General features: G+C 67.1%; 86 protein-coding genes and 1 tRNA gene (1 of these 87 running past the window's edge). 44 read left to right on the forward strand and 43 right to left on the reverse strand.

What is annotated here, in order from left to right:
• From ACFULV_RS18285 to ACFULV_RS18305, 5 genes are all read right to left on the reverse strand, one after another.
• Positions 1–899: the 5' portion of an alpha/beta hydrolase gene (locus tag ACFULV_RS18285; RefSeq protein ID WP_378658065.1), read on the reverse strand. 34 nt of this gene lie to the left of the window's left edge; the window shows 899 of its 933 coding nt (coding positions 1–899); it begins with the start codon at positions 897–899; its stop codon lies off the left edge, out of view.
• Between the two features lie 161 nt (positions 900–1,060).
• Positions 1,061–1,483 (reverse strand): HIT family protein, encoded by a 423-nt coding sequence (locus ACFULV_RS18290; protein WP_378658068.1) that lies wholly within the window; start codon positions 1,481–1,483, stop codon positions 1,061–1,063.
• A gap of 82 nt (positions 1,484–1,565) precedes the next feature.
• A complete protein-coding gene (gene purB, locus ACFULV_RS18295) occupies positions 1,566–2,987 on the reverse strand; it encodes an adenylosuccinate lyase (protein WP_378658071.1) in 1,422 nt (473 codons plus the stop codon).
• A 6-nt stretch (positions 2,988–2,993) separates the two neighbouring features.
• Positions 2,994–3,647, reverse strand: coding sequence for a TetR/AcrR family transcriptional regulator (locus tag ACFULV_RS18300; RefSeq protein ID WP_378631736.1), 654 nt, complete (start codon positions 3,645–3,647; stop codon positions 2,994–2,996).
• A 157-nt stretch (positions 3,648–3,804) separates the two neighbouring features.
• Positions 3,805–4,968, reverse strand: a complete 1,164-nt coding sequence (locus ACFULV_RS18305; protein ID WP_378658074.1) for a pyridoxal phosphate-dependent aminotransferase — start codon at positions 4,966–4,968, stop codon at positions 3,805–3,807.
• Positions 4,969–5,095: 127 nt separating this feature from the next.
• Here ACFULV_RS18305 and ACFULV_RS18310 point away from each other — a divergent pair, with 127 nt between their 5' ends.
• Positions 5,096–6,226, forward strand: coding sequence for a M23 family metallopeptidase (locus tag ACFULV_RS18310; protein WP_378658077.1), 1,131 nt, complete (start codon positions 5,096–5,098; stop codon positions 6,224–6,226).
• An 83-nt stretch (positions 6,227–6,309) separates the two neighbouring features.
• The gene (locus ACFULV_RS18315) at positions 6,310–6,492 is read left to right on the forward strand and encodes a YegP family protein (RefSeq protein WP_378631730.1); all 183 of its coding nucleotides are present in this window, start codon (positions 6,310–6,312) and stop codon (positions 6,490–6,492) included.
• Between the two features lie 91 nt (positions 6,493–6,583).
• Here the strand turns inward: ACFULV_RS18315 and purD are convergent, their stop codons facing one another.
• Positions 6,584–7,867, reverse strand: coding sequence for a phosphoribosylamine--glycine ligase (gene purD / locus ACFULV_RS18320; RefSeq protein WP_378658080.1), 1,284 nt, complete (start codon positions 7,865–7,867; stop codon positions 6,584–6,586).
• 202 nt (positions 7,868–8,069) lie between these two features.
• On the opposite strand from purD, the gene ACFULV_RS18325 reads away from it, so the two are divergent.
• The 6 genes from ACFULV_RS18325 to ACFULV_RS18350 all read left to right on the forward strand — a co-directional run bounded on the left by ACFULV_RS18325 (position 8,070) and on the right by ACFULV_RS18350 (position 12,078).
• Positions 8,070–8,447, forward strand: coding sequence for a PH domain-containing protein (locus tag ACFULV_RS18325; RefSeq protein WP_378631726.1), 378 nt, complete (start codon positions 8,070–8,072; stop codon positions 8,445–8,447).
• Between the two features lie 14 nt (positions 8,448–8,461).
• The gene (locus ACFULV_RS18330; RefSeq protein WP_101464615.1) at positions 8,462–8,887 is read left to right on the forward strand and encodes an HIT family protein; all 426 of its coding nucleotides are present in this window, start codon (positions 8,462–8,464) and stop codon (positions 8,885–8,887) included.
• 92 nt (positions 8,888–8,979) lie between these two features.
• Positions 8,980–9,501, forward strand: a complete 522-nt coding sequence (locus tag ACFULV_RS18335; protein WP_378658083.1) for a DUF3558 domain-containing protein — start codon at positions 8,980–8,982, stop codon at positions 9,499–9,501.
• 32 nt (positions 9,502–9,533) lie between these two features.
• Positions 9,534–9,926 (forward strand): hypothetical protein, encoded by a 393-nt coding sequence (locus tag ACFULV_RS18340; RefSeq protein ID WP_378631722.1) that lies wholly within the window; start codon positions 9,534–9,536, stop codon positions 9,924–9,926.
• A gap of 317 nt (positions 9,927–10,243) precedes the next feature.
• A complete protein-coding gene (locus ACFULV_RS18345) occupies positions 10,244–11,326 on the forward strand; it encodes a hypothetical protein (RefSeq protein ID WP_378658086.1) in 1,083 nt (360 codons plus the stop codon).
• Positions 11,323–12,078 carry an ESX secretion-associated protein EspG gene (locus ACFULV_RS18350; protein WP_378658088.1) on the forward strand — a complete coding sequence of 252 codons (756 nt, stop codon included), beginning with the start codon at positions 11,323–11,325 and terminating at the stop codon, positions 12,076–12,078. Before ACFULV_RS18345 ends, ACFULV_RS18350 begins: the two co-directional genes overlap by 4 nt.
• Positions 12,079–12,194: 116 nt before the next feature.
• On the opposite strand, the gene ACFULV_RS18355 is transcribed toward ACFULV_RS18350, so the two are convergent.
• Positions 12,195–12,605, reverse strand: coding sequence for a DUF6069 family protein (locus ACFULV_RS18355; RefSeq protein ID WP_378658090.1), 411 nt, complete (start codon positions 12,603–12,605; stop codon positions 12,195–12,197).
• Positions 12,606–12,800: 195 nt separating this feature from the next.
• Between ACFULV_RS18355 and ACFULV_RS18360 the strand changes: the two genes are divergently transcribed.
• Both ACFULV_RS18360 and ACFULV_RS18365 read left to right on the forward strand, forming a co-directional pair.
• Positions 12,801–13,226 (forward strand): hypothetical protein, encoded by a 426-nt coding sequence (locus ACFULV_RS18360; RefSeq protein ID WP_378658093.1) that lies wholly within the window; start codon positions 12,801–12,803, stop codon positions 13,224–13,226.
• A 137-nt stretch (positions 13,227–13,363) separates the two neighbouring features.
• Positions 13,364–14,365, forward strand: coding sequence for a 1-aminocyclopropane-1-carboxylate deaminase/D-cysteine desulfhydrase (locus ACFULV_RS18365; protein ID WP_378658094.1), 1,002 nt, complete (start codon positions 13,364–13,366; stop codon positions 14,363–14,365).
• Positions 14,366–14,414: 49 nt separating this feature from the next.
• On the opposite strand, the gene ACFULV_RS18370 is transcribed toward ACFULV_RS18365, so the two are convergent.
• Both ACFULV_RS18370 and ACFULV_RS18375 read right to left on the reverse strand, forming a co-directional pair.
• Positions 14,415–15,638 carry an RNA polymerase sigma factor gene (locus ACFULV_RS18370; protein ID WP_378658096.1) on the reverse strand — a complete coding sequence of 408 codons (1,224 nt, stop codon included), beginning with the start codon at positions 15,636–15,638 and terminating at the stop codon, positions 14,415–14,417.
• On the reverse strand, positions 15,635–15,982 hold the full coding sequence (locus ACFULV_RS18375; protein WP_378631709.1) for a YciI family protein: 348 nt from the start codon (positions 15,980–15,982) through the stop codon (positions 15,635–15,637). The genes ACFULV_RS18370 and ACFULV_RS18375 overlap by 4 nt, the downstream gene beginning before the upstream one ends.
• Positions 15,983–16,179: 197 nt before the next feature.
• Here ACFULV_RS18375 and ACFULV_RS18380 point away from each other — a divergent pair, with 197 nt between their 5' ends.
• On the forward strand, positions 16,180–16,500 hold the full coding sequence (locus tag ACFULV_RS18380) for an AbrB/MazE/SpoVT family DNA-binding domain-containing protein (protein WP_378658098.1): 321 nt from the start codon (positions 16,180–16,182) through the stop codon (positions 16,498–16,500).
• A 322-nt stretch (positions 16,501–16,822) separates the two neighbouring features.
• Here the strand turns inward: ACFULV_RS18380 and ACFULV_RS18385 are convergent, their stop codons facing one another.
• A complete protein-coding gene (locus tag ACFULV_RS18385) occupies positions 16,823–17,458 on the reverse strand; it encodes a LysE family translocator (protein WP_378658101.1) in 636 nt (211 codons plus the stop codon).
• A gap of 130 nt (positions 17,459–17,588) precedes the next feature.
• A complete protein-coding gene (locus ACFULV_RS18390; protein WP_378658103.1) occupies positions 17,589–17,792 on the reverse strand; it encodes a hypothetical protein in 204 nt (67 codons plus the stop codon).
• An 85-nt stretch (positions 17,793–17,877) separates the two neighbouring features.
• On the opposite strand from ACFULV_RS18390, the gene ACFULV_RS18395 reads away from it, so the two are divergent.
• The gene (locus tag ACFULV_RS18395) at positions 17,878–18,144 is read left to right on the forward strand and encodes a recombinase family protein (RefSeq protein WP_378658105.1); all 267 of its coding nucleotides are present in this window, start codon (positions 17,878–17,880) and stop codon (positions 18,142–18,144) included.
• A 1,216-nt stretch (positions 18,145–19,360) separates the two neighbouring features.
• The gene (locus tag ACFULV_RS18400) at positions 19,361–19,996 is read left to right on the forward strand and encodes a helix-turn-helix transcriptional regulator (protein WP_378658108.1); all 636 of its coding nucleotides are present in this window, start codon (positions 19,361–19,363) and stop codon (positions 19,994–19,996) included.
• Here ACFULV_RS18400 and ACFULV_RS18405 read toward each other — a convergent pair.
• Positions 19,993–20,493 (reverse strand): pentapeptide repeat-containing protein, encoded by a 501-nt coding sequence (locus tag ACFULV_RS18405; RefSeq protein ID WP_378658110.1) that lies wholly within the window; start codon positions 20,491–20,493, stop codon positions 19,993–19,995. The genes ACFULV_RS18400 and ACFULV_RS18405 overlap by 4 nt on opposite strands.
• On the opposite strand from ACFULV_RS18405, the gene ACFULV_RS18410 reads away from it, so the two are divergent.
• The gene (locus tag ACFULV_RS18410; RefSeq protein ID WP_378658217.1) at positions 20,464–20,610 is read left to right on the forward strand and encodes a hypothetical protein; all 147 of its coding nucleotides are present in this window, start codon (positions 20,464–20,466) and stop codon (positions 20,608–20,610) included. The genes ACFULV_RS18405 and ACFULV_RS18410 overlap by 30 nt on opposite strands.
• Positions 20,611–20,657: 47 nt before the next feature.
• On the opposite strand, the gene ACFULV_RS18415 is transcribed toward ACFULV_RS18410, so the two are convergent.
• The 3 genes from ACFULV_RS18415 to ACFULV_RS18425 form a co-directional block, all read right to left on the reverse strand.
• Positions 20,658–20,729, reverse strand: a tRNA-Thr gene (locus ACFULV_RS18415).
• Positions 20,730–20,805: 76 nt separating this feature from the next.
• Positions 20,806–21,042, reverse strand: a complete 237-nt coding sequence (locus ACFULV_RS18420) for an MbtH family protein (protein ID WP_022565839.1) — start codon at positions 21,040–21,042, stop codon at positions 20,806–20,808.
• A 130-nt stretch (positions 21,043–21,172) separates the two neighbouring features.
• On the reverse strand, positions 21,173–22,006 hold the full coding sequence (locus ACFULV_RS18425) for an alpha/beta fold hydrolase (protein ID WP_378658113.1): 834 nt from the start codon (positions 22,004–22,006) through the stop codon (positions 21,173–21,175).
• A 174-nt stretch (positions 22,007–22,180) separates the two neighbouring features.
• Here ACFULV_RS18425 and ACFULV_RS18430 point away from each other — a divergent pair, with 174 nt between their 5' ends.
• The 4 genes from ACFULV_RS18430 (at position 22,181) to ACFULV_RS18445 (ending at position 26,103) form a co-directional block, all read left to right on the forward strand.
• The gene (locus tag ACFULV_RS18430; protein ID WP_165610244.1) at positions 22,181–22,339 is read left to right on the forward strand and encodes a hypothetical protein; all 159 of its coding nucleotides are present in this window, start codon (positions 22,181–22,183) and stop codon (positions 22,337–22,339) included.
• Positions 22,340–22,383: 44 nt separating this feature from the next.
• Positions 22,384–23,913: a trehalose-6-phosphate synthase gene (locus tag ACFULV_RS18435; protein ID WP_378658211.1), complete on the forward strand. Its 1,530-nt coding sequence runs from the start codon at positions 22,384–22,386 to the stop codon at positions 23,911–23,913.
• Positions 23,914–23,977: 64 nt separating this feature from the next.
• Complete coding sequence (locus tag ACFULV_RS18440) at positions 23,978–24,691, forward strand: response regulator transcription factor (protein ID WP_378658116.1); 714 nt, start codon at positions 23,978–23,980, stop codon at positions 24,689–24,691.
• On the forward strand, positions 24,688–26,103 hold the full coding sequence (locus ACFULV_RS18445) for a sensor histidine kinase (RefSeq protein ID WP_378658119.1): 1,416 nt from the start codon (positions 24,688–24,690) through the stop codon (positions 26,101–26,103). Before ACFULV_RS18440 ends, ACFULV_RS18445 begins: the two co-directional genes overlap by 4 nt.
• A gap of 36 nt (positions 26,104–26,139) precedes the next feature.
• Here ACFULV_RS18445 and ACFULV_RS18450 read toward each other — a convergent pair whose 3' ends face one another.
• The 12 genes from ACFULV_RS18450 to ACFULV_RS18505 all read right to left on the reverse strand — a co-directional run bounded on the left by ACFULV_RS18450 (position 26,140) and on the right by ACFULV_RS18505 (position 37,799).
• Positions 26,140–26,625, reverse strand: coding sequence for a h domain protein (locus ACFULV_RS18450; protein ID WP_358069368.1), 486 nt, complete (start codon positions 26,623–26,625; stop codon positions 26,140–26,142).
• Positions 26,622–27,497, reverse strand: coding sequence for a hypothetical protein (locus tag ACFULV_RS18455; protein ID WP_378658121.1), 876 nt, complete (start codon positions 27,495–27,497; stop codon positions 26,622–26,624). Before ACFULV_RS18455 ends, ACFULV_RS18450 begins: the two co-directional genes overlap by 4 nt.
• On the reverse strand, positions 27,494–28,897 hold the full coding sequence (locus ACFULV_RS18460; protein ID WP_378658124.1) for an MCE family protein: 1,404 nt from the start codon (positions 28,895–28,897) through the stop codon (positions 27,494–27,496). Before ACFULV_RS18460 ends, ACFULV_RS18455 begins: the two co-directional genes overlap by 4 nt.
• Positions 28,894–30,120, reverse strand: coding sequence for an MCE family protein (locus ACFULV_RS18465; protein WP_378658127.1), 1,227 nt, complete (start codon positions 30,118–30,120; stop codon positions 28,894–28,896). Before ACFULV_RS18465 ends, ACFULV_RS18460 begins: the two co-directional genes overlap by 4 nt.
• A 50-nt stretch (positions 30,121–30,170) precedes the next feature.
• Positions 30,171–31,433 carry an MCE family protein gene (locus ACFULV_RS18470; RefSeq protein WP_378658129.1) on the reverse strand — a complete coding sequence of 421 codons (1,263 nt, stop codon included), beginning with the start codon at positions 31,431–31,433 and terminating at the stop codon, positions 30,171–30,173.
• A complete protein-coding gene (locus ACFULV_RS18475; RefSeq protein WP_378658132.1) occupies positions 31,430–32,497 on the reverse strand; it encodes an MCE family protein in 1,068 nt (355 codons plus the stop codon). The genes ACFULV_RS18470 and ACFULV_RS18475 overlap by 4 nt, the downstream gene beginning before the upstream one ends.
• Complete coding sequence (locus ACFULV_RS18480) at positions 32,490–33,518, reverse strand: MCE family protein (protein ID WP_378658134.1); 1,029 nt, start codon at positions 33,516–33,518, stop codon at positions 32,490–32,492. The genes ACFULV_RS18475 and ACFULV_RS18480 overlap by 8 nt, the downstream gene beginning before the upstream one ends.
• Entirely contained in the window at positions 33,515–34,714 is a 1,200-nt protein-coding gene (locus ACFULV_RS18485) for an MCE family protein (RefSeq protein WP_378658137.1), read from the reverse strand. The genes ACFULV_RS18480 and ACFULV_RS18485 overlap by 4 nt, the downstream gene beginning before the upstream one ends.
• 4 nt (positions 34,715–34,718) lie before the next feature.
• Complete coding sequence (locus ACFULV_RS18490; RefSeq protein WP_062982725.1) at positions 34,719–35,570, reverse strand: ABC transporter permease; 852 nt, start codon at positions 35,568–35,570, stop codon at positions 34,719–34,721.
• Between the two features lie 4 nt (positions 35,571–35,574).
• On the reverse strand, positions 35,575–36,339 hold the full coding sequence (locus ACFULV_RS18495) for an ABC transporter permease (protein ID WP_101464635.1): 765 nt from the start codon (positions 36,337–36,339) through the stop codon (positions 35,575–35,577).
• Between the two features lie 325 nt (positions 36,340–36,664).
• Positions 36,665–37,567 carry a 3-oxoacyl-ACP reductase gene (locus tag ACFULV_RS18500; RefSeq protein WP_378631687.1) on the reverse strand — a complete coding sequence of 301 codons (903 nt, stop codon included), beginning with the start codon at positions 37,565–37,567 and terminating at the stop codon, positions 36,665–36,667.
• A 43-nt stretch (positions 37,568–37,610) separates the two neighbouring features.
• On the reverse strand, positions 37,611–37,799 hold the full coding sequence (locus ACFULV_RS18505) for a ferredoxin (RefSeq protein ID WP_056819344.1): 189 nt from the start codon (positions 37,797–37,799) through the stop codon (positions 37,611–37,613).
• A 186-nt stretch (positions 37,800–37,985) separates the two neighbouring features.
• Here ACFULV_RS18505 and ACFULV_RS18510 point away from each other — a divergent pair, with 186 nt between their 5' ends.
• Together ACFULV_RS18510 and ACFULV_RS18515 are read left to right on the forward strand one after the other, a co-directional pair.
• Positions 37,986–39,179, forward strand: coding sequence for an acyl-CoA dehydrogenase family protein (locus ACFULV_RS18510; protein WP_378658140.1), 1,194 nt, complete (start codon positions 37,986–37,988; stop codon positions 39,177–39,179).
• A 22-nt stretch (positions 39,180–39,201) separates the two neighbouring features.
• The gene (locus ACFULV_RS18515; protein ID WP_378658143.1) at positions 39,202–40,299 is read left to right on the forward strand and encodes an acyl-CoA dehydrogenase family protein; all 1,098 of its coding nucleotides are present in this window, start codon (positions 39,202–39,204) and stop codon (positions 40,297–40,299) included.
• A gap of 79 nt (positions 40,300–40,378) precedes the next feature.
• Here ACFULV_RS18515 and ACFULV_RS18520 read toward each other — a convergent pair whose 3' ends face one another.
• Positions 40,379–41,020, reverse strand: a complete 642-nt coding sequence (locus ACFULV_RS18520) for a TetR family transcriptional regulator (RefSeq protein WP_378658145.1) — start codon at positions 41,018–41,020, stop codon at positions 40,379–40,381.
• A gap of 99 nt (positions 41,021–41,119) precedes the next feature.
• Between ACFULV_RS18520 and ACFULV_RS18525 the strand changes: the two genes are divergently transcribed.
• Positions 41,120–42,298, forward strand: a complete 1,179-nt coding sequence (locus ACFULV_RS18525; RefSeq protein WP_378658148.1) for an FAD-dependent oxidoreductase — start codon at positions 41,120–41,122, stop codon at positions 42,296–42,298.
• Between the two features lie 87 nt (positions 42,299–42,385).
• Here ACFULV_RS18525 and ACFULV_RS18530 read toward each other — a convergent pair whose 3' ends face one another.
• The gene (locus ACFULV_RS18530; protein WP_378658150.1) at positions 42,386–44,029 is read right to left on the reverse strand and encodes an acyl-CoA synthetase; all 1,644 of its coding nucleotides are present in this window, start codon (positions 44,027–44,029) and stop codon (positions 42,386–42,388) included.
• 61 nt (positions 44,030–44,090) lie between these two features.
• Here ACFULV_RS18530 and ACFULV_RS18535 point away from each other — a divergent pair, with 61 nt between their 5' ends.
• Positions 44,091–44,873 carry a crotonase/enoyl-CoA hydratase family protein gene (locus tag ACFULV_RS18535; protein ID WP_378658152.1) on the forward strand — a complete coding sequence of 261 codons (783 nt, stop codon included), beginning with the start codon at positions 44,091–44,093 and terminating at the stop codon, positions 44,871–44,873.
• 81 nt (positions 44,874–44,954) lie between these two features.
• On the opposite strand, the gene ACFULV_RS18540 is transcribed toward ACFULV_RS18535, so the two are convergent.
• Positions 44,955–45,371, reverse strand: coding sequence for a VOC family protein (locus tag ACFULV_RS18540; protein ID WP_378631677.1), 417 nt, complete (start codon positions 45,369–45,371; stop codon positions 44,955–44,957).
• A gap of 149 nt (positions 45,372–45,520) precedes the next feature.
• Here ACFULV_RS18540 and ACFULV_RS18545 point away from each other — a divergent pair, with 149 nt between their 5' ends.
• Positions 45,521–46,519, forward strand: a complete 999-nt coding sequence (locus ACFULV_RS18545; protein WP_378631675.1) for a sigma-70 family RNA polymerase sigma factor — start codon at positions 45,521–45,523, stop codon at positions 46,517–46,519.
• Positions 46,520–46,533: 14 nt separating this feature from the next.
• On the opposite strand, the gene ACFULV_RS18550 is transcribed toward ACFULV_RS18545, so the two are convergent.
• A complete protein-coding gene (locus ACFULV_RS18550; protein ID WP_378631673.1) occupies positions 46,534–48,066 on the reverse strand; it encodes an acyl-CoA synthetase in 1,533 nt (510 codons plus the stop codon).
• A 21-nt stretch (positions 48,067–48,087) separates the two neighbouring features.
• Positions 48,088–49,125: an LLM class F420-dependent oxidoreductase gene (locus tag ACFULV_RS18555; protein WP_378658154.1), complete on the reverse strand. Its 1,038-nt coding sequence runs from the start codon at positions 49,123–49,125 to the stop codon at positions 48,088–48,090.
• A 60-nt stretch (positions 49,126–49,185) separates the two neighbouring features.
• Between ACFULV_RS18555 and ACFULV_RS18560 the strand changes: the two genes are divergently transcribed.
• From ACFULV_RS18560 to ACFULV_RS18580, 5 genes are read left to right on the forward strand one after another with little or no spacing between them, the layout of a single operon-like run.
• Positions 49,186–50,151, forward strand: coding sequence for a Zn-ribbon domain-containing OB-fold protein (locus ACFULV_RS18560; RefSeq protein WP_378658156.1), 966 nt, complete (start codon positions 49,186–49,188; stop codon positions 50,149–50,151).
• A 46-nt stretch (positions 50,152–50,197) separates the two neighbouring features.
• Positions 50,198–51,193: a thiolase domain-containing protein gene (locus ACFULV_RS18565; RefSeq protein ID WP_378632448.1), complete on the forward strand. Its 996-nt coding sequence runs from the start codon at positions 50,198–50,200 to the stop codon at positions 51,191–51,193.
• Complete coding sequence (locus ACFULV_RS18570) at positions 51,190–52,359, forward strand: thiolase domain-containing protein (RefSeq protein WP_378631669.1); 1,170 nt, start codon at positions 51,190–51,192, stop codon at positions 52,357–52,359. The genes ACFULV_RS18565 and ACFULV_RS18570 overlap by 4 nt, the downstream gene beginning before the upstream one ends.
• Positions 52,356–53,246, forward strand: coding sequence for a TIGR03619 family F420-dependent LLM class oxidoreductase (locus ACFULV_RS18575; RefSeq protein ID WP_378631667.1), 891 nt, complete (start codon positions 52,356–52,358; stop codon positions 53,244–53,246). Before ACFULV_RS18570 ends, ACFULV_RS18575 begins: the two co-directional genes overlap by 4 nt.
• Positions 53,243–53,659, forward strand: a complete 417-nt coding sequence (locus ACFULV_RS18580; RefSeq protein ID WP_378631666.1) for a nuclear transport factor 2 family protein — start codon at positions 53,243–53,245, stop codon at positions 53,657–53,659. The genes ACFULV_RS18575 and ACFULV_RS18580 overlap by 4 nt, the downstream gene beginning before the upstream one ends.
• 60 nt (positions 53,660–53,719) lie before the next feature.
• Here the strand turns inward: ACFULV_RS18580 and ACFULV_RS18585 are convergent, their stop codons facing one another.
• Positions 53,720–55,009, reverse strand: a complete 1,290-nt coding sequence (locus tag ACFULV_RS18585; protein WP_378631664.1) for a cytochrome P450 — start codon at positions 55,007–55,009, stop codon at positions 53,720–53,722.
• 132 nt (positions 55,010–55,141) lie between these two features.
• On the opposite strand from ACFULV_RS18585, the gene ACFULV_RS18590 reads away from it, so the two are divergent.
• On the forward strand, positions 55,142–56,305 hold the full coding sequence (locus ACFULV_RS18590; protein ID WP_378658159.1) for a steroid 3-ketoacyl-CoA thiolase: 1,164 nt from the start codon (positions 55,142–55,144) through the stop codon (positions 56,303–56,305).
• A 365-nt stretch (positions 56,306–56,670) separates the two neighbouring features.
• Complete coding sequence (locus ACFULV_RS18595) at positions 56,671–57,087, forward strand: helix-turn-helix domain-containing protein (RefSeq protein WP_019044759.1); 417 nt, start codon at positions 56,671–56,673, stop codon at positions 57,085–57,087.
• 127 nt (positions 57,088–57,214) lie between these two features.
• Here ACFULV_RS18595 and ACFULV_RS18600 read toward each other — a convergent pair whose 3' ends face one another.
• The 5 genes from ACFULV_RS18600 to ACFULV_RS18620 all read right to left on the reverse strand — a co-directional run bounded on the left by ACFULV_RS18600 (position 57,215) and on the right by ACFULV_RS18620 (position 62,120).
• Positions 57,215–58,249 carry a hypothetical protein gene (locus ACFULV_RS18600; protein WP_378631661.1) on the reverse strand — a complete coding sequence of 345 codons (1,035 nt, stop codon included), beginning with the start codon at positions 58,247–58,249 and terminating at the stop codon, positions 57,215–57,217.
• Positions 58,246–58,761, reverse strand: coding sequence for an ImmA/IrrE family metallo-endopeptidase (locus ACFULV_RS18605; protein ID WP_378658161.1), 516 nt, complete (start codon positions 58,759–58,761; stop codon positions 58,246–58,248). The genes ACFULV_RS18600 and ACFULV_RS18605 overlap by 4 nt, the downstream gene beginning before the upstream one ends.
• A gap of 11 nt (positions 58,762–58,772) precedes the next feature.
• Positions 58,773–60,008 carry a hypothetical protein gene (locus tag ACFULV_RS18610; protein ID WP_378658164.1) on the reverse strand — a complete coding sequence of 412 codons (1,236 nt, stop codon included), beginning with the start codon at positions 60,006–60,008 and terminating at the stop codon, positions 58,773–58,775.
• Between the two features lie 202 nt (positions 60,009–60,210).
• Positions 60,211–61,122: an SDR family oxidoreductase gene (locus ACFULV_RS18615; RefSeq protein ID WP_378631656.1), complete on the reverse strand. Its 912-nt coding sequence runs from the start codon at positions 61,120–61,122 to the stop codon at positions 60,211–60,213.
• Positions 61,123–61,343: 221 nt separating this feature from the next.
• Entirely contained in the window at positions 61,344–62,120 is a 777-nt protein-coding gene (locus ACFULV_RS18620; RefSeq protein WP_378658166.1) for an SDR family oxidoreductase, read from the reverse strand.
• 70 nt (positions 62,121–62,190) lie between these two features.
• Here ACFULV_RS18620 and ACFULV_RS18625 point away from each other — a divergent pair, with 70 nt between their 5' ends.
• The 6 genes from ACFULV_RS18625 to arcA all read left to right on the forward strand — a co-directional run bounded on the left by ACFULV_RS18625 (position 62,191) and on the right by arcA (position 68,826).
• A complete protein-coding gene (locus ACFULV_RS18625; protein ID WP_056818882.1) occupies positions 62,191–62,955 on the forward strand; it encodes an enoyl-CoA hydratase family protein in 765 nt (254 codons plus the stop codon).
• The gene (locus ACFULV_RS18630; protein ID WP_378658214.1) at positions 62,952–63,842 is read left to right on the forward strand and encodes a CoA transferase subunit A; all 891 of its coding nucleotides are present in this window, start codon (positions 62,952–62,954) and stop codon (positions 63,840–63,842) included. Before ACFULV_RS18625 ends, ACFULV_RS18630 begins: the two co-directional genes overlap by 4 nt.
• Entirely contained in the window at positions 63,839–64,585 is a 747-nt protein-coding gene (locus ACFULV_RS18635) for a CoA-transferase subunit beta (RefSeq protein ID WP_378658168.1), read from the forward strand. Before ACFULV_RS18630 ends, ACFULV_RS18635 begins: the two co-directional genes overlap by 4 nt.
• A 71-nt stretch (positions 64,586–64,656) precedes the next feature.
• Positions 64,657–65,742, forward strand: a complete 1,086-nt coding sequence (locus ACFULV_RS18640) for an NAD(P)H-dependent flavin oxidoreductase (RefSeq protein ID WP_378658170.1) — start codon at positions 64,657–64,659, stop codon at positions 65,740–65,742.
• Positions 65,743–66,108: 366 nt separating this feature from the next.
• Positions 66,109–67,548, forward strand: coding sequence for a basic amino acid/polyamine antiporter (locus ACFULV_RS18645; protein WP_378631650.1), 1,440 nt, complete (start codon positions 66,109–66,111; stop codon positions 67,546–67,548).
• A 27-nt stretch (positions 67,549–67,575) separates the two neighbouring features.
• On the forward strand, positions 67,576–68,826 hold the full coding sequence (arcA, locus tag ACFULV_RS18650; RefSeq protein WP_378658173.1) for an arginine deiminase: 1,251 nt from the start codon (positions 67,576–67,578) through the stop codon (positions 68,824–68,826).
• A gap of 9 nt (positions 68,827–68,835) precedes the next feature.
• On the opposite strand, the gene ACFULV_RS18655 is transcribed toward arcA, so the two are convergent.
• Complete coding sequence (locus ACFULV_RS18655) at positions 68,836–70,797, reverse strand: molybdopterin-dependent oxidoreductase (RefSeq protein ID WP_378658176.1); 1,962 nt, start codon at positions 70,795–70,797, stop codon at positions 68,836–68,838.
• A gap of 203 nt (positions 70,798–71,000) precedes the next feature.
• On the opposite strand from ACFULV_RS18655, the gene ACFULV_RS18660 reads away from it, so the two are divergent.
• Positions 71,001–71,333, forward strand: coding sequence for a hypothetical protein (locus ACFULV_RS18660; protein WP_378658178.1), 333 nt, complete (start codon positions 71,001–71,003; stop codon positions 71,331–71,333).
• 57 nt (positions 71,334–71,390) lie between these two features.
• On the opposite strand, the gene ACFULV_RS18665 is transcribed toward ACFULV_RS18660, so the two are convergent.
• Genes ACFULV_RS18665 through ACFULV_RS18680 form a run of 4 tightly spaced genes read right to left on the reverse strand, consistent with a single transcriptional unit; the run spans position 71,391 to position 75,258 of the window.
• Positions 71,391–72,554 carry an acetyl-CoA C-acetyltransferase gene (locus tag ACFULV_RS18665; protein WP_378632443.1) on the reverse strand — a complete coding sequence of 388 codons (1,164 nt, stop codon included), beginning with the start codon at positions 72,552–72,554 and terminating at the stop codon, positions 71,391–71,393.
• 46 nt (positions 72,555–72,600) lie between these two features.
• Positions 72,601–73,221 carry a TetR/AcrR family transcriptional regulator gene (locus ACFULV_RS18670; protein WP_378631645.1) on the reverse strand — a complete coding sequence of 207 codons (621 nt, stop codon included), beginning with the start codon at positions 73,219–73,221 and terminating at the stop codon, positions 72,601–72,603.
• Positions 73,222–73,267: 46 nt separating this feature from the next.
• Positions 73,268–74,074, reverse strand: coding sequence for an SDR family oxidoreductase (locus ACFULV_RS18675; RefSeq protein WP_378658180.1), 807 nt, complete (start codon positions 74,072–74,074; stop codon positions 73,268–73,270).
• On the reverse strand, positions 74,071–75,258 hold the full coding sequence (locus ACFULV_RS18680; RefSeq protein ID WP_378631642.1) for an acyl-CoA dehydrogenase family protein: 1,188 nt from the start codon (positions 75,256–75,258) through the stop codon (positions 74,071–74,073). Before ACFULV_RS18680 ends, ACFULV_RS18675 begins: the two co-directional genes overlap by 4 nt.
• 79 nt (positions 75,259–75,337) lie before the next feature.
• Here ACFULV_RS18680 and ACFULV_RS18685 point away from each other — a divergent pair, with 79 nt between their 5' ends.
• From ACFULV_RS18685 to ACFULV_RS18715, 7 genes are all read left to right on the forward strand, one after another.
• Positions 75,338–76,903 carry a FadD3 family acyl-CoA ligase gene (locus ACFULV_RS18685; protein ID WP_378658183.1) on the forward strand — a complete coding sequence of 522 codons (1,566 nt, stop codon included), beginning with the start codon at positions 75,338–75,340 and terminating at the stop codon, positions 76,901–76,903.
• Entirely contained in the window at positions 76,900–77,775 is an 876-nt protein-coding gene (locus ACFULV_RS18690; protein WP_378631639.1) for an enoyl-CoA hydratase, read from the forward strand. The genes ACFULV_RS18685 and ACFULV_RS18690 overlap by 4 nt, the downstream gene beginning before the upstream one ends.
• A complete protein-coding gene (locus ACFULV_RS18695) occupies positions 77,776–78,918 on the forward strand; it encodes an acyl-CoA dehydrogenase family protein (RefSeq protein ID WP_378658186.1) in 1,143 nt (380 codons plus the stop codon).
• Positions 78,919–78,967: 49 nt separating this feature from the next.
• The gene (locus ACFULV_RS18700; protein WP_378658189.1) at positions 78,968–79,975 is read left to right on the forward strand and encodes an acyl-CoA dehydrogenase family protein; all 1,008 of its coding nucleotides are present in this window, start codon (positions 78,968–78,970) and stop codon (positions 79,973–79,975) included.
• A gap of 132 nt (positions 79,976–80,107) precedes the next feature.
• Positions 80,108–81,157, forward strand: a complete 1,050-nt coding sequence (locus ACFULV_RS18705) for an acyl-CoA dehydrogenase family protein (protein WP_378658192.1) — start codon at positions 80,108–80,110, stop codon at positions 81,155–81,157.
• Positions 81,158–81,337: 180 nt separating this feature from the next.
• Positions 81,338–81,790: a MarR family winged helix-turn-helix transcriptional regulator gene (locus ACFULV_RS18710; RefSeq protein ID WP_378658195.1), complete on the forward strand. Its 453-nt coding sequence runs from the start codon at positions 81,338–81,340 to the stop codon at positions 81,788–81,790.
• A gap of 17 nt (positions 81,791–81,807) precedes the next feature.
• Positions 81,808–83,049 carry an MFS transporter gene (locus ACFULV_RS18715; protein ID WP_378658197.1) on the forward strand — a complete coding sequence of 414 codons (1,242 nt, stop codon included), beginning with the start codon at positions 81,808–81,810 and terminating at the stop codon, positions 83,047–83,049.
• Positions 83,050–83,194: the final 145 nt, after the last annotated feature.

Consider the following 83,194-nt stretch of genomic DNA (forward strand, 5'->3'; position numbering starts at 1 on the left):
GAAGCGTGCAGAGCGTCCTGCCAGTAGGACCAGGAGTGCGTTCCCACCGGGTGGTAGTCGATCCTGGCGCCGATGCCCGCGGCGCGCAGGCGCTGGTCGAAGGCCACCATGCAGGTGTTGACGCCGAGCTCGATGGGTCCGCCGAGGAAGATGTTCTCGGCCAGCGTGGGCTTGAGTTCGGCCTCGTGCGGTCCGGGGATGCCGGTGCCGGTCGACATGTACAGCGCCTTGCCGCGCAGCCCGTCGATCATCAGGGCCGGGTCGTGCGCCGCCCACTCGGGGCTGCCGGGCGCGCCCCACATGTTGCCGGGATTGCCGCCCCGGTTGACGATGGAGAACATCATCGCGCCCGCCGCCATCGCGATGTCCGGACAGGCGCTGTAACCGGCGACGGCCCGGTAGAGGCCGGGGTGCCGGGCGGCCAGGATGTAGGCCGCGTTGCCGCCCATCGACAGTCCGCCGATGCCGTTCACGCCGGTGCCGTTGAACTGACCGTCGATCAGGCCGGGCAGTTCCTGGGTGAGGAACGTTTCCCACTTGTACCGGCCGAAACGCGGATCGTCGGCGATCCAGTCGGTGTAGTAGCTGGCCTGGCCGCCCATCGGCAGCACCACGTTGACGTTCTTGTCGCGGAAGAAGGCTTCGGCGTCGGTGGCGTTGGTCCAGGTGCTCTGGCCGATACCGGGGTCGAGGCCGTCGAGCAGGTAGTACGTGCCCCGCGCGCCGCCGCCCGCGGGGTGCAGGACCTGGAGATCGATGTTGCGGCCCATCGCGGGCGAGGTGACGGTGATCGCCGTCCGGTGCGGAGTCAGTTCGTTGACTCCGATGATCTGCGCGGCGGAGGCCGTCGTGGGGTGAACAACCGCCGGTCCGATGACACCGAGAGCAAGGGCTAGCACTGCAGCAGCAACACCTGTACGACGCACGATCTACCCTCCATAACCGCATGCCAATGACAGTCCAAAGTAACCCACAGGTGAACGAATCGGAAGCATTCGACGGTTCGGGCGTTTCTTCAGCAAACTCTCCGGTTTGCAATGACCGCTTCGCCGGATTCGGGTCAGCGGGTGAGGGCGCCCCGGATCGAACCGGCCAGATAGTCGAGATCCGCCCGCGCGGGCGACGTCGGCCGCGCACGCAGACCGAAGCCGTCACCGGGCGTTCGCGGGATCACATGCAGGTGCACATGGAAGACCTCCTGCCCTGCCGTAACCCCGTCGGCGAGAAAGAAATTCACCCCGTCTGCCGCCACTTCACTGCTGCGCAACGCGGCGGCGATCCGCTGCCCGACCTGAAAGAGCTTGCCGCCCAACGCGGGATCGAGATCGGCCAGACTCGGTGCGGGCGCCTTCGGCACCACGAGCACATGCCCGGGCGTCACAGGACGAATATCCATGAAGGCGAGGACTTCGTCGTCCTCGTACACCTTCGAGGACGGGGCGGCCCCGGCGATGATGTCGGCGAAGATCGTGTACGGATTCACCCGACCACGGTATCGACCCCGACGCACGAAAGCCCGCCACCGGCGGCGAAAAGGCGGCAGTGGCGGGCTGATTCGCACGGGATTACAGAATCGGCGACGGCGTGTAGCGCGCGGCGTCCGGATTCGCCTCGACCAGCTTCTGCACCTGCGCGACGACCTCGGCCACCTGGTCCGATGCCGCGCCGATGAACGCCGCCTTGTCGGCCAGCGCCGCGTCGAGTCCGGCGCGGTCCAGCGGCATCCGCGCGTCGGCGGCGAGACGATCCAGCAGATCGGGTTCGCGACCCTGCTCGCGCATGGCCAGTGCCACCGCGACGGCGTGCTCCTTGATGACCTCGTGCGCGGTCTCGCGGCCCACGCCCGCGCGCACCGCCGCCATCAGGATGCGGGTGGTCGCCAGGAACGGCAGGTACCGGTCGAGCTCACGCGAGACCACCGCCGGGTAGGCGCCGAACTCGGCGAGCACGGTCAGGAAGGTCTCCATCTGCCCGTCGATGGCGAAGAACGCGTCGGGCAGCGCGACGCGGCGCACCACCGAGCAGAACACGTCGCCCTCGTTCCACTGGGCACCCGCCAGCTCGGCGGCCATCGAGCCGTAGCCGCGCAGGATCACCTGCAGGCCGTTCACCCGCTCACACGAGCGGGTGTTCATCTTGTGCGGCATCGCCGACGAGCCGACCTGGCCCGGCTGGAAACCCTCGGTGACCAGCTCATGACCGGCCATCAGCCGAATCGTGTGCGCGAACGACGATGGCCCGGCGCCCAGCTGCACCAGCGCGGACAGCACATCGTGATCGAGTGAGCGCGGGTACACCTGGCCCACGCTGGTGAACACGTTCGCGAAGCCGAGGTGGGTGGCCACCTGCTGTTCGAGGGCGGCGAGCTTGTTCGCGTCACCGTCGAGCAGGTCGAGCATGTCCTGTGCGGTGCCCATCGGGCCCTTGATCCCACGCAGCGGGTAGCGGTCGATCAGCTCACGCACGCGCGCCAGGCCGACCAGCATCTCGTCGGCGGCGGAGGCGAAGCGTTTGCCCAGCGTGGTGGCCTGCGCGGCGACATTGTGCGAGCGTCCGGCCATCACCAGGGTCTGGTACTCGGCGGCCCGCTCGGCCAGGCGCGCCGCGATGGCGATGCCGTGCTTGTACACGTGCTCGAGCGAGAGCCGGATCTGCAGCTGCTCGACGTTCTCGGTGAGGTCGCGGCTGGTCATGCCCTTGTGCACGTGCTCGTGCCCGGCGAGCGCGTTGAATTCCTCGATCCGCGCCTTCACGTCGTGGCGGGTGACCCGCTCACGCTCGGCGATCGAGGCCAGGTCGACGTGGTCGATGACGCGTTCATAATCCTCGACAACCCCTGCGGGGACATCGATTCCGAGTTCGGCCTGCGCACGCAGCACCTCCAGCCACAGCCGGCGCTCGAGCACGATCTTGTTCTCGGGCGACCAGAGCGCGACGAGCTCCGGGCTGGCGTATCGGGTGGCGAGGACATTCGGGACGAGGCTCACGAGCACTCAGTCTAATTGCCGCACCCGTTCGGCCTGCTGGGGCATCATGTTGGGGACCACGGGCGGGGCGACGATGTCGATCATTTCGAGCAGACCGGCCCTGGCGGGTCGGCGGGGTTCGGGGTGGCCTTCGATCAGCGCGGCGACCACCGCACCGTCGACGACGGCCACCAGCCTGCGTAACTGCTCGGGGCGCACCACTCGGTCGGAGCGGCGCAGCACGTCGGCGAGCAGTTCTTCGAGCTGGGTGCGTAGTCGGAGCTGGACCTCACGTAACTCGGGGTGACGGGCCGACGCCACGGACCGCTCGTAGCGGGCGATGAGCTGGCCGCGGGCGTCGAGGTCGCCGTCGTCGGGGCCGACGAGCACGTCGAGCACGAGCTCGACCGTCGCCTCGGTGCCGCGCCTGCGATGACTGACCTCACCGACCCGGCGGCGCATCGCGTCGAGTTCGATCGCGCCGCTGAACTCGACGGCGCGGGCGATCAGATCTTCCAGCGATTCGAAGTAGTAGGTGGTCGACGCGAGTGGAAGATCGGCTCGCGAGGCCACCGAACGATGTCGCACGGCGTCGAAGCCGCCTTCGAGCAACAGCTCAGCCGCCGCCGCCACCAGAGCCTGCCGACGTCGTTCGCCTTTCGGGGTCGTTGCGGTGGTCACCGTGCCAACGTGCCAGTCATCATCAGTTCAACCGTGCGCAATCGTCATCGGGGAAACACTGGGAATTCGGGATAACTGAGTTTTACCGTATCCCGGCACAGATGTGTTCGTACTACGCAAAGTTGTTGTCGCACATCACTGTTGACAAGTGTCCAGATCAGCCCTTCAGGAACCGTCCCAGACGCTCCAGTGCTGCGGCGATGTCGTCGGTGGCACCTGCGAAGGAAAAACGGACCGTGTGGTTTCCATTTGTGGTGTCGAAATCGAGTCCGGGCGCCAGCGCGACGCCGGTTTCGGTGAGCACCTCGGCGCACCAGGCGCGGGAATTATCGGTCAGATGACCAATATCGGCGTAGGCGTAGAAGGCGCCGTCGGCGGGCGCGAGATCGGTGATTCCGATCGCGGGCAGACCCTCCAGGAGCAGCGCCCGGTTGCGCGCGTACCGGCGCACATGCCCGTCCAGCTCATCCTTGGCTTCCGGCCCGAAGGCGTGCACGGCCGCGTACTGGGAGATGGCCGGCGGGCATACCGTCATATTCGACGCCAGCCGCTGCAGCGCCGGGCGCAGGTCGGCCGGGGCCAGCATCCAGCCCAGCCGCCAGCCGGTCATCGAGAAGTACTTCGACACCGAACCGATCACCACCGACTCGCGGGAGAACTCCCACGCCGAAGAGGTCGGCGTGCTCGCGCCCGCGTAGGTGATGCCGTGATAGATCTCGTCGGAGATCAGCAGCGTGCCGTGCTGTTCGCACCACCGGGCCAGCGCGGCGAGTTCGGCGGGGTCGATCATGGTGCCGGTCGGGTTGGCCGGGCTGGCCACCACCAGACCGGCGGGCGGTTCGGGCAGGGCCTCCAGCATCGCCACGGTCGGCTGGAATCTGGTCTGCGGGCCGCAGTCCAGTTCGACGACCTCGCAGCCGAGCGCGGACAGCGTGTTGCGGTAGGCGGGATAGCCGGGCCGCGCCACTACCACGGTGTCGCCCGCGTCGAAGGCGGCCAGGAAGATCAGCGTGAACGCGCCCGACGACCCGGTCGTCACCACCACCTCGTCCGGGTGCACGTCGTAGCCGTAGGTCTCGCTGTGATGCCCCGCGATGGCCTCGCGCAGCGGCAGGATGCCGAATGTCTCGGTGTAGCCCAGCAATTCGTGATCGATCGCCGCCCTGGTGGCCCGCAGCACCGGCGCGGGCGCCTGCGTGGACGGCTGTCCCGCCGCGAGCACCAGCACATCGCCGTGCGACCTGGCGCGTTCAGCGGCCGCTTTCCACACATCCATGACGTAGAAAGGGGCAATGGCCGACCGGCGCGATTCTCTGGACACCCGAGAGACGGTAGAGCACCCGATTGCGGGCGTTCACAGATATGGTCGGCACAATGGCTCCGACAGCGAATACGCAGCCACCGACGCGACCTCTGTGGTCACGTCGGGGCCGGGGCGCGGGGGCGGGATGAAGCGGACAGGGACGGCACGGGACGTGCGGGCGGGCACCTCCGAGGAGAGCGTGGACACCGAATCCGGACAGCTCGCCGCCGACAGCTCGCGACAGGACTCCGCCGAAACGGCGCCATCCGGCAACACCGCGAAACGTCGGGCCGTCAGCGTCAACGGCCGTATCTTGCAGGCGAATTGGCGTGAGCAGCTGCCGTCGAAAATCGCCGCCCGCGATCGGATGGCCGAGTGGGCCGCCCGGTATCCGGTGGTCGGCGAGATCGCGGGCGAGCTGCGCAGCGGTGAGGTGCGCAAGGTTTTCTGGCGGCGGCCGAAGGCACAGGCCGAGGGGATGTGGGCGCGCAGGCCCAGTCGCGAGCGGGTGCGGGCGGTCCTGTTCGAACGGCGCGTGCTCATCGCGGGCGTGCTCGCGGTCGCGGTGTTCGTGGCGGCCGACGGGCAGTTCGGCGGCGCCGTCGACGAGCGTCCGCTCGCCCCGGGCGAAGCACTCCACGTGGCCATCGCCTATCCCCCACAGCTCCTGCCCAACCCCCAGTCGGTGACCCCCATGCTCGATGCCATCGCCGCAGGTGAGAAGCGCCGCGAAGCGCACGTGGTCGCCGCGGCGGCCCGCGCCACCCTCGAACGCGCGAAGGCGGAGGCGGCGGCCGCGGCATCGGGCGAATGGCAGGACTGGATGGGCCAGCGCGCCCCGGTGGTCCGCGGCGCGATGGTGCCGGTGCCCGGCTCGACCCCGTCCGTCGGCGGATTCAGCCTGCCCGCGAAGGGTGCGTTCACCTCCGGTTTCGGCTCCCGCTGGGGCACCATGCACCGCGGCATCGACATCGCGGGCCCCATCGGCAGCCCCATCTACGCCGTCGCCGACGGCACGGTGGTGGAAGCGGGTCCGGCGCAGGGTTTCGGCCTGTGGGTCCGTATCCGCCACGACGACGGCACCATCAGCATCTACGGTCACATGTACGACTTCTTCGTCTCCCAGGGCGAGCGTGTCCCCGCCGGAATGCAGATCGCGCGCATCGGCAATCGCGGCGATTCCACCGGCCCGCACCTGCATTTCGAAATCGTGCAAAACGGTCAGCATGTGGATCCGCAGGCCTGGCTCGCGATGCATGGATTGCGTCTCGATTGACATCGCGTCGAGACCACCGACATCACGAGAACGTTAATGTGAGACCTGTCGAGTGTTTTCCTCCGAACCGAAGCGAGGCCACCATGGCAGGCAAGTTCGAGGTATTCAAGGACAAGGCGGGAAAGTTCCGTTTCCACCTGAAGGCCGGTAACGGCGAAATCGTCCTCGAAAGTCAGGGTTACGAAAGCAAGGAAGGCGCCAAGAAGGGAATCGCCTCCATTCAGACGAATGCTCCGAACGCCCAGATCCTCGATCTCACCGCCTGATCGGCGCGGGCGTTGCGCCTGCGCGCTCAGCCACCGCTTCCCGCTCGATGGTGATCAGCGGTCACACACCGCTGATCACCGATCGCGGGCATTACCCCGCGACGCTGTTGCGTTCCGGAACAACAACTTCGGTCGCGCCGATATCGGTCCGGAAGTGACTGCCGGGCAGCTTGATTCCCGCGAGTCGCGCATAGGCCCGCTCCCGCGCCTGCGCGAGGTCCGCGCCGACACCGACCACGTTGAGCACACGCCCGCCCGCCGACACCAGCGCCTTGTCCTCGCGCTGACCCGTACCGGCGTGCAGCACCAGGGTTTCGCCCTCCAGCGCGCCGTCATCGGCACCGGTGATCACATCGCCGGTGCGCGGTCGCGCCGGGTAGTTCTCGGCGGCGAGCACGACGGTGATCGCGGAACCGTCCTTCCAGCGCGGTGCGTCGACCTCGGCGAGGCGCCCGGTGGCGGTGGCGTACAGGAGTTCGGCGAACGGGCTGTCCAGCAGCGCGAGCACGGCTTGGGTCTCGGGATCACCGAAGCGGCAATTGAATTCGACGACAGCCGGGCCGTTCGTACCGATCGCCAGACCCGCGTACAGCAGGCCCGAGAACGAGCTGCCCCGCGCGACGAGCTCGGCGGCGACGGGCTTCACCACGTCGTCGACGATCTCGTTCAGCGTCTCCGCGGGCAGCCACGGCAGCGGCGTGTAAGCGCCCATGCCGCCGGTGTTCGGGCCGGAATCGCCGTCGCCGACCCGCTTGTGGTCCTGTGCGGGCAGCAGCGGAATCACGGTCTCGCCGTCGACCAGGCAGAACAGCGACACCTCCGGCCCGTCGAGGAACGACTCCAGCAGCACCGGATGTCCCTGTTCGAGCAGTTCGGCGCCGTGATCGCGCGCCGCGCGCCGGTCGGCGGTCACCACCACGCCCTTGCCCGCGGCGAGCCCGTCGTCCTTGACCACCCAGGTCGGGCCGAAGCGGTCGAGCGCCGCGTCCAGCTCGGCCGGAGTGTCGACGATCTCGCTGTGCGCGGTCCGCACCCCGGCCACCGCCATCACATCCTTGGCGAACGCCTTGGACCCTTCGATCCGCGCCGCATCGGCCGACGGGCCGAACACCGGGAACCCGGCCGCGCGCACGACGTCGGCGACGCCGAGCACCAGCGGCACCTCAGGGCCGATCACCACCAGGTCGGCGGCCACTTCGCCGGCCAGCGCGGCGACGTCGTCGGCGGAGCAGGGATCGACCGGGCGTAGCTCGGCGTGCTGGCCGATGCCGGGGTTGCCCGGGGCGGCAATCACCGCCGTCACGGACGGATCCCGGCGCAACGCCAGGACGAGGGCATGTTCACGGGCTCCGGAACCGATGACGAGTACGCGCACGGCCATAGATTAGTCGCGTACTTCGCGCGTACTTCGCACGCCCCGTTCCGATACAAGGTCCGCGATCGGATAGCGCGATCGTCACCCCCACGAGGGCGCTTCGGGCCGTCGCGATGCGGCTCGGCCCTCGCGGCTCGGGTTCGATTGCGCCACAATGGGACCAGGCGTGGCGCGGCAGCCGCCACCGAAACAGGGGAATGCCATGGGCCTGCTCGACGGGATGATGGGCAATGCCGGTCGCATAGATCCGGCCGCCGCCCAGCAGGAATACGCGAAGCTGTTCGGGCAGGGCGAGCAGGTGTACGCCGCGTTCATCCTGGTCCGTGACGCGATGCTGTTCACCAATCGCCGCCTGATCATGGTCGACAAACAGGGCGTCACCGGCCGCAAGGTCAGCTACCACAGCATCCCCTACCGGTCGATCAGCCACTTCACCGTCGAGACCGCGGGCACCTTCGACCTCGACGCCGAGCTCTACATCTGGATCGGCAGCGGCGACGAGCCGGTCAAGCAGCGTTTCAACCGTCAGGTCGACATCTACGAGGTGCAGGGCATCCTGTCGCATTTCGTGTCGATCTAGCTACGCTCACCGGTATGGCATCCGTCTTCAGCGCGATCATCGCAGGTCAGATCCCCGGCCGCTTCGTCTGGGAAGACGACGAGTTCGTCGGCTTCCTCACCATCGGCCCCGTCACCCAGGGCCACACCCTCGTCGTCCCGCGCGCGGAGATCGACCAGTGGCAAGACGTGGATCCCGCCGTGATGGCCCGGATGATGGGCGTCGCCCAGAAGATCGGCCAGGCCGTCCGCGTCGCCTTCGACGCCCCCCGCGCCGGCCTGCTCATCGCCGGCCTCGAGGTCCCCCACCTGCACACCCACGTCTTCCCCGCCTACACCATGGGCGACTTCGACATCTCGGGCGCGAACACCGACCCCACCCCCGAATCCCTCGACGAAGCCCAGACCAAGATCAAGGCCGCCCTCCGCGACCTCGGCCACGGAGCGAACGTCCCGGCCTGAGTTCTGCCCGAGTTCTGCCCTGGATGGAACCGAAACGACCGGGCGCGCGTCTAAGACATCGAGTGGTCGTTGTGTGCGAAAGAGGAGAGACGATGCGACTGGTTGGCTTTGCCGCCGGGGTGTGCGCTGTAGTGGCGCTCACCGGATGTTCCACAGCGGTCGACGGGCAGCCCGAGGCCAGCGGGGCTCCGCTGACCAAGGAGCAGCTGTTCGATCCGTGCACGGTGTCGGACAGTGTGTTGCAGGCGGCGGGGGCCGATCCTGCAACGAAGGACGACAACCCCTTCTCGGTACCGCGACCAGACTGGAAGGGCTGCAGCTGGCGAGCAGGAGATCACTTCATTTCGTTCTTTTCCACGACAAATACGCTGCAACAATTTCGCGAGAACCAATATTTTCGCGATTTTCATGATGTAACGGTCAGCGGCAGGCCGGCCTTGCAGTTCTACTTGGGCACGATCAACCCTCCGGAAGAATGCGAAATCGCCTTCGACACGAGCCAGGGACGGGTCACCTTGACGGCAAGCAAAGCCTCGAGCAGTAACTCGACCACCGACCCTTGCGTTTGGGTGAATGATGCGGCATCTCATTTCGCTTCATCAATCCCCCGCTAGCGACGACCGTATCCACACTGGAGATATACGAAATGGCCGATCCTCACGAGCTCACAAAAAAATTTCAGACGCTAGCCGGCGAAGCCGCCGCAGGCAGGCTGGTGATCGAATTCGACACCGCCGAGAGATGCGCGAAGCATTGCGATAACTACATTTCCGACCTGGACCGACTGAAGTCTCGGACGCAGAGCATGGTCAATGTCGGGTCTTTCGGCAGCTTGGGCTCAGCAACTAAGCTCGGGCAGAAGTTTGCAGACCTTGCAATCGGTGGCCCTGGCACCGGTTCCTACTCCGATGCCATCCGCCTCCATCAAGAAGTGCTAGCAGCCATGGCCGACATGTACCGCAAAGCCGGTGCCGCATACAAGAACTGCGACGAAGCCACTCAGCTCGCTATCAAACAACAGACCAACAAAGTAGACTGAATCCGGGGGGATAAATGACCTTTTCAGATTTCATGAGCAAACTGGGCAGCGTTGCATTGACAGCGTCGAGCCCGTCCAGAATTGGTGACCGAATCGGCTCATTGTTCGATTCCGATATCTCCGCCACGCAGTCCGAGCTAGACGCCCAGGCTGCGGGCAACAGCGCACGGTCCCGCATCTACGCCGAGAATTCCAGCCTTGCCAACGGATTTTCCGGCGAGTTCACACCGCAGGTCGTGCCGCCCGTTCTAGAATCGTTCCTCACCATGAGCCATTCGGACATCATGAAATTTGTCGAGTCGATCAGCCCTGAGACGATGAGCACCAGCGTTCAAGCCTGGCGGCAGTTGGCAACCGACACCACGGCGAAAGCCACTGCCTTCCACGACAGTATCCAGAAGGAAATGGAGAGGGGCTGGTCGGGAAGCGCAGCGAGTCAAGCGCTGGCGAGCACCAAAAGCTATCTCGCCGACGTGCACAAGGTCGACCAGGCTGCCTCCCTGATCGGCAACAAGATGGAAGAGGCTTACTCCGGCTTCAATCAGGTGAAGTACTCGGTCCCCCACGAGTCCGACAAGCAGAGCAGCACCGTAGGCGGAATCGTCTTTTCCGCGCTCGCATCTTCGATCGTGCCCGGCAGCGGCACCGCAGCTTCCCTCCTCATGGACAGCACCAGCGCTGGCCGCTCCGATGCCGCCCAAGCCGCAGCTCGCCAGGTGATGGAGACCGTCTACAAGCCAGTCGCGCAACAGTCCGACACCCAGGTCCCGAAGGTTCCCGAGCCATCGAAACCCCAGTCCGACAAGCCGACCGGCGACACCACCAAGGACAAGCCGACGGGCACCACCACCGACAAGCCCACCGGCACCACCACCAAGCCGGGCACCGACGACACCACCCCGTCCACCACGGAGCCGGAAACCCCCACCACCACCGACCCCGGTGACGACGACACCACCGACGACCAGACCACTGACGACAGCACCGGCGACGAGACCACGGCCGCCACGACAACCCCGGAAACCCCCACCACCACGAGCCCGTCAGGCACCACCCCGGGCACGACCCCGGCCGGCACGTCCCCCAGCGGACTCGGCTCCGGCGGCGGAGCGGGTGCGGGCGCTGGTGCCGGAGCAGGCGCGGGCACACCCGGTGCGGCAGTCCCCGGGACCGCCGGTCAGAAGCAAGGCGCCGGTGCGGGCGCGGGCGCGGGTTCCGGTGCGTCGTCGGGCCGCTCGGGGATGTCGGGCATGGGTGGAATGGGCGCCCCCGGCGCACGTGGCGGCGGCAAGGACGACGAGAACGAGCACCAGGCTCCCGACTACTTGCGCGGCGTCCACGAAGAACTGCTCGGCCCCGAACGCCTGCACGTCCCGCCGGTGATCGGCGGCGACGCATGACCGACACCTGGGAGCTGACCCCGTTCGAATTCTGGGTCGCCTGGGAAACGCTCGGCCGCGACCGTATGCCCTGGCCCCTCACCTTCACGGCAGGTGTCGAAACGCAGGTCGAGTTCGATCGGGAATGCCGTCGTGCCGCGGATTCGCTGATCGCCAAGATGGGCACCGACGAATCGCTGTACCACGCCCTACACGCCCTCGCGCACCCCGAAATCCGGGTGGAACTGTTCGGGCACCGCTTCGACGGCCGCACCCGGATGGTCCGTGCCTGCGCGACCACCGAGGCGAGCAACGGCGTTGTCGCCGCCCAGCTCCCCGGTCCCGAATACGGCCAGGGCGGCAACATCCTGATCACCCTGCGTCCGGCGCACGCCATCGTCACCCGCCTGCTGGCCATCCTCCCGAAAACTCCCGCGGGCACCACCGGCGGCTTCAACGTCCACCGCGACGACTTCACCACCACCCCCGACCCCTACGCCCGCCACCGCACCCCCGCCGAACAAGCCCTCAAATTCCTCAAACGCCCCTTCACCACCTACGCGGAATTCCGCGTAGCCACCGGCCCTGCCCTGGACGGCTGGCAGGAAGGCGGCACCACTCTCCAACTGGTCGACTACACCGACGACGGCCGCTACCTCATCCAAGAAGGCGAACGAGTAGAAGTAACCCCCACCACCCCCGACCGAATCGAAGCCCACCTCCAACACCTGATCCAGAAAGCCACAGCCGGCACCCGCCAATCAGCCTGGTAGCCAACAGCGCTGGTGGAAACATTCACAGCGGAAATCGTGTACAGCCCGGGGTGTCTGCACACGATCTCCGCTGTAGCCCAGTTCGCTATGGCCGCTCACGAAGTACCCAACCGACGCTAGGCATCGAGCCGGGTGGCGACCGCCGGAATGACGATCGCGGCGGCGACGAGGTGGGTGAGCATCAGGGTGAGCTTGGTGTCGGCGGCCGCGTTCACGATCAGATCGGGAACGAGCGAGAGCGCGGTCAGTGCGATCGTGGTGCGTACGAACACCGTGCGGGGGTTTCGGGCCCACTTGCGCAGGGCGGCGGCGAAAAGGATGCCGATCGCGGCGAAGATCAAGGTGAGCTGGGTGAATCCGGCGAGTGGGATCTGTTCGCCTTCGATCGCGAGGGAAACGCCGGCGGCGTGGGCGACGGCGGCTACGGCCGTTGTCGCGGCCGCGGCGCCGACGGCCGCCAGTACGGCCGGGCGCCAGAAGGCGGAGCTGCTGGCGACAGTGGGCGCGGCGTAAGCGGAGGTGGTCATGTCGTACTCCTGTGTGGTGTGGGCAGCCCGTTGCCGCCTCTCCTCGGTTCCACGAACAGGACCGGGCGAATACGACAGGTCTCGGCGAAGTTCTTTCGGCTCTGGCCGTGGACCGGCGTCGGCGAGCGCCCTTGTTCTTTCGCTCAGGAAACGATGTACTGGGCTCCGGTTCGTTCCTATCGGAAGGTTTCGCAGATGCGTTTGACCGTTGGACTCACCACCGTCGTCGCGATATCCCTACTCGGGGTAGGCACAGCGTCGGCGGAGGTACGCGAGGCGAAGATTCAGTGCCTCGGTTCGAACGCGAACTTCCACCTGTATCCGTTCTATCTGTCACTGGTGGCGACCTCATCGGACGACCGTCCCGGCACCATCTCGATTCAGCCCCGCGGCGATTCGAACTTCGGCCCCTTCGGCTACCACGCGACCGTCAACTGGACCAACCTCGACACCGGCGAATCCGGCGTCGTCGCCCAGGACGGCACCGTCGGCGGCGACATGCCCCGCTTCGACGTGAACACCGGCTGGGGCACGGTCCGCCTGACCGGCGCGGTAGGCACCTCCGGCCTGTCCGCGGGCCAGACCATGCAGTGCTCCGGCGCAGACCTCTACGTGCCGTAGCGCTCGTCAGTTAGCCGGATCGTGGGCGGCGATTTCTATGGCCGCGCGCAGCAGATTCGATACGGTGGGCAGACCGAATCCGAGGAGGAAAATGTGCTGCGCCCACGGACCGGCGACTGTTTCCACGATATCGGCCGATGAACACTCCGCTTCTGCACCAACGCTTTCCACGCCTGCGTGAAACCCTGCCGCATATCGGACTGAGCTCCGGCCCGACGCCGGTCCGCCGGCTCGATGCGCTGCCTGCCGGCGGCACGCCGGTCTGGCTCAAGGACGACAGCGCATTCGGTGACGGCGGGTGGGGTGGCAACAAAGTCCGCAAGCTGGAATGGATTCTCCCCGACGCACACCGGCGCGGCTCCCGGACCATTGTGACCGTCGGCGGATTGGGTACGAACTGGGGACTGGCAGTCGCCCTGTACGCCCGCGACCACGGACTCGGCACAGCTCTCGCCCTCGTCGACCAGCCCGTGGACGAGCACGTCCGCGCACAGCTGCGCCGACTCGAGAACAGCGGTGCCGCACTCTATTTCACGCATTCGAAGACGCGGACCGTCCTCACCGCGCCGATGCTGCTCGCCCGGCACACCAGCGTCGGGCATCTGCCCTACTTCCTGCCGCCGGGCGGATCCTCGCCGGTCGGTGTCCTCGGCTACGTCGAGGCCGCGCTCGAATTGGCCGGACAAGTACATCGCGGCGAGCTACCCGAGCCCACCCACCTCGTGACCGCCGTCGGATCCGGCGGCACAATCGCGGGGCTACAGCTCGGTTTGCGGATGGCGGGTTTGACTACCAGGCCGGTCGGTGTCGTCGTCAACGACACGCTGCGGTTGGACCCGGCGACGATCACCCGGCTCGCCCGCCGTACCGCGCGACTGCTGCGTCAGCGAGGCGCGGATCTCGCCGATCTCGAACCGCGAGTCGAGGACATCGACATCGTCACCGACTGGCTCGGTAGCGGCTACGGCCACCCCACCCCGGAAGGCGAACGCGCCCAATCCTTGTCAGCCGACCACGAGCGCCTGGATCTCGAACCCGTCTATACCGCCAAGGCCATGGCGGCACTGCTGGCGATGAACGAACAGGGCACGTTCGGCGACGGCCCTCTCCTCTACCTCAACACGAACGGGCCGCGATGACCATGCGAGTCCATGCCAGCTATGCGCGCCGGTCCCTGGATGGACCCTTCTACACAAGATGCTCGCGCCTCCTAGTCAGGTACGCGCGTTCGGCCGGATTCTGGGTGGCGGCGATCGCGGCGTCGTAGGCGGATCTCGCCTCGGCGCTGCGCCCCAACCTGCGGAGCAGATCGGCGCGGGCGGCGTGCCAAGCGTGGTACCCGTCGAGCGGCAGCGCATCTATCTGTGCCAGCGCGACATTCGGACCATCGAGTTCGGCGATGGCGACGGCGCGGTTGAGGGCGACGATCGGGGTCGGGGTGACGGTGTAGAGCTGGTCGTAGAGGGCGACGATCTGGTTCCAGTCGGTGTCGCGGGGGTCGGCCGCGTCGGTGTGGACCGCGTTGATCGCCGCCATGATCTGATAGCGACCAGGTGGGACGCCGCCTGCCGCGACCCGGCGCAGGCATTCGCGTACCAGCGCGTGTCCCTCGGCGATGAGGGTGTGGTCCCAGCCGCCGCGGTCCTGCTCGTCGAGCGTCACCAGCTCCCCGCCCGCGAAACGTGCCGCGCTGCGGGCGTCGATGAGCAACATCAGCGCGAGCAACCCGGCAACCTCGCCGTCATCGGGCAGCAGATCGCGCATGATGCGGCCGAGCCGAACGGCCTCCGCCGTCAGGTCGACCCGAACAGATTGCGCGCCTGCCAGATACCCCTCGTTGAAGATGAGATAGACGACCTCCAGCACACCGCCGAGCCGATCGGTGACGTCATCGCGATCGGGCACGCGGAACGGGATGTGCGCGGCTTTGATCTTGGCCTTGGCGCGGGTGATGCGTTGTGCCATGGTCGTTTCGGCAACGAGAAACGCACGAGCGATCTCGCCGACGGTGAGCCCGCCGAGCAGGCGCAGTGTCAGCGCGACTCGCGCCTCCGGCGCCAATGCCGGATGGCAACAAGTGAAGACGAGCCGGAGACGGTCGTCGTTGATCGGTCCGGTCGGTTCGTGCGGTGTGTGAACGTCGATGATCATGGCTGCCTGGTGTTTCGCGTCGCGCAGTGATTCCCGGCGGATCCGGTCGATCGCGCGGTTACCCGCGGTCTTCGTCAGCCAGCCGCCCGGGTTGGGCGGTATGCCGTCGACCGGCCACCGTTCGATGGCGGTGAGCAGGGCCTCGCCCGCAGCGTCCTCGGCGATGTCGAGATCGCCGAAACGCCGGGCGAGCGAGGCGACCACCCGGCCGTACTCCTCGCGATAGATCCGATCGATCCGGGCGCGAGTGTCGTCACTCATGCGCCGTCGAACGTCCTGATCTCGATCTTCTGCTCGCAGACCTTCGACGCCCTGGCGGCGATCTTCAGCGCGGCATCGAGGTCGGGCACCTCCACGACCCAGAATCCGCCGAGGCATTCCTTGGTCTCGGCATACGGCCCGTCGGTGACAACCACATCAGCACCGGTGTTGTCGACCGTGGTCGCCTCATCGATCCGCCCGAGCCCACCGGCGAACACCCACACCCCTTCGGCCTGGAGCTCGTCGTTGAACCTTCCCGTCGCCTCGTACTGCGGCTGCGCCTCCTCCTGCGGAATGTCATAAACACTCGGCTCGACAACAACGGAAAGCAGGTACTGAGTCATGACGATCTCCCTTCGTCGGTGGCCGCCGATCGGCCGCCTCTACCCACACCACGAACGGGCCGACCCGGATACGACAACTCTCGACGAGATCCCCCGAATCTTCTCCGAAATGGGCGCATCGGCCCACGAGTTCCACAACTTTCGGAATAGCAGCTTTGCTGCTTGACGGCTTTACTGCTCGAGGGGATAGTGGGGCGATGGGCAATTTTCGCGGATACGCGGCAATCCAGGGACGTGGCACGGTCGCGCTGCCCGCCGAGCTCCGGAAGAAGTACCGGCTGGACGAGCCAGGTGCGCAGCTGGAAATCACCGAACGCGACGACGGCGTGATCGAGCTTCGACCCACATTGCCGGTCCCCGTCGATGAGATCTGGTTCTGGAACGAGGGCCACCAGGCCGCTGAACGCGAGGCCGAAGCCGATGTCGAGGCTGGGCGACACACCACTTTCGACAACGCCGAATCGTTCTTGGCGCACCTCGACACTCTGGCGTCGGGTCCCAGCGAGGCCGTGGAGTGAAATACCGGACGCTTGCATCGTTCGATCGAGATCTGCGACGTCTGCCCGCTGAACATCAACGCATGTTTCAGCAAGCCCTACGCTCACACTTCCTGCCGGCCATCGACGCCGGAGCGTTCGCGGGCTCACCACCCTGGCCGACACGCCTGCGGATTCACAAACTGAGCAACTGCGAGGTCTACTCACTCACGTGGAATTTCACCTCACCGGACGGTAGGGCCACGTTCCACCTGGAGAAGACGAACGAGAGCGAGCCGATCCTGGTCTGGCGACGAATCGGCGACCACGGAATCTACGACCACCCATAACGCCACCGCACCGTTCAGTTGGCCCCGGAGAACGCCACGCTGCCACCCACTCCGATGATCATCGCCCCACCCACGCTGCCGCCCGCCTCCAGTCGGCGCGGAGATCGAGCGAACCACGTCCGCACGGTGCCCGCGAGCAACGCCCACGCGCTGTCCGAAGCTGTCTGAATCACGAGGAAGATCGCGCCGAGTACCAGTAACTGAGCGGGCAGTGCGCCCGCTTCCGGCACCGTGAACTGCGGCAGGACCGCACCGAAGAACACCATCGTCTTGGGATTTGTCGCGCCGACAACGAAGCCCTGCCACAGCACCCGCCGACCCGTGGTGTTCGGCACCTCCGCTTCGAGCGCCGTCACCAATTTCTTCCGATCCCGAATCGTCACGACGCCCAAGTAGACGAGGTAACCGGCGCCGGCGACCTTCACGATCAGGAACAGCGCGGACGAAGCCATCAGCACCGCTCCCAGCCCGAAGGCCACCGCGACCAGCGGAACGGCCGAGCCGGCCACCGCGCCGATCACCGACAGAATCGCCTGCCTGCGCCCCAGGGTGAGTGCCCGCCCGATAGCGAACAGCACATTCGGACCCGGGATCACGATGATGACGAACGCGGCAACCACGAATGCCGCCGCATGAGACAGGGGCACCATCCACCGACCCTATCCGCCCGCTCAGGCGAACCTGGATAGTTCCGGTAATGTGCTGGTCCAGCACCGAATACATCGCGAGCGCACTCCGTCCTCCGCAGGATTACGGGCCCCTGCCTGCATTCTCAGGCTGTTAGCGGCCGCGTTCGTAGCCGCGCTGATTCTCACGTTGGGGCCTGGCAATGACGTTCTCGTCGCGCGGATTCCAGTCGGCGAGTGTACTGCGCTGCGGGCTCAGGATCGTTGGTATCTGCTCCAGGCACTGGCGATCTGGGCCGGGCCCGATACGTTTCAACTCCCCTAGTAAGTCCAGGAATTCGTCCTCCATGCTGTTCATCTGGATTCCCCCGCGTGGCCTTGCCGACTCGTCCACGCTACGCCGAACAGCACGTCCCGGCCGGTGCTCTGGGCAAGGTGATCAGATGACCGCTGGCGCGAACTCCGAGGTCGTAGACCGGCTCGGCCGCAACCTGCTCGAGGGCCTGATCATGCTCAACGATATTTTCCAGCAGGGCATCTCGGTCAAGGTCCTGCACGGCATCGCCGCTGACGACCACACTGAGCGCAGCCTCATCCTCGACCTGGCCCTCCGCGAGGGCCGATGCCGCGACATCGCCCGCAAGACCCGCGACGGCTTGGACGCCGCGGCTCGGCGTGGACGCAAAGGTGGTTGGCCTCGGGTGGTTTAGACGACAAACGTCGCGTGATTCTGGCGCGGCATGCGGAAGGGCAATCGCTGCGCGAGATCTCACGCGTCGTTAGGTCAGCCTGGCCACCGTCCACGGCGAAGTGAAGGCTGCACAGCTGATCCGACGCCCTGACTCCGGTGGCGAGTACGCCGTCGCCGACTGCGGCGGTGACTCAATCGAGGTCTGCCCAGTGGTCGCGATCCGTTGTGGGAGCGCGGTTTCGCCCTGTAAAACGAGGTGGTTCGGTATGTTATCGGGCGTGTCTATTTCTACCGATGGGTAGCTTAGAGGTTTCACTGCGGCGTAACTGGTCACTTGATTGGGCGAAATGCCCTGGTTGCCAGCCGTTTACGTGGTGCGCGCATGCATGATCTCCGAATTCCCGATTGGAAAGTGTCCTGTATCACATTCTGGGTCTTGGGTTCTGGCGCTTAGGGTTAACGGTGATCTCGTAGATCAAGGCATCATCACGCGCGATCTCGGAAGGCCCCCGCCCGCGGGGGGGACCTGCCGTCCGGTCAAACCGGTCGGGCGGTCACCGAGTGAATGAGGTTCACGATGTGTCCTGATGAGGTCCCTGTCCAGAATGGTGCCTCCCCTTCGGGGGGTGGACCGGAATGGGCGGAGTGGGCGGAGCAGCAATGCACCGCCGCCGGAACGGCGCTCGACGCCATCTCGTTGGTGTTGGACTCCGCAAACCGGACCGACCTGGCCGAGTCGGCCAGGTCGGTCGCGATGTTTCTGTACGTGATTGCCGCTCTGCTGAACGCAGCTCGTCAGTAACACTCTCGGTTTGAGGCCCGGGTCGCTAGGTGTAGCCGCACCAACGCGATTCGGGCCTTTCTAGTTGCCCCCAGCCTCGGCCACCCTCATGTGACATGCATCACAACAAAGAGTGGCGGTTCGAGAACTTTACGCCCAAACTGGCTGGCAAGGCCTTTAGTCTCTGCTCAGCCCTTATGGGCGTCAAGTGATCTACGCCACTGGCCATGGAGAGTGCCAGGTCAGACCCTATGTAGAATACCTATATAGTGGATGGTCAAAGACTCTAGAATGCTGGGTTATTGGCAGGTTTTCGGCTCATGCAAGTGCCGCTTCTGTCAAGTCGATGCGGCTTGTTCACGCGTCGAAGTCAACTGTGGCGCAGGATAATCCAGCGTCATAGCTGCCGACCCAGCGCCCGACGCCGGTCGGTATTAGCAGGAGGTAGGGCACGGTGCGCGACATCCGGATGACGCTGTGGACTGTGGTCGTACTGCGCGAATTCGTGGTCAACACTCCTGAGCCGCAGTACGGGTTCGACCTGATGAAACGCCTCGATCTGGCCAGCGGCACGCTGTATCCAATTCTCAGCCGCCTGGAAGAGGCTGGCTGGATTGCCGGGCAGGTCGAAGCCATCGATGCCGTGAAGGAGGGGCGTCGACCTCGCAAGAACTACCTGCTAACACCAGGCGCGCACCCGAGAGCCGTACGGGCGCTGCGAGAGTTCACCACCCGCGCCCAACCTCCACTGTCTCCAGAGCAGGTACGGGTGCGGGAGTCCCGACGCCAGCGGGAGCGGGCAGCCTGGCTCAGAGAGGAGGCAAAGAGGCGAGAGCAAGCGAGATTGGAGCGGGCCAATAATAGGCTCGCGCGAGAAGGCTTGAGGCGAGGGGCGATCGCTCAGGAAGCACTGATTAGGCGAGTGCAAGCCCAGGCAGACATTCTGATCAGCGCCGAGAAGGAAAGACGGTTCCGCTCGGAGTACGAGAAGTTGGCGCTCGAGGACGCACATCGCCAGGTTGCCGCAGCTGTCCAACGACGCGCCGAAGCCAGCAAGCAGGCGGCGCAACCGCCACCGCGTTCCCCTTAACCGTTCGGCTTAAGTACGTAATGTCCAGGGCTTCGATCAATGGAGCGTGCGCGGGTCTCCGCGGTGTCGTGGCACCAATCGGTTCTGTCAGGCCAGTTCACGCGATAGAGGCCGTTGCTTGGCGACAGTGCAGCGGGAAGGTTCGCCCCACTGAGGTCTGCGCCATCCAATCGCGCGTCGCTTAGGTACGCGCGGCTCAGGTCCGCGCCTGTGAGGTTTACGGGCTGCTCTGGGGTGAGCTGGCTGAGCTGCGAGTGCGCGACATTGATCTCCTGCGTCGCCGCATGACCGAGAATGCGCCGATGGTCGGCACCGCCCGTTGTCGTCGGCTCATTGAAGGGCCATACCAATCGCACCGTTCCGATTCCGAAATTCGTGGCCGATGAAATGGCGGCGGTTTGCAAGAGCAAGGGCCGTGACGACTTGCGGCACACCGTCGCCTCACTGGCCGTGTCGGCGGGGCGAACGTGAAGGCCGTCCAGAAGATGCTGGGGCACAAATCGACAGCAATGACGCTGGATGCCTACGCCGACTTGTTCGATGACGATTTGGACGCCGTGGCCGAACGGCTGGAACAGAGTGAGTCCAAACGCCTTCGATCCGAAGGCGTCTAGCGCGCAAGAAAGGCTCTGACCTGGGCCAGAGCCATTCTTGCGAGATGAGCCCCCTGTCAGGATTGAACTGACGACCTTCGCTTTACAAGAGCGGTGCTCTACCACTGAGCTAAGGAGGCGGGTGGTGCGCGACTATCTTAGCCGCGCACGCCAACCGCGCGACACCGGACGGGTGTCACGCGGTGGCGGAGGAGATCAGGACTGGGCGCGGGCTGCGTCGTCGGCGGCCATCGCGTCACGCAGGCTCTTGGGCCGCATGTCGGTCCAGTTCTTCTCGACGTACTCGACGCACGCTGCCCGGCTTTCTTCGCCGAACACGACACGCCAGCCCGCCGGGACCTCCGCGAACGCGGGCCACAGGGAGTGCTGCTCTTCATCGTTGACCAGAACGAAGAAGCGGCCGTCCTCGTCGTCGAAGGGGTTGGTGCTCATTTCACCTCACTGGATACTGGCGCTGTGTACAGGATCACTGCGCGGCCGCGAAGCCACGAGCGTTGTGTCGACCCTAGCAAGGCATACGTTACTGGTAGGGAGTTACCCGATGCTGCCCCGGTCAGGGCGGTCAGGCGGCGAAGAAGTCGAGCAAGATCTTGTTGATCGCCTCGGGTCGCTCCAGGTAGCCGTAGTGACCGGTATCCGGGATCTCCTGGTAGCGGGCGCCGGGAATGGCCTCGGCGACCTCGCGCGAGAGGTACGGCGGGATCATCCGATCATCGGCGAACCCAATTGCCAAGCAGGGCACCGTAATCGAACGATACGCGGCGACCCGATCGAATTCGTGATCCATCGCTCGCTGGGCACGGACACCGGCCGAGGGCGTCCCCACGCTGAACTCGAACAGATCGAGCCAGTCGCGCGCCGCGTTGGTATCGGCCATCGTCGCGGGCGACAGATTCATCACCGCGCTCAACGCCGCCTCGAATTTCGCGGGCAGCTTCACCGCCGAGGCGTCGAGCTCCTGCTCACCGGCCGACAATGTCTTCTGGAACTGATCCAGCCTGCCGTGTCCGGCCATGAACACGGCCTTGCGCACCAGATCCGGCCGGGCGAGCGCCAGCTCCTGCGCCACCCGCGCACCCATCGACGTGCCCGCGACCAGCGCGGGGCCCTCGTCGAGGAACTCGATGAGCGCGGCGGTATCAGCGACCAACTCCTCGATCCGCATCCCGCCCGCGGCCTCGAACGACGGCGCGATCCCGCGGTTGTCGAACACGCAGACCCGGTAACCGGCCGCGACCAGCGCGGGAACCTGATGCAGCTCCCACACCCGGCCCGGCGAGCCCGTTCCCATGATCAACACCACCAGCGGACCACCGCCCTTGACGTCGGTGCCCTTGGTACGGTCGCCCTTGACCTGATAGTTCAGTGCGATGCCGTTCACCGTGGCCAGTGGCATGAAAGAAACCTCTCTGCGGGGTCGATCGTGTACTGCCCCACGGTAACGGGACCGCCACGACACGGCACCGGGGCGGGGTGTTACGCGTCGCTAGTTCATCGGCCGTGCGCCGGCGCCCGATAGTATTGATCACTCGCAGGTAGAGCGCAGGGAAACCGGGAGGACGAACCCATTATGGCCGCGAAGAGCACCGCCAACGACATCGCCGACGACGAACTCGAGCCGCTTGCCGACGAGACCGCCCGCCAGGCACAGAAGGTCGTCGCGGCACACGCCGAAGACGCCGACGAATGCCGCATGCTGCTGTCGATGCTCGGCATCGCCCCCGCCTGACACAGCGCACCCCTGCGACGCATAAGGATGCGTGAGTGGACCAAATGATCGATCAACCGTCCAACGACCGTCCGTCCGAAAACAGTGAAACCCTCGTGCCGAACGGCGCGGGTTCGGGATTCGTTGTCGTCGCCAACCGGCTTCCGGTCGACCTCGAACGCCTGCCCGACGGCACCACCCGGTGGAAGCGCAGCCCCGGCGGGCTGGTGACCGCGCTGGAACCGGTGCTGCGCAGCAACAAAGGCGCCTGGGTCGGCTGGGCGGGTGTGCCCGATGTCGAGGTCGAACCGATCATCGAAGACGGGCTCGAGCTGTATCCGGTGCCGCTCACGGCGCAGGAGGTGGAGGACTACTACGAGGGGTTCTCCAACGGCACGCTGTGGCCGCTGTACCACGATGTGATCGTGCGCCCGGTGTACGACAGGGCATGGTGGGCGGCCTATGTGGAGGTCAACCGGCGCTTCGCCGAGGAGACCGCCAAGGTGGCCGCCGAAGGCGCCACGGTGTGGGTGCAGGACTACCAGCTCCAGCTGGTGCCCAAGATGCTGCGCATGCTTCGCCCCGATCTGACCATCGGCTTCTTCCTGCACATCCCGTTCCCGCCGGTCGAACTGTTCATGCAGATGCCGTGGCGCACCGAGATCGTCGAGGGCCTGCTCGGGGCCGACCTGATCGGCTTCCATCTGCCCGGCGGCGCGCAGAACTTCCTCTACCTGGCCCGCAGACTGGCCGGTCAGCCCACCTCCCGCGGCACGATCGGGGTTCGCTCGAAACTGGGTGTCGTGCAGGTCGGTTTCCGCACGGTGCGCGTCGGCGCGTTCCCCATCTCGATCGATTCGGCCGAACTCGACGAATCGTCGCGGCGGCGTTCGGTGCGCGAGCGAGCCGCGAAAATACGTGCTGAGCTGGGCAATCCCAAGAACATCATGCTCGGCGTCGACCGCCTCGACTACACCAAGGGCATCGATATCCGGCTCAACGCGCTGCAGGAACTCCTCGAGGAGGGCCGCATCGACCCGAGCGAGACGGTGATGGTGCAGCTGGCCACGCCCAGCCGCGAACGCGTGCAGAGCTACATCAAGATGCGCGGCGACATCGAACGTCAGGTGGGCCGGATCAACGGTGAATTCGCCCGCGTCGGCTACCCGGTCGTGCACTACCTGCACCGCCCGATCCCCCGTGACGAGTTGATCGCCTTCTTCATCGCCGCCGACGCCATGCTGGTGACGCCCCTGCGCGACGGCATGAACCTGGTGGCGAAGGAGTACGTGGCCTGCCACAGCGACCTCAACGGCGCCCTGGTGCTGAGCGAGTTCACCGGCGCCGCGGCCGAGCTACGTCAGTCCTACCTGTGCAATCCGCACGACTTGGACAGCGTGAAGGACGCCATCATCGGCGCGCTCGACGACGATCGCGACACCAAGCGCCGCCGGATGCGGTCGCTGCGTCGTCAGGTGCTCACCCACGATGTCGAACGCTGGGCGCGGGCCTTCCTCGACGCACTGTCGCACGGCAACGTGGCGGGTTCGGCGCTGATGAGTGACGAGCAGACCTACCCCGCCGACCAAGGCTGACGCACACAGCGACCTCACAGCGTCGGTCCAGCCACTTCCCAGCGGGGTGGTGGAGCATAGGGGCATGAGCGGTGTGCCTGATGTGCCCGAGGCGCGGGTACTCGTCGTCGACGACGAACCGATGATCGTCGAGCTGCTGGCGGTGAGCCTGCGCTACCAGGGGTTCGAGGTGTCGACGGCGGCCGACGGCGCCGAGGCGCTGGATCGGGCGCGCACGTTCCGCCCGCAGGCGCTGATCGTCGACGTGATGATGCCCGGCATGGACGGTTTCGGCCTGCTGCGCCGGTTGCGCGCCGACGGGATCGACGCGCCGGTGCTGTTCCTGACCGCGCGCGACGAGGTGGACGACAAGATCACCGGGCTCACTCTCGGCGCCGACGACTACGTCACCAAGCCGTTCAGCCTGGAGGAGGTGGTGGCGCGGCTGCGGGTGATCCTGCGTCGCGCGGGCCACGCCGAACCCGAGAAGGCCGGCACCCGGTTGCGCTTCGCCGATATCGAACTCGACGACGACACGCACGAGGTGTGGAAAGCCGGCGAGCCGGTGGCCTTGTCCCCCACCGAGTTCACGCTGTTGCGCTATTTCATGGTGAACGCGGGCAGCGTGCTGAGCAAGCCCCGGATCCTGGATCACGTGTGGCGCTACGACTTCGGTGGCGAGGTGGGCGTGGTCGAGACGTACGTGTCCTACCTGCGCAAGAAGGTCGACACCGGCGAGCAGCGGTTGATCCACACGCTGCGCGGTGTCGGCTATGTGATGCGTGAGCCCACCCGGTGAGCAGACTTCCCCTGCGGGTGACGCTGGTGTTGATGCTGGTCGCGCTGGCCGGATTCGGTTTGGTCGCTTCGAGTTTCGTGGTGACCAAGGCGATGGAGAACTCGCTGCAGAACCGCACCGATCAGCAGTTGCAGGACGCGGCGCTGGAGTGGGAGCGGCGGGTGGGGCTGCCCGTGCCGAATCTGCCTCCGCCCTCGTCGGAGTCCGGACAGCCGCCGGGACGCTACTTCGTCACCGCCGAGAGCACGGACGGCACCCGAAAGGTGCGTCTCGACAATGTCTTCGGCACGGACTCCCAACCCGCGCTCCCCGATCCGCCCGCGCTACAGCCGGTTACGGTCGGCTCGTCCGATGACTCGGGCGAGCAGTGGCGGGTACTCACGGTCAACGGTCATCGCGCCACCGCGACGGTCGCGTGGCCACTGGCCGAGAACATCGAGACGGTACGTAAACTCGTTGTGCTGCAACTGATCGTCGGCGCGATCGTCTTGCTGGCACTGGCCATCGCGGCCTATTTCGTGGTGCGCGGCAGCCTGCGACCACTACACCGGGTAGAAGCGACAGCGGCCGCGATCGCGGGGGGCGAACTGCATCATCGAATCCCGGTGCACGGCAATGTCACCGAGGTCGATCGACTGTCACAGTCGTTGAACAGCATGCTGACCCAGATCCAGCAGGCGTTCGCCGCCACCGAGGCCTCCGAGACCGCCGCGCGCGATTCCGAGGCGAAGATGCGCCGATTCGTCGCCGACGCCAGTCACGAACTACGCACCCCGCTCACCACGATCCGCGGCTTCGCCGAGCTGTACCGGCAGGGCGCGACCACCGACCCCGCGATGTCCATGAACCGCATCGAACACGAGGCGCAACGCATGGGTCTACTGGTCGAAGACCTGCTCATGCTGGCTCGCCTCGACGCCCAGCGCCCTGTCGAACTGAGCCCGGTGGATCTGCTGGCAGTGGCGGGCGACGCCGTGCACAGCGCCCGCGCGGTCGAATCCGCGGCGGGACAACATCGTCCGATCACCCTCGACATCGCCGAAGGCACCGGCACTTTGGAAGTCCTCGGCGACGAACACCGCCTGCGCCAGGTCCTCACCAACCTCCTCGACAACGCCCGCACCCACACTCCCGACGGCACCTCGATCACCGTCCGCCTGACCCCCACCGACGATGAGGTACAGATCGACGTCGTCGACACCGGCCCCGGCCTCGACCAGGCCGCAGCCGACCACGTCTTCGAACGCTTCTACCGCGCGGATACCTCGCGCACCCGCGCCAGCGGCGGCACCGGCCTCGGACTGTCCATCGTGCAAGCCCTGGTAGCCGCTCACCGCGGCAGCGTCGAAGTCTCCAGTACCCAAGGCAAAGGGACGACGTTCACCGTCCGCCTCCCCCGCGAACAAGCCTGACGCCCGCGAGTGGCGCCATGGCGACGAGCTCCGCGGTCAGACCGGCGTGACCTGGGAGACCAGCCAGCGGTCGTCGGCCTTGTCCAGGGTGACTCGCACTCGGCTGCCGGAGGTCGCGCCGTCCGGGGTGTCCTTGCTGGTGGTCAGCTGGTTCAGGTAGAGGAGCACCACGGCGTGCTCGGGCTCGGCGGAAACGACGCCCTCGGCCTGGGTGGTGGCCTTCACGGTGAGCTGCTTCTCCTTGGCGCCCGGCGCGATGGCTTCCTTGATGAGCTTCAGGTAGTCGTTGCGGAACGACTCGGTCAGGCCGTCGGCCGCCTTCGGCAGTTCGGTGTCGACGGTGGCCGGCTCGTAGGTGAACATGGCGCTGACGGTGCGGCTTGCCGCGCTCATCGCGTCGGAGCGGGCCTGCTCGGTCCGGTCGTGCTGCCAGAGCTGATAGCCGCTCACCCCGAGCACGATCGCGGCGATCAGGCCGAGGGCGGCGAGGCTGCCGAAGACGATCTTCATACGCTGGCTCATCCCACGAACTCCACCTTCGACACGGTCATTCCGGTGTCGCCGTTGGACACCGTGACCCGGAACCGGTACTGACGCGATTGTGGTTCGGGCGAGCCGTTGTTGCTCACCATCTGCTTGGCGGCGACGAGCACCTGTGCGGAGTCGCCGTCAGCGGTGACGACGCCCGACTCGACCACCTCGCCGGTGGAAACCACATTCGCCTGCTTGACCACGTCCATGAACGGATCGACACGACCGTCGAACTCGGTCTTGAAATCACCGGAGGCCACCGACAGGATCCGGTCGATGTCCTCCTTGGCCGTGTCGGCGCGGATCGTGGTGAGGTTCAGCACGGCCTGGCGGGCGGTCTCGGTGTACTGCGCGCGCAGGTCCTCGTCCTTGTTCGCCGAGTAGGCGGTGAAGGCCGCGAAACCGGCACCGACGACCAGGGCGAGCACGAGCACGATCGCCGCGGCGAGCGCCAGGATGCGGCCACCCGAGGCGGGCGCCTTGTCGTCGGCGGACTTGCTCAGGTCGACCGGCTCGCTCGCCGGGAGCTCCACGGCGTCGTCCTCGGACTTCACGGTGACCTCCGCAGACTCCACGGTGGTCGCGGCGGACTTCGATGAGCCCCCCGCAGACTTCGCGGGAGCCTCGGCGACCTTCACCGCAGCGTCTGCGGACTTCGCGGGGGAGGCGGCGAGTTTCACCGTGGCGTCCTCGGACTTCGCGGGAGCCTCGGCGACCTTCACCCTGACCGCGCCGTCCACGTCGACCGGCGATGCGGATTCGCTCTTACCGATGGTGACCGTCTCGGCCGCCGTCTCCCCGACCGGCGGACCGGCCGTGCGTGCGGCCCGCCTGCGCGGGCGGCGGTTGTCGTTGTCGTTCATCGTTGCTGCTCCTCCAACATCGCCTGCCAACTGGCCGGCACGGTGCCCGACCCGTCCTCGGCGATATCACCTTGGCGGTACGTGCGTCCGTCCGTGCCCAGATAGCTGCCCGTGGACGGATCATAGGGGCGCGCTGCGGCGGGCGTCACAGCGCCCGTCGATGCGCCTGCCGGTGCCGACGCCGGAGCGACCGGCTGAACCGGCCCGAACGGCGGGTTGTTGCCTTCCGGCACGAACCCGGTCCGGCACAGTTCGGGCGTGGGTGCCCGGACGCCGGGGAACTCCATGCACGGCGTGTTGCGGATGCCGCGCACCTCGATATTCGAGTCCTGTGGCACCTTGCAGTACAGCCCGGGTGGCGTATCCATCGGTGTCAGATCGCTCGGATCCCGCCGCTGATCCGCGGGCAGGAAGCCGGTCGTACAGGCGGGCGGGTCGTGGACAACGGTCATGAAGTCGACCATCACGCCGTACTTCGCCGGCCCTCGGATGGCGGTGCGCAGCGCCGCGATCAGCGGCGGGAAGACGACCAGGAGCTGTTCCACGCTCGCGTTGTAGATCACGCCGACCTGCCCGAGGCTCACCAGATTGCTGGCCAGCAGCGGCAGGGTGGGGCGCAGGGACTGGAACTGCTCGGTCACCGTCTCCATCGCGGAAGGACCGTTGTTCAACAGGCTCCGTAGCGCGGGATCGTGCTCGCGCAGCTGGTCGGTGAGGGTCGCCAGATCCGCTGTCCAGGAACGGATATCGTCGGCGGAGCGAGTCTGGGTGTCCAGCAGCGGACCGATTTGGTCGAGCAGTTTCTTGGTCGGCTCGACGTCGCTTTCGGCCTGCTGCACCAGCAGCGCGGCCGAGTCGATGAACCGCTGCAGATCGGGCCCGGCACCGTTGAACGCGAGAAACGCCTCGTCGATCACCTGGCGCAGCCGGGTGTCGGCGACCGTCGCGAGCAACTTGTCGGCCTGGTCGAGCATCGCGCCGACGTCCTGCGGCAGGTGCGTACGCGATTCGGGGATCACCGAGCCGTCGCGCAGGTTGCCGTCGGCCGGTTGATCGGTGGGCACCAGATCCACGTACTGCTCGCCGATGGCCGAGACACTGCGCACCCAGGCGCTCGAATCGGCGGGCACCTTGTAGTCACTGTCGATCGACAGATCGGCTTCGACCCCGGCCGTCGTCAGACGTACCGCCTCGACCTTGCCGATGTTCTGCCCGCGGTAGGAGACATTGGCGGTGGGATAGAGCCCACCGGTAGCGGCCAGCTGCACGGTCACCGCGTACCGGCCGATCCCCAACATCGCGGGCACCTGCACGTAGGCACCGCCCATCACGACGAGACCGATCACGGTGAGCACCGCGAAGATCGCGAGCTGGGCTCGCACGAACCGGGTGAGTTTCATCGACCCGCCCCTTCCTGACCGGGCAGCGGCGCGGTGATGCCGGGGATGGCGGGCAGGCCGGGAATGGCCGGCAGCCCTGGGATGCTGGGTACGGGGACCGGCGCGGCCGAGAAGGGCGCGGTGGCCGGGTCAGCGGCATCGGTGGCGGTCGACGGCGCGAACGAGCCGACGACACCTTCCACCCCACCGAAGCGACCGCCGAGTGGCGTTCCGGTGAGCCAGTTGCTGTCGAGACGACTAGCGGTCAGGTCGAACGTGATGAACAAGTTCATGTAGTCGCCCATGATCGCGTTATCGATGTTCCGGATCGGGAACGGGAACGTCGGCAGGATGCCCAGCGCCTGGATCAGGTTGTTCCCGGTGTCGGCCAGCGTCTGCAGCACGGGACCGAGACTGCGCAGATTGGCCACCAGGTCGTCGCCGCTGGTCTTGATGAGCCGTTCGCTGACATCGCCGAGCTCACCGAGCCCGGTGATCGCCGCGGTGATGTTCGCCGACCGATCGGCCAACGCGGTGAGCGCGGGATGGATCTGTTCGATCGCCTCGGCGATCACATCCTTCTGCCCGGCCAGCTCGACGGTGAGCCGGTCCAGGCCCTCCATCGCGGCGATGATGCTGCCGGTCTGCCGGTCCAAGCCGGTGGTCAGCTCGTTGAGCTGCGGCAGCAGGTCGGCGATGTCGTCCTCGCGACCGTTGAGCATCGCGTTCAGTTCGGTGGTGATCGTCTCGAGCTGCGCGATACCGCCGCCGTTGAGCACCACCGACAGCGAGGACAGCACCTGCTCGGTCGTCGGATAGGCGCCTGCCCGATCGAGCGGGATGACGTCGCCGTCACGCAGCTGACCGCTGGGCGCGCCGTTTGTCGGCGCGGACAACTCGACGTGGTTGCTGCCGAGCAGACTGGTCTGGCCGATCTTGGCGATCGCGTTGGCGGGCAGGCGGACATCGGGGTTGAGCGAGACCGTCACCAGCGCGTGCCAGCCCTCGACCTCGATCCCGGTCACGTTGCCGACCTCGACGTCGTCCACCCGCACCGGCGAATTCCGGGTCAGGGTGGTGACATTGGGCATCTGGATCCGGACGGTGTAGGAGCCGGGCATGCGCCCCTCGGAGCCGGGCATGGGCAAAGAGTTGAGCCCATCCCATTGACAACCGGTGATGCTGAGCGCGACGGCGACGCCGACGGCCAGCCCGGCGAGTATGCGTTGCCGCCTCTGGCTCACGGCCGCCTCGATTCTGGACTGACTGAAAGGTGCGACGAAGGAGCGAAGGTTCACCGCTGCCCTCCTGGAACGGCGAGCCCGGCAAGACCTTCGGGCACGGTGACCGGCGCGGCGGTGGGCGCCGCGGTCGGCTGGCCGGCACCGGCAAGGCTCGGCTCGCTGTACACCAGCTGGTCGGGGAACGCCTGGACGCCGCCGACCGGGTTTGTCATGATCGGCACGTAATTCATTGCCAGCGAACTGATCACCGGTGCGAGGAACTCCGCGCACAGATCCGCGGACCTGTCGGAGTTGTTGTGTTCGAGTGCCCGGATCGAACCGCACAGGAAGGTGAGCGGACTGGCCGAGTTGTTCAGCGCGACCGAGCCCGTGAGCGAGCCCTGAGCGGGCTTGTAGAGCTGGTAGAAGTTCACCATCGCGGTCGGGCCGGAGTGCAGCACCTGTTCGAGCTGCGGCCGCTTGTCGACCAGCGTCTGGGTGACATCGGCGAGCTTCTCGACGCTCTCGGTCAGCTCACCCCCGGTGCCGTCGAGGAACCGCTTCACGTCGGCCAGTGCCACATCGAGGCTGTCCAGACCGGCGCCGAGATCTTCCGACGCGCCCGCCAGCACCGAGGACACCGAAGCCAGCCGACCGCTGAACTGCACGATCTGCTCGTTGCTCGCCGAGAGCACCTCGACGAACTTCTGCAGGTTGCGGATGGTGCCGAACAGGTCTGTTCGCCCGTCGGACAGGGTGGTCACGGTCGCGGACAGTTCACGCAGGGTGTCGCGGAACTTCTGGCCGTTGCCGTCGAGGTTCTCGGCCGCGGTGTCGACGAAGCGGCCGAAGGAGCCCTGCTTGTCGTCACCGACCGGCCCGAGCGCCGTGGACAGTTTGGTCAGTTCGGCCTTGATCTCGTCCCACTCCACGGGCACCGCGGTGCGGTCGAGCGGAATCTGCGCACCGTCGGCCAGCTTTGGTCCGCCGCTGTAGGCGGGCGCGATCTGCACGAAACGGGCCGATACCAGCGACGGCGCGATGATCACCGCGCGTGCGTCCGCGGGCAGGTCGACGCTGCTGTCGATGCTCATCTTCACCCGCGTCTGGCCCTGGCCCGGTTCGATCGAGTCGATGCTGCCGACGGTGACGCCGAGTACTCGGACCTCATCGCCTTCGTACAGACCGGTGGTGGAGGTGAACGCGGCGGTCACCGTGTTCTTTCCGCCGCCGGTGACGAAGTAGACGGCCACGGCGATCAACGCCGCGACAATGACCACCGCTACGGCGATCGTCCAGCGCGGCAACCCGCGTACCTGCTGAATCGAGCTCATCGCGGGGGATCCTCCTCAGTAGGAGCGATGTACGGCGTCCTCGGATGGGTGAAGATATCGATCAGGTCCTGTGGCACCTGTTCCGGCCAGACCAAAGCGTCGACGAGCGGGCGCAATTCGGTACTGGTCGCGTTCACCACGTAGGCGTTGAACCAGGGCCCGTTGCCGACCTGCTCGCCGAGCGCGGCGGCGTAGGGGCCGAGGCCGTCGAGGGCTCCGTTGAGGTTCTGTTCGTTGCGCTGAAGCAGGGCCAGTACCGAATTCAACCGGTCCAGCGTCGGCCGCATCTGGGGCTCGTTGTCGGCGACCAGGCCCGAGAGCTGCCTGGCCACATCGTCGATGTAGACGATGAGCTGGTTGATCGCGGCCCGGCGCCGGTCGAGCTCGCCGAGCAGCTCGTTGCCGTCGAGGAGCAGCGTATTGAGCTGGGTGCTGCGGTCGGCCAGGATCTTGGTGACGTTCTGCGCCCGGGCCAGCAGGTCGGTCAGTGCCTGATCGCGCACATTGATGCTGCGCGACAGGGCTGTCACACCGTCGAGCGCGTTGCGCAGCGGGCCCGGCGTGTCGGCGAAGGCCGCCGACAGGGTGTCGAGGGTCTGGTCGACCTGATCGAGATCGAGATCGCGCACGGTCCCACCGAGATCGCTCAGCGCTTCGTTGAGCGAATAGGGCGAGGTGGTGCGGTCGACCGGAATGGTGTCACCGGTGCCGATCGCGCCGGGGCCGGTCGGCACCACATCCAGCGACTTGCGGCCGAGGACTGTGTTGGTCTTGATCGCGGCAGTGGTCTTCTCCCCCAGCACGATCGACTCGTCCAGGTCGAACTTCACCAGGACCTTGTCACCGTCGAGGCTGACCTGCCGCACTTCGCCGGATCGCACACCGGCCACATGCACCGGGTCGCCCTCCACCAGGCCGCCCGCGTCGAGGAAGTTCGCGGTGAAGGTCGCTCCGGACCGGATGAAGGGCAGCTCGGTGAATTGCAGCGTCGCGAGCGAAATCGCCACCACCAGCACCACTCCGACGATGCCGATCGTCGCCGACGGCGACTTGTTCTCATTCATTGGGCGTGCACCTTCCGGTCGCCTGCAGACCCGGCATGTGTACTTCCATCGGCTTGCCGTCAGGGCCGGTGATCAGAATGTTGGTCCCGCAGATGTACAGCTGCAGGAAGGAGCCGTAGGCGCCGATCCGGATGAGCTTCTTGTATGTGTCGGGCAGTTTTCCGAGCACCCATTCGATGTGGTCGGAATCCTCGTCCAGGTTCGTGGCGAGCCTGCCGGTCTGCTCGATGGTGTTGCGCAGATCGGGACGGGCCTGCACCAGCAGGTCGTTGATCTCCTGGGTCGCGCCCGCGATCCGCGGCAACGCGTTGCCGATTGGGTCGCGCTGTGCGGACAGGTCGCTGACCAGGCGCTGCAGTTCCTCGATGGTGGTGGCGAAATGGTCACCGCGATCATCGATGGTGGCGAGGACGGTATTGAGGTTGTCGATCACGCTGCCGATCAGCGCGTCCCGGTCCGCCAGGGTCTTGGCGAAGCTCCCGCCGCTGTTCAGCAGTGAGACCAGCGTGCCGCCCTGGCCCTGGAAGATCTGCAACAGCGCCGCGGTGAGATCGTTGACCTGCGCTGGGTCGAGCCCGCGCAGCAGCGGCTTGAAGCCGCCGAGCAGCAGATCCAGATCGAGCGCTGGCGTGGTCTGCGCGAGGTCGATGGTGTCACCAGCGGAGAGCCGCCGCGCCGAGCCCGGCCCCTCCAGCAGTTCCAGGTAGCGATCGCCGACGAGGTTCTCGTACTTGATCGCCGCCCGGGTGCTGGCCAGCACCGCGTACTTGGTGTCGACATCGAAGGCGACGTGGGCGAGGTCGTCGTCGCCGACCTTCACCGAGGTCACCGAACCCACCGGCACACCGGCGATGCGCACCTTGGCGCCGGGCAGCATGCCCGACGAGCTGGTGAACACCGCGTGATAGCCGTCCTCACTGGAGAACCGCGCCTGACTCAAAACGATCGCCAGGCCGGCGAACACCAGCGTCATCACCACGGTGAAGATCGCCAGTTTGACCGTCGTCCCCGTGTTCCTCACCGCGTCACTCCCGGCAGTCCGTCCAGCAGTAGCTGGAATACCTTTGGCACACCGTGGAATTCGTACTGGGTAGTCGGCGTGTACGGCGCACCCTGGTTGGTGTCGGTCACCAGATAGTTCGAATGGCTTTCCGGTACCCGATCCACCACACCCTCGCAGCGCGGGCCACCGGTGGCATTCACCTTGGGCAGGTCGTTCGGGTAGGAGTAGGGCTGGCTACCCGGCATCACGCTCGCGTTCATTCCGACACCCGGCAGCAGCCCGCCCATCATGTCCTCGGCGATCGGCACCAGCGGGCCGAGGCCGTTGATGACGCAGCTCAATGCGGGCGCGTATTCGAACAGCAGGGCGGTCGTCGGCCGCAGCAGGTCGAGCGCGGTCACCAGATCGTGCTCGTTCTCGCGCAGTACCGATCCCACCGTGTCGGACAGCCCGATCACATTGACCAGCACGTTGTCGAGCTGGCCCTGCATCTCGAAGATGGTCTGCGAGGTGCCGGTCGCGTTGTCGACGGTGCGCAACAGCGGGTCCGCGACCTCGGCGTAGAGGTCGGTCACCGCGGCGGTCTTGTCCAGATCCGCTTGTAGCGTCGGCAGGTATGGGTTGAGTTCGCGCAGATAGCGATCCGAGCGCACCAGCAGATCGCCGAACTTGTCGCCACGACCTTCCAGTGCGGTGCCGAGCGCGGTCAGCGTGGCGTTGAGCTTCTCCGGTTCTATTTGGGCGAGCACATCGGACAGGTGCTGGAACAGCGTGTTGAACTCCACCGTCACCGAGCTGGCCGCCACCGTGCTGCCGGGCTTCAGCGAGCTCGACGAAGGCTGCTCGGGGACAACGAAATTCACGTACTTGGCGCCGAACACCGTGGTGGAACGAATGTCGACACCCGCGTTCGACGGCACCAGCTTCAGCTGTTCCGGGTCGACCTCGAGCAGGATCTGCGCGCCGTCGTCGCGCAGGTTGATCTCGGCGACGCGGCCGATCTCGACGCCGCGCACCTTGACCTTGGCGTCGGGGTCGAGCACCAGGCCGGAGCGCGGAGCGTCGACCAGCACCTGGGCGGTGGTGGTGAACGCGCCTTGGAAGAGGGCGAACGCGAAAGCCACGAGCCCGATGAGCAAGCCGACCATTGTGAGCGCGGCGAGCTTGCGCCCGAGCCCGCCCTGCAATGCGGCAACGATCCGTGAAGTGTCCATCACGCTATCCCGAGAGGTGGAAGTTGCCGGAGGTGCCGTAGATGGCCAGCGAGATCAGCAGCGTCACAGTGACGACAGCGATCAGTGACGAGCGCACCGCGTTGCCGACCGCGATGCCGACGCCGACCGGACCACCCGCGGCGTGGAAACCGTAGTAGGTGTGGATGAGCATCACGGCCAGTGCCATCACGATCGCCTGCGCGAACGACCACAGGATGTCGCTCGGGATGAGGAAGGTCGAGAAGTAGTGGTCGTAAACGCCTGCCGACTGCCCGTAGATCACGACGGTCGCGAACCGGCTGGCGATGAACGAAGCGATCACCGCGAGTGCGTAGAGCGGCACGATAGCGATCATGCCGGCCAGCACCCTGGTGCCGACCAGGAACGGAATCGGCCGGATCGCCATCGATTCCAGCGCGTCGATCTCCTCGGCCACGCGCATCGCGCCCAGCTGCGCTGTCGCGCCTGCGCCGATGGTGGCCGCCAGTCCGATGCCGGAGATCACCGGTGCCGCGATGCGCACATTGATGAGGGCGGCGAAGAAGCCGGTCAGTGCCTCGACGCCGATATTGCCGAGCGAGCTGTAGCCCTGCACCGCGATGGTGCCGCCCGCCATCAGAGTCAGGAAGCCGACGATCACCACGGTGCCGCCGATCACGGCCAAAGCGCCGCTGCCCATGCTGATCTCGGCGATGAGGCGAATGGTCTCGGTGCGGTAGTGCACCAGCGCGCGCGGCACCGAGCCGAGCGCCTTGACGTAGAAGATCGCCTGATCTCCCAGGGAATCCACCGATTTCGACATGCGATCGAAACGGCGGACCGTGCGCGGAAACTTGCTGCGAACTATGAATGCCATGTGGTCACCGCACCGTGAATTTCAGGCCGATCGCGGTGACAACCACATTCACCACGAACAGCGCCATGAACGCGAATACCACTGTTTGGTTCACCGCGTCACCGACGCTCTTGGGTCCGCCTTTGACCTGCAGCCCGAGATAACAAGCGACCATTCCGGCGATCAGGCCGAACAGGCCCGCCTTGATTTCGGAGATGATCAGCTCGGACAGATTCGTCAGCAGCGGAATCCCGTTGACGAAAGCGCCGGGGTTCACGCCTTGGAGAAAGACCGAGAACACGAAGCCGCCGGCGATACCGATGGTGCACACCAGGCTGTTGAGCATCAGTGCCACGAACATCGAGGCGAACACGCGCGGCACGACCAACCGGCTGATCGGGTCGATGCCGAGCACCTTCATCGCGTCGATCTCTTCGCGAATCGTGCGTGCGCCCAGGTCAGCGCAGATCGCGGTGGCGCCGGCGCCGGCGACGATCAGGACCGTGACGATCGGGCCGACCTGGGTGACGGCGCCGAACGCGGCGGCCGCGCCGCTGAGGTCGGCGGCGCCGATCTCGCGCAGCAGGATGTTGAGCGTGAAGACCACCAGCACCGTGAACGGGATGGCGACCAACAGCGTGGGCACGATCGAGACGCGAGCCACGAACCATGCCTGGTCGATGAATTCGCGCCATTGGAATGGCTTGCGGACGGTGGCTCGTGCCACTTCCGCGCCGAGTTCGAAGAAACCGCCGACCGCCCGCAACGGGACAGCAAGGAGGTTGTTCATTCCGAATCCTCCTCTTTCGACGGGCGGACCGATGTGTCCGCGTACCCGTACTTCACCGCCACCCCGATCTGAAGACTGCCCAAAGACTAGAACATGTTCCTACTAATGTCTGCCATATTCGTAGACTCAGAGCAGGACTTTTTCTCGTAAAACGCTGTCAAAACTGAAACGGATACTTATTCAAATCGGCGACCTTCCTGTGAGGCGGCACACACCCCGACGGTCATGTCTACCAATACCTGGACTGGTGATCAACACGACAGGCGAGACAAATCCGGCGAGGTGTGCGGCCAGCCAACATCAGGCAAACCGTGGACTGGACCGCTCAGCCCAGATCGCGGAGGTCGCGCGCCGAAAAGGTGTGATCCGCGGGGCGCTCTGCGAAGTAGCCACCGAGGGTGGCGGCCAGGTCGGCCTCGGACCATTCGGCACCCGCGGCATCGAAGCGCTGCTCGACCGTCGGTGCCGCCATCAGCGCCACCATCGGTCCGTAGACGACGAAGACCTGACCGTTCACAGCGTCGGCCGCGGGCGAGGCGAGGTAGGCCACGAGTTTGGCCACGTGCTCGGGCGCCAGCGGGTCGACCGTACCTTCGGGCGCGTCCGCGAAGACCGCCTCGGTCATCGCGGTCCTGGCCCGGGGGCAGATCGCGTTGGCGCGCACGCCGTACCTGGACAGCACGCGCGAGGCGGTGAGCGTGAGGGCGGTGATACCGGCCTTGGCCGCACCGTAGTTCGCCTGGCCTTCCGGTCCGAGCAGGCCCGCCTCCGAGGAGGTGTTGACCAGCCGGCCGTAGACCGGCTCGCCCGCCGCCTTGGATGCCGCGCGCCAGTAGGCGGCCGCGTTGCGGGTGAGCAGGAAGTGTCCGCGCAGGTGCACCGCGATCACCGCGTCCCAATCCTCGTCGGACATGTTGAACAGCATGCGATCGCGGGTGATGCCCGCGTTGTTGACGACGATGTCGAGCCCGCCGAGCGATTCCTGCGCGGTCGAGACGAGCGCGTCGGCCGTCGAGCGCTCGGCGATGGAGCCGCCGACGAATTCCGCCTTGCCACCGAGCTCGCGGATGGCGGCGATGGTCTCGGCCGCCGCGTCCTCGGTCAGGTCATTGACGACCACCGCCGCACCGGCCGACGCCAGCGCGAGAGCTTCGGCCCTGCCGAGCCCGGCGCCCGCACCGGTCACGATCGCGACCCGGCCCTCCAATGAAATCTGCGTCACACTCATTCGGCCGACTCTAGAACGTGTTCCACCATCCGACAAGAGCGGATCACGCCAACCTCAGCGCGGCCTTGGGGCACTGCGCCACGGCTTCCTCCGCGTCGGCGAGGCGATCGGGCGCGACATCGCCCTCGGCGACGGTCAACATGTCGTCGTCATCAAGTTCGAACATGTCAGGGGCGATTCCTACACAAACGCCGTTCGCTTCACACCGGTCGAAATCGACGATGATCTTCATGAGAACTTCCTTCCACACGGTCTTCGCGACACTAACCCAGACAGCCCGGTCCCCGAAGCGGAACAGGCGCCGAATCACCATCAATACTGGAACATGTTCCAGTTCATATGCAATGATCGGTTTCGGCGGGGCTCACCCCCTGCGCCCCGCCACCCGCCCTTTCAGCTCGACACCGAGGTAGGAAGCATGCGCGTCGCGTATACGCCGCAGCAGGAAGAATTGCGCGCCGAGCTGCGCGAATATTTCGCGAAGCTGATGACGCCGCAACGCCGCGCGGCGCTGAGCATGACGACCGGCGAATACGGCTCCGGCAACGTCTACCGCGAGGTCGTGCGCGAGATGGGCCGCGACGGCTGGCTCACCCTGAGCTGGCCCAAGGAGTACGGCGGCCAGGACCGCACCACGATGGATCAGCTGATCTTCGTCGAGGAAGCGGCCATCGCGGGCGCGCCGGTCCCCTTCCTGACGCTCAATTCCGTGGCGCCGACGATCATGCAGTACGGCACCGAGGAGCAGAAGAAGTTCTTCCTGCCCAAGATCGCCTCCGGTGAGCTGCACTTCGCCATCGGCTACTCCGAGCCGGGCGCCGGTACCGACCTGGCCTCACTGCGGACCACCGCGGTGCGCGACGGCGACGACTTCGTCATCAACGGCCAGAAGATGTGGACCAGCCTCATCGCCTACGCCGACTACATCTGGCTGGCCGTGCGCACCGATCCGACCGCCAAGAAGCACAAGGGCATCACGATGCTCATCGTGCCGACCGACGTCGACGGGTTCTCCTGGACGCCGGTGCACACGATGGCGGGGCCCGACACCAGCGCCACCTACTACCAGGACGTGCGGGTGCCCGCCTCGTCGGTGGTCGGTCCCGAGAACGGCGGCTGGTCGCTCATCACCAATCAGCTCAATCACGAGCGAGTCGCCCTCACCTCGGCGGGTCCGCTGAGCCTGGCGGTCGCGCAGACCGTGGAGTGGGCACGGGAAACCACCCTGCCCAACGGCAAGCGCGTGATCGACCAGGAATGGGCCCGGCTCAACCTGGCTCGGGTGCACGCCAAGGTCGAATACCTCAAGCTGCTGAACTGGGAGATCGCCAGCCGCGCCGATCAGGGCGGCGAGGCCGCGCCGAAGCCGTGGGACGCCTCCGCCTGCAAGGTCTACGGCACCGAACTCTCCACCGAGGCCTACCGCCTGCTGATGGAGGTCGTCGGCCCCCACGCGTACCTGCGCCAGGACTCCCCCGGCGCCGCCCTGCTCGGCCGGCTCGAGCGGATGCACCGCGCCGCACTGATTCTCACCTTCGGCGGCGGCACCAACGAGGTCCAGCGCGACATCATCGCCATGACCGCCCTGCGCCAGCCCGCGTCCGCCCGCTGATCCCGAAAGCCGGTATCTCCCCATGGATTTCACTCCCACCGAAGCCCAGACCGATCTCGCCCGGCTGACCGGCGAGATCTGCGCCAAGCTCGTCACCGCCGATCGTCTGCGCGAACTCGACACCGCTGCCCGCTTCGACGAGCAGCTCTGGAAGTCGCTCGCCGAGACCGGTGTGCTGGCCGCCGCGTTGCCGGAAGCCCTGGGCGGCAGCGATTTCGGCATGCTCGAGCAGACCGCGATCCTGCGTGAACTCGGCCGTGTGGTCGCCGCGGTGCCCTACCTGTGGTCGATCGTCCTCGGCGCGGGCGCGCTGGCGAAGTTCGGTAATGCCGCCCAGCAGCAGCTGGCCGCGCGGGCGGGCGCCGGTGAGATCGTGCTCACCGCAGCGCTCGCCGAGGAGCTGCGCGCCACCACCGACGCGCCCGGGATCGTCGCCGAGCCCGCCGGCGCCGGGTGGACGCTCACCGGTACCGCGACCACGGTCGCCGTCGCCGATCGCGCCGAACGAATCCTGGTGCCCGCCATCACCTCCACCGGTGTCGGCGTCTTCGTGGTCGATCCGGAGCACGCTTCGGTCACCCGCACCGCTCAGCAGATCGTCGACCTGAGCCCCGAGTTCGCCGTCGATCTCGCCGCCACCCCGGCCGAACTGCTCGGCAGCATCGAGGCGGGCGCCGACATCCTCACCTGGCTGCGCGAACACGCCTGGCTCGGCCTGTCGGCCCTGCAACTCGGCACACTGGAGCGCGCACTCGAGCTGACCGCCGAGCACACCCGCACCCGCGAACAGTTCGGCAAGCCGATCGGTTCGTTCCAGTCGGTGGCCCAGCGCCTGTCCGACGCCTACATCGACATCGGCGGTCTGCGCCTCACCGTCACCCAGGCCGCCTGGCGCCTCTCGGAGGACCTCCCCGCCGCCGAGTCCATTCACATCGCCAAGTTCTGGGCGGCCGAGGCCGGGCACAAGGTCGCCCACACCGTCGTCCACATCCACGGCGGCCTCGGTATCGACCGCGACCACATCACCCACAACTACTTCACCGCCGCCAAGCACAACGAATTCGCGCTCGGCGGAGCAACTCCCCACCTCCTCGCCTTGGGCGCCGAGCTGGCGAACTAGCCCACTCTCGTCCTAGGGCCGGTACCGATCGAATCCGATCGGTACCGGCCCTTTTCGCGTCTTCACGCCGAAGACCCGGTCATTGCGAGGACAGTCGCGCGTTCAGCTCCGCACTCGTGTCCCGCACATACTCCGCTGCCTCATCGACGGTCGCCGCCGTAGTCAAGTAGCGCTGGAGGGTGGGGGCGATGTCTTCGATAATCTGTCGCGGAGTGAGCGCGACCACCGGGGGCAGCCGCAGGACGTAGCGACACAGGGCAAGACCCAGGAGTTGGGTGACGATCAGCGCGGCACGGCGGGGGGCGTCGGTGGGGGTGCCGAAGCGGAGGACGGCGGGCAGGACCTGGTCGGCGAAGATCTCGCGGAATCGGGCCGCTACCGCCTCGTCGGTGATCGAGGAGCGCAGCAGGATCAGCAGAACGGTGTTGTCGTTGCCCTCCCAGATCTCGAGGAATCGGCGGATCATCAACTCGCCCATGGCGTTCGGGTCGGCGGTGCTCAGGTCGGGGAGGTCCAGGTCGATCTGGGCTGCGGCGGCGAAGAGGCCGTCCTTGCTGCCGAAATAGCGCATCACCATCGAGGGATCGATCTCGGCGTCGGCGGCGATCGCGCGGATCGTGGCCTTGGCGTAGCCGTCGGCGGCGAAGCGGGCACGGGCGGCCTCGAGGATGGCGGCCTTCGTCGCGTCGGAACGACGGGTGGGAATCTCCTGGTCAGGCATGTCAACGATTGTAGGCCAACAACTGTTGACTTTCATCCGTGAGCGGGTCTACCGTTATGCCTACAAGCGTTGGCAAACAAGCGTTGACCAGGAGTCGAAATGCCCGCTACCTCACTGCCCGAAGCCACCTCCGTCGTCATCGTCGGCGCGGGTCCCGCCGGGCTCACCGCCGCGATCGTGCTCGCCGAAGCCGGCGTCGACCATGTCCTGCTCGACCGACTCGGCGAGGGCGCCAACACGTCTCGGGCCGCGGTGGTGCATGCCAGGACGCTCGAGGTGCTCGACGGGCTCGGTATCGCGAATGAACTCGTCGAACGCGGCATCAAGGTGCCGACGTTCAAGCTCCACGACGGCGCGAAGACGTTGGCCACCATCGAGTTCGGCGATCTGCCCACCGCGTTCCCGTACACGCTGATGGTGCCGCAGGACGTCACCGAGCAGGTTCTGCTCGACCGGCTGCACAAGCTGGGCGGCACCGTGCACCGGCCGCTCACCGTCACCCGCGTCACCGGCGAAAACAGTAGCGTGACTGTCGAATACACCGATGAGCACGACCGGCACGGCGCGATCAGGGCCGACTACGTCATCGGCGCCGACGGCATGCACAGCGTCGTGCGCGAGCAAGCGGGCATCGACTTCACCGGCGACACCTACCCCGCGTCGTTCATCCTGGCCGACGTCCGCATGAGCTGGCCGACCGCGCGCACCGAGGTCTCGCTGCACCTCTCCCCCGAAGGCGTCACCGTCGTCGCCCCGCTCCCCGACGACGAGGCCAACCGCTACCGCGTCGTGGCCACCGTCGACGAGGCCCCCGAACACCCCACCCTCGACGACGTCCAGGCCCTCCTGAACACACGCGGCCCCGCAGGCGACATCCGAGTCGACGAGGTCCTGTGGAGCTCCCGCTTCCGCGTCCACCACCGCGTAGCCGACCACTACCGCGCAGGCCACATCTTCCTGGCAGGCGACGCCGCCCACGTGCACAGCCCGGCAGGCGGACAGGGCATGAACACCGGCATCCAGGACGCCGGCCTGCTCGCCACCCTCCTGACGAAAGTCACCGCAGGCGAACCTGATTCGATCCTCGATACCTACGAAACCGTCCGCAGGCCGATCGCCCTCGACGTCGTGGCGTTCACCGATCGCATGACCACGATGGCCACTTTCCAGTCCGCGCCGATCCGCTTCGCGCGCAACACCGCCCTGCGCCTTCTCAGCCGCATCCCCGCGGTGCGTGGCCGATTGGCCTACCAACTCTCGGAACTCGGCAATCGCTGACCGGAACCCGGTTGTCCGCAACTGTTTTCGAACACGACGAAAGCCCGCCCGGCGACGCTGCCGGGCGGGCTTCGTGAGGAGCGGGTGCTAGGCCGAACCCGCCTCAGCGTGTTCGTCGGCGGGGCGTTCGTCCGTCTGGGACTTGGCCCAGCGGTAGTCCGGCTTGCCTGCGGGCGAGCGCTTGATCTCGTCGACGAACCACAGGCTGCGTGGCTGCTTGTACGACGCGATCTCCTGGGCCAGTACCGGTTTCAGGTCGGCCAGCGTGGGGCGCTGGTCGCCACGGCACTGAACCACGGCCACGACGCGCTGGCCCCAGCGGGCGTCTTCGACGCCGACGACGAGGGCGTCGAAGACATCGGGGTGGGCCTTGAGAGCGCCCTCCACCTCTTCGGGGTAGATCTTCTCGCCACCGCTGTTGATGCTCACCGAACCACGGCCGAGCATGGTGACCGAGCCGTCCTCCTCGACGCGGGCGTAGTCACCGGGAATCGCGAAACGAACCCCGTTGATCACCTTGAACGTCGCGGCCGACTTGACCTCGTCCTTGTAGTAGCCGAGCGGGATGTGCCCGCTGCGCGCCAGCAGGCCGACGACGCCGGAACCCGCTTCGACCGGATTGCCATCCTCGTCGAGCACCTGGGTGGCCGCGTCGATCTTCACCCGGGGACCACCGGTGTGGGTGGCGCCCTTGGCGACCAGGGAGAGTCCACCGAAACCGGTCTCCGAGGAGCCGATGGAGTCGGAGATCATCCGGTTGGGCAGCACCTCGAGGAACTTGTCCTTGAGCGACGGCGAGAACAGCGCCGCGCTGCTGGCCAGCACGTACAGGGTCGAAAGATCGTAGGGCTCACCGGTTTCCGGGTTGCCTTCGGCGAGAGCGTCGAGCATCGGGCGCGCCATCGCGTCACCGGTGATGAAGATCAGGTTGATGCCGTGCTTGTCGACGGCCTGCCACACACCGTGCCCGCTGAACTCGGGAATCATCACGGCCTTGCCACCGCCGAACAGGCTGTGGAAGGTGGCCCATTGCGAGCCGCCGTGGATCATCGGCGGGATCGGGAACCGCACCATCTGCGGGTTGGCCGCGCCGACCTTGGCCAGCTCCCATTCGTCCTTGACGTACTCGCCGGTGACGAAGTTGATGCCCGCGCCGAGGACGCGCCAGACATCCTCGTGCCGCCACATCACGCCCTTGGGCAGACCCGTGGTGCCACCGGTGTAGAGCATGTAGATGTCGTCGGGCGAGCGCTCACCGAAGTCTCGTTCACCCGACGAATCGGCCAGCGCCGCTTCGTACTCCACGGTGTCCGCGCCCGTGGGCCCATCGGTGCCGTCCTCGACCACGATCACCGTCTTCAGGCCCGGCACCTTCTCCCGCACCGCCGCCACCTTGTCGGTGTAGCGGCGCTCGTGGATCAGCGCGACCATGTCGGAGTTGTCGAAGATGTGCAGTAACTCGTTCTCGACGTAGCGGAAGTTGACGTTGATCATCACCGCCCTGGCCTTGAAGACGGCCACCATCGCTTCGACGGCCTCGACGGTGTTCCTGGAATAGATTCCGACTTTGTCGCCGGGACGCACACCCTGTTCCAGCAGGTAGTGGGCCAACTTGTTGGCCCGCTCCTCCAGTTCGGCGTAGGTCGATTCTCGATGTTCGCCGACCAGCACGATCCGGTCGGGCATCAAGTCGACGGCATGTTCGACGAGATCGGCTATGTTGTAGCTCACAAAGACAAAAATAGAACGTGTTACTGTTTCTGACAAGACTCAACTTGTCAGGAGTACGAAAATGGCCCACTGCCTGGTCGAGAAGCGCGACCATGTCCTCATCGTCACCATGAATCGGCCGGAGGCCCGCAACGCCCTGTCCAGCGAGATGATGGCGATCATGCTCGACGCCTGGAACCAAGTGGACAGCGATCCCGACATCCGCGTCGCGATCCTCACCGGTGCGGGCGGGGCCTTCTGCGCGGGGATGGATCTGAAGGCGATGAGCTCGTCGCATCCGGGGGACACCGCCGCCAGCGGCAGCTGGGACCCGGCCTACCTCCCCGCGCTGCTGAAGGGGCGGCGACTGGCCAAGCCGCTGATCGCGGCAGTCGAGGGCCCTGCCATCGCCGGTGGCACCGAGATCCTGCAGGGCACCGACCTGCGCGTGGCGGGGGAAAGCGCCAAGTTCGGCGTCTCCGAGGCCCGGTGGGGCCTGTTCCCGCTGGGTGGTTCCGCGGTGCGGCTGGCCCGGCAGATCCCGTACACCGTGGCCGCTGATCTGCTGCTGACCGGTCGGCACATCACCGCTGCGGAGGCCAAGGACATCGGCCTGATCGGCCATGTGGTCCCCGACGGAACCGCCCTCGACAAAGCCTTGACGCTGGCAGGCCAGATCGCCGACAACGGCCCGCTCGCCGTCCAGGCGATGCTGCGCACCCTGCGCGAAACCGAGGCCATGCCGGAGAACGAGGCGTTCCCCATCGAGGCGAAGATCGGCATCGAGGTGTTCAGATCAGCCGATGCCAAGGAAGGCCCGCGAGCCTTCGCCGAGAAGCGCAAGCCGAACTTCTCCGGCACCTGATCCGCCACAACCCCACTCCCGCCCCCCCGCACGGCGCGGCCCCCCATGGGGCCGCGCTCGAGCGTGCCGGCGCTCGCGTCGTCACGCCCCCGGGTAGTCCATGAAGAACGGCTCCCACTGGTGCCCATCCGGGTCGATGAACGTCCGACCGTGCATCCCGACCTGAGCCTCCTGCGCCTTCTTGTCGTCGTTCACCTCTTCAGCGGCACCCGCCGCCACGGCCGCGTCGGTGAGCGCGTCGACCTCCGCCGCGCTGCCGAGTGACAACGCGTAAGCGGCACCGATAGCAGCCCCGGTATCAGCGATCGGGCGCTTGCTGAACGTGGTGAAGAAGTCCTTGGTCAGCAGCATCAGGCAGATGTTGTCGTCGACGACGATGCAGGCCGCGTTCTGATCGGTGAAGTCCTCGTTCACCTTCCAGCCGAGCGCCTCGTAGAAGCCTTTGGAGCGGTCGAGGTCGGCGACGGGGAGGTTGATGAAGATCATCTTGTTGCTCATGGGATCAGCCTTTCGGGGCGTCGTTGCGGTCTCGAACATGTAGACGTGGCGGTCGACGCGGATTCATCGCAACCGCGCGAAGTTCGCGAAATCGCGATAGTCCGTTTTCGCCTCTGTCCGCTGTCGGACCCCTGTGGCATCGTGAAACTATGAGCGACGCCACAACCGCCACCACCGGCCCTGATCCCGCTGTACTCGCCGAATTCGAGACGCATCGGCGCGAGTTGTGCGCGTATGCCTACCGGATGCTCGGGTCCTCCTTCGAGGCCGAAGACGCGGTGCAGGAAACCTTCACGCGCGCCTGGCGCTCCTACGATTCCTTCGAGGGCCGCGCGAGTCTGCGCTCGTGGCTCTACAAGATCGCCACCAATATCTGTCTGGACATGCTCGACCGTCCCCAGAGTCGTGCCAGACCGATGGATCTCAACGGGCCGGGCCGCCCGGATTCACCGCTGCCCATGCCCCAGCCCGACTACGTGTGGATCGAGCCGATCCCGAACGCGCTGGCCTTCGGCGCCGACCCGGCCGACCATGCCTCCACCAGGGACACGCTGCGCCTGGCCTTCGTCGCGGCCTGCCAGCACCTGCCCGCCACTCAGCGCGCGATCCTGATCATGCGTGAGGTACTGCGCTTCTCCGCGGGTGAGACCGCCGAGGCGCTGATGATGTCGCCGGCGTCGGTGAACAGTGCGCTGCAGCGGGCCAGGGCCACCATGTCGAAGGTGCAGCCGACCGTGGCCGACAGCTTCGACGAGACCGATCCGGATCAGCGCAAACTGATCGACGATTTCGTCAAGGCGTTCGAGGCCTACGACATGGACGCGCTCACCACCCTGCTCAAAGCCGATGTGGCGCTGTCGATGCCGCCGTTCGATCTCTGGATCTCGGGCCCGGAGAACGTGGCCGCGTTCATGCTCAGCACGGGCAGCGCGTGCCGCAATTCGCGGATGGTGCCGCTGGTCGGCGCCAACGGTTCGCCCGCCTTCGGCCACTACAAGCCGAGCGAGGAGCCCGGCGTCTGGGTGCCGTGGTCGATCACGGTGCTCGAACTCGAGGGCGACACCATCGCCGGCCTCAACTTCTTCCTCGACACCCAGCGCCTGTTCCCGCTCTTCGGGCTCGAGCCGGAGTGGCGCGAGCCCGTCTGAGCGGGAACGCCAATTCAGAGCAGGCGGCGCTTGTACAGCTTTCCGTTGGGATCGCGGGGCAGCTCCGCACGGTATTCCACCGTGCGGGGCAGCTTGTACTTCGCGAGCTGGCTCGCGGCGAATTCGAGGATGTCGGTGGTGAGTTCGTCGCTGCCCTCGGTACCGGGCACCGGTTGCACGAACGCCTTCACCTGCTGACCCCAATCCGGGTCGGGCACACCGAGAACCGCCACATCGGCGATCTTCGGGTGGCTCATCAGCACGCCCTCGATCTCGGCCGGGTAGATGTTCACCCCACCGGACAGGATCAGATCCGAACGCCGGTCGCAGAGGAACAGGTAACCGTCGGCGTCGAAGTAGCCGATGTCGCCGACGGTGAACATCTCACCGACGCGCGACTCCTCGGTCTTCTCCTTGGCCTTGTGGTACTCGAAGCTGGATGCGCCCATCTTCATGTAGATCAGGCCCTCTTTGCCCGCGGGCAGTTCGGTGCCGTCCTGCTCGTCGAGCACCTTCACCACCGACCACGGCCACGCCTTGCCCACCGAGCCCGGCTTTTCCAGCCACTCGGCGCCGGTGATCACCGTGCCGCCGCCCTCGGTCGCGGCGTAGTACTCGGTGACGACCGGTCCCCACCACTCGAGCATGCGTCGCTTGGTGTCCGGCGGGCACGGCGCCGCACCGTGGATCATGCTGCGCAGCGAGGACATGTCGTAGCGGGCCCGCACCTCGTCGGGCAGGGCCAGCAGCCGGTTGAACTGCGTGGGCACCATGTGACTGTGGGTGACCTTGTACTTTTCGATCAGCGCGAGCATGCCCTCGGCGTCCCAGCGATCCATCAGCACGAGCTTGTGCCCCATCTGGATCGAGATCGTCGAGTTGTTCAGCACGGCCGTGTGATAGAGCGGCGAGCCGCAGATGTGCACGTGATCGTCGTAGGGACCGAGGCCGAACAGGCTGAAGTAGGCCTGGTTGGCCGCGGGAACGACATCGGGATCCGCGCCGGTCAGCGGGCGGCGAACGCCCTTGGGCCGACCGGTGGTGCCCGAGGTGTACAGCATCGGCGCGCCGATGGACCGCTCGTCCGGACGACCGGTGTCGGCGGCGCCGAGCCAGGACACCGGCCGGAAGCCGGGGATGGTGCCCGCCGAGAAACGGGCGTCGGCGGACAGTTCGGCGAGGTCGGCGGCCTCGGCCGCGGTGTCGGCGAACCGCTCACTGGCCAGGAACGCCGACGCCTCGCTGTCGCCGAGGATGTAGGCGATCTCCGGCGCGGTGAGGTGCCAGTTCACCGCGACGATATAGAAACCGGCTTGGTAGGCGGCGAAGTACGCGGCGATCGCCTCGACCCCGTTGTGCAGCATGCTGACCACCACGTCGCCGGTGCGCAATCCGATGCCGCGTAGCCCGTTGGCGTACCGGTTGGCGAGGGTGGCCAATTCTCGATAGCTGATCTCTCTACCGTCCGGGTCGACGAGGGCGATCCGTTCGGGATCGGCCTCGGCGATATTCCACAGTCCGAGGACTTCCGTTGTCTGCTGGCTCACCCTTCGAATTTAGAACGTGTTCTACATGGTGACAAGGGGTTGGAGCCGACGCATTTGTTCGGCATCCGAGACCGAGATCAGCATCATCGTCACGCCCGCGTCCTCCCATTCCTTCAACCGGGAGCGCACATGCGCCTCGTCGCCGAAGATCGCGGTGTCGGTGATCAGCTCGTCGGGCACCGCCGCCGCGGCCTCGGCCTTGCGCCCCGCCTGGAACAGCGCGGAGATCTCGTCGACCTCGGCGGCGTAGCCCATCCGCTTGTACACCTGGGCGTGGAAATTCAGCTCCGGCGCGCCCATGCCGCCGATGTAGAGCGCGCTCACCCAGCGCATCCGCTCGATCTCGCCCGCCGGATCGTCGGTGATCACCACCTGCGCGCTCGCCGCGATCTCGAAGTCGTCGCGCGAACGGCGCGCGCCCGGCCGCGCGAAGCCCTCGTCGAGCCACTCGTTGTACATCCCGGCCAGTCGGGGTGCGTAGTAGATCGCGAGCCAGCCGTCGGCGATCTCAGCAGTCTGTGCGACGTTCTTCGGACCCTCCGCACCCAGCCAGATCGGCAGATCGGCGCGCAGCGGATGCACGATCGGCTTGAGCGGCTTGCCGAGCCCGGTCGCGGCGGGGCCCGTGTAGGGCAGGCCGTAGTGCTTGCCGTCCGACGTCACCGGCGCCTCGCGGGCCAGCACCTTGCGCACGATGTCGACGTACTCGCGCGTGCGCCGCAGCGGCTGCGCGAAGGGCTGGCCGTACCAGCCCTCCACCACCTGCGGGCCGGAGACGCCGAGGCCGAGAACCGCCCGGCCGCCGCTGAGGTGATCGAGCGTGAGCGCGTGCATCGCGGCCGCCGCGGGGGTGCGGGCCGACATCTGCGCCACCGAGGTGCCCAATCGCACGCGCTCGGTGGACGAGCCCCACCAGGCCAGTGGCGTGAAGGCGTCCGAGCCCCAGGACTCGGCCGCGAACACCGCGTCGAAGCCGGTTTCCTCGGCCGCGACCACCAGCTCGCCTGCGTTGGCGGGCGGCTGCGCGCCCCAGTATCCGAGTTGCAATCCGAATTTCATGATCGGCGCCCTTTCGGCGAATCCTTGCGAGCAGAATAAGAACCTGTTCTACTCGATATCGTGACCCAGGGGAATACCGCAGTGGAAGTATTGAGTGCACCCCTGAGGGTGCGATTCGACTACACCAGGTCCGTCGGACCCATCATCGGCGCTTTTCTGACCGGACTGCGCGAACGCCGGATACTCGGCGCGCGCGGCAGCGACGGGCGAATACTCGTGCCACCGCCCGAATACGATCCGCACACCAGCGCGGCGCTGGCGGAACTGGTCGAGGTCGCGGCGACCGGCACCGTTACGTCCTGGACGTGGGTGTCCGAGCCATTGCCCGGCCAACCGTTCGACCGCCCGTTCGCCTGGGCGCTGATCCAGCTCGACGGCGCCGACACGGCGTTGCTGCATGCCCTGGACGTGACCGACCCAGGACAACTCAGCACCGGAATGCGGGTCAGTGCCCGCTGGGCCGACGAACGAACCGGCCGCATCCAGGACATCGCCTGCTTCGAACCCGGCGAGCGCACCAGCCCCGCCGACTACTCCGAACAAACACCGATCACCATCCTGACCACGCCCGTCGACCTCGACTACAAGCACACGGCCTCTCCCCAGGAGAGCGTCTACCTGCGCGGACTGGCTGAAGGCAGGCTCATCGGCGGCCGCTCCGAAGCGGGCGGGCGGGTGTACTTCCCGCCGCGCGGCGCCAACCCGACCGACGGCAGACCCACCGACGATCTGGTCGAGCTGTCCGACAAGGGCACGGTGACCACCTTCTGCATCGTCAACGTGCCGTTCCTCGGCCAGCGGATCAAGCCGCCGTACGTGGCCGCCTATGTGCTCCTCGACGGCGCCGACATCCCGGTCCTGCACCTGATCCTCGGCTGTGCGGCCGACGAGGTGCGGATGGGCATGCAGGTCGAGGCGGTGTGGAAACCCCGCGAGGAGTGGGGCCACACGCTGGCCAATATCGACCACTTCCGGCCCACCGGGGAGCCCGACGCTCCCTACGAGTCCTACCAGCACCACCTCTAGAGAGGCGACGTTGACCACATCAGCATCCTCCGGCAGCGACGCGAGCCTGCCCGAGATCGCGGTGGTGGGCTTCGCCCACGCACCACACGTACCCGAAACCCACGGCACCACCAACGGCGTCGAGATGCTCGTGCCGTGCTTCCAGCAGCTCTACGCCGATCTCGGCATCACCAAGTCCGATATCGACTTCTGGTGCTCGGGGTCCTCCGACTTCCTTGCCGGACGCGCGTTCTCGTTCATCTCGGCGATCGATGCGATCGGCGCCGTCCCGCCGATCAACGAATCGCACGTGGAGATGGACGCCGCATGGGCCCTCTACGAAGCGTGGGTGAAGCTGCGTTCCGGACAGGCGCAGACCGCACTCGTGTACGGCTTCGGCAAGTCGTCGGCCGGCACGCTGCGCCAGGTGCTGACCATGCAGCTCGACCCCTACCTGGTCGCGCCGATGTGGCCCGACGCGGTCTCGATCGCGGGTCTGCAGGCACGTGCCGGTCTGGACTCCGGCCGGTGGACCGAGCAGGACATGGCGGCGGTCGCGGGCGGTGACCTCGGCGCACCCTATGTGGCCGACCCGCTGCGCGCCCACGACATCGCGCCGATCACCGACGGCGCGGCCGCGATCGTGCTCGCGGTCGGCGATCGCGCACGGGAGCTCTGCGAGCGGCCCGCGTGGATCACCGGAATCGCGCACAACATCGACGCCCAGGCGCTCGGCGGTCGCGATCTGACCCGCTCGCCCTCCACCACCAAGGCGGCCGCGGTGGCGACCGGCGGCAACACCACCTTCGACGTGGCCGAGCTGCACGCGCCGTTCAGTCACCAGCAGTTGATCCTCGCGGAAGCGATCGGGTTGTCCGCGGACACCCGGATCAACCCCTCCGGCGGCGCCCTCGCCGCCAATCCGATGTTCGCCGCGGGTCTCGAACGAATCGGCAGCGCCGCCCAAGCCATCATGTCCGGCACCGCGAACCGGACCCTCGCTCATGCGACCAGCGGCCCTGCGCTGCAGCAGAATCTGGTCGCCGTCATGGAGGTCAAGTGAGCTTCCCCGCAGCGGTGCTCGGCACCGGCCAAACCCATCACGTGACAAAACGTACGGACGTGTCCATGTCGGGCATGTGCCGTGAGGCCATCGATCGCGCACTCGATGACGCGGGTCTGACCATCGCCGATATCGACGCTGTCGTCGTAGGCAAGGCCCCCGACTTCTTCGAGGGCGTCATGATGCCCGAGCTGTACATGGCCGAGGCGCTCGGAGCGGCGGGCAAGCCGTTGATCCGCGTGCACACCGCGGGCTCGGTCGGCGGCTCGACCGGCGTCGTCGCCGCCAACCTGGTGCAGGGTGGGGTGCACAAGCGCGTCCTCGCCATCGCCTGGGAGAAGCAGTCGGAGTCGAATGCCATGTGGGCGTTGTCGATTCCGGTGCCGTTCACCATGCCGGTCGGCGCGGGCGCGGGCGGCTACTTCGCCCCCCACGTGCGCTCCTACATCCGTCGCTCGAACGCACCACTGCACATCGGCGCGATGGTGGCGGTGAAGGATCGACGCAACGGCGCGAAGAACCCGCTCGCACACCTGCATCAGCCCGACATCACCCTCGAGTCGGTGCTGGCATCCCAAATGCTCTGGGATCCCATCCGTTTCGATGAGACCTGCCCGTCGTCGGACGGCGCGTGCGCCGTGGTGATCGGCGATGCCGAGGCCGCCGCGGTGGTCGAAGCCGAGGGCAAGAAGGTGGCCTGGGTACACGGCACCGCGATGCGCACCGAGCCGACCACCTTCTCCGGCCGCGACCAGGTGAATCCGCAGGCGGGCCGGGACGCGGCCACGGCCCTGTGGAAGTCGGCCGGGATCACCGACCCCCTGGAAGAGATCGACGTCGCCGAGATCTACGTGCCGTTCTCCTGGTTCGAGCCGATGTGGCTCGAGAATCTCGGCTTCGCGGCCGAGGGCGACGGCTGGAAGCTCACCGACAAGGGTGAGACGGAGATCGGCGGGCGCATTCCGGTGAACCCGTCGGGCGGCGTCCTCTCGTCCAACCCGATCGGCGCCTCGGGCCTGATCCGGTTCGCCGAAGCGGCCAAGCAGGTGATGGGCCGCGCGGGTGCTTACCAGGTGCCGAACGCGCGCAAGGCCCTCGGCCATGCGTACGGCGGTGGCTCCCAGTACTTCTCGATGTGGGTCGTGGGAAGCGAGCGTCCGGCATGAAATTCACCCTCGGTGTCGCACTGAGCCCCTTGGATCAGCTCACCGAGCTGGCCAAGACGGCCGAAGAATGCGGGTTCACCTCCATCGGCCTGCCCGATTCGCTGTTCTACATGAAGTCGCAGGCCGCCGACTACCCGTACACCCCCGACGGCAGTCGCTTCTGGGGCCCGGAGACTCCGTGGGTGGATCCGCTGATCGCCGCCGCGTCCATGGCCGCGGTCACCACGAACCTGCGCTTCTACACCAATGTTCTCAAGCTCGGCTCGCGCAATCCGCTGCTGCTGGCCCGACAGGTCGGCTCGATCGCCAACCTGTCGGGCAACCGGTTCGGGTTCGGCATCGGGATCGGCTGGGCGCCTGAGGAATTCGAATGGTGCGGTGTCCCGTACGCGCGCCGCGGCGCCAGAGTCGACGAGATGATCGAGGTCATCCGGCTCGTCCTCGACGGCGGCATGGTCGAATTCCACGGCGAGTTCTTCGATTTCGATCAGCTGCAGATGAGCCCCGCGCCGAGCGAGCGGGTGCCGTTCTACATCGGCGGGCACACCGGCCCGGCGCTGCGCCGGGCCGCCCGCATCGGTGACGGCTGGACCTCGGCGATGATGAAGTTCGACGACCTGGTCACCACCATCGGCACGCTGCGCGACCTGCGTGCCGAGTACGGCCGGTCCGGGGAGCCCTTCGAGATCCAGTCCGTCTGCATCGACAAGTTCGGCCGCGACGGCTATCAGGACCTGGCCGACGCGGGCGTCACCGACAACATCGTGGTGCCGTGGCTGGCCGACGGCATCGGGTTCGACGGCGAGCTGGCGGCCAAGCAGGACTCGCTGCGCAAGTTCGCCGAGAAGTACATCGCCGACCCCATCATCGCGAAGGTGCAGCCATGACCACCATCGAACGCACCGCCCGTGCCGCGGGCCTGGCATCCCAGGCCGCGGTCAGAGCGAAGGACCGGGCGGCCTGGGTCGCCCTGTTCGCCGAGGACGGCATCGTCGAAGATCCCGTCGGTCCTTCGGGTTTCGACCCCGAGGGTGTCGGCCACCGCGGCCACGAGGCCATCGGCGCTTTCTGGGACAAGGCCATCGCCCTCACCGAATCCATCGAATTCCGCTTCGAGGACTCTTTCGCCTGCGGGAACGAAATCGCCTTCACCGGCCTGATCCGCACCACCATGGCCGGCCACGTCATCGACGCCGAGGGTGTGTTCACCTACAAGGTCGACGCCGAGGGAAAGATCGCCGCTTTGCGCGCTTTCTGGGAAGTGGACCGCGCGGTAGCGACCACGCGTCCCGTCGCATAGCGGCAAACACGAGAACAGCCCGGGACCTTTCGGTCTCGGGCTGTTCTCGTTGTCAGCGACTCAGTGCGCGACGGGGCAACCGGTGGACTTGTAATCGACCGGCAGCTCCTTGATCCCATTGAGCCAACCCGAACGCAGACGTTTCGGATCGCCGATCTGCGTGATATCGGGCAGATGATCAGCAATCGCGTTGAAGATCAGATCGACCTCGAGCCGAGCCAGGTTCGCGCCGACGCAGAAATGGGCGCCGGTGCCGCCGAAGGCCAGGTGCTGGTTGTCGGTGCGGGTGATGTCGAACTTCTCCGGGTTCTCGAAAACCTCTTCGTCGAAGTTTGCCGAGCGGTACAGCATGACCAGGCGCTGGCCCTTCTTGATCTGCACGCCGCCGAGTTCGGTGTCCTCGAGCGCGGTGCGCTGGAAGGAGGTCACCGGGGTCGCCCAGCGGATGATCTCGTCCGCCGCGGTGGCGGGGCGCTCCTTCTTGAACAACTCCCACTGGTCGGGGTTCTCCATGAAGGCGATCATGCCGTGCGTGATGGCGTTGCGGGTCGTCTCGTTGCCCGCGACGGCCAGGACGATCACGAAGAAGCCGAATTCCTCCGGCGTGAGGTGCTCGCCGTCGACGTCGGCCTCGATCAGTGTGGTCACCAGATCGTCGGCCGGACAGGCCTTCCTGGCCTCGGCCATCTGGTAGGCGTAGCCGAGGATCTCCATCGACGCGGCGACCGGATCGGCAGTGCTGTCCGGATCGTCGTAGCTGGTCATGTCGTTGGACCAGTCGAAGACCTTCATCCGGTCCTCCTGCGGCACACCGATCAGTTCGGCGATCGCCTGCAGCGGCAGCTCACACGCCACCTGGGTGACGAAGTCACCGCTGCCGGACTCGGCCGCCCGCTTCACGATGCCTTCGGCACGGGCCGAGAGTTCGGCGCGCAGGCCGTTGATCGCGCGCGGGGTGAAGCCCTTGGCGATCAGCTTGCGCAGCTTGGTGTGCTCGGGGGCGTCCTTGTTCAACAGGACGAAGCGCTGTAGTTCGATCTGCTCGCGCTGGATGTCATCGTTGAAGCGCGGGATCGCGGTGTTCTCGAAGGTGGAGAACACATCGCTGCGGCGCGACACCTCTTTGACGTCGGCGTGCTTGCTCACCACCCAGAAGCCGTCGTCATGGAACCCGCCCACCTCGGGCGACTGCGGGTTCCACCAGATCGGGGCCGTACGACGCAGTTCGGCAAACTCCTCGGCCGGAATCCGCTCGGCGTAGATGGCCGGGTCGGTAACGTCGAACCCGTCCGGCAGGTTCGGCCGGGCACCCGTCACAGGGCCGGCGTGTTCGGTGCTCGGATCTACCACCAGATGTCTCCTTCGACAAACTGAAACACGTTCTATAATCATTCAAGCATAGCGGTCGCCGCGACGGAAGAACCTCGCGGTTTTACCCTGAGCTCAAGATCAGAACCTGTTGCAGTTATAAGGGAGAATCACATGGGCACACCCGTGATCGTCGAGGCCGTGCGGACCCCCATCGGCAAACGTCGAGGGCAACTTTCGGGACTGCACGCCGCCGAATTGCTCGGCCTGGCCCAGCGCGGACTACTCGACCGGGCGGGCCTCGACCCGGCCGAGGTCGAGCAGGTGATCGGCGGCTGCGTCACCCAGGCGGGCGAGCAATCCAACAACGTCACCCGCGTCGCCTGGCTGCACGCGGGCCTGCCGTGGCAGACCGGCGCGACCACGATCGACGCCCAGTGCGGCTCGGCCCAGCAGGCCAACCACCTCATCGCGGGCCTCATCGCCACCGGCGCGATCGACGTCGGCGTCGCATGCGGCGTCGAAGCGATGAGCCGGGTGCCGCTCGGCGCCAATGTCGGCACCGAGGCGGGGCCGCGACGGCCCGCGTCGTGGTCGATCGATCTGCCCGACCAGTTCGGCGCCGCCGAGCGCATCGCCCGCAGGCGCGGGATCACCCGATCCGATATCGACGAATTCGGTTTGCGCTCCCAGCAATTGGCGGCCAAGGCGTGGGCCGAGGGCCGCTACGACCGCGAGGTGCTTCCGATCTCGGCGCCGGTACTCGACAGCGAGGGCGCGGCCACCGGCGAAAAGGTGGAGGTCGCCCGCGATCAGGGTCTGCGCGCGACCACCCGCGAAGGACTGGCGGCACTGAAACCGGTCGTGGCCGACGGCATCCACACCGCGGGCACCTCGTCGCAGATCTCCGACGGCGCCGCCGCCGTGCTGCTGATGGACGAAACCGTCGCGCGCCGAAAGGGTTTGCGTCCGCGCGCCCGGATTCACACCCAGGTACTCGTCGGCGCCGAACCGGAGTTCCATCTGGACGGCCCGGTGCAGGCGTGCACCCGACTGCTCGAGCGCTCCGGAATGACCATTGGCGATATCGATCTATTCGAGATCAACGAAGCATTCGCGTCGGTCGCACTTTCGTGGGCTTCCGTACATCAACCTGACATGGAACGGGTAAATGTCAACGGCGGCGCGATCGCAATCGGGCATCCTGTGGGCTCGACCGGCTCCCGATTGATCACAACCGCGTTACACGAACTCGAACGCACAGGTCAGGGCACTGCCATGGTGCTCATGTGCGCCGGCGGCGCACTCGCGACAGGCACCATCATCGAGCGCCTGTAGACTGACACTTACCGAAACCGGGCGCCCAGGTTGAACATTCATCCCAGGGCGCCCGGAACGTGTCGTACGCCACAAAGTCACGGGGGGCAGGGGGATCATGAGATGTCAGCTATCTTAGGGCTATCATGGGGTCATGGTGGAAGAACCCTGCGACGGGCACGAACCCGGGGACCCCGGCGCTCCACAAGAGTCGTTGGCGCGACCCGCAAACGCGACCGCCGCCGCCCCTGCACGCAGGTGAGCGTCGGAAATCGTAGAGAAATCCCCAATCAGGCGTAGGTTTTCAGTTACTGAGCCGCTAATATCAATGATACGTATCCGAGATAACGACTGTTAGTACAGTGAAGGGAATTGGGCGGCTCACAATGGCTGATTTCGCGGCGCGGCTGAACAAGCTGTTCGAAACCGTGCATCCCCCGGGGCGCAAGCCGCACACCAACGCAGAGGTTGCGGCTGCGCTGACTGCCTCCGGGCATCCGATCTCGAAGCCGTATCTCTCGCAGTTGCGGTCGGGACAACGAACGAATCCGTCCGACGAGACGGTGGCCGCCCTGGCGAAGTTCTTCAAGGTCAAGCCTGACTACTTCTTCAACGATATCTACGCGGCCAAGATCGATCACGACCTGGAGCTGCTCGCGCAGCTGCAGGGTTATGGACTTCGTCGACTGTCGAGTAGGGCATTCGACCTGTCCGAAGAATCACAGAATCTGCTCACCTCGATGGCGGAGAAGCTACGGGCCAGCGAAGGCTTGCCCGAAATTCCTCCGGACGGAACAGAATAGGATCCACGCAGCGGCCGGCCTGACGCACCTGATGGTGTCCTGGGTACGGCCGTAAATACGTCGGATACGCAGACAACGGGCCTGAGACGGTGGAAACACCAGCTCAGGCCCGTTTTCTGCGTTCGGCCTAGGTCGAGGAAGCGGCGTTCTGCGGTGCCGTCTTCGCGTCGGCCACCGCGTACTCGTACTGATTCGACAGCGCCAGCACCCAGCCGCGGGGGCTGATGCCGGGCGGCGGTGCGATCCACCGAGCGTCGACGAACAAGTCCCCCAACGGATTTCGCGCCCACTCGGCCACCACCGCGGCCCGCTGCGGCACCGAACTCGGCGGCTCACCGGCCGCCGGGATCACGATGCCGCTGCCGGAGAGCAGATACAGCGCGTCCATCACCTGTGCCATGTGATCGGAAGCCTTGAGCTGTGCCGAGGTGGCGTTCTGTTCGGGCGCGACCACCTCGGGGAACCGGCCGACCATCAACTGGTGCAGCGGACGGATCTTGCGCAGCAGGAGCTTGGCCCGCCACCACAGCTCGATCACGATCGACACGGCACCGAGCGCGATCAGCAGCGCCGCGATCTCCCACGCGGCCCAGCCCCACAGCGGTTCGTTGGGCGGCGTCGGCGCGGCATTCTGGAACGCGCGACCCACATTGGCGACGGCGAGCACCGCGACCAGCGCCGTACCGGTGATGTAGATGGCGATGCCACGCCCGAGGATCGTCCAGTCCAGGTTGCGCAGGCCGGTGGTCACGATGAACACCGCGCCCAGCGCGACCATGATCCAGCCGAAGGTGAACGACCACGCCAGGGTGATCGCGATCGCCACCGCGCCGATGCCGTACACGACCATCGCGACCTGGCGCAGGTTGCGCCGCGAGACCACCGGCCACGCGGCCGAGGCCACCACCGAGGTGGCCGTGGTGAACAGGATCCAGGCGGAGATCACGAGACCGGTGGACAGCCAGCCGCTGTGCACACCGCCCTTCATCAGATTGTCGATGGCAACAGCCATCTCGGGAATGGCGACGGTGACCGCGAGTGCCACGGCGGCGACCGCGACGACGATGGCCACGCGGGCGGTCGTCGCGGGCTTCACCAGCACGCGACCCACTCGCGCACCCGCGGCAACCCAGACCAGCAGGGCTGTCAACCAGAGTGTCATCCGAGTGCCTCATCGAATCGAAGGACCGAGACGCCTGCGCCCCGGTTGCTGAATACGCGCAGGCGCGTCATGAGCATGGCCGCGAAGGTCTCGGCTTCCCATTCGGCGAGATCGTCGGCGCCGTCGTCGACGATCTGCGCGTGGGCGCGCTGGCTGAGCATGTAGGCGATCAGATCGTCGCTGACCTCGAGGGTCGTCTCCACCGCGGGCGCGCCCTCGTGGTCGAAGACGATGTGGCCGAGTTCGTGGGCGAGGGTGTGATCGCGACTCGGGAGAGCGTCGGCGAGCACGATGATGTCGCGTTCGGGGTAGAACCGGCGCTGACCGCACACGCCGGGGCCGAGGTTCGCGCTGGTGATCTCGATTTCGCGGTTCCGCTCCAGCGAGATGGCATGGACCACCTCGTCGAGGCTGGTGGCGTCGGAGTCGGCGGCCACCGCGCACACCGCGTCGACGGCGGCGGCGACGCGGCGATAGGACCGGGAGGTGCTCTGGGTCTTGCTCTTACTCATCGAAGATCCCCTCACGACCTCGGTCCGAAGAACTCGGCACGCGCCGCGTTCACCCGCGCTTGGGCTGCCGCGGCACCTTGGAAACTCACTGCGCCAGAACCGGTTCCGGCCAGTGTGAGCGCTATCAGGCCGCCGATCACCGACAGGAGTTCGGGTTCGGGCAGGCCGCTGTTGTCACTGGTCGGCTTGAACTCGTGGTTCGGCTTGGCCGCCGGTGCCGGTGCCGCCGCGGCGGGTGGCGCGGCGGGAGCCGGAGCCTCGGCCGCCGGTGGTGCGGCGGCCGGAACAGGCACTGCCACAGCGATATTCGGGGCACCGGGGACCGCGGGAGTGGGCGGGATCGCGATCGACGGAAGCGCCGGTACAGCCGGGACCGAAGGGATCGGGATCAGCAACAACAGCAGGGGCGAGGCCGAGCCGACCGCCGCCGAACCGACAGCGGCGGAACCGACAGCGGCCGAGCCCGCACCCGCGGAACCTACCGCGGCGGAACCGGCAGCAGCGGAACCCACTGCGGCAGAACCTGTTCCGAGGACAGCCGAGCCCGCACCGAGCGCCGCCGAACCGGTACCCGCGGCGGCCGAGCCGACTGCGGCCGAGCCGGTACCGAGTACCGCCGCGGCACCGGCCGAACCCGTGCCGAGAACGGCGGCGGCACCGGCCGAACCGGTACCGAGAACTGCGGCCGCGCCCGCCGAGCCGGTACCGAGGATGGCGGCCGCGCCCGCGGAACCGGTACCGAGAACCACCCCGAGGCCCGCCGAACCAGTACCGAGTAGCACTCCGAGGCCCGCCGAACCTGTACCCAGGACTACGCCCGCGGCGGCAGAACCCGCGGCGGCAGAACCCGCGCCAGCGGCGGCTGATCCGGAGAGCGGGCCCGCGACTTCTTTCTTGGGGACGTCAGCGCTGGACTGGCCGGGGATGGTGAGCGGGGTCCATTCGCCTTCGTCGGCGACCGGGGCGCCCGACTGTGGGCCGACCGGGTCGGCTCCGGGAGCGGGGTTGGTCGCCTGGCCATTGCCCTGACCGGGCAGGCTGAGCTCATCGGGCTTGGGAGTCGGGGTGCTCTGACCGCCGTTGCCACCGCTGCCGTTGCCCTGCCCGGAGCTTCCGCTACCGGGTGCCTGCGCGGCAGGCGTCGGCGGCTTTTCCGGGGCGGCCATGGCGACCGCGGGCCCTAACAGCGCACAGCCGGCCAGCACACTCGCAGCGGCAAACACGCGCAACATGCGACCAATGGCCATGCGCTAGATCATCCCCTTAGTTATTCAGCGCAGAATTACCCCCGGTCGCGACACATTCCGGGATCGACGAACAGTAGCCCATAGTAAACCCACGGTCCCGGGACCGCAGAAGAGAGCAAGAGTCGTCCAGCCCCCTGGACGTGTGTGACATGCCATAAGTGCAGGCCGGGGACTTTTCCCCGGCCGCACGCCTCAAAGTTTGCTATGCGCCGTAAACAGGCTCCGGCGGAGTGCTCTTCTCGATCAGTTCCTTGACGACCGGACCCAGTTCGGCGGGGTTCCAGCGAGCGCCGCGATCGACCGGGGTGCCGTGCATCCAGCCCTGCGCCAGCGCCACCTTTCCGCCCTCTACCTCGAACATCCGGCCGGTCACCCCGGCGGATTCGGTGCTGCCGAGCCACACCACCAGCGGCGAGATGTTCTCCGGAGCCATGGCGTCGAAGCCCGCGTCGGGGGCGGCCATGGTGTCGGCGAAGACCGTCTCGGTCATCCGGGTGCGGGCGGCGGGAGCGATGGCGTTCACGGTCACGCCGTAGCGCCCGAACTCGGCCGACGCGGTCAGTGTGAGACCCGCGATACCCGCCTTGGCGGCGCCGTAATTGCCCTGGCCGACGCTGCCCTGCAGACCGGCGCCGGAGCTGGTGTTGATCACGCGGGCATCCACCGGGCGGCCCGCCTTCGACTCGCCCCGCCAGTACTCGGCCGCGTGCCGCATGGTGGCGAAGTGGCCCTTGAGGTGCACGCGGACGACAGCGTCCCACTCGTCCTCGCCGAGGTTCACCAGCATGCGGTCGCGCACGAAGCCCGCGTTGTTGACCAGCACGTCGAGGCCGCCGAAGGTGTCGACAGCCTGACGGATCAGGCGGCGGGCGCCTTCCCAATCGGCGACGTCGTCGTAGTTGGCGACGGCCTCACCACCGGCCGCGACGATCTCGTCGACGACCTGCTGGGCGGGGGTTTCCGTGGTCGCGGCACCGTCGAGCGCGGTGCCGACATCGTTGACCACCACGCGGGCGCCCGCTGCGGCGAAGGCCAGGGCGTGGGCGCGGCCTATTCCGCGGCCTGCGCCGGTGACGATTACGGTGCGGCCTGCGCAGATCACCTGGTCAGTCATGTGTAGCTCCTGTGTTTATCGGCGGCTGGCGCCGCGGGATCTTCGGCCCTGAGGGCCTCACATCCGAAGGGCGATACTGCGCCTTCGGCGTTCCGTCTCGCCCTTCGGATGCGAGGCGGCCGAAAATCGTGGTGGTTGGGTTGGGTGGGTGGCGTTGGTTGCGGCAGGTGGGGAATGTTCAGTCGCTGGACGGGATGACTACTGCGGGTTCGGATCGGCGGCTAGTTGTTGGCGTTGGCGGCGTCGAGGAAGGCCGGGCGTTCGCCGCCGCCGTGGACGAGCAGGGCGGCGCCGCTGATGTGGGCGGCCAGGGGGGAGGCCAGGAACAGCGCGGCGTTGCCGACGTCGGCGGGATTGGCGAGGCGGCCGAGGGGGACGGTCTTCGCGACGGCGGCGACTCCGTCGGCGTCGCCGTAGTGCAGGTGGCTGAGTTCGGTTTCCACCGGGCCGACCACTACCGAGTTGAGCCGGACCTTCGGGGCCCATTCGACGGCCAGCGAGGAGACCAGGTTGTCCAGGCCCGCCTTGGCCGCGCCGTAGGCGGCGGTGCCGGGCGAGGGCCGGTGGCCGCTGACGCTGGTGATCATCACGATCGAGCCGCCCGCGTCCTGGTCCTGCATCAACGCGTTCGCCTGCTGCGAGATCAGCAGCGGCGCGAGGAGGTTCAGCTCCACGATCTTGGCGTGGAATTTGGGGCTCGCGGCGTCGGCCATCGCGAACGGCGCGCCACCCGCGTTGTTCACCACATGGTCGATCCGGCCGTGCCTGGCGACGATCTCGGCGAACATGGCCGGCACCGCGTCGGCATCGCGCACATCGCAGGTGAGGTGTTCGGTGCCGCGGCCCCCCACCGTGATCGGCTCGTCGGCCGGTCTGCGTGCGCAGGTCAGCACCGTCGCGCCCGCGGCGAGGAAGGCCCGGCTGATTCCGGCGCCGACACCTCGGACGCCACCCGTCACCAGAACGATCTGCTCGGAAAGGTCGATTTCTACAGCCACCGTGTTAACCTACCAAGCAATTGCTTGCTTTGTCTCGGGTTCGCCGGGGCGCGCACGAGGAGACATCGCGATGGGGATAAACCGTCACACCGAAGCCGACGGGGTAGAGGTCGTCACAGTCGACTACCCGCCGGTCAACGCCCTGCCCTCGGACGGCTGGTTCGCACTGGCCGACGCCGTCCGGGCAGCGGGCCGCAACCAGGAGACCCGGGTGGTGGTGCTGCGCGCGGAAGGCCGCGGATTCAACGCGGGCGTCGACATCAAGGAGATGAACGCCGACGTCGGCCATACCGCGCTGATCCGCGCCAACCACGGCTGTTTCGACGCCTTCGCCGCGGTCTACGACTGCGAGGTGCCCGTGGTCACCGCCGTGAACGGCTTCTGCCTCGGCGGCGGCATCGGCCTGGTCGGTAACTCCGACGTCATCGTCGCCTCCGACGACGCCACCTTCGGCCTGCCCGAAGTGGACCGTGGCGCGCTCGGCGCCGCCACGCACCTGTCCCGGCTGGTCCCCCAGCACCTGATGCGCACCATGTTCTACACCGCGGGCAAGCTCACCGCCCAGCAGCTGCACCACTTCGGCTCGGTGTACAAGGTGGTGCCGCGCGCCGAACTCGACGCCGCCGCGATGGACGTCGCGAAGAACATCGCGAACAAGGACGGCCGCGTGATCCGCGCCGCCAAACGCGCGCTCAACGGCATCGACGTGCAGGACGTGCACCGTTCCTACCGCTACGAACAGGGCTTCACGATGGAGCTCAACCTCGCCGGTGTCGCCGACGAGATCAGGGCGCGCTTCGACGACGATCTCGCCGCGCAGAAGAAGGAGAGCTGAAAGCCATGCGCGACAAGAGAATGACCCTCGACGAGGTGGTCGGCGAGCTGCGCAGCGGCATGACCATCGGCATCGGCGGCTGGGGTTCACGGCGCAAGCCGATGGCGCTGGTGCGCGCACTGCTGCGCTCCGACGTCACCGACCTGACCGTGGTCACCTACGGCGGTCCCGACCTGGGTCTGCTGTGTTCGGCGGGCAAGGTCCGCAAGGCGTACTACGGGTTCGTCTCGCTGGATTCGGCGCCGTTCTACGACCCGTGGTTCGCGAAGGCACGCACCGAGGGCGCGATCACCGTGCGCGAGATGGACGAGGGAATGGTGAAGTGCGGGCTGCAAGCGGCCGCCGCGCGACTGCCCTTCCTGCCGATCCGGGCCGGGCTCGGATCGGCGGTGCTCGACTTCTGGGAGGGCGAGCTGAAGACCGTCGCGTCGCCGTATCCCGCCGCCGACGGTCGCGTCGAGACACTGGTCGCGATGCCCGCGCTGAACCTCGACGCGTCGTTCGTCCACCTGGATCTGGCCGACAAGCACGGCAACGCCGCCTACACGGGCGTCGATCCGTACTTCGACGATCTGTACTGCCTGGCGGCGGAGCGTCGCTACGTCTCGGTGGATCGCATAGTCGAGACCGAGGAACTGGTGAAAGCCGTTCCGCAACAGGCGATCATCCTCAACCGCATGCTGGTCGACGGTGTGGTCGAGTCGCCCGGCGGCGCGCACTTCACCTTCTCCGGCAGCTACGGGCGCGATGAGAAGTTTCAGAAGCACTATGTGGCGGCCGCGAAGACGCCGGAGTCGTGGGCCGAGTTCAAGGCTCGCTACCTGGATGTCTCCGAAAAGGAATACCAGTCCGCCGTAGCCGCGTTCGCTGAGGAGCAGAAGCTATGACTATTACTCGTGCTGAGGTCTGCGTCGTCGCCGCCGCGGAAATCTTCCGCGGGGCCGGTGAGATCATGGCCAGCCCGATGTCGACGGTCACCACCATCGGCGCCCGGCTGGCCCGGCTCACCTTCGAACCCGACCTGCTGCTCTCCGACGGTGAGGCGCTGTTCTTCGCCGAGGTACCGGCGATCGGCGCGAAAGCTCCTGTCGAGGGCTGGATTCCGTTCTCCCGGGTGTTCGACGTGGTCGCCTCCGGCCGTCGCCATGTGGTGATGGGCGCGAATCAGCTCGACCGGTTCGGCAACCAGAACCTGTCGGCTTTCGGTCCGCTGCAGCAGCCCACGCGCCAGATGTTCGGTGTGCGTGGCGCTCCCGGCAACACGATCAACCACGCGACGAGCTACTTCGTGCCCCGGCACAACAATCGGGTGTTCGTCGAGAACGTCGACATCATCTCCGGAATCGGTTACGACCGAATCGATCCCGAGAACCCGGCGTACCGCTTCCACCACCTGCACCGGGTGGTGACCAATCTGGGCGTGTTCGACTTCGACGGCCCCGATCACACCCTGCGCGCGCTGTCGCTACACCCCGGCGTGAGCCCGGAAGAGGTCGCCGAGAACACCTCGTTCGAGATCGCCGAGCTGGGTTCGGCGGGCGAGACCAGGCTGCCGACCGAGGAAGAGCTGCGGATCATCCGAACCGTGCTCGATCCCAAGGGTTTCCGGGAGAAGGAAGTAGCGGCGTGAGCGGTCAGCGGCCGGAGGCGGCAGCGGAGCGTAACCACGCAGGCCGCCCGAGCACGCCGAGAGGAGACAGCATGAGCGCGCGCTTGCGGACTCCGCTGACCGAACTGGTCGGCATCGAGCACCCGGTCGTGCAGACCGGCATGGGCTGGGTCGCCGGCCCGCGACTCGTCGCGGCCACCGCCAACGCGGGCGGCCTCGGCATTCTCGCCTCGGCGACGATGACGTTCGAGGAGCTCGAAACGGCGGTCGCCAAGACCAAGTCGCTCACCGACAAGCCCTTCGGGGTGAACATCCGCGCCGATGCCACCGACGCGGGCGAGCGCATCGAGCTGCTCATCCGCGAGCGGGTACGTGTCGCGTCCTTCGCGCTCGCGCCGAAAAAAGAACTCATCGCCCGGCTCAAAGACGCCGGTGTCGTGGTGGTTCCGTCGATCGGTGCCGCCAAGCACGCGGTGAAGGTGGCGTCCTGGGGCGCCGACGCGGTGATCGTGCAGGGCGGTGAGGGTGGTGGGCACACCGGCCCGGTCGCCACCACGCTGCTGCTGCCGTCGGTGCTCGACGCGGTCGATATCCCGGTGATCGCGGCGGGTGGCTTCTTCGACGGTCGCGGCCTGGCCGCCGCGCTGTCCTACGGAGCGGCCGGTGTCGCGATGGGCACCCGGTTCCTGCTCACCCAGGAGAGCACCGTTCCCGAGGCCGTGAAGCAGGAGTACCTGGCGCGCGGCCTCCAGGACACGGTGGTGTCGGTGAAGGTCGACGGCATGCCGCATCGGATGCTGAACACCGAACTGGTGACCAAGCTCGAGCACTCCGGCGGCTGGCGCGGTCTGTCGGCGGCGGTGTCGAACGCGGCCAAGTTCAAGAGCATGACCGGCATGAAATGGTCCACGCTGATGCGTGACGGTCTGGCCATGCGAAAGACCAAGGACCTCAGCTGGTCTCAGGTCGTGATGGCGGCGAACTCGGCGATGCTGACCAAGGCCGGTCTCGTCGAGGGTCGTACCGACGCGGGCGTGCTGCCCGCGGGCCAGGTCACCGGCATCATCGACAGCCTGCCGACGGTGGCCGAGCTGATCGACGGGATCGTCGCCGACGCTGTCGCCCGGATCGAGGCGATCTCGGCGCTCACCATCGAGTCCGCCGCCGAGGCCCACTGACCCGGAGTCACACCCGGCTCCCCACGAACTCGCCCCGATCGACGGCCCTGAGCCAACCGTCGGTCCCACGGGGCGATCGAGCACCGGACCCGATGCCGCACTCACGAGGTGCGCATCGGGTCCGGTGCATTTTCGGTTCGCAGCGTCTCGTGGTCGCGACACGCGCTCGAAGCCGCTACCGAGGATGCGCGGTCGCCTAAAATTTGCCGGACATCGACATCGCAGTAGGAGGTCGCGTGTACGGCGAGTTCCAACGGCAGGTCCAGGGCTTGCCGACACCGGTATGCGCGATGATTGCGGCACTCGTCGCCACTGCTCCGGTCCGCGTCCGCCCCATCGCCAGCACCGATCCGGAGGAGTAGCGCGATGACAGCCTCGGAACAGACCGCGACCAAGAAGATGCCGTTGCTGACCTTGTCGGCGATGGTGGTCGGCTCCATGGTCGGCGCCGGCGTCTTCTCGCTACCGCGCAACTTCGGCCAGGCCACCGGCGGATTCGGCGCGATCATCGCCTGGACGATCGCCGGCACCGGAATGCTGATGCTGGCGTTCGTCTTCCAGACGCTGGCCGTGCGCAAACCAGACCTCGACGCCGGTGTCTACGCCTATGCGAAGGCCGGCTTCGGTGAGTACCTCGGTTTCTTCTCCGCGTTCGGGTACTGGGCCAGCGCCTGTGTCGGCAACGTCAGCTACTGGGTGCTGATCAAGTCCACCCTCGGGCAGGTGCTGCCCATCTTCGGTGAGGGCAACACCGTTCCCGCGGTGCTGCTGTCGACGGTGTGCATCTGGGCGTTCCATTTCATGGTGCTGCGCGGGATCCAGGAAGCCGCCACCATCAACCAGATCGTCACAGTGGCGAAGCTGGTGCCGATCCTGGTGTTCATCGTGGTGCTGCTGTTCTACTTCGACCCCGGTGTCTTCGCGGACAACTTCTGGGGCGGCGACGCGTATTCCGAATCGCTGGTCGAACAGGTGCGTTCGACCATGCTGGTGACGGTCTTCGTGTTCCTCGGCATCGAGGGTGCGAGCGTGTACTCCAGGTACGCGCGCAAGCGCGAGGACATCGGCCGCGCCACCGTGCTCGGATTCCTCAGCGTGCTGGCCATTTTCGCGTCGGTGACCATGGTGTCGTTCGGCATCATGCCGCGCGACGAACTCGCCGTGGCGCAGCAGCCGTCGATGTCGCCGGTCTTCGAATCCGCCGTCGGTACCTGGGGTGCCTGGTTCATCAGTATCGGACTGATCATCTCGGTCCTCGGCGCCTACCTGGCCTGGACACTGATGGCCGCGGAGGTGCTGTTCGTGGCGGCGAAAGACCGGGACATGCCGTCGTTCCTGGCTCGGGTCAACGCCGCGAATGTGCCGGTGGTCGCGCTGATCTTCACCACCGTGCTGATCCAGATCGTGCTGGTCACCACGCTGTTCTCCGACGACGCGTTCACCTTCACGCTCAAGCTGTGCAGTTCGCTGTCGCTGGTGCCCTACCTGCTGGCCGCGGCCTACGCGCTCAAACTCGCCTACACCAGAGAGACCTACGAGCGGATCCAGCCGGGCGACCGCACCAAAGAGCTCGTCATCGCCTTCGTCGCCACCTTCTACACCGCGTTCATGCTCGTCGCGGCCGGACTCGAATTCCTGCTGCTGTCGTGCATCATCTACGCGCCCGGCACCATCCTGTTCGCCCTGACCCGTCGCGAGGCGGGCAAGCGGATCTTCTCGCTCTGGGAGGCGGTCCTGTTCGGTGCCGTCGCCCTCGGCGCCGTTGTCGGCATCGTCGGCCTGGCGACCGGAGCCATCTCGATCTGAGTCCGCCCGATCTTTCGAGGAGCAGAAATGACCGCAACCCCCGCCACCGCGTTCGGCGTCCATTCCGAGGTCGGCACGCTGCGCAAGGTGCTGGTCTGCGCGCCGGGCCTGGCACACGAGCGGCTCACCCCGACCAATTGCGATGACCTGCTCTTCGACGACGTGCTGTGGGTGCAGAACGCCAAACGCGACCACTTCGATTTCATGACGAAGATGCGCGACCGCGGCGTCGAGGTGGTCGAGCTGCACAATCTGCTCGCCGAAACCCTCGCCGTGCCCGGCGCGAAGGACTGGATTCTCGACCGCAAGATCGTGGCCAACGAGGTCGGGCTCGGGCTGATCGACGACACCAGGGCCTACCTGGACTCGGTGGACGACCGGACCCTGGCGACCTACCTCATCGGCGGACTCGCGACCGCGGACCTGCCCGCCGAATTCCGTTCCGGGTACCTGGCGCTGGCGCGCGAGCAGGCCGGGGTTCGTGAGTATCTGATGCCGCCCCTGCCGAACACGCTCTACACCCGCGACACCACCTGCTGGCTCTACGGCGGCGTCACCCTCAATCCGCTGTACTGGCCCGCCCGGCACGACGAGACGCTGCTGATGGCCGCGATCTATGCCTTCCATCCCGACTTCACCGGCGCGAAGGTCTGGTGGGGCGATCCCGAACAGGATTGGGGGCTGGCCACCTTCGAGGGTGGCGACGTGATGCCGGTCGGCAACGGGGTGGTGCTGGTCGGGATGAGCGAACGGACGTCCCGTCAGGCGATCACCCAGGTCGCTGCGTCGCTGTTCGCCGCCGGTGCCGCCGAGCGCGTGATCGTGGCGGGGATGCCGAAGCTGCGCTCGGCCATGCACCTCGACACCGTGTTCACCTTCGCCGACCGCGACCTGGTCACGGTGTATCCCGACATCGTCTACAACATCCACCCGTTCTCCCTGCGGCCCAGCGACCGCGCCCCCGGTGTCGAGGTGGTCGAGGAGACCGCGCCGTTCCTCGACGTGGTGGCCGCATCACTGAACTTGCCGAAACTGCGGGTGGTGGAGACCGGCGGCGGCTACTACGCCAACGAACGCCAGCAGTGGGACAGCGGCAACAACCTGGTCGCCGTCGAACCCGGCGTCGTGTTCGCCTACGACCGCAACACCCACACCAACGCGGCCCTGCGCAAGGAAGGCGTCGAGGTGATCACCATCGTCGGCGCCGAACTCGGCCGGGGCCGCGGCGGCGGCCACTGTATGACCTGTCCGCTGATCCGCGACGCCGTCGAGTTCTGAGCGCGGCGATCAGCGGGGACGCACCTCGACGCGGTTGTCGTGGAACACCGCGCCACCGCCGTAGTCCGAATCTCGTTCGGCGATCGTGGCATTCACGGTCGCGCCGCCGGTGAACTTGGCCCAGCGACCTTTGGTCGTGCCCGCCACGCCGGGCCGCACCCGGTCCGATACCTCGGCGACGGCCTCGAAGGAGCCGCGATCGTTGGAGACGACCACCGCGGCGCCGTCGGCGATGCCCCGCGCGTCGGCGTCTTCGGGGTGCAGGGTGATGCCGGCTGCACCGGCGCGACGGCGTAATTCGGGGTTGGAGCCGAAGGAGCTGTTCAGGAAGTAGTGCGAGGCGGCGGAGATCAGCACCAGACCGTCGCCGGAATCGGCGGGGGGTGTGTAGTCCGGCAGCGGGTCATGGCCTGCCGATTCCGCTCTGGCGGAAACGAACTGGAGCTTGCCCGCGGGCACCGGACCGGCCTGCACCTTGAGGAATCCCTCGGCCCTGAGCCGGTCGAGGTCGTAGCCCTTCAGCAGCTGCCCGGCCAGTTCCTCGTCGGAGTCGTACAGTGCCGGTTCGGTCAGACCGAGCCGATGCGAGAGTCTGCGGAAAGTCTCTGTCGTGGACAGGCATTCGCCCGGCGGCTCGACGGCGGGCTCGTTCCAGATCAGGTAGAGGTGACCGTAGCCGGCGAGCACGTCGAGGTGTTCGGGCTGCATGGTGGCGGGGAGCACGATGTCGGCGTAGTCGACGGTGTCGGTGCCGAAGTGCTCGAGGACCACGGTGAACAGGTCCTCGCGCGACAGCCCCTCGATCACGCGACGCTGGTCGGGATTCGAGCCGACCGGATTGGCCCCGATCACGAACAGTGCCTTCACCGGCGGCTCATCGGTCTCGAGCAGAGCCTCGCCGAGTCTGGTCATCGAGAGCGTGCGGACCGGGTGCGGCAGCAGGTCGTCGCGGGTCAGCGCGGCTTCGTCGAGCCGGAAGTGCCCACTGGTCGAATAGTGCAGTCCACCACCGGGTATCGCCCAGTCCCCGGTGACACCGGGCAGGCAGGCGAGCACGCGCAGGGCCATCCCGCCGCCGGCGTGGCGCTGCATGCCCTGGGAGGCGCGGATCGCGGTCGGCCTGGTGCGCGCGATCCGCGCACCGAGCGCGACGATCTGATCCTCGGGAACGCCCGTGATCGCCGCGGTGCGCTCCGGCGTGAATTCGGTGATGCGGTCCCGGAATTCGGGCCAGCCCTCGGTGTGTTCGGCGATGAACTCCTCGTCCTGCGCGCCGAGCGAGACGATCACGTGCAGCAGGCCGAGCGCCAGCGCCGCGTCGGTGCCGGGCAGTGGGGCGATGTGCTCGTCGCAGCGTTCGGAGGTCTTGGTGCGCACCGGGTCGATCGACACCAGGTACGCGCCGCTGTCCTGCACGAACTTCCACAGATGATGGCCGGAGGTGAGCGGGTTGGTGCCCCACAGCAGGATCAGTTTCGACTGCGCGAAGTCCTCGGGGTCCATGCCGCCGGAGGTGCCGAGGGTGTAGCGCAGACCGGTGCCGCCCGCGACCGAGCAGATGGTCGGCGCGTGATGCGACGCTCCGAGCAGGTTGAACATCCTGCGCCCCGGAAAGCCTTCCAGCCCTTGGATATAGCCCAGGCTGCCGGTGCCGTGGAACGGCCAGACCGCCTCACCACCGAATTCGTCGATGATGGCGGTGACGCGCGTGGCGATCTCGTCGAGCGCGGAGTCCCAGCTGATCCGCTCGAACTGCCCCGATCCCTTCGGTCCCACCCGGCGCATCGGATACCGGAGCCGGCCCGGCGCACCGACCTGCTCGAGGTACCGGTTCACCTTCACGCACAGCGCACCGCGCGTCACCGGATGTTCCTTGTTCCCGCGCAGCCCCGTGGCCACCCCGTCCTCGACGGTCACCACCCACGAGCACGCGTCGGGGCAATCGAGCGGGCATGCACCGAGCACCTTCACCAGGCCATCGTAGGCCGGACGAATCACCCCCGCCGGGGGCGGACACCGCGTGATCATGGCGCCGACCGGTAACGACGGGCGCCTGAAATGTGATGTAAGTCACGTAAGGGCGGTTTCGCGGACGCGCGGCGCCGCCGAACATCGACCGGCGCGGAGGCCTGTCAGAAGTCGGGGCGTCGTCCCCACGCTGATGGGAGGTTGTGATGAGGTCGCTCATCGAGAAGGCGATGGTGAGCACGTCGGCGGCACTACTGCTCGGCGCGGGTGCCGTGATGGGCGCCGCGCCCGCACAGGCGCAATGGCAACCGGGGTGCGTGGCGTACCCGGTGAACAACAGTGCGGCGTACTCGCAGTGTTATCGCCCCGTGCGGCATCAGGTTCGCATCGAGTGCAGGCAGTGGTGGGGCTGGTTCGGCAGTGGCTGGGGCACCTACGAGCGCCGCGGCAACGTGGCGTTTGACGGTCGGCAATCCTGGGCCCACTGCGATATCCCCGGCACGTTGCAGCGCTGGGACGCGGTGACCTACTGGTGGTGAACAAAGGGTGGTCCCCGGCGAAACCCGCCGAGGACCACCACTTTTCGAACGGCGGAACTACTTCTTGTCGGCGTCGAGACGCTCGATGATCGTGACGTTGGCCGTGCCGCCGCCTTCACAGATGGTGAGCAGACCGTAGCGGCCGTTCACCCGCTCGAGCTCGTTGAGCAGGGTGGCGAACAGCTTGGCGCCGGTCGCGCCGAGCGGGTGGCCGAGCGCGATGGCCCCACCGTTGACGTTCACCTTCGCCGGATCGGCGCCGATCTCCTTGATCCAGGCCAGCACCACCGGGGCGAAGGCCTCGTTGATCTCGATGACGTCGATGTCGTCGATGGTCAGGCCGGTCTTCTCCAGCGCCCACTGGGTGGCCGGGATCGGCGCGCTCAGCATGAAGATCGGGTCGGCGCCGCGCGCGCTGACATGGTGGATGCGGGCACGCGGGGTCAGGCCGTATTCCTTGACCGCCCACTCGGAGGCGAGCAGGGTGGCGCTGGCGCCGTCGGAGATCTGGCTGGCGACCGCCGCGGTGAGCGGGCTGCCCTCCGACAGCGGCTGCAGCGACGCCATCTTCTCCAGGCTGGTCTCACGCGGACCCTGATCGACGGTGAAGTCGCCGACCGGCACGATCTCGTTGTCGAAGCGGCCCTCGGCGATGGCGGTCTTGGCGCGCTGATGACTCTGCAGCGCCCAGCGCTCCATGTCCTCGCGGCTGATGCCCCACTTCTCGGCGATCATCTCGGCGCCCTTGAACTGGGACACCTCGCCGGTGCCGTAGCGCGAGTCCCAGCCCTTCGCGCCGATGAACGAGGACTCGAAACCATACGGCTTGGCCGCGAGCATGGCGGCGCCGATCGGGATGGCGCTCATGTTCTGCACGCCGCCCGCCACGATGACCTCGGCGGTGCCGCTCATGATGGCCTGCGCGCCGAAGTTGATCGCCTGCTGGCTGGAACCGCACTGCCGGTCGACGGTGACGCCGGGGACCTCTTCGGGGTATCCCGCGACCAGCCACATGGTGCGGCCGATATTGCCCGCCTGCGGACCGAGGTTGTCGACGCAACCGACGATCACGTCGTCGACGACGGCCGGGTCGATGCCCGTGCGCTCGACGAGCCCACGCAGCGCGGCCGCGCCGAGGTCGGCGGAATGCACCTCGGCCAGCGCGCCACCGCGCTTGCCGACCGCGGTACGCACCGCATCGATCACATAGGCCTCCCGCAACGGGGCGTAGGGGCGGCGCTCGGCGGATGCGGTCATGATGGAACTCCTATTTCGCGGTGCTCCCGGGCAGGGTCAGCCCGTCGAGCACGATGGTGAGGTATTGCTGGGCAAGGTTTTGCACGGTGATCGGGCCACCGGGGGTGTACCAGCGGACCGCGACCCACACGGTGTCGCGCAGGAAGCGGAAGGCCAGTTCCACGTCGAGTTCGGGCCTGAAGCTGCCGTCGGCCACGCCGGCGGCGAGCACGCGGTGCCACAGGTCGCGGAACTCGGTGTTGAAGTCACGGATGTAACCGAACCGCTCGGCGTCGCGCAGGTTCTTGGCCTCGGCCTGGTAGATCGCGACGGCGGCGTGATGGCGGTCGAACGACTCGTAGGACGCGATCACCAAGGACTCCAGGGTGTCTCGCGAGCTCATGCCCGCACCCGCGATCTCGCGGTAGCGACCGAACAGGTCGTCGAGGAATCCGCGCAGGATCTCGTCGACCATCGATTCCTTGGAGTCGAAATGGTGATACAGGCTGCCCGACAGGATGCCCGCCGAGTCGGCGATGTCGCGCACCGTCGTGGCACGCAGTCCACGTTCGGCGAACAGGTCGGCGGCGAGGTCGAGGAGTTCGGCGCGGCGGGTGCGTTTCACGGTGTCGGGTGCGGTCACACCCGTCATCGTACAACCAAGCACTTGCTTGGTTTCGGAGAACCCGCCACGGCGATCATGCGCGCTGGCTGCTCACCGAGACAACCTCGCCGGTCAGATACGAGGTGTAATCACTGGCCAGCATGGCGATCGTTGCCGCTACTTCCCACGGTTCGGCGGCGCGACCGAAGGCCTCGCGCTCGCTGAGCGAGTCGAGCAGCTCGGTCGAGCTCACCTTGTCCAAGAACGGGTGGCGGGCGATGCTCGGCGCGACGGCGTTGATCCGCACCCCGAATTCGGCGGCTTCGACCGCGCTGCACCTGGTCAGCGCCATCACCCCCGCCTTGGCGGCGGCATAGTGCGCCTGGCCGTGCTGGGCACGCCAGCCGAGGACGGAGGCGTTGTTCACGATCACGCCGCCGTGGCCAGCGCCGCGGAAGTACCCCAGCGCCGCACGAGTGCAGCGGAAGGTGCCGGTGAGGGTGATGTCGAGAACCTGGTCCCACTGCTCGTCGGTCATGTCGACCACCGGGGTCTCACCGCCGAGACCCGCGTTGTTGACCATGATGTCGATCCGGCCGAGTTCGGCGGCGGCCGCGCTGATCAGCTGGTTGACCTGACCGGTGTCTCGGACGTCGCACACCACGGCACCCACCGTCTGCTCCGGGAATTCCTTCGAGAGCAGCTCGGCGGTTTCGGTCAAACGCCGTTCGTGCCAATCGGAGACGACGACATCGGCGCCTTCTTGAAGAAGCCTGCGCGCGGTGGACGAACCGATACCGGTGCCCGCCGCCGCGGTGATCACGGCTTTACGGCCGGTCAGCAGGCCGTGCCCGGAGATCGGCGCCGGAGCGACCGACAGCGGGGAATTCTGCTCGGTCACGGGCGTGCCTCTCGCGGGAGACCGAGCACACGCTCGGCGATGATGTTGCGCTGCACTTCGTTCGAACCTCCATAGATCGTGTCGGCGCGGCTGAACAGATACAGCCGCTGCCATGCGGTCATGTCGTCGGGGCCGGTGAGCAGGCCCGCCGCACCTTGGACGGCCATCGCCAGTTCACCGAGGTCGCGATGCCAGTTGGCCCACAACAACTTCGACACCGAGGCGCCGCCCGCGTCGTCGTGGTCCTCGCTCATGGTGCGCAGCGCGTGCGCGCGCAGCACCCGAAGTCCCACCCACGCGCGATCGAGGCGATCGGCGATCAGCGGGTCGTCGGCGGCGCCGGTGCGCCGGGCCAGGTCCTCGATGTCGGAGAGTTCGCGCGCGAAACGGATCTGCTGGCCGAGGGTGGAGATGCCGCGCTCGAAGGTGAGTGTGCCCATCGCGATTCGCCAGCCGTCGCCCGGCGCGCCGACCACCAGGTCCGCGTCGGTGACGGCATCGTCGAAGAAGACCTCGTTGAACTCGGAGGTGCCGGTGAGCTGTTCGATCGGCCGCACTTCGATGCCCGGCTGGTTCATCGGGACCAGCAGATAGGACAGGCCCTTGTGACGGCTCGAGCCGCGCTCGGTGCGGGCGATGACGAAGCACCAGTCGGCGACGTGCGCGAGCGAGGTCCAGATCTTCTGGCCGTTGATCACCCACTTGTCGCCGTCCAGGCGCGCGGTGGTCGCGACGGCGGCCAGGTCGGAACCGGCGCCGGGCTCGGAGTAGCCCTGACACCACAGTTCGCCGACCGAGCGCACGCCCGGCAGGAAGCGCTTCTTCTGCTCCTCGGTGCCGAAGGCCAGCACGGTGGGGCCGAGCAGTTCCTCTCCCACGTGCGAGACCCGCGCCGGCGCGTCGGCCTTGGCGTATTCCTCGTGGAAGATCACCTGCTGACGCACGCTGGCGCCGCGACCGCCGTATTCGACCGGCCAGCCGAGGCAGGTCCAGCCCGCCGCGGCGAGGTGGCGGTCCCAGGCCAGCCGCTCGTCGAAGAATTCGTGTTCGCGGCCGGGTCCACCGGTGCCGCGCAGGTCAGCGAACTCGCCCGAAAGATTTTCGGCGAGCCAATCGCGTATTTCCGCGCGAAACTCCGCGTCGGAAGTCGCGGTATCGGAATCTGAGGTCTGGATCACGCCCACCTCGGTAGGATAACCTACCAAGCACTTGCTTTGTTAGCTGCTTCGGAAGAACAGCGAACCGCACAACGGTGAGGACCCCGTGACACCCCCTGCACAAACCACTCCGCAGGCGCTGCGACACATCGCAGCGGCGCATCCGCACGAGCCTGCCCTGATCGACGGCGCGATCCGCCTGGACTGGACCGAGCTACTCGACCAGGTCCGGGTGGCCGCCCGCGCCCTGATCGCCCGCGGCATCGCCCCCGGCGACCGGGTCGCGATGTGGGCGCCGAACACCTATCACTGGGTGATCGCCGCCCTGGCCGCGCACTCCGTCGGCGCCGCGCTGGTTCCGCTGAACACCCGCTACGTGGCGGCCGAGGCCGTCGACGTGCTGGACCGCGTCGACGCGAAGGCCCTGTTCGTCGCCGGTCAGTTCCTCGGTCGCGATCGGGCGGCGGAACTCGCGGCGGCGGCGCCGGAGCTGGGCATCGGGACCGTCGTCGTCATTCCGATCGAGAACGAAGCGGCCCCGGCCGCCGCCGAGCCCACCCGCACGACGGTGACGTGGGACGAGTTGCTCGCACAGGCCGCGACGGTGTCCGAAGAAGTCGGCGAGGAGCGGGCGGCCCAGGTCTCCCCCGACGACATCTCCGACATCCTGTTCACCTCCGGCACCACCGGCCGCAGCAAGGGCACTCTCGTCGCGCACCGGCAGGCGCTGGGGGTGGTGCGCGGCTGGGTCGAGTGCTCGACCCTGCGCGCGGGCGACCGCTACCTGGTGATCCCGCCGTTCTTCCACAACTTCGGTTACAAGGCGGGGATTCTCGCGTGCCTGGTCACCGGGGCCACGATCGTCCCGCAGGCCACCTTCGACGTGCCCGCCGCGCTGGCGCTCATCGAGTCCGAGCGGATCACCGTGCTCACCGGGCCACCGACGATCTACCAGACCATCCTCGAGCATCCCCAGCGCACCGAGCGTGACCTGAGCTCGCTGCGGGTGGCGGTGACCGGCGCGGCGACCGTGCCGGTGGTGCTGATCGAGCGGATGCGTGACGATCTCGCGTTCGAGGTGGTGATCACCGCCTACGGCCTGTCCGAGACGGCGGGCTTCGGCACCATGTGCCGTCCCTCCGACGACGCGGCCACCATCGCCAACACCTGCGGCGGGCCGATCGCCGATTTCGAACTGCGCCTGTCCGACGCCGGTGAGGTGCTGCTGCGCGGACCGAACGTGATGCTCGGCTACCTCGACGACCCCGAGGCCACCGCCGAGGCCATCGACGCCGACGGCTGGCTGCACACCGGCGATATCGGCATCGTCGACGAGCGCGGCTATCTGAAGATCACCGACCGGCTCAAGGACATGTACATCACCGGCGGGTTCAACGTGTATCCCGCCGAGATCGAACAGACCCTGGCCCGGCTCGACGGCGTCGCCGAGTCGGCGGTGATCGGCGTGCCCGACGAGCGGATGGGCGAGGTCGGTAAGGCCGTGGTCGTCCGCAAGGCCGGGTCCACGCTGACCGCCGACGAGGTCATCGCCTTCGCCGCGGGCAAATTGGCGAACTTCAAAGTGCCCAGGCTTGTCGAGTTCCGCGACCAGCTGCCCTACAGCGCCGCGGGCAAAGTGCTCAAGCGTGAGCTACGTGAGGAGAAGTCGTGAGTTCCGAAACCGAGACCGAGGTCGTCACCTATGAGGTGCGCGGATCGGTCGCCGTCGTCACCATGAACCGGCCCGATTTCCGCAACGCGCAGAACTCGAAGATGACCTATGCCCTCGATGCCGCCTTCGTGCGGGCCGTCGAGGATCCCGAGGTCAAGGTGATCGTGCTGGCGGGCAACGGAAAGCACTTCAGCGCAGGCCACGACATCGGTACCCCGGGCCGCGACCACGACGTGCACTACGAGAACAAGGCCGCGCTGTGGTGGGACCACCTCGATCGCCCCGGTGGTGATCAGCGGTTCGCGCGCGAGTCCGAGGTGTATCTCGGCATGTGCAGGCGCTGGCGGGAGATCCCCAAGCCGATGGTGGCGATGGTGCAGGGCGCGTGCATCGCGGGCGGGCTGATGCTGGCCTGGGTGTGCGACCTGATCGTCTGCTCCGATGACGCGTTCTTCTCCGATCCGGTGGTCCGGATGGGCATTCCGGGTGTGGAGTACTTCGCGCACCCGTGGGTGATGGGCCCGCGCGCGGCCAAGGAGTTCCTGTTCACCGGCGACCGCTTCGGCGCGGCGCAGGCGAAGGAGTGGGGCATGGTCAACCGCGTCGTGCCGCGCGAGGAGCTCGAGGCCGAGGTGTTCGGTCTCGCCGAGAAGATCTCCGCCATGCCGCAATTCGGGCTCGCGCTCACCAAGAAGGCCGTCAACCAGGCCGAGGATCTGATGGGCATGCGCTCCGGCATGGACTCGGTCTTCGGGCTGCATCATTTCGCACACGCGCACAACGCCGAGGTCGGCGCCGATTCGCTCGGCGGGATGAACGCCCGCTCGATGAAGGCCACCGCCACCTCTACCGAACAGAACGGGACGAAGTAAGTGGATCTCGAGATCGACCCGGCAGCCCGGGAATTCCAGCTGGAGGTGCGCGAGTTCCTCGCCGCCAACGTACCGGCAGAGCCGTTGCCGTCGATGGATACCGCGGAAGGCTTCGCCGCGCACCGGGAATGGGAAGCGAAGCTGGCCGACGCCCGGCTGTCCGCGGTCTCGTGGCCGCGCGAGTTCGGCGGGCGTGACGCGTCGATTCTCGAGTGGGTGCTGTTCGAGCAGGAGTACTACGCCGCGGGCGCACCCGGCCGGGTCGCGCAGAACGGCATCTTCCTGCTCGCGCCGACGCTGTTCGAGCACGGCACCCCCGAACAGCTCGCGCGGATCCTGCCGCGCATGGCGCGCGGTGACGACATCTGGGCGCAGGCCTGGTCGGAACCCGAATCGGGCAGCGACCTCGCGAGCCTGCGCTCGACCGCTCGGCGCACCGAGGGCGGCTGGCTGCTCAACGGCCAGAAGACGTGGAGTTCCCGTGCGTCGTTCGCCGATTGGGCGTTCGGCCTGTTCCGCAGCGATCCCGAGGCCCAGCGCCACCACGGACTCACCTACGTGATGTTCCCGCTCACCGCCGAGGGCGTGAGCGTGCGGCCGATCCCCCAGCTCGACGGCGAACCCGGCTTCGCCGAGATCTTCCTCGACGACGTCTTCGTACCCGACCACGACGTGATCGGCGGCGTGAACGAGGGCTGGCGGGTCGCGATGGCGACCTCGTCCAACGAACGTGGCCTCTCGCTGCGCAGTCCCGGCCGGTTCAGCGCCACCGCGCAGCGGCTCATCGACCTGTGGCGCGAGACCGCCGACCCGAGCGATACCGCGGCCAGGAACTCGGTGGTCGACGCCTGGCTCGGCGCCGAGTCCTACCGCCTGCACACCTTCGGCACCGTCACCCGCCTCACCGACGGCGGCCAGCTCGGCGCGGAGTCGTCGATCACCAAGGTGTACTGGTCCGAGCTCGACATCGCGATGCACGAGACGGCGCTGGACCTGCTCGGCCCGGCCGCCGAGCAGCGCAGCACCTGGACCGACGGCTATCTGTTCTCGCTCTCGGGCCCGATCTACGCGGGCACCAACGAGATCCAGCGCAACATCATCGCCGAACGCATCCTCGGACTGCCCCGCGAGAGCAAGCGATGACCGTCAATCCCTCGGGCCGAATCGCCCTTCCGAACACAGGAGGTCTGCGATGAGATTCGCGCTCAGTACCGAACAGCTCGACTTCGCCGCCGAGCTGCGCAAGATTCTCGACGCGGGTCAGGTCCCCGCCGCGGTGCGCGCCTGGGCGACCGGCGATCCCACCAAGGGGCGCGCACTGCTGCGGCAGATCGCCGACATGGGTGTCTTCGGCTTGATCGTCGACGAGAAGTACGACGGGGCGGACGCGACCACGGTCGATCTCGTCGTCGCGCTGATCGAACTGGGCCGCGGCGGCGCGCCCGGCCCGGTGATCGAGTCCGCCGCCGTGATTCCGGCGCTGCTGCAACGTCTTCCGGATGATGCACCGGCGCAGCGATGGTTGTCCGGGCTCGCGAGCGGCGAGGCGCTGGGCACCATCACCTTCCAGGCGCAGCGCGGCATCGCCCTCGACGCCGGTATCGCCGAGCCGGTCCTCGTCGCCGCCGAGGGCAGGCTGACACTCGGCGTCACGCCGTCGGAGTCGGTGACCTCGATCGACCCCGCCCGCAGGCTGTTCCGCGTGACGGCCGGCGAGCTGATCGCCGAAGGACCCGAGGCCGAAGCGGCCATCGATTACGCCTTCGACCTCGGCGTTCTCGCCTGTGCCGCCCAGCTCCTCGGTGCGGGCCGCTCGATTCTCGAGCAGACCACCTCGTACGCGAAGCAGCGCAAGCAGTTCGGGCGCGCGATCGGCGAATTCCAGGCGGTGAAGCAGCAACTGGCCGATGTGCTGATCGCGCTGGATCTGGCCGAACCGCTGGTGTACCGCGCGGCGCTCACGCTCGATTCGGCCGACCGCGCCCGCGATGTCTCGGCAGCACTGGTGACCTGCGGCGACGCCGCCCACCGCGCCGCGCGCGCCGGGCTCCAAGTGCACGGGGCCATCGGGTACACCGCGGAATTCGACCTGTCGCTGTGGCTCACCAAGGTCGCCGCGCTGCGGACAGCCTGGGGCACAGCTGATTTCCACCGCGGCAGGATCGCCGACGCCCTCCGCGCCGCCGAACCCGCGATCTGAGGCCCGCGATGCCACCGCCGGCACAGACCGAACGCCACGCGGGTGTGTGTCGCGGTGGCAGCCGGGTCCCACCGAACCGCGGCCGACGCGCGCCCACTGCCGACGCCATCACCGAGCCTTACGAGGAACCCCATGTCATCGAATGAACTACTCGAATTCCGGACCTCCGTGCGGGCCCTGCTCGGCAAGCACGCCACCTCCGCCGCGCTGCGTTCCGCGATGGACACCGACCTCGGGTACGACCCGAAGTTGTGGCGAATGCTGTGCGAGCAGGTCGGGGTCGCCGCGCTCGCGGTGCCGGAGGAATGGGGTGGCGCCGGGGCGGGCCTGGTCGAATCACTGATGGTCGTCGGTGAATTGGGGCGGACGCTGAGTGGGGTGCCGATGCTCGGGTCGGCGGTGCTCGGGGTGCAGGCGATTCTGCTGGCCGGTGACGAGCAGGCCGATGCCCGGCTGCTGCCCGATCTGGCCGATGGGTCCCGCACGGCGGCCCTGTGCTGGGCCGACGCCACGGGCTGGGATTCGGCCGGGGTCGGTGTGAGCGACGGGAAGCTCAGCGGCGCAGCTCATTATGTGCTGCACGGAGCGCAGGCCGACCTGCTGCTGGTCCTGACCGAGGACGGACTGTTCGAGACGACAGCGGACGCCCCCGGTGTGGCCATTGCCGCGACCCCCGCGCTCGATCCCACGCGCAAGCTCGCCACCATCACCTTCACCGACGCCCCCGCCACCAGGATCGGCACCGGCGACCCCGCCGTGCTGCGCCGCCGGCTGCGCGAGATCGCCTGGGCGGCATTGGCCGCCGAGCAGGTCGGCGCGGCCAGGCACTGCCTCGAGATGACGGTGGAGTACACGGCCTCGCGCGTGCAGTTCGGTCGTCCGATCGGCAGCTTCCAGGCGCTCAAGCATCGGATGGCCGACATGTACGTGCTGGTCGAGTCGGCCGAATCGGCGGCGCTGGCCGCCGCCCTCGCGGTGGCCGAGGACAGCCCGTCGGCCGCGGAGGACGTCTGGGTCGCGCGCAGGCACTGCACCGAGACCTTCTCTACCGTGGCGGCGGAGACCATCCAGTTGCACGGCGGCATCGCCATCACCTGGGAGCACGACGCCCACCTCTACTTCAAGCGGGCGCACGCCACCGCCGAGCTGTTCGGCACCGGCAAACGTCCGGTCGCTGCCTGAGGCCCGAGCCCCACCGCCGCTCGTTGCGGCACCAGCCGACTGCAGTCTCCGAGGATTTCATCGAAAGCCCTGGTCGCGATCTCGCCGACCAGGGCTTTCGGCACGTTGTGCGCCATTTCACCGTGGTAGCGGAACCAGGCTGTCTAGATTTAGATAGTTAGCTTATGTAATATTAATTCCGTGAAGCAGACAGCGCAGCCATCGGCAGACGACATCGTGGTCGACCTGTTGGTCACCGCTGGTCGGCTCACCCGACTGGCCGGGGCGATCAGCAACGACGACCTGCCCCGCGCGGTCCTGCGGGCCCTTGCCGTGCTCGACGAGCACGGCGGGCTGCGGGTCAGCGATTTCGCCCGGATCGACAGATGTTCCCAACCGGCGGCAACGGCGCTGATCGGTCGACTCGTCACCGACGGCTTCGCGTCCCGCACCAAAGACCCGCACGACTCCCGGGCAGTGCTCATCGAGCTCACCCCGGCCGGCCGGTCCCGCCTCACCGAGGCCAGACGCGCGTTCGCCGCCGCCATGGCACCCGGACTGGCCGATTTCGATCTCGATCGGCTGATCCGCCTCGATACCGACATGAACGACCTGCTGACAGCCCTTCGCACGGTTGCCCGCGGTCATCAGTGATGCAACCAGGAGCGCCAGTGAGCACCCCCCAGCTGACTCGCGACGACAACGCCGCAACCACCAACTCCCAGCCCAAGGCCGTGTGGGCCGTCGCCTTCGCGAGCGTCATCGCGTTCATGGGCATCGGCCTGGTCGATCCCATTCTCAAGCCGATCGGCGAACAGCTGCACGCGACGCCGTCCCAGGTGTCGCTGCTGTTCACCAGCTACATGGCCGTCACCGGCGTCGCCATGCTGGTCACCGGCGTGATCTCGAGCCGCTTCGGCGCGAAGAAGACGCTGCTGTCCGGGCTGGCGATCATCATCGTGTTCGCCGCGCTGGCGGGCATGTCCGGCAGCATCGGCGAGATCATCGGGTTCCGCGCGGGCTGGGGCCTGGGCAACGCCCTGTTCATCGCGACGGCGCTGGCCACCATCGTCGGCGCGGCCACCGGCGGCGTCGCCAAGGCGATCATTCTCTACGAGGCCGCGCTCGGCATCGGCATCGCGACCGGCCCGCTGCTGGGTGGCGTGCTCGGTGGAATCAGCTGGCGTGGACCGTTCTTCGGAGTCTCGGTGCTGATGGCCGTCGCCTTCATCGCGATCGTCGTGCTGCTGCCCGAAACGCCGAAGGCCGCGCATCCGACCTCGATCACCGCGCCGTTCAAAGCCCTGCGGCACCGGGGATTGCTCACCGTGAGCATCACCGCGCTGCTCTACAACTTCGGCTTCTTCACCCTGCTCGCGTTCACCCCGTTCCCGCTGGACATGGGCACCTACGCGATCGGCTTCATCTTCTGCGGCTGGGGCATCCTGCTCGCCCTGTCGTCGGTGTTCCTCGCCCCGAAACTGCAGGCGCGCTTCGGTTCGCTGCCGATGATGGCCCTGTCGCTGGCTCTGTTCGCGATCGACCTGGCGGTGATGGGGATGTTCACCGAACACAAGGTCGTGCTGATCGTCGGTGTCGTGATCGCCGGTGCGTTCCTCGGCGTGAACAACACGCTGATCACCGAGGCCGTGATGATCTCGGCGCCGGTCGAGCGGTCGACCGCGTCGGCGGCGTACAGCTTCGTCCGATTCGGTGGCGGTGCGGCCGCGCCGTGGGTGGCGGGCAAGCTCGGCGAGCACAACATGTCGCTGCCGTTCTGGCTCGGCGCGGTCTGCACGGCCGCCGCGGTCGCGGTCCTCTACATCGGCCGCACCGCGCTCGCCCACATCGACGACCACGACCCGGCCCCGCACTCCGTCGAAGAAGCGCAGGCCATCACCGTCGCCGATTGAGCTCTATGTTTGGAGCGCTGGCGCGCTCGAGTTCGCGGCCCCTCCGGTCCCGTCGATCAGGCACCGTTGCTTGCTCCTTCGTCGCCTACGCAACGGCACCTGATCGCCGGGACGGCCGCGAACCCGGCCGCTGCGCGTCCGGCCC

This window comes from Nocardia sp. NPDC057272 (assembly GCF_042668615.1).
GTDB lineage: Bacteria > Actinomycetota > Actinomycetes > Mycobacteriales > Mycobacteriaceae > Nocardia.

Excerpts from the sequence above, each read along its gene's own strand:
- ACFULV_RS18310 (WP_378658077.1), top strand. The coding sequence starts at position 5,096 with ATGAAGCGGACAGGGACGGCACGGGACGTGCGGGCGGGCACCTCCGAG.
- ACFULV_RS18315 (WP_378631730.1), top strand. The coding sequence starts at position 6,310 with ATGGCAGGCAAGTTCGAGGTATTCAAGGACAAGGCGGGAAAGTTCCGT.
- ACFULV_RS18325 (WP_378631726.1), top strand. The coding sequence starts at position 8,070 with ATGGGCCTGCTCGACGGGATGATGGGCAATGCCGGTCGCATAGATCCG.
- ACFULV_RS18330 (WP_101464615.1), top strand. The coding sequence starts at position 8,462 with ATGGCATCCGTCTTCAGCGCGATCATCGCAGGTCAGATCCCCGGCCGC.
- ACFULV_RS18335 (WP_378658083.1), top strand. The coding sequence starts at position 8,980 with ATGCGACTGGTTGGCTTTGCCGCCGGGGTGTGCGCTGTAGTGGCGCTC.
- ACFULV_RS18340 (WP_378631722.1), top strand. The coding sequence starts at position 9,534 with ATGGCCGATCCTCACGAGCTCACAAAAAAATTTCAGACGCTAGCCGGC.
- ACFULV_RS18345 (WP_378658086.1), top strand. The coding sequence starts at position 10,244 with ATGAGCACCAGCGTTCAAGCCTGGCGGCAGTTGGCAACCGACACCACG.
- ACFULV_RS18350 (WP_378658088.1), top strand. The coding sequence starts at position 11,323 with ATGACCGACACCTGGGAGCTGACCCCGTTCGAATTCTGGGTCGCCTGG.
- ACFULV_RS18355 (WP_378658090.1), bottom strand. The coding sequence starts at position 12,605 with ATGACCACCTCCGCTTACGCCGCGCCCACTGTCGCCAGCAGCTCCGCC.
- ACFULV_RS18360 (WP_378658093.1), top strand. The coding sequence starts at position 12,801 with ATGCGTTTGACCGTTGGACTCACCACCGTCGTCGCGATATCCCTACTC.
- ACFULV_RS18365 (WP_378658094.1), top strand. The coding sequence starts at position 13,364 with ATGAACACTCCGCTTCTGCACCAACGCTTTCCACGCCTGCGTGAAACC.
- ACFULV_RS18370 (WP_378658096.1), bottom strand. The coding sequence starts at position 15,638 with ATGAGTGACGACACTCGCGCCCGGATCGATCGGATCTATCGCGAGGAG.
- ACFULV_RS18375 (WP_378631709.1), bottom strand. The coding sequence starts at position 15,982 with ATGACTCAGTACCTGCTTTCCGTTGTTGTCGAGCCGAGTGTTTATGAC.
- ACFULV_RS18380 (WP_378658098.1), top strand. The coding sequence starts at position 16,180 with ATGGGCAATTTTCGCGGATACGCGGCAATCCAGGGACGTGGCACGGTC.
- ACFULV_RS18385 (WP_378658101.1), bottom strand. The coding sequence starts at position 17,458 with ATGGTGCCCCTGTCTCATGCGGCGGCATTCGTGGTTGCCGCGTTCGTC.
- ACFULV_RS18390 (WP_378658103.1), bottom strand. The coding sequence starts at position 17,792 with ATGAACAGCATGGAGGACGAATTCCTGGACTTACTAGGGGAGTTGAAA.
- ACFULV_RS18395 (WP_378658105.1), top strand. The coding sequence starts at position 17,878 with ATGACCGCTGGCGCGAACTCCGAGGTCGTAGACCGGCTCGGCCGCAAC.
- ACFULV_RS18420 (WP_022565839.1), bottom strand. The coding sequence starts at position 21,042 with ATGAGCACCAACCCCTTCGACGACGAGGACGGCCGCTTCTTCGTTCTG.
- ACFULV_RS18425 (WP_378658113.1), bottom strand. The coding sequence starts at position 22,006 with ATGCCACTGGCCACGGTGAACGGCATCGCACTGAACTATCAGGTCAAG.
- ACFULV_RS18430 (WP_165610244.1), top strand. The coding sequence starts at position 22,181 with ATGGCCGCGAAGAGCACCGCCAACGACATCGCCGACGACGAACTCGAG.
- ACFULV_RS18435 (WP_378658211.1), top strand. The coding sequence starts at position 22,384 with ATGATCGATCAACCGTCCAACGACCGTCCGTCCGAAAACAGTGAAACC.
- ACFULV_RS18440 (WP_378658116.1), top strand. The coding sequence starts at position 23,978 with ATGAGCGGTGTGCCTGATGTGCCCGAGGCGCGGGTACTCGTCGTCGAC.
- ACFULV_RS18450 (WP_358069368.1), bottom strand. The coding sequence starts at position 26,625 with ATGAGCCAGCGTATGAAGATCGTCTTCGGCAGCCTCGCCGCCCTCGGC.
- ACFULV_RS18455 (WP_378658121.1), bottom strand. The coding sequence starts at position 27,497 with ATGAACGACAACGACAACCGCCGCCCGCGCAGGCGGGCCGCACGCACG.
- ACFULV_RS18460 (WP_378658124.1), bottom strand. The coding sequence starts at position 28,897 with ATGAAACTCACCCGGTTCGTGCGAGCCCAGCTCGCGATCTTCGCGGTG.
- ACFULV_RS18470 (WP_378658129.1), bottom strand. The coding sequence starts at position 31,433 with ATGAGCTCGATTCAGCAGGTACGCGGGTTGCCGCGCTGGACGATCGCC.
- ACFULV_RS18475 (WP_378658132.1), bottom strand. The coding sequence starts at position 32,497 with ATGAATGAGAACAAGTCGCCGTCGGCGACGATCGGCATCGTCGGAGTG.
- ACFULV_RS18485 (WP_378658137.1), bottom strand. The coding sequence starts at position 34,714 with ATGGACACTTCACGGATCGTTGCCGCATTGCAGGGCGGGCTCGGGCGC.
- ACFULV_RS18490 (WP_062982725.1), bottom strand. The coding sequence starts at position 35,570 with ATGGCATTCATAGTTCGCAGCAAGTTTCCGCGCACGGTCCGCCGTTTC.
- ACFULV_RS18495 (WP_101464635.1), bottom strand. The coding sequence starts at position 36,339 with ATGAACAACCTCCTTGCTGTCCCGTTGCGGGCGGTCGGCGGTTTCTTC.
- ACFULV_RS18500 (WP_378631687.1), bottom strand. The coding sequence starts at position 37,567 with ATGAGTGTGACGCAGATTTCATTGGAGGGCCGGGTCGCGATCGTGACC.
- ACFULV_RS18505 (WP_056819344.1), bottom strand. The coding sequence starts at position 37,799 with ATGAAGATCATCGTCGATTTCGACCGGTGTGAAGCGAACGGCGTTTGT.
- ACFULV_RS18510 (WP_378658140.1), top strand. The coding sequence starts at position 37,986 with ATGCGCGTCGCGTATACGCCGCAGCAGGAAGAATTGCGCGCCGAGCTG.
- ACFULV_RS18515 (WP_378658143.1), top strand. The coding sequence starts at position 39,202 with ATGGATTTCACTCCCACCGAAGCCCAGACCGATCTCGCCCGGCTGACC.
- ACFULV_RS18520 (WP_378658145.1), bottom strand. The coding sequence starts at position 41,020 with ATGCCTGACCAGGAGATTCCCACCCGTCGTTCCGACGCGACGAAGGCC.
- ACFULV_RS18525 (WP_378658148.1), top strand. The coding sequence starts at position 41,120 with ATGCCCGCTACCTCACTGCCCGAAGCCACCTCCGTCGTCATCGTCGGC.
- ACFULV_RS18535 (WP_378658152.1), top strand. The coding sequence starts at position 44,091 with ATGGCCCACTGCCTGGTCGAGAAGCGCGACCATGTCCTCATCGTCACC.
- ACFULV_RS18540 (WP_378631677.1), bottom strand. The coding sequence starts at position 45,371 with ATGAGCAACAAGATGATCTTCATCAACCTCCCCGTCGCCGACCTCGAC.
- ACFULV_RS18545 (WP_378631675.1), top strand. The coding sequence starts at position 45,521 with ATGAGCGACGCCACAACCGCCACCACCGGCCCTGATCCCGCTGTACTC.
- ACFULV_RS18555 (WP_378658154.1), bottom strand. The coding sequence starts at position 49,125 with ATGAAATTCGGATTGCAACTCGGATACTGGGGCGCGCAGCCGCCCGCC.
- ACFULV_RS18575 (WP_378631667.1), top strand. The coding sequence starts at position 52,356 with ATGAAATTCACCCTCGGTGTCGCACTGAGCCCCTTGGATCAGCTCACC.
- ACFULV_RS18580 (WP_378631666.1), top strand. The coding sequence starts at position 53,243 with ATGACCACCATCGAACGCACCGCCCGTGCCGCGGGCCTGGCATCCCAG.
- ACFULV_RS18590 (WP_378658159.1), top strand. The coding sequence starts at position 55,142 with ATGGGCACACCCGTGATCGTCGAGGCCGTGCGGACCCCCATCGGCAAA.
- ACFULV_RS18595 (WP_019044759.1), top strand. The coding sequence starts at position 56,671 with ATGGCTGATTTCGCGGCGCGGCTGAACAAGCTGTTCGAAACCGTGCAT.
- ACFULV_RS18600 (WP_378631661.1), bottom strand. The coding sequence starts at position 58,249 with ATGACACTCTGGTTGACAGCCCTGCTGGTCTGGGTTGCCGCGGGTGCG.
- ACFULV_RS18605 (WP_378658161.1), bottom strand. The coding sequence starts at position 58,761 with ATGAGTAAGAGCAAGACCCAGAGCACCTCCCGGTCCTATCGCCGCGTC.
- ACFULV_RS18610 (WP_378658164.1), bottom strand. The coding sequence starts at position 60,008 with ATGGCCATTGGTCGCATGTTGCGCGTGTTTGCCGCTGCGAGTGTGCTG.
- ACFULV_RS18615 (WP_378631656.1), bottom strand. The coding sequence starts at position 61,122 with ATGACTGACCAGGTGATCTGCGCAGGCCGCACCGTAATCGTCACCGGC.
- ACFULV_RS18625 (WP_056818882.1), top strand. The coding sequence starts at position 62,191 with ATGGGGATAAACCGTCACACCGAAGCCGACGGGGTAGAGGTCGTCACA.
- ACFULV_RS18635 (WP_378658168.1), top strand. The coding sequence starts at position 63,839 with ATGACTATTACTCGTGCTGAGGTCTGCGTCGTCGCCGCCGCGGAAATC.
- ACFULV_RS18640 (WP_378658170.1), top strand. The coding sequence starts at position 64,657 with ATGAGCGCGCGCTTGCGGACTCCGCTGACCGAACTGGTCGGCATCGAG.
- ACFULV_RS18645 (WP_378631650.1), top strand. The coding sequence starts at position 66,109 with ATGACAGCCTCGGAACAGACCGCGACCAAGAAGATGCCGTTGCTGACC.
- arcA (WP_378658173.1), top strand. The coding sequence starts at position 67,576 with ATGACCGCAACCCCCGCCACCGCGTTCGGCGTCCATTCCGAGGTCGGC.
- ACFULV_RS18660 (WP_378658178.1), top strand. The coding sequence starts at position 71,001 with ATGAGGTCGCTCATCGAGAAGGCGATGGTGAGCACGTCGGCGGCACTA.
- ACFULV_RS18670 (WP_378631645.1), bottom strand. The coding sequence starts at position 73,221 with ATGACGGGTGTGACCGCACCCGACACCGTGAAACGCACCCGCCGCGCC.
- ACFULV_RS18700 (WP_378658189.1), top strand. The coding sequence starts at position 78,968 with ATGAGATTCGCGCTCAGTACCGAACAGCTCGACTTCGCCGCCGAGCTG.
- ACFULV_RS18705 (WP_378658192.1), top strand. The coding sequence starts at position 80,108 with ATGTCATCGAATGAACTACTCGAATTCCGGACCTCCGTGCGGGCCCTG.